Annotated in this window: 85 protein-coding genes, 5 pseudogenes and 1 riboswitch; of the genes and pseudogenes, 25 read left to right on the top strand and 65 right to left on the bottom strand. The window is 70.3% G+C overall.

Going from position 1 to position 83,852, the window contains the following annotated elements; all coding sequences use genetic code 11:
- Positions 1 to 718 precede the first annotated feature (718 nt).
- The 3 genes and pseudogenes from tyrS to AB0I28_RS26745 all read right to left on the bottom strand — a co-directional run.
- Positions 719 to 1,969, bottom strand: a complete 1,251-nt coding sequence (tyrS, locus tag AB0I28_RS26755) for a tyrosine--tRNA ligase (RefSeq protein ID WP_357497764.1) — start codon at positions 1,967 to 1,969, stop codon at positions 719 to 721.
- A complete protein-coding gene (locus AB0I28_RS26750) occupies positions 1,966 to 2,637 on the bottom strand; it encodes a DNA-3-methyladenine glycosylase (protein WP_357497792.1) in 672 nt (223 codons plus the stop codon). Before AB0I28_RS26750 ends, tyrS begins: the two co-directional genes overlap by 4 nt.
- Positions 2,638 to 2,709: 72 nt before the next feature.
- Positions 2,710 to 3,156, bottom strand: a pseudogene (locus tag AB0I28_RS26745) (DUF6624 domain-containing protein); the annotation flags it as partial.
- A gap of 34 nt (positions 3,157 to 3,190) precedes the next feature.
- Between AB0I28_RS26745 and AB0I28_RS26740 the strand changes: the two are divergent.
- The 5 genes and pseudogenes from AB0I28_RS26740 to AB0I28_RS26720 form a co-directional block, all read left to right on the top strand.
- Complete coding sequence (locus AB0I28_RS26740) at positions 3,191 to 4,138, top strand: alpha/beta hydrolase (RefSeq protein ID WP_357497762.1); 948 nt, start codon at positions 3,191 to 3,193, stop codon at positions 4,136 to 4,138.
- A gap of 64 nt (positions 4,139 to 4,202) precedes the next feature.
- The gene (locus tag AB0I28_RS26735; RefSeq protein WP_357497760.1) at positions 4,203 to 5,156 is read left to right on the top strand and encodes a LysR family transcriptional regulator; all 954 of its coding nucleotides are present in this window, start codon (positions 4,203 to 4,205) and stop codon (positions 5,154 to 5,156) included.
- Between the two features lie 75 nt (positions 5,157 to 5,231).
- Positions 5,232 to 5,900: a response regulator transcription factor gene (locus AB0I28_RS26730; RefSeq protein WP_357497758.1), complete on the top strand. Its 669-nt coding sequence runs from the start codon at positions 5,232 to 5,234 to the stop codon at positions 5,898 to 5,900.
- Between the two features lie 195 nt (positions 5,901 to 6,095).
- Positions 6,096 to 8,582, top strand: coding sequence for a collagenase (locus tag AB0I28_RS26725; RefSeq protein ID WP_357497756.1), 2,487 nt, complete (start codon positions 6,096 to 6,098; stop codon positions 8,580 to 8,582).
- Positions 8,583 to 8,708: 126 nt separating this feature from the next.
- Positions 8,709 to 9,116, top strand: a pseudogene (locus tag AB0I28_RS26720) (NUDIX domain-containing protein); the annotation flags it as partial.
- An 8-nt stretch (positions 9,117 to 9,124) separates the two neighbouring features.
- On the opposite strand, the gene AB0I28_RS26715 reads toward AB0I28_RS26720, so the two are convergent.
- The 4 genes from AB0I28_RS26715 to AB0I28_RS26700 form a co-directional block, all read right to left on the bottom strand.
- Complete coding sequence (locus AB0I28_RS26715; RefSeq protein WP_357497754.1) at positions 9,125 to 10,123, bottom strand: aldo/keto reductase; 999 nt, start codon at positions 10,121 to 10,123, stop codon at positions 9,125 to 9,127.
- A 182-nt stretch (positions 10,124 to 10,305) separates the two neighbouring features.
- The gene (locus AB0I28_RS26710) at positions 10,306 to 10,488 is read right to left on the bottom strand and encodes a hypothetical protein (RefSeq protein ID WP_357497752.1); all 183 of its coding nucleotides are present in this window, start codon (positions 10,486 to 10,488) and stop codon (positions 10,306 to 10,308) included.
- A 48-nt stretch (positions 10,489 to 10,536) separates the two neighbouring features.
- Positions 10,537 to 10,839 (bottom strand): DUF6458 family protein, encoded by a 303-nt coding sequence (locus AB0I28_RS26705; RefSeq protein ID WP_357497750.1) that lies wholly within the window; start codon positions 10,837 to 10,839, stop codon positions 10,537 to 10,539.
- 99 nt (positions 10,840 to 10,938) lie between these two features.
- Positions 10,939 to 11,976 carry an acyl-CoA desaturase gene (locus AB0I28_RS26700; RefSeq protein WP_357497748.1) on the bottom strand — a complete coding sequence of 346 codons (1,038 nt, stop codon included), beginning with the start codon at positions 11,974 to 11,976 and terminating at the stop codon, positions 10,939 to 10,941.
- A gap of 337 nt (positions 11,977 to 12,313) precedes the next feature.
- On the opposite strand from AB0I28_RS26700, the gene AB0I28_RS26695 reads away from it, so the two are divergent.
- Positions 12,314 to 13,816, top strand: a complete 1,503-nt coding sequence (locus AB0I28_RS26695; protein WP_357497746.1) for a SulP family inorganic anion transporter — start codon at positions 12,314 to 12,316, stop codon at positions 13,814 to 13,816.
- Positions 13,817 to 13,831: 15 nt separating this feature from the next.
- Here the strand turns inward: AB0I28_RS26695 and AB0I28_RS26690 are convergent, their stop codons facing one another.
- Positions 13,832 to 14,803 carry an EamA family transporter gene (locus AB0I28_RS26690; RefSeq protein ID WP_357497745.1) on the bottom strand — a complete coding sequence of 324 codons (972 nt, stop codon included), beginning with the start codon at positions 14,801 to 14,803 and terminating at the stop codon, positions 13,832 to 13,834.
- An 86-nt stretch (positions 14,804 to 14,889) separates the two neighbouring features.
- Here AB0I28_RS26690 and AB0I28_RS26685 point away from each other — a divergent pair, with 86 nt between their 5' ends.
- Positions 14,890 to 15,360 carry an Lrp/AsnC family transcriptional regulator gene (locus AB0I28_RS26685; RefSeq protein WP_357497743.1) on the top strand — a complete coding sequence of 157 codons (471 nt, stop codon included), beginning with the start codon at positions 14,890 to 14,892 and terminating at the stop codon, positions 15,358 to 15,360.
- 106 nt (positions 15,361 to 15,466) lie between these two features.
- Here AB0I28_RS26685 and AB0I28_RS26680 read toward each other — a convergent pair whose 3' ends face one another.
- Positions 15,467 to 16,288: an alpha/beta hydrolase gene (locus tag AB0I28_RS26680; protein ID WP_357497741.1), complete on the bottom strand. Its 822-nt coding sequence runs from the start codon at positions 16,286 to 16,288 to the stop codon at positions 15,467 to 15,469.
- Between the two features lie 72 nt (positions 16,289 to 16,360).
- On the opposite strand from AB0I28_RS26680, the gene AB0I28_RS26675 reads away from it, so the two are divergent.
- On the top strand, positions 16,361 to 17,392 hold the full coding sequence (locus AB0I28_RS26675; protein WP_357497739.1) for a sigma-70 family RNA polymerase sigma factor: 1,032 nt from the start codon (positions 16,361 to 16,363) through the stop codon (positions 17,390 to 17,392).
- A 7-nt stretch (positions 17,393 to 17,399) separates the two neighbouring features.
- On the opposite strand, the gene AB0I28_RS26670 is transcribed toward AB0I28_RS26675, so the two are convergent.
- Together AB0I28_RS26670 and AB0I28_RS26665 are read right to left on the bottom strand one after the other, a co-directional pair.
- Positions 17,400 to 19,199 (bottom strand): ABC transporter ATP-binding protein, encoded by a 1,800-nt coding sequence (locus AB0I28_RS26670; protein ID WP_357497738.1) that lies wholly within the window; start codon positions 19,197 to 19,199, stop codon positions 17,400 to 17,402.
- Between the two features lie 46 nt (positions 19,200 to 19,245).
- Entirely contained in the window at positions 19,246 to 20,172 is a 927-nt protein-coding gene (locus AB0I28_RS26665; RefSeq protein WP_357497736.1) for an EamA family transporter, read from the bottom strand.
- A gap of 118 nt (positions 20,173 to 20,290) precedes the next feature.
- Here AB0I28_RS26665 and AB0I28_RS26660 point away from each other — a divergent pair, with 118 nt between their 5' ends.
- Positions 20,291 to 20,809 carry a MarR family transcriptional regulator gene (locus AB0I28_RS26660; RefSeq protein WP_357497734.1) on the top strand — a complete coding sequence of 173 codons (519 nt, stop codon included), beginning with the start codon at positions 20,291 to 20,293 and terminating at the stop codon, positions 20,807 to 20,809.
- Positions 20,810 to 20,891: 82 nt separating this feature from the next.
- Positions 20,892 to 21,245: pseudogene (locus AB0I28_RS26655) on the top strand (RtcB family protein); the annotation flags it as partial.
- Positions 21,246 to 21,326: 81 nt separating this feature from the next.
- Here the strand turns inward: AB0I28_RS26655 and AB0I28_RS26650 are convergent.
- The 8 genes from AB0I28_RS26650 to AB0I28_RS26615 form a co-directional block, all read right to left on the bottom strand.
- Positions 21,327 to 22,070 (bottom strand): hypothetical protein, encoded by a 744-nt coding sequence (locus tag AB0I28_RS26650; protein WP_357497732.1) that lies wholly within the window; start codon positions 22,068 to 22,070, stop codon positions 21,327 to 21,329.
- 32 nt (positions 22,071 to 22,102) lie between these two features.
- Positions 22,103 to 22,687, bottom strand: coding sequence for a cysteine hydrolase family protein (locus tag AB0I28_RS26645; protein ID WP_357497730.1), 585 nt, complete (start codon positions 22,685 to 22,687; stop codon positions 22,103 to 22,105).
- Positions 22,684 to 23,694 carry a helix-turn-helix domain-containing protein gene (locus AB0I28_RS26640; protein WP_357497728.1) on the bottom strand — a complete coding sequence of 337 codons (1,011 nt, stop codon included), beginning with the start codon at positions 23,692 to 23,694 and terminating at the stop codon, positions 22,684 to 22,686. Before AB0I28_RS26640 ends, AB0I28_RS26645 begins: the two co-directional genes overlap by 4 nt.
- Entirely contained in the window at positions 23,691 to 24,074 is a 384-nt protein-coding gene (locus AB0I28_RS26635) for a YccF domain-containing protein (RefSeq protein ID WP_357497726.1), read from the bottom strand. Before AB0I28_RS26635 ends, AB0I28_RS26640 begins: the two co-directional genes overlap by 4 nt.
- Before the next feature lie 90 nt (positions 24,075 to 24,164).
- Positions 24,165 to 25,154, bottom strand: coding sequence for an NAD-dependent epimerase/dehydratase family protein (locus AB0I28_RS26630; RefSeq protein WP_357497724.1), 990 nt, complete (start codon positions 25,152 to 25,154; stop codon positions 24,165 to 24,167).
- A 19-nt stretch (positions 25,155 to 25,173) separates the two neighbouring features.
- A complete protein-coding gene (locus tag AB0I28_RS26625; RefSeq protein WP_357497722.1) occupies positions 25,174 to 26,160 on the bottom strand; it encodes an NAD-dependent epimerase/dehydratase family protein in 987 nt (328 codons plus the stop codon).
- A 64-nt stretch (positions 26,161 to 26,224) separates the two neighbouring features.
- Positions 26,225 to 27,202 (bottom strand): NAD-dependent epimerase/dehydratase family protein, encoded by a 978-nt coding sequence (locus AB0I28_RS26620; RefSeq protein WP_357497720.1) that lies wholly within the window; start codon positions 27,200 to 27,202, stop codon positions 26,225 to 26,227.
- Between the two features lie 32 nt (positions 27,203 to 27,234).
- On the bottom strand, positions 27,235 to 27,708 hold the full coding sequence (locus AB0I28_RS26615) for an Lrp/AsnC family transcriptional regulator (protein WP_357497790.1): 474 nt from the start codon (positions 27,706 to 27,708) through the stop codon (positions 27,235 to 27,237).
- Between the two features lie 89 nt (positions 27,709 to 27,797).
- Between AB0I28_RS26615 and AB0I28_RS26610 the strand changes: the two genes are divergently transcribed.
- Positions 27,798 to 28,697, top strand: coding sequence for an SMP-30/gluconolactonase/LRE family protein (locus AB0I28_RS26610; protein ID WP_357497719.1), 900 nt, complete (start codon positions 27,798 to 27,800; stop codon positions 28,695 to 28,697).
- Positions 28,698 to 28,747: 50 nt separating this feature from the next.
- On the opposite strand, the gene argH is transcribed toward AB0I28_RS26610, so the two are convergent.
- The 10 genes from argH to AB0I28_RS26560 form a co-directional block, all read right to left on the bottom strand.
- Positions 28,748 to 30,145: an argininosuccinate lyase gene (gene argH / locus AB0I28_RS26605; RefSeq protein ID WP_357497717.1), complete on the bottom strand. Its 1,398-nt coding sequence runs from the start codon at positions 30,143 to 30,145 to the stop codon at positions 28,748 to 28,750.
- Complete coding sequence (locus AB0I28_RS26600) at positions 30,142 to 31,353, bottom strand: argininosuccinate synthase (protein ID WP_357497715.1); 1,212 nt, start codon at positions 31,351 to 31,353, stop codon at positions 30,142 to 30,144. The genes argH and AB0I28_RS26600 overlap by 4 nt, the downstream gene beginning before the upstream one ends.
- Before the next feature lie 34 nt (positions 31,354 to 31,387).
- Positions 31,388 to 31,882 (bottom strand): arginine repressor, encoded by a 495-nt coding sequence (locus AB0I28_RS26595; protein WP_357497713.1) that lies wholly within the window; start codon positions 31,880 to 31,882, stop codon positions 31,388 to 31,390.
- Positions 31,879 to 32,832, bottom strand: coding sequence for an ornithine carbamoyltransferase (gene argF, locus AB0I28_RS26590; protein WP_357497788.1), 954 nt, complete (start codon positions 32,830 to 32,832; stop codon positions 31,879 to 31,881). Before argF ends, AB0I28_RS26595 begins: the two co-directional genes overlap by 4 nt.
- Before the next feature lie 5 nt (positions 32,833 to 32,837).
- Positions 32,838 to 34,136 (bottom strand): acetylornithine transaminase, encoded by a 1,299-nt coding sequence (locus AB0I28_RS26585; protein WP_357497711.1) that lies wholly within the window; start codon positions 34,134 to 34,136, stop codon positions 32,838 to 32,840.
- Positions 34,133 to 35,011: an acetylglutamate kinase gene (gene argB, locus AB0I28_RS26580; protein WP_357497709.1), complete on the bottom strand. Its 879-nt coding sequence runs from the start codon at positions 35,009 to 35,011 to the stop codon at positions 34,133 to 34,135. The genes AB0I28_RS26585 and argB overlap by 4 nt, the downstream gene beginning before the upstream one ends.
- Positions 35,008 to 36,159 carry a bifunctional glutamate N-acetyltransferase/amino-acid acetyltransferase ArgJ gene (argJ, locus tag AB0I28_RS26575; protein ID WP_357497707.1) on the bottom strand — a complete coding sequence of 384 codons (1,152 nt, stop codon included), beginning with the start codon at positions 36,157 to 36,159 and terminating at the stop codon, positions 35,008 to 35,010. The genes argB and argJ overlap by 4 nt, the downstream gene beginning before the upstream one ends.
- A complete protein-coding gene (argC, locus tag AB0I28_RS26570; RefSeq protein WP_357497705.1) occupies positions 36,156 to 37,172 on the bottom strand; it encodes an N-acetyl-gamma-glutamyl-phosphate reductase in 1,017 nt (338 codons plus the stop codon). The genes argJ and argC overlap by 4 nt, the downstream gene beginning before the upstream one ends.
- Positions 37,173 to 37,356: 184 nt before the next feature.
- Positions 37,357 to 37,899 (bottom strand): hypothetical protein, encoded by a 543-nt coding sequence (locus AB0I28_RS26565; protein WP_357497703.1) that lies wholly within the window; start codon positions 37,897 to 37,899, stop codon positions 37,357 to 37,359.
- Positions 37,900 to 38,018: 119 nt separating this feature from the next.
- On the bottom strand, positions 38,019 to 38,180 hold the full coding sequence (locus tag AB0I28_RS26560; RefSeq protein WP_357497701.1) for a hypothetical protein: 162 nt from the start codon (positions 38,178 to 38,180) through the stop codon (positions 38,019 to 38,021).
- A 236-nt stretch (positions 38,181 to 38,416) separates the two neighbouring features.
- On the opposite strand from AB0I28_RS26560, the gene AB0I28_RS26555 reads away from it, so the two are divergent.
- Together AB0I28_RS26555 and AB0I28_RS26550 are read left to right on the top strand one after the other, a co-directional pair.
- Complete coding sequence (locus AB0I28_RS26555; protein ID WP_357497700.1) at positions 38,417 to 39,133, top strand: AfsR/SARP family transcriptional regulator; 717 nt, start codon at positions 38,417 to 38,419, stop codon at positions 39,131 to 39,133.
- Positions 39,134 to 39,259: 126 nt separating this feature from the next.
- A complete protein-coding gene (locus tag AB0I28_RS26550; RefSeq protein WP_357497698.1) occupies positions 39,260 to 39,703 on the top strand; it encodes an SRPBCC domain-containing protein in 444 nt (147 codons plus the stop codon).
- A gap of 62 nt (positions 39,704 to 39,765) precedes the next feature.
- On the opposite strand, the gene pheT is transcribed toward AB0I28_RS26550, so the two are convergent.
- The 8 genes from pheT to dapE form a co-directional block, all read right to left on the bottom strand.
- Positions 39,766 to 42,249: a phenylalanine--tRNA ligase subunit beta gene (pheT, locus tag AB0I28_RS26545; RefSeq protein ID WP_357497696.1), complete on the bottom strand. Its 2,484-nt coding sequence runs from the start codon at positions 42,247 to 42,249 to the stop codon at positions 39,766 to 39,768.
- Positions 42,249 to 43,328, bottom strand: a complete 1,080-nt coding sequence (gene pheS, locus AB0I28_RS26540; RefSeq protein WP_357497694.1) for a phenylalanine--tRNA ligase subunit alpha — start codon at positions 43,326 to 43,328, stop codon at positions 42,249 to 42,251. Before pheS ends, pheT begins: the two co-directional genes overlap by 1 nt.
- A 292-nt stretch (positions 43,329 to 43,620) precedes the next feature.
- Positions 43,621 to 44,418 carry an RNA methyltransferase gene (locus tag AB0I28_RS26535; protein WP_357497692.1) on the bottom strand — a complete coding sequence of 266 codons (798 nt, stop codon included), beginning with the start codon at positions 44,416 to 44,418 and terminating at the stop codon, positions 43,621 to 43,623.
- 4 nt (positions 44,419 to 44,422) lie between these two features.
- Entirely contained in the window at positions 44,423 to 44,791 is a 369-nt protein-coding gene (gene rplT / locus AB0I28_RS26530) for a 50S ribosomal protein L20 (protein WP_357497690.1), read from the bottom strand.
- Positions 44,792 to 44,866: 75 nt separating this feature from the next.
- On the bottom strand, positions 44,867 to 45,061 hold the full coding sequence (gene rpmI, locus AB0I28_RS26525; protein WP_357497688.1) for a 50S ribosomal protein L35: 195 nt from the start codon (positions 45,059 to 45,061) through the stop codon (positions 44,867 to 44,869).
- A 23-nt stretch (positions 45,062 to 45,084) separates the two neighbouring features.
- Complete coding sequence (gene infC / locus AB0I28_RS26520) at positions 45,085 to 45,648, bottom strand: translation initiation factor IF-3 (RefSeq protein ID WP_357497686.1); 564 nt, start codon at positions 45,646 to 45,648, stop codon at positions 45,085 to 45,087.
- A gap of 359 nt (positions 45,649 to 46,007) precedes the next feature.
- Positions 46,008 to 46,457 (bottom strand): PH domain-containing protein, encoded by a 450-nt coding sequence (locus AB0I28_RS26515; protein ID WP_357497684.1) that lies wholly within the window; start codon positions 46,455 to 46,457, stop codon positions 46,008 to 46,010.
- 33 nt (positions 46,458 to 46,490) lie between these two features.
- A complete protein-coding gene (dapE, locus tag AB0I28_RS26510) occupies positions 46,491 to 47,570 on the bottom strand; it encodes a succinyl-diaminopimelate desuccinylase (RefSeq protein WP_357497682.1) in 1,080 nt (359 codons plus the stop codon).
- Positions 47,571 to 47,701: 131 nt separating this feature from the next.
- Here dapE and AB0I28_RS26505 point away from each other — a divergent pair, with 131 nt between their 5' ends.
- Both AB0I28_RS26505 and AB0I28_RS26500 read left to right on the top strand, forming a co-directional pair.
- Positions 47,702 to 48,817: an N-acetylmuramoyl-L-alanine amidase gene (locus AB0I28_RS26505; protein ID WP_357497680.1), complete on the top strand. Its 1,116-nt coding sequence runs from the start codon at positions 47,702 to 47,704 to the stop codon at positions 48,815 to 48,817.
- Between the two features lie 193 nt (positions 48,818 to 49,010).
- Positions 49,011 to 50,072 (top strand): annotated as a pseudogene (locus tag AB0I28_RS26500) (FAD-dependent monooxygenase); the annotation flags it as partial.
- Positions 50,073 to 50,104: 32 nt separating this feature from the next.
- Here AB0I28_RS26500 and AB0I28_RS26495 read toward each other — a convergent pair.
- The 7 genes from AB0I28_RS26495 to AB0I28_RS26465 all read right to left on the bottom strand — a co-directional run bounded on the left by AB0I28_RS26495 (position 50,105) and on the right by AB0I28_RS26465 (position 56,149).
- Entirely contained in the window at positions 50,105 to 51,316 is a 1,212-nt protein-coding gene (locus AB0I28_RS26495) for a DMT family transporter (protein ID WP_357497678.1), read from the bottom strand.
- Between the two features lie 67 nt (positions 51,317 to 51,383).
- On the bottom strand, positions 51,384 to 52,229 hold the full coding sequence (gene hisG, locus AB0I28_RS26490; RefSeq protein ID WP_357497676.1) for an ATP phosphoribosyltransferase: 846 nt from the start codon (positions 52,227 to 52,229) through the stop codon (positions 51,384 to 51,386).
- Between the two features lie 47 nt (positions 52,230 to 52,276).
- A complete protein-coding gene (locus AB0I28_RS26485; RefSeq protein ID WP_357497675.1) occupies positions 52,277 to 52,540 on the bottom strand; it encodes a phosphoribosyl-ATP diphosphatase in 264 nt (87 codons plus the stop codon).
- 68 nt (positions 52,541 to 52,608) lie between these two features.
- Positions 52,609 to 53,079 (bottom strand): 6,7-dimethyl-8-ribityllumazine synthase, encoded by a 471-nt coding sequence (ribH, locus tag AB0I28_RS26480; protein ID WP_357497673.1) that lies wholly within the window; start codon positions 53,077 to 53,079, stop codon positions 52,609 to 52,611.
- On the bottom strand, positions 53,079 to 54,350 hold the full coding sequence (locus AB0I28_RS26475; RefSeq protein WP_357497671.1) for a bifunctional 3,4-dihydroxy-2-butanone-4-phosphate synthase/GTP cyclohydrolase II: 1,272 nt from the start codon (positions 54,348 to 54,350) through the stop codon (positions 53,079 to 53,081). The genes ribH and AB0I28_RS26475 overlap by 1 nt, the downstream gene beginning before the upstream one ends.
- A complete protein-coding gene (locus AB0I28_RS26470) occupies positions 54,347 to 54,940 on the bottom strand; it encodes a riboflavin synthase (RefSeq protein ID WP_357497669.1) in 594 nt (197 codons plus the stop codon). Before AB0I28_RS26470 ends, AB0I28_RS26475 begins: the two co-directional genes overlap by 4 nt.
- 110 nt (positions 54,941 to 55,050) lie before the next feature.
- Positions 55,051 to 55,198, bottom strand: a riboswitch (FMN riboswitch).
- 63 nt (positions 55,199 to 55,261) lie between these two features.
- The gene (locus AB0I28_RS26465) at positions 55,262 to 56,149 is read right to left on the bottom strand and encodes an NmrA/HSCARG family protein (RefSeq protein WP_357497667.1); all 888 of its coding nucleotides are present in this window, start codon (positions 56,147 to 56,149) and stop codon (positions 55,262 to 55,264) included.
- 98 nt (positions 56,150 to 56,247) lie between these two features.
- Between AB0I28_RS26465 and AB0I28_RS26460 the strand changes: the two genes are divergently transcribed.
- Together AB0I28_RS26460 and AB0I28_RS26455 are read left to right on the top strand one after the other, a co-directional pair.
- Positions 56,248 to 57,009 (top strand): TetR/AcrR family transcriptional regulator, encoded by a 762-nt coding sequence (locus tag AB0I28_RS26460; RefSeq protein ID WP_357497665.1) that lies wholly within the window; start codon positions 56,248 to 56,250, stop codon positions 57,007 to 57,009.
- Positions 57,010 to 57,090: 81 nt separating this feature from the next.
- Positions 57,091 to 57,879: a DUF3050 domain-containing protein gene (locus AB0I28_RS26455; protein ID WP_357497663.1), complete on the top strand. Its 789-nt coding sequence runs from the start codon at positions 57,091 to 57,093 to the stop codon at positions 57,877 to 57,879.
- 55 nt (positions 57,880 to 57,934) lie between these two features.
- Here AB0I28_RS26455 and AB0I28_RS26450 read toward each other — a convergent pair whose 3' ends face one another.
- The 4 genes from AB0I28_RS26450 to AB0I28_RS26435 all read right to left on the bottom strand — a co-directional run bounded on the left by AB0I28_RS26450 (position 57,935) and on the right by AB0I28_RS26435 (position 62,121).
- On the bottom strand, positions 57,935 to 59,311 hold the full coding sequence (locus tag AB0I28_RS26450) for a glycoside hydrolase family 16 protein (RefSeq protein WP_357497661.1): 1,377 nt from the start codon (positions 59,309 to 59,311) through the stop codon (positions 57,935 to 57,937).
- Positions 59,312 to 59,575: 264 nt separating this feature from the next.
- Positions 59,576 to 60,529: a response regulator gene (locus tag AB0I28_RS26445; RefSeq protein ID WP_357497659.1), complete on the bottom strand. Its 954-nt coding sequence runs from the start codon at positions 60,527 to 60,529 to the stop codon at positions 59,576 to 59,578.
- Entirely contained in the window at positions 60,526 to 61,239 is a 714-nt protein-coding gene (rpe, locus tag AB0I28_RS26440) for a ribulose-phosphate 3-epimerase (RefSeq protein WP_357497657.1), read from the bottom strand. Before rpe ends, AB0I28_RS26445 begins: the two co-directional genes overlap by 4 nt.
- 42 nt (positions 61,240 to 61,281) lie before the next feature.
- Complete coding sequence (locus AB0I28_RS26435; RefSeq protein ID WP_357497655.1) at positions 61,282 to 62,121, bottom strand: helix-turn-helix transcriptional regulator; 840 nt, start codon at positions 62,119 to 62,121, stop codon at positions 61,282 to 61,284.
- A gap of 101 nt (positions 62,122 to 62,222) precedes the next feature.
- On the opposite strand from AB0I28_RS26435, the gene AB0I28_RS26430 reads away from it, so the two are divergent.
- Positions 62,223 to 62,951: an SDR family oxidoreductase gene (locus tag AB0I28_RS26430; RefSeq protein WP_357497653.1), complete on the top strand. Its 729-nt coding sequence runs from the start codon at positions 62,223 to 62,225 to the stop codon at positions 62,949 to 62,951.
- A 60-nt stretch (positions 62,952 to 63,011) separates the two neighbouring features.
- Here AB0I28_RS26430 and AB0I28_RS26425 read toward each other — a convergent pair.
- Positions 63,012 to 64,431: pseudogene (locus tag AB0I28_RS26425) on the bottom strand (NF041680 family putative transposase).
- 209 nt (positions 64,432 to 64,640) lie between these two features.
- Between AB0I28_RS26425 and AB0I28_RS26420 the strand changes: the two are divergent.
- Positions 64,641 to 64,799, top strand: a complete 159-nt coding sequence (locus tag AB0I28_RS26420) for a hypothetical protein (protein WP_357497651.1) — start codon at positions 64,641 to 64,643, stop codon at positions 64,797 to 64,799.
- Positions 64,800 to 64,854: 55 nt separating this feature from the next.
- On the opposite strand, the gene AB0I28_RS26415 is transcribed toward AB0I28_RS26420, so the two are convergent.
- Genes AB0I28_RS26415 through AB0I28_RS26395 form a run of 5 tightly spaced genes read right to left on the bottom strand, consistent with a single transcriptional unit; the run spans position 64,855 to position 69,139 of the window.
- On the bottom strand, positions 64,855 to 65,283 hold the full coding sequence (locus AB0I28_RS26415; protein ID WP_357497649.1) for a hypothetical protein: 429 nt from the start codon (positions 65,281 to 65,283) through the stop codon (positions 64,855 to 64,857).
- A 30-nt stretch (positions 65,284 to 65,313) separates the two neighbouring features.
- Positions 65,314 to 66,648, bottom strand: a complete 1,335-nt coding sequence (locus AB0I28_RS26410; protein WP_357497647.1) for a transcription antitermination factor NusB — start codon at positions 66,646 to 66,648, stop codon at positions 65,314 to 65,316.
- Positions 66,645 to 67,571: a methionyl-tRNA formyltransferase gene (gene fmt / locus AB0I28_RS26405; RefSeq protein ID WP_357497646.1), complete on the bottom strand. Its 927-nt coding sequence runs from the start codon at positions 67,569 to 67,571 to the stop codon at positions 66,645 to 66,647. Before fmt ends, AB0I28_RS26410 begins: the two co-directional genes overlap by 4 nt.
- A gap of 43 nt (positions 67,572 to 67,614) precedes the next feature.
- Positions 67,615 to 68,160: a peptide deformylase gene (def, locus tag AB0I28_RS26400; RefSeq protein WP_357497644.1), complete on the bottom strand. Its 546-nt coding sequence runs from the start codon at positions 68,158 to 68,160 to the stop codon at positions 67,615 to 67,617.
- A 40-nt stretch (positions 68,161 to 68,200) separates the two neighbouring features.
- The gene (locus AB0I28_RS26395; protein WP_357497643.1) at positions 68,201 to 69,139 is read right to left on the bottom strand and encodes a DMT family transporter; all 939 of its coding nucleotides are present in this window, start codon (positions 69,137 to 69,139) and stop codon (positions 68,201 to 68,203) included.
- A 120-nt stretch (positions 69,140 to 69,259) separates the two neighbouring features.
- Here AB0I28_RS26395 and AB0I28_RS26390 point away from each other — a divergent pair, with 120 nt between their 5' ends.
- The 5 genes from AB0I28_RS26390 (at position 69,260) to AB0I28_RS26370 (ending at position 74,383) form a co-directional block, all read left to right on the top strand.
- The gene (locus AB0I28_RS26390) at positions 69,260 to 70,831 is read left to right on the top strand and encodes a cellulose binding domain-containing protein (RefSeq protein ID WP_357497641.1); all 1,572 of its coding nucleotides are present in this window, start codon (positions 69,260 to 69,262) and stop codon (positions 70,829 to 70,831) included.
- 228 nt (positions 70,832 to 71,059) lie between these two features.
- Positions 71,060 to 71,818: an amino acid ABC transporter ATP-binding protein gene (locus AB0I28_RS26385; protein WP_357497640.1), complete on the top strand. Its 759-nt coding sequence runs from the start codon at positions 71,060 to 71,062 to the stop codon at positions 71,816 to 71,818.
- Between the two features lie 54 nt (positions 71,819 to 71,872).
- On the top strand, positions 71,873 to 72,793 hold the full coding sequence (locus AB0I28_RS26380) for a glutamate ABC transporter substrate-binding protein (RefSeq protein ID WP_357497639.1): 921 nt from the start codon (positions 71,873 to 71,875) through the stop codon (positions 72,791 to 72,793).
- Positions 72,794 to 72,854: 61 nt separating this feature from the next.
- Positions 72,855 to 73,502, top strand: a complete 648-nt coding sequence (locus AB0I28_RS26375) for an amino acid ABC transporter permease (protein WP_357497637.1) — start codon at positions 72,855 to 72,857, stop codon at positions 73,500 to 73,502.
- Positions 73,503 to 73,516: 14 nt separating this feature from the next.
- The gene (locus AB0I28_RS26370) at positions 73,517 to 74,383 is read left to right on the top strand and encodes an amino acid ABC transporter permease (RefSeq protein WP_357497635.1); all 867 of its coding nucleotides are present in this window, start codon (positions 73,517 to 73,519) and stop codon (positions 74,381 to 74,383) included.
- 49 nt (positions 74,384 to 74,432) lie between these two features.
- Here AB0I28_RS26370 and AB0I28_RS26365 read toward each other — a convergent pair whose 3' ends face one another.
- From AB0I28_RS26365 to AB0I28_RS26350, 4 genes are read right to left on the bottom strand one after another with little or no spacing between them, the layout of a single operon-like run.
- Complete coding sequence (locus tag AB0I28_RS26365; protein ID WP_357497633.1) at positions 74,433 to 74,906, bottom strand: hypothetical protein; 474 nt, start codon at positions 74,904 to 74,906, stop codon at positions 74,433 to 74,435.
- A gap of 4 nt (positions 74,907 to 74,910) precedes the next feature.
- A complete protein-coding gene (locus AB0I28_RS26360) occupies positions 74,911 to 75,429 on the bottom strand; it encodes a DUF6069 family protein (protein ID WP_357497631.1) in 519 nt (172 codons plus the stop codon).
- Between the two features lie 57 nt (positions 75,430 to 75,486).
- The gene (locus tag AB0I28_RS26355) at positions 75,487 to 76,740 is read right to left on the bottom strand and encodes an ion channel protein (protein WP_357497629.1); all 1,254 of its coding nucleotides are present in this window, start codon (positions 76,738 to 76,740) and stop codon (positions 75,487 to 75,489) included.
- Positions 76,741 to 76,751: 11 nt separating this feature from the next.
- The gene (locus AB0I28_RS26350; RefSeq protein ID WP_357497627.1) at positions 76,752 to 76,943 is read right to left on the bottom strand and encodes a hypothetical protein; all 192 of its coding nucleotides are present in this window, start codon (positions 76,941 to 76,943) and stop codon (positions 76,752 to 76,754) included.
- Positions 76,944 to 77,146: 203 nt separating this feature from the next.
- Between AB0I28_RS26350 and AB0I28_RS26345 the strand changes: the two genes are divergently transcribed.
- On the top strand, positions 77,147 to 77,536 hold the full coding sequence (locus AB0I28_RS26345) for a phage holin family protein (protein ID WP_357497625.1): 390 nt from the start codon (positions 77,147 to 77,149) through the stop codon (positions 77,534 to 77,536).
- A gap of 16 nt (positions 77,537 to 77,552) precedes the next feature.
- Here the strand turns inward: AB0I28_RS26345 and AB0I28_RS26340 are convergent, their stop codons facing one another.
- From AB0I28_RS26340 to mihF, 7 genes are all read right to left on the bottom strand, one after another.
- Positions 77,553 to 79,499: a primosomal protein N' gene (locus AB0I28_RS26340; protein WP_357497623.1), complete on the bottom strand. Its 1,947-nt coding sequence runs from the start codon at positions 79,497 to 79,499 to the stop codon at positions 77,553 to 77,555.
- 74 nt (positions 79,500 to 79,573) lie between these two features.
- Positions 79,574 to 79,792, bottom strand: coding sequence for a hypothetical protein (locus AB0I28_RS26335; RefSeq protein WP_357497621.1), 219 nt, complete (start codon positions 79,790 to 79,792; stop codon positions 79,574 to 79,576).
- Between the two features lie 120 nt (positions 79,793 to 79,912).
- A complete protein-coding gene (metK, locus tag AB0I28_RS26330; RefSeq protein ID WP_357497619.1) occupies positions 79,913 to 81,103 on the bottom strand; it encodes a methionine adenosyltransferase in 1,191 nt (396 codons plus the stop codon).
- A 108-nt stretch (positions 81,104 to 81,211) separates the two neighbouring features.
- Positions 81,212 to 82,462 (bottom strand): bifunctional phosphopantothenoylcysteine decarboxylase/phosphopantothenate--cysteine ligase CoaBC, encoded by a 1,251-nt coding sequence (coaBC, locus tag AB0I28_RS26325; protein ID WP_357497618.1) that lies wholly within the window; start codon positions 82,460 to 82,462, stop codon positions 81,212 to 81,214.
- Complete coding sequence (gene rpoZ, locus AB0I28_RS26320; protein ID WP_357497616.1) at positions 82,449 to 82,721, bottom strand: DNA-directed RNA polymerase subunit omega; 273 nt, start codon at positions 82,719 to 82,721, stop codon at positions 82,449 to 82,451. The genes coaBC and rpoZ overlap by 14 nt, the downstream gene beginning before the upstream one ends.
- Before the next feature lie 61 nt (positions 82,722 to 82,782).
- Positions 82,783 to 83,394, bottom strand: coding sequence for a guanylate kinase (gmk, locus tag AB0I28_RS26315; protein ID WP_357497614.1), 612 nt, complete (start codon positions 83,392 to 83,394; stop codon positions 82,783 to 82,785).
- 20 nt (positions 83,395 to 83,414) lie between these two features.
- Entirely contained in the window at positions 83,415 to 83,735 is a 321-nt protein-coding gene (gene mihF / locus AB0I28_RS26310; RefSeq protein ID WP_184792543.1) for an integration host factor, actinobacterial type, read from the bottom strand.
- Positions 83,736 to 83,852: the final 117 nt, after the last annotated feature.

Raw genomic sequence — 83,852 nt, 5'->3', positions numbered from 1 at the left:
GACCAAAAACACCCTGTTGAGTTCTCAAACAACACACCCACACCAAAGCCCGAGACCTAAGTCCTGAACCCGACTGGCAGGTTTTCTCTTGTTTTATCTTGCCGTCTTGCAAGTCTTTGTCTTACTTGGTCTTGCCTGTCTTTCCGGTCTTGCGTTTCTTACTCTACCAGATCCGTTTTCCGGCCCGTTCTCGGGGCCTTTCTTCGTTTCCGGCCTTTCTGTTTCTCGCCTCTCAAGCTTAGCAGATCCGTTTTCCGGCCTTTCTTGCTGGCCTTCTTCGTTTCCGCCGCTTTCTTGGCGACTCCCTAAACCTAGCACATCCGATTTTCGTGTTTCCCGGCCTCGGTAACCGCACGGAGGCGCCGACGATTCATCGAATCGAAGACTGATCCATTTGGTTCCCGTGATCGAGGGCCCTGCTCCGCAGGGCGCGCACGAAAGCTCGTGTCTGTTTAGATCTTGGGAGGTTGACCATAGCAGACCTACGATGTAGCTCTGTTCTTGGTCGGGCGGCCAGCGAGCCGGTCACCGTCCCGATCGGTCTGTCGACCCTCGGTCCGTTCCTGCCCGGTTCCCCGCTGACTCGGTAAACATTAGCGCGCCCCTTGGGGAGCGTCAAATCGGGGGGCGGGAGTTCTGGGTCACGGCAAGCGATTTAGCCGCCGGCGCCGTGCTCCACCCAGTCGACCACCGTCCCCCGGGACGGTGTCTTTCCTGCTCAGCGTACCTCAACACCGGCGATGTTGCGCTTGCCTCGACGCAGAACCGCGTACTTCCCGTGCAGCAGTTCGTCCCCCGACAGGGTGGCCTCGGGGTCGGTGACGCGCACGTTGTTGACGTAGGCCCCGCCCTCGGCGACCGCCCGCCGCGCGTCGGAGAGGCTCTTGGCCAGCCCGCTCTCCTTGAACAGAGCGGCGATCGACGGCGCCCCGCCTTCCACAGTGGTCAGTCCCGCCTCACCGAGCGCGGCGCCGAGCGTGGCCGGCTTCAGGTCGGCGAGCTCGGCACGGCCGAAGAGGGCCTGGCTGGCCGCGACGGCCTGGTCGCGTTCGTCGGCGCCGTGGACGAGAGTGGTGAGCTCTTCGGCGAGGTGGCGTTGGGCCGCGCGGGCGGCGGGTCGCTCGGCGGTCTGCTTCTCGAGTTCCTCGATCTCCTCGTGGGAGGAGAAGCTGAAGCGGCGCAGGTAGAGGCCGATCATGCTGTCGTCGGTGTTGAACCAGTGCTGGTAGAAGGCGTAGGGGCTGGTGAGTTCGCGGTCGAGCCAGGTGCCGTTGCCTTCGGACTTGCCGATCTTCGCGCCGGTGGCGGTCGTGACCAGGGGTGTGCTGAAGGCGTGGACGGGTCCCGCGCCCCTGCGGCGGATGTAGTCGACGCCGGCGGTGATGTTGCCCCACTGGTCGGAGCCGCCGAACTGGAGCGTGCAGCCGTGGCGGCGGTTGAGTTCGTAGAAGTCGTTGGCCTGGAGCAGCTGGTAGGAGAACTCGGTGAAGCTGATGCCGGACTCCAGGCGGGCCTTGACGACCTCGCGCGCGAGCATCCGGTTGACCGGGAAGTGCTTGCCGACGTCGCGGAGGAAGTCGATGGCGCTGATCTGGCCGGTCCAGTCGAGGTTGTTGACGACGACGGCGCCGTTGTCCCCGTCGTAGGTGACGAAGGGTGAGACCTGGGCGCGGATGTTCTCGACCCAGCCGGCGACGACCTCGGTGGGGTTGAGGACGCGCTCGCTGGTCTCGCGGGGATCGCCGATCTGCCCGGTGGCGCCGCCGACGAGCAGGACGGGGCGGTGTCCGGCGAGCTGGAGCCGCCGGGCGGTGATCACCTGGGTGAGGTGGCCCACGTGGAGGCTGGCGGCTGTCGGGTCGAAGCCGACGTAGAAGGTGATGCGCCCGCCGAGGTGTTCGCCGAGGGCGTCGAGGTCGGTCGAGTCGTGGATGAGTCCGCGCCAGCGCAGGTCGTCAAGGATGTTCACGCCCTTGATTCTGGCTTATGCCCCTGGGTGGTGCGCGAACGGTTTCTCGGTGCGTGCGGCCGGTAGGGGCTGACACTGGGTTCGCCGGGGAGCCAGAAGCGCCAGGGGGTGGCCGCCGCTTCGCCTCCGACGCCGGTGCGCGGGCCGTTGTCGAAGGTGGCGGGAGGGTCGGCCGGCGGGCGCAGGTGGACCGGGCCGGAGCCGTCGAGGGCGGGTGTGCCGGTGTCGGCGCCGGTCACGCCGAGGGCTTTGGCCAGGCGAGCGGGCCCGCGGGCGAGGTCGCGGCCGGTCACCTTCTCTCCCCTGCGCGTCCGGGCGAGGTCGTGGCCGGCGATGACCTCTCCGGCGCGCAGTAGGGTTCCGGCCGCCCAGCCGTCGGGTCCGCAGGTGATGTTGAGGCACCAGTGCATGCCGTAGGTGAAGTAGACATAGGTGTGCCCGGGCGGTCCGAACATGGGGGCGTTGCGCGGGGTGCGGCCGCGGTGGGAGTGGGAGCCGGGGTCTTCGCCCTGTCCGGCGTAGGCCTCGACCTCGGTGATGCGGATGGTGACGCCGTTGGCGGTGACCTCGCAGCCGAGGAGCTGTGGTGCGGCGACGGTGACGTGGTCTTCGAGGACGTCGGCGAGTTCGGGCCGGCGCCAGCCGACCGAGCGTGCCCAGACGTACATGTGGGCGCGTCGCAGTCGAGGGTCGGCGGGTGGGGTCTCTCCCTCGGGTGAAGGGTTGGGGTCGAGGGGCGGTAGTCCGACGGCGGCGCGGCGTTCGTCGACGGTGGCGGGGTCGTCGATCGTCCAGGGGCGCAGCCGTCCGTCGTCGGCCCAGTCGAACTGGGTGCCGTAGGTCTGGGGGCGGCCCTCGAAGAAGGCGATGCGGTCGGCGAGCGCGGCGGTCTGGGCGGGCGGGCCGCCGGTGCTCATGGCGTGGACGCGGTGCTGGAGGCCGGGGTCGGCGATGGCGTGCTGGACGATGAGCCAGGCGGCGGCGTTTCCGTCCGTGCCGGCCTCGGCGGCGGTGGGCCAGCCGTGCTCGTCGATGAGGGCGTCGAGGCGCCGGGCGTTGGTGTGGTGGATCGCGGCCATGCGGGGGTGGTAGCCGTCGTAGAGGCTGCCGTCGGCGGCCAGTTCGGCGCGGACGCGGCTGTCTTCGGCGGCCATGGCGAGCAGTTCCGCGCGGACGGTTTCGTTCACGGTTGCCAGTGTGCACCGGCGGTGGCCGGGAGTCGTGCGGTGGCATGATCCGTTGATGACTTCGGTGGAGGGGCTGGCCGACGACGGGCTCGCCAGGCTGGTGGCGGCGATGCGCGCCGATGAGGGACCGACGTTCCGGGAGCGGGGTGCGGCGGCGGTGCGTGCGGGCGCCGCGGCTCGTCCGAGGGTCGCCGAGCCCGCGATGGCCGAGGTGCGTGATCTCGTTGTCGAGGGTGTCGGGGCGCGGTTGTACCGGCCGGTGGCGGGGGTGACGCGGTTGCTGGTGTTCCTGCACGGCGGTATGTGGTCGATCGGTTCGCTGGACACGCATGAGCGGGCTTGCCGCGAGCTGGCTTCGACCGCGGGGGTGTCGGTGCTGGCGGTGGACTACCGGCTGGCGCCGGAGCATCCGTTCCCGGCGGCGGTCGAGGACGCGGTGGCGGTGACGCGGTGGGCGCTGGCGCGTGTGGGCGAGCTGGGTTGCGCGGGTGTGCCGGGTGTCGGTGGTGACAGCGCGGGCGGGCATTTGGCGGCGATGGTGTGTCTGCGCTTGCGGGACGGCGGTGAGGCGATGCCGTCGGTGCAGGTCCTGGTGACGCCGAACACGGACCTGACGTTGTCGCGGCCGAGCACGCGGGAGAAGGCGGTCGGCTGGGGCCTGACGACCGACGCGGTGGCGTGGGGTGCCGAGCAGTGGGTGCCCGATCCGGCGCGGCGGGGTGATCCGGACGTGTCGCCACTGGCGGTGCGCGACCTGTCGGGGTTGCCGCCGGCGGTGGTGGTGTCGGCCGAGCACGATCCGCTGCGTGATGAGGGCGAGGAGTACGCCGAGCGCTTGCGGGCGGCGGGCGTCGAGGTGGAGTCGCGTCGCGAGGTGGGGATGATCCACGGTTTCCTGACCTTGCACGGGGTCTCCGCGGCCGTCGACGCGGCTTCGCGGCGGGTCGCGCGGGACGTGGCCAGGGCCTTGCCTGCCCGGTGAGCGGATGCGCCCGGCGGTGACCGGGCGCATAATTGGCCGACGTGCGGCGGTGACGGGAGGCTCGATGGAACTGGAGCTGCGCCACCTGCGCGTCTTGTGCGCGATCGCGGACACCGGCGGTCTCGGCCGGGCGGCGGCCGCGATGGGTCTGAGCCAGCCGGCGATGAGCACGCAGCTGCGTCGGATCGAGCGGGTCTTCGGTGAGGCGCTGTTCGTGCGCGACAGCGGCGGGGTGCGCCTGACGCCCTACGGTCTCGACGTGGTCGAGCGCGCCCGCGACGTCCTCGACCGCGCCGACGCGCTCATCCGCCGTCCGACCGGTCCCCCGGAGGGGGTCACAACGCTGCGGCTGGGGTCGACGACGACGCCGATCCTGCCCGGACTGGTCGCGAGGTTAAGGAATGCCCTTCCCGCCGTCTCGGTGACGGTCAGCAGTGTGTACGGCACCGACACCCTGGTGGAGGCGCTGGAGGGCGGCGAGCTCGACGTGGCCCTGGCGATGGACTATCCGGGCCTGGACCTGCGGCATTCGGCGGCGGTCGCGCACCGGGTGGTGGCGACCGAGCCGGCCTTCGTGGCGATGCCGGCCGACCATCCGCTGGCGCACCGGGTGGAGGTGTCGCTGGCGGAGCTGGCCGGGGACACCTGGTTCGTGACGCCCGACGACGGCGCGGGCTGGCCGGGGGTGTTCTACGCGGCGTGCCGGGAGGCGGGGTTCACTCCCCCGGCAACGCACGAGTTCCTCGGCACGGATCAGACGCTGGCGATGATCGCCGCGCGGCTGGGGGTGACGGCGTGCCAGCCGACGGTGCGCGCGGTCGCCGGCCTCAATGTGAAACCGCTGACCGGGTCGCCGCTGTGGTGCCGGCACATCCTCGCCTGGCGCGTGGACGGGCCGGGGGCGGCGCTGGCCGCGGCCTTGCATCACCACGCGGTCTCGGTCTACCGGGAGCTCATTCCGCGGGCTCCGCACTTTCGGGCCTGGCTGCATCGCAACCGTGTGGCCCCGACGGGCTGACCTGGTGCTATGACCGGGCATAGCATCCGGTGCGGCGATCTTGCCCGGGTGAACGGCGCGTGTCCACAATGGCGCATGTCAGCCAACATCCTGCTCGCCGCGGCCCCGGCCACGGCGTCGGCGGCCATCGAGCGCGCCCTGACCGGCGCGGGCCACCGGTTGCACGTGCGGCGCGACGCGCGGGCGGCGCTGGCCGTGGCCGACGCCGTCGCGCTCGATCTCGTCCTGGTCGACGTGCGTCTGCCGCCCGACCCGGCGCCGCTGGCGGTCTTCGGGTCGCGCTCGGGTTGCGCGGTGGTCGCGTTGGCCGGCGCCGACGGCGAGGAGTTGGCGGTGCGCTTCGTCGAGGACGGTGCCGACGACTTCCTCATCGCGCCGTTCACGCGGGCGCATCTGGCCGCTCGCGTGCGGGTGGCGTTGCGGCGGGCGCGGCCGGTGCCTCGCGTGCTCACCGTCGGCGGGATCACGGTGGACCTCGCGGCCCGGCGTGCGGTCTGCGACGGCCGGGCGCTGTCGCTGTCGCGGCTGGAGTTCGACTTCCTGGCCTATCTCGCGGCGCGGGCGGGCGAGGTGGTCTCGCGCGAGGATCTGGTGGCGGCGGTGTGGTGCGAGCCCTACGCGGGCCACGACCGGGTGATCGACGTGCATCTGAGCTGTCTGCGCCGCAAGCTCGGCGAGTCGGCGGCGAGGCCCCGCCACCTGCACACCGTCCGCAATGTCGGGGTGCGTCTCCAGGCGGGTTGAGGGCCGGTGGGCCCCACCTCAAGCGTTCCTCAAGATCGGTTGCCGGGCCCCGAACGCGTCGTTACGCTCCTGCGACACGGCCCATCCGCGGCCGTCCCGCCCAGGTGGCAATGTAAGCAACAATGATATGTCACATGCCATATTGGACGGTCCTTTCGCCGATCGGCAGGTCGGCGGCCATCCCCGGAGAACCCTGTGAAAGCGAAACTGATCCGCGTCGCCTACGGGCTGCTGCCGATGGTGCTGGCGGCCTCGCTGGCCACCGTCCCGGCCGCCCCGGCGGCGGCCGACCCCGCCGGTCCCGCTGGAGACAGCCGGCCGCCGCTGGCCTCCACCGCGGACGCACCCCCGTCGGACACCGGCGTGCGCACGCCCCTCGACGAGCGGGCGCCGATCCCCGCCACCGACGACCACCTGCGCAGCGAACCCGAGAGTGAGGCCGCGCCCTTAGCGGTCGCCGACTGCTCCGTCTCCGACTTCACCAGCCGCACCGGGACCGCCCTGGTGCAGTTCATCGAGTCGACGACGACCGCGTGCGTCAACACGCTCTTCTCGCTGACCGGCGACAGCGCCCGCCTCGCCTTCCGCGAGGCGCAGATGACCAGCGTCGCCTACGGATACCGCGACAACGCCCTCTACTACGACGGCACGAACAACGCCGGCACCGCGCAACTGGTCCTCTACCTGCGCGCCGGGTACTACGTGCAGTTCTACCAGCCGGGCACGGTCGGCCAGTACGGTCCGACGCTGCAGACGGCGATCCGCGCGGCGCTCGACGCCTTCTTCGCCAACTCCCACTCCGGTGACGTCAACGACGTCAACGGGGAGACCCTCGCCGAGTCGGTCACGCTCATCGACAGCAGCGACGAGAACATCCGCTACCTCTACGTCGTCCGGCGCCTGCTCAGCGCCTACAACAGCGGCTACGACGGCTACTGGTGGATGGTCAACGCCGTCAACAACGTCTACTACATCCTGTTCGCCGGGCACAGTGTCAGCGGCTTCGCGGCCGCGGTGCAGGCCGACCCGAGCGTCCTGGACACCCTCTACGACTTCGCCGTGCGCTGGACCTCCCTGCTCGGCGGGGACAACTCCTACCTCGACAGCAACGCCGGGCTCGAACTCGGCCGCTTCCTCCAGTACGCCGGGCTCCAGGCCAAGGTCCGGCCGCAGATCCGCGGACTGCTCGGCCAGTCGTCGATCAGCGGCCGCACCGCTCCACTGTGGATCGCGGCGGCCTCGGCCACCTACTACTACGACAACGCCAACTGCTCCTACTACGGCACCTGCGACCTGAAGACCCGCGTCGCCGCCGCCGCGCTGCCGGTCAACCACACCTGCAGCGCCACGCTGAAGATCCGCGCCCAGCAGATCTCGGCGGCCGAACTGTCGGCGACCTGCTCCAGTCTGGCCAACCAGGACGCCTACTTCCACAACATCGCCCAGGACCCCGGCCCCGTCGCCGGCGACAAGAACAGCAGCCTGGAGGTCGTCGTCTTCGACTCCAGCACCGACTACCAGACCTACGCCGGAATCCTGTTCGACATCGACACCAACAACGGCGGCATGTACCTCGAAGGCGACCCCTCGGCGACCGGCAACGTGCCGCGCTTCATCGCCTACGAGGCCGAGTGGGTGCGGCCGGTCTTCCAGATCTGGAACCTCAACCACGAGTACACCCACTACCTCGACGGCCGCTTCAACATGTACGGCGACTTCACCGCGGGCGTGTCCACCCCGACCATCTGGTGGATCGAGGGCTTCGCCGAGTACGTCTCCTACGGCTACCGCAACGTCCCCTACACCGCGGCCATCACCGAGGCGGGCAAGGGCACCTACGCGCTGAGCACCCTGTTCGACACCACCTACGACAACGCCGACTCCACCCGCATCTACTCGTGGGGCTACCTCGCCGCGCGGTACATGATGCAGTCCCACCGGGCCGACATGACCACCGTCCTCGGGCACTACCGGTCGGGCAACTGGCAGGCGGCGCGCACCCACCTCAAGACCACCATCGGCACGCGCTACGACGCCGACTGGCGCACCTGGCTGGCCGCCTGCGCGGCCGGAAGCTGCGGCGGGACCTCCCCGGGCACCGCGCCCACCGCCGACTTCACCCACACCGCCAACGGCCTCACCGTCGCCTTCACCGACCGCTCCACCGACGCCGACGGCACGATCACCGCCCGCGCCTGGAGCTTCGGTGACGGCACCACGTCCACGGCCGCCAACCCGTCGAAGACCTACACCGCCGGCACCTACAGCGTCCGGCTGACCGTCACCGACAACGCCGGACTCTCCGCGAGCGTCACCAAGTCCGTCACCGTCACGGGAGGCGGCGGCGACCTGCCGACCTGCCCCGGCTCCGACACCCGCGTCCTGGGCAAGAACTGCCAGCGCACCGGACTGTCGGCGACCACCGGCAACTACTCCTACCTCTACCTGACCGTTCCCGCCGGGACCACCCGCCTGACGATCACCTCGACCGGCGGCAGCGGCAACTGCGACCTCTACTACAGCGCGTCGAGCTGGGCGACCACCGGCTCCTACCACCAGCGCTCCACCGCCTCGGGCAACTCCGAGTCGATCACCGTCAACAACCCCGCCGCCGGCTACCACTACGTCAGCCTCTACGCGACGAGCGCCTGCTCCGGCGTCACCGTCCGCACCCAGTACTGACAGCCTCCCACGGCGCGGGCCGCCCACCGGTTCTCCGGAGTCGGTGGGCGGCCCGCGCCGTGATCACTACCGTGGTGACCACGCCCCGCTTCCGGGAGGAACACCTTGGACACCGCACCCCGCACCCGCGTCTCCGTCTACGCCGTGGTCACCGACGACCGCGACCGGATCCTGCTCTCCCGACTCTCGGCCACCTCGGCGATCTTCGAACCCGGCCTGTGGCACCTTCCCGGCGGCGGCGTCGACCCCGGTGAGCAGCCCGACGAGGCCCTCGCCCGCGAACTGCGCGAGGAGACCGGACTCGCCCTGCTCGACGCCCGCCTCCTCGACACGCGCACCTACACCGCCACCCGGCTCGGCGTCACCTGGCACCTGGTCGCCCTGTTCTACGGCGCCGAACTCGCCGCCGGCGAACCGCGCGTGACCGAAGTCGACGGCTCGGCCGCCGAGGTGGCGTGGCTGCCCTTCGCCGACCTCGACGCGACGACGCTGTCACCCGCGGCGGTCGACGGGCTGGCGCTCACCGGTCGGTGACGCGAGGGTCAGGCCTTGCGCGCTCCCGCACGGGTCTCGACGCCGATCGGCGGAAGCGGCCGGTAGGGCGCCTCCAGCGCGTCGAGCTCGTCGGCGCCGAGCTCCACGTCGACGGCGGCGAGCGCATCGGTGATGTGCCCCAGGCGGGTGGCCCCGACGATCGGGGCGTCCACGCCGGGCTGGTGGAGCAGCCACGCGAGGGCGATCTGCGCCTGCGGCAGTCCCCGCTTGCCGGCGACCTCGGTCACGGCGTCGACGACCGGCTTCATGTCGACGTCGCCGTAGCGAAGCGCCAGCCCCGCGTCGTGCTGGGTGCGCGTGGTGGCCGCCGAGTCGAAGGGCCGCGCCAGCAACCCGCGTGCCAGCGGGCTCCACGGGATGACCCCGACGCTCTGGTCGGCGCACAGGGGAAGCATCTCGCGCTCCTCCTCGCGGTAGGCGAGGTTGTAGTGGTTCTGCATGGAGACGAACCTGGTGAGCCCTCGCGACTCGGCGATGTGCTGGAGCTTCGCGAACTCCCAGGCCGCCATGGACGAGGCGCCGACGTAGCGGGCCCTGCCCGAGCGCACCACGTCGTTGAGCGTCTCCATCACCTGCTCGGCGGGCGTGTGCGGGTCCAGGCGGTGGATCTGGAAGAGGTCGACGTAGTCGGTGCCCAGCCGGCGCAGCGAGTCGTCGATGGAGTCGAAGACGTGCTTGCGGGACAGCCCGCGGTCGTTGGGCCGGTCCGACATGGCCAGGCCCACCTTGGTGGCCAGGACGTAGTCGGAACGCCGTGCGAAGAGCTTTCGCAGCAGGCGACCGGTGACGACCTCGCTGGCGCCGGTCGAGTAGACGTTGGCGGTGTCGAAGAAGGTCACGCCACCGTCGACGGCCGCCCGCACCAATGGCTCGGCCTCGGGTTCGCGCAGCGCCCAGGCGCTGCGGGCGGGGTCGCCGAAGGACATCATGCCGAGGCAGACGCGGGAGACGGTCATGCCGGTGCCGCCGAGACGTGTGTAATCCATCCGGCAGTTGTACTCCGGGGCGGCGGGGTTCGCGGGGGAAGTGGTGAGGGACACGGCGGCGCCCGAACGACGGGTCGGGTGAACCGCGTGCGGTCGAGCGCGGCCCGCCGCCTGGTCTGGACGTGGAACGACCTGTGCCCCTCCCGAACGCAGCGGGAGGGGCACAGGTGGTCGTTGCGCCGTTATCGGCGGCCGCGCCGGTTCCAGGGCCGCCCGCCCGACAGCGGGGCGCCCAGGTGCAGGGCGACGAACAGGAGCCCGGCGGTGACCAGGGTCCCTGCCGTGATGACGTCGCCGAGTCCGGCGTTGGCGATGTCGAGGATGAGCGCGAGTCCGAACAGGACGGCGGCGATGATGGCGAACATGGGCTGCTCCGGGGGGCTGAGGGGGCGAGGGGATTTACGGGGAGGGGATCACCGGTAGTCGGGGCGATCCCGCTCATCGAGCGGCCGGGGCGCGGCCGCACGGTTGGGGTCGTCGCGGACAACGCGCTCCTCGACGACGGTGCGGGGGTATCGGTGCTCTTCGACGACGTCGGCGGGACGCGCCGCGCGGCGGCGGTTCCAGCCGTAGACGATGAACGCGGCCCACACGACGCCGGCCAGCATGAAGATCCAGCCGACGACGTCGAGATCGATGCCGGCCAACTGCCAGTCGAGTGCGAATGTGAGGATCGCGCCGAGCACGATCAGGAAGACTGCTGCTCCAAGACCCATGCACCGTGGGTACCCGTACGCGGCGGTTTTGAACCCGCCTGGACCCGCAATCCCTTACCCGGGTGGTATTTCAGCCCTTCGGAGTCGTTTTGCGACCGCTCAGCCGGCCGGTTCGGCGGCCTGCCGGCCGACGCTGTCGAGGTGCCCGAGCGCCAGCCGGTAGCAGCCCACGAGACTCGTCTCGTGGTACGGCAGGCCCTGTTCGGCCAGATGCCGCCGCACGATCGGCTGCGCGTGCCGCAAGGCCACGCGGGGCATGTTCGGGAACAGGTGGTGCTCGATCTGGAAGTTGAGGCCGCCGAGGAGGACCTCGTTGAACCTCGTCCCGGTCACGTTGCGGGTGGTCAGCACCTGCCGCGCCAGGAAACTGAGCCGGTCCTGGCGCGCGACCATCGGCATGCCCTTGTGGTTGGGCGCGAAGGCGCACCCCAGGTACACGCCGAACAGGCCCTGCTGGAGCGCGATGAAGGCGAGGGCCTTCAGCGGCGACATGACCATGAGGACCACGGCCACCGAGATGAGCACGTGAGCACTGAGCAGGGCGATCTCGAGACCGCGCCGGCGGTACCCCGGCCGGGCGACGGCCCGCACGCTCGCCACGTGCAGTGCGAGCCCTTCGAGCAGGAGCATCGGGAAGAACAACCAGGCCTGGTAGCGGGCGAGGAGACGGCCGGCACGGCCGCGGGCGCGGGCCTGCACGACGGTGAAGGCGATCGCCTCGCCGCCGACGTCGGGGTCGTGCTCGACGTCGTTGGGGTCGGTGTGGTGCCTGCGGTGCTTGTCGATCCACCACCCGAAGGCAAGGCCGATGCCGAGGTTGCCGAAGAGCAGGCCGGCGGTGTCGTTGGCGCGCTTGCCGCGAAAGATCTGGCGGTGCCCGGCCTCGTGCCCGAGGAACCCGAGCTGGGCGAACACCACGGCGAAGTACGGCGCCATGGCCAGCTGCCACCAGGAGTCGCCGATGACGGCCGACAACACGATGCCGCCGGCGAGCATGCCGACGACGACGGCGATCAGCGCGGAGTAGAAGATCGGGCGCCTGCGCAGGAGTCCTTCACCGCGCACTCGCTTGAGAAGTTCGGAGTATCCATGGTCGAGGCGCGCCACGACTGGAGGTGGAACGGTTTCGGCGGTCACGAACCCGGCCCTTCATAGAGGTCTCATCACCGGGGACCGGGGCGACCTTGAGGTCTCCAGGATACGCGAGACGCCGGGACTCTCGGGTCACGACACCGGCGGGTTCCGGCATCTCGGGACGTAACACCCGCCTCATCCGCGACGCGGACGGACGCGGGGAGCGACCCGGCGGGTAGAGTTCGGCGCGCGTGTCGAGCGGGCGGGTGATCGCCGCCGGCGAGGTCGAACCCGGCGACGGCCGGGTGCCGGCCGGCGCATCCCAGGCGCAGCGTCGGCGCCGATCGCGGCTCGGAGCGCTCCGCCGAGACGACCGCGTCCCCCTTTTCGAAAGGTCCGCATGTTCAACCGTGCCCCGTTCGCCGGCCTCACCTGGCGCGGCGTCCGCGCAGCCTGGTGGTCCGATCCGCGCACCGACCTGACCGCCGGGCTCCTTGTCGCGCTCGCCTTGATCCCGGAGGCGATCTCCTTCTCGATCATCGCGGGTGTGGATCCGCGGGTCGGGTTGTTCGCGTCGTTCACGATGGCGGTGTCGATCGCCTTCACCGGCGGGCGTCCCGCGATGATCTCGGCGGCGACGGGCGCGATGGCCCTGGTCGCGGCGCCGCTGGTCCAGTCGCACGGTGTGGAGTACCTGCTGGCGGCGACGGTCTTGGCCGGTGTGGTCCAGATCGCGCTGGGCGCGCTGGGTGTGGCGAAGCTGATGCGCTTCATTCCGCGCTCGGTGATGACCGGCTTCGTCAACTCGCTGGCCATCCTGATCTTCATGGCGCAGCTGCCGCACCTGACCGGCAAGGGCTGGCAGGTCTACGTGCTCGTCGGGGTCGGTCTTCTCATCATCTTCGGCCTGCCGCGGATCCCCCACGTCACGAGATTCGTCCCGGCGCCGCTGGTCGCGATCATCGCGCTGACGATCTTCACGGTGGTGACCGCGACGGTGGTGCCCACGGTCGGCGACATGGGCGAGCTTCCCGACAGCCTGCCGTTCCCGGTCCTGCCGGACGTGCCGTTCAGCCTCGGCACGCTCGCGGTGATCGCGCCGTTCTCGTTGACGCTGGCCGCCGTCGGTCTGCTGGAGTCGCTGCTGACCGCTCAGCTCGTTGACGACGCCACCGACACCCCTTCCCGCAAGGGCCGTGAGGCACGGGGACAGGGCATCGCCAATGTGGTCACCGGCTTCTTCGGCGGCATGGCCGGCTGCGCGATGATCGGCCAGACGATGATCAACGTGAAGTCCGGCGCCCGTACCCGGCTGTCCACGCTGTCGGCGGGCGTGTTCCTGCTGATCCTGGTGGTCGCGCTCGGCGACGTGGTGGCCCTGATCCCGATGGCCGCGCTCGTCGCGGTCATGGTGTTCGTATCGATCGTGACCTTCGACTGGTCGTCGGTGAAGCCCCGGACGCTGCGCCGGATGCCCGTCGGCGAGACCATCGTCATGCTGCTGACCGTCGGCGTTGTCGTGGCCACGCACAACCTCGCCATCGGGGTTCTGGCCGGTGTCCTGGTCGCCGCGATCGTGTTCGCGCGCCGGGTCGCCCACCTCGCCGAGGTGACGAGCGTGCTCGACCCCGACGGCGGCGTGCGCGTCTACGCGGTGACCGGCGAGCTCTTCTTCGCCTCGACCAACGAGCTGCTCGGCGCCTTCGACTACACCGGCGATCCACCCAAGGTCGTCATCGACCTCTCCGACGCCCACGTGTGGGACGCCTCGGCGGTGGCGGTGCTCGACCAGGTCGTGGCCAAGTACGCGCGCAATGGCGTCGAAGCGGAGATCACCGGACTGAACAAGCCGAGTCACGCCATCCACGAGAAACTCTCCGGCCACCTCGGTGCCGGGCACTGAGGGCTCCCATGAGGGTCAGGCGACCCGCTCGGGCTCCTGGCGGGACGCGTCCTTCAACGCGGCTCGCCCCCGCAGGCGCCGGGAGAGGGCCCTGCCGGCGACGATGAGCACGACGGCCCCGACGATCACCGCGCCGCCGATCAGCAGGTTCGCGCTGAGCACCTCCTGGGCGAACAGCGCACCGAGGGCGACGGCCACGACCGGGTTGACGTAGGCGTAGGTCGCCACGGTGTCGTTGGGGAGGGTGGCGTTGGCGTAGCCGTACGCGGTGAAGGCGATCATCGACCCGGCGACGACGAGCCACAGGAAGCCGGCGAGCGAGGCCGAGGAGATCGCCGTGACGTCGAGTCGTCCGAACTCGCCGGCGACGGCTCCGGCGGCGACGAGCACGAGCCCGCCGGCGAGCATTTCGAGCGAGGCGGTCACGAGCGGGTGGGCGGGCAGCGGCGCTCGCCGGGCGTAGACCGAGCCGGTCGCCCAGCAGATCGAGGCGACCAGCACGATGACCGCGCCGGTGGTGTCGACGGTCGAGCCGGGCCCGCCGACGAGGATGCCGACGCCGATCGTGCCGAGCGCCAGGGCGAGGATCATGCTCGCGGTGACGCGGGTCTTGGTGGCGAAGGCGTTGATCAGGACCATCCACACCGGGACGGTCGCGACGATGAGGGCGGCGAGCCCGGAGTCGACGGTGGTCTCGCCGAAGCTGACGCCGCCGTTGCCGCCGGCGAGCATGAGCGTGCCGATGATCGCCGTCGACCGCAGTTGCGGCACGGTGAGACGGTGGACGCCGGTGGCGTGCCGCCGGCCGACGATCGCGAACATCACCGCTCCGGCGATGATGAAGCGGAACCCGGCCATGAGAAGCGGCGGCATCGTCTCGATGGCGACCTGGATGCCGAGGTAGGTCGAGCCCCACACGATCCACACGGTGACCAGCGCCAGCCATGGCAACCAGGAGCGAAATCCCTGCTTCAACTTAGGTTCCATAGGGATCCACCCTCCTTTAGTAAGGCCATAGCGGCGCTGAACCTCTGATACAGTAGGTCCTCTCGGGTGGAAGGGCAAGTGCTCACATGGCGCGAAATCTCGACGACGTCGACCGCGTGATCCTGCGCGAACTCACCGCCGACGGCAGGAGCACGGTGCGGGCACTGGCGCGGACCGTCGGACTGTCCGAACCGTCGGTCCGCGACCGCCTGCAGCGACTCGAACGCGACGGCGTGATCAGCGGCTACCGCGCGATCGTCGACCCGGACGCCGTCGGCGCGGGCACGGCGGCGTTCATCGCCCTGCGCTTCGAACCCGGCCAGAAGGCCAAGGACGTCGTCAACCGGGAGCTGGCCGCCGAAGCGAGGGTCCTCGAAGTGCACGAGGTCGCCGGCGAGGACTGCTACTGGGTCAAACTCCGCGTCTCGGGGACCGCCGAGCTGTCCGAGGTCCTCGACCGCGTCCGCGCCATTCCCCCGGTGCGGTCCACCAGCACGACCATCGTCCTGCGCACCGTCATCGAACGGGCCCTCGACCCCGGCGAACTACCCGGCTGACCGTCACACCTTCGGCGCCGCCCGGATGCCGTCCCGTCACCGCTCCAAGCTCCGAAGGGCTGTGCCCGGAACCTATGCGCCGGCGACCGGGAGCCGTCCCGGCGATTCAGAGCCGGGCGAGCACCTCGCGCACGCCCGGCTCGAAACGCGCCGCATCGTCGGCGAAACCGGTGTGCCCGCCCGCGAACCGGGTCGGCTCGACCCCCAGCAGCGCCGCCAGCGCCTCCGAGGTCCGCTCGCACAACTGGCCGCCCGACTCGTCGCCGATCCCGACCACGACCGGCACACCGATCGACTTCAGCCGCTCCACATCGGGCCGGAAACGGATCGAGGGACCGAACATCGCCCGGTACTGGTAGTCCTCGTCGGCCTTAGCCTGGGCGTCACGCTCCCCGCCGAAGTACATCTGGAAGACCTCCTCGGGCATCTCGATGTTCGCCAGCGCCAGGAACCTCCGCCATCCGCCGACCACGTCGCCCGACAGATGCGTCCTGGCGACGTCGTCGGCCGCGGCGAAGATCTCCTCGCGGTCGGCCAGCAGGCCGTTCAGCGGCGGCTCGTGCGCGATCACCATCGACAACTGCTCGGGGTGGGCCTGGGCCAGCGCCAGCACGCTCACCGCGCCGCCGCTCGACCCGAACAGCACCGCCGGGCCCGCGTCGACGTGCGCGATCAGCCGCGACAGGTCATCGGCCCGCAGGTCCGGAGGGCATTCCAGCGAACGATCCTCGACGACACTGCGGAAGATCCCGCGCGGATCGGTGGTCAGCACGGTGTGGTCCACGGCGAGCAGATCCGCCAGACCTTCGAACCCACGCGCGTCCATAGGCGCGCCGACCAGGACCACGAGCGGACCCGCGCCACGCACCTCGTAATGCAGGCGAGCGCCGGGGACGTCGAGGAATCCGGTCTTCGGGACGGTGTTCATCTGGTGCCTCCTGGAGGAGCGTTCTCGACTCGGTCGAAAGGTAGACCGGACTCGTCGGGCAGAATCGTCGCTGTGAGCGAGGTTTTCTCCACAGATCAACCGGACACCGACCTGGCACGCGCGCGCCTCGGCGACAACAGCGCCTTCACCCGCCTCGTCGAACCGCTCCGGCCCGAACTCCACGCCCACTGCTACCGCATGCTCGGCTCCGTCCACGACGCCGACGACTCCCTCCAGGACGCCCTCCTGCGCGCCTGGCGCGCCCTACCCCGCTTCGAGGGCCGCAGCAGCCTGCGCACCTGGCTATACACCGTCACCACACGCACCTGCCTCGACGCCCTCCAGGGCCGCACCCGCCGCGCCATGCCCGTCGACCTCGGCCCCTCCAGCGACCGGGCCGTCAGCCCGGACGCCTTCGACTACGACATCCCCTGGCTCGGTCCGTACCCCGACACCGCCCTCGGCGACTCCCCCACCGGACCCGCCGCCCGCTACGAGCAGCGCGAGGCCGTCGAACTCGCCTACGTCGCCGCCCTCCAGCATCTCCCGGGCAACCAGCGCGCGGCGCTCCTCCTCTTCGAGGTCCTCGGCTTCAGCGCCGCCGAGATCGCCGGCACGATGAAGACCACCGTCGCCTCGGTCAACTCCGCGCTCGCCCGCGCCCGCCGCGTCGTCGCCGACAAGATCCCCGCCCGCACACAACAGCAGACCTTGCGCACCGTCGAGGACGCCCGGATCCGCGAGATCGTCGCCGACTTCTCCGCAGCCCTCGAACGCGGTGACGCCGACACGCTCGTCAGTCTGCTCACCGCCGACGTCACGTGGTCGATGCCGCCCATGCCGCACTGGTACCAGGGCATCGACGCCGTCCTCGACTTCGCCGTGCAGGTACCGCTCACCAGCTGCGGAGGCTGGCGGCACATACCCGTCAGCGCCAACGGCCAGCCCGCCGTCGCCGGCTACCGCCTCGACCCGGCCGTCGGACGCCACTTCCCCTGGTCGATCACCGTCTTCACGATCCGCGACGGCCGCGTCGCCGAGCTGACGTCCTTCCTCGGCGCGGAGAACTTCACCGCCTTCGGCCTGCCGGACGACCTCGCCTGACCGCGCCTCAGACGGTGGCCAGGAACTGCGTCGCGGCCAGCTCGGCGTACAGCGGATCACCGGCGACCAACTCGGCGTGCGTGCCCACCGCGCGGACCTCGCCGGCATCCATCACGACGATGCGGTCGGCCATCGTCACCGTCGAGAGCCGGTGGGCGACCACCAGCACAGTCGTCGTGCGGGCGGCGTCGGCGACGGTGTCACGCAACGCGGCCTCGTTGACGGCGTCGAGCTGGGACGTCGCCTCGTCGAGCAGCAGCAGCCTCGGCCTGCGCAGCAGCGCGCGGGCCACGGCCACACGCTGGCGCTCGCCGCCGGAGAGCTTGCTGCCCCGGTGGCCGACGACCGTCTCCACGCCCTCGGGGAGGCGCTCGATGAGGCCGTCGAGGCGGGTGCGGCGCAGGACCTCGTCGATGGCCTCGTCGCTCACGTCGGGGGCGCCGAAGGTGAGGTTGTCGCGCAGGGTCCCCGACAGGACCGGGGCGTCCTGCTCGACGTAGCCGATGGCCGCCCGCAGGTCCCGCACCGGCCAGTCGCGCACGTCGACGCCGTCGAGGAGCACGCGGCCGTCACTGGGCTCGTAGAAGCGCTCGATCAGTGAGAACACCGTGGTCTTGCCCGCGCCCGAGGGGCCGACGAAGGCGGTCATACCGCCGGCCGGGACGTCGAAGGTGACCGAGTGGTGCACGTCGGGCAGGTCGGGACGGTAGCGGAAGCGCACGGCCTCGAAGGTGACCCGGCCCGGCGCCGTCGAGGCGGGAACGGTCCGGTCGACCGGCGCGAACTCCTCCACCTCCATCGAGTCGACCTCGTTGATCCGCGAGATCGCCGCCGCGCCGACCTGGAGCTGACTCACCGCGCGCACGATGCCCGCGATCGAGGGGATCAGGTAGAACAGGTAGAGCAGGAAGGCGATCAGCGAGGCGATCGACATGCCGCCGGAGGCCACCCGCGCGCCGCCGACGCCGAGCACGGCCAGGAACGAGATCTGCACGGCGAGGCCGGCCGTCGCGCCGATGAGGGACTGCCAGCGCGCGGCCTTGATCCCCGCCGTCCACGCGACCTCGGCGGCGACCTGGATGCGCGCCTCCTCGCGGTCCTCGGCGCCCGATGCCTTCACCGTGCGAAACGCGCCGAGCATCCGCTCCAGCGCGGCGCCGATCTTGCCGACCGCGACCTGCGACTCCTTCGTCGCCCGCGCGATCTGCGGCATCACCAGGCTCACCACGACGCCGACGAGCCCGAGGACCCCGACGGTCACACCGAGCAGGACCACGTCCATGAAGGACATCATGATCACCGTGGCGACCAGCGTGATCGCGGAGGTGACGCCCGAGACCACCGCCTGCGTGCTCACCTGCCGCAGCAGCGTCGTGTCGGAGGTGACCCGCGACATCAGGTCGCCGGGCTCGGCCGCCTCGACCGCGGGGACCCGCAGTCGCAGCAGGCGGCCCACGAGCCTGCGTCGCGCCGACAGGATGACCGACTCGGCCGTGCGCTCCAGCACGTAGTTGCTGACCGCGCTGATGAGCGCGCCGGCGACCACCATTCCCGACAGCAGCAGGAGCGAACCGGTCAGGTTCGCACCGGTTCCGAGGTCGTCCACCAGCCACTTCGCGGCCAGCGGCTGCACGAGGCCCGCCATGCTCCCGATCAGGCCCAGCACGCCGCTGACCAGGATCACGGTCCGGTGCGGCCGGATGTAGACCCACAGCGCCCGCCAGGTCGCGCCGGTCAGCTCGCCTCTGGGAAGACCCAGCCGGGCACGGCCTCTGGGCTGCGGAATGTCCTGTTCAACAGCGGCCATGGTGTCCATCCACTCGTGGGCGTCGGGATGCGGTGCGAGCGGAAGGCTACGTCCGCGACGCTGAGAGCGTCCTGTGTTCACCCGTCACAGTCTCCGGAATCACCACGGCGGGGGCGATCGGCCGGGGCGGTCGCTGACCGAGGACCATCGCGCCGAAGGCCACGAGCATGCCCAGCGTCTGGAGCGGGGTGAGCGCCTGTCCGAGGACGACCCAGCCGACGACCGTCGCCGTGAGCGGGCTGAGCAGGCCGAGGAAGGTCAGCGGGATCGGGGAGAGCAGCGAGACACCGCGGAACCAGAGCCAGTAGGCCAGGCCGGTGTTGATCAGGGCGAGGTAGCCGTAGCCGGCGAGGTTGATGGTCGTGAAGGCCGGCGGGGCTCCTTCGACGAGGAAGGCCAGCGGCAGGAGGAACAGGCCGCCGGAGACCAGCTGCCAGCCGGCGAAGGCGCTGACCTTGACTCCGGGAGGCGGGCCCCAGCGCTTGGCCAGGACCGTGCCGGTCGACATGGCGACCGTTCCGGCGAGGCCGGCCGCGACGCCGAGGAGGTCGAGTTTCGCGCTGGCGGTGAGCACGACCATGGCGACGCCCGAGACGCCGGCGATGCCGAGCAGGACCGGCCGCAGCCGGACGCGCTGGTCGAGCAGGAGGGCCGACATGCCGACCACGACGAGCGGGCCGGCCGCGCCGACGACGGCGCCGACGCCGCCGGGGAGCCGGTAGGCGGCGACGAAGAGCAGGGCGAAGAAGACGCCGATGTTGAGCATGCCCAGCGTCACCGACCGCCACCACCACTTGCCGCTCGGGAGGGTCCGGCCGACCAGGAGCAGGATCAGTCCGGCGGGCAGCGCGCGGAGCAGGGCGGTGAGGAGGGGCCGGTCGGGTGGGAGGAGCTCGGTGGTGACGACGTAGGTGGTGCCCCAGGTGATCGGGGCGATGGCGGTGAGCGCGATCGCGCGGGCTTGACCGTTCACGGTGTGTCCTCGGGGTGGTTTAGCTTGAGGATGTTTTACTTGATATCAAGTAGCTTAGCTTCAAGATACTTGATGTCAAGCTAGTATGGGAGTGTCCCAGCGCACCGAAGGTGGAGAGATGGATTCCGAACAGGCCGAAGAAGACGCCGTCGACCGGATCATCGGGCAGTGGAGCCGGGAGACGCCCGAGCTCAGGCTGGACGCGATGGAGATCTTCGGCCGCGTGCACCGCGTCTCACGACTCACCCTCCAGCGCCTCGAACCCGTCTACCTCGCCTACGGCATCGGGCGCGCCGAGTTCGACGTCATCGCCAGCATCCGCCGCTCCGGCGAGCCCTACACCCTCTCGCCGAAGCAGATCGCCGCGACGCTCATGCTCAGCTCGGGCGGGCTCACCGGCCGGCTCGACAAGCTGGAGCGCAACGGACTCGTCGAACGCCTCCCGGACCCCAACGACCGCCGCGGGCTGCGCGTCCGCCTCACCGACGCCGGGCGCGAAGCCGTCGGAAAGGCCGTCGCCGCGGGACTCGACGTGCAGCACGAAGTCCTCGACACCCTCACCCCCACCGAACAGGAGACCCTGGCCGGCCTGCTTCGCAAGCTCCACAAGGGATTCCACGACGAGCCGATCGCCTGACAAATCGGTGGCGGCGAGCGAGCCCCCCCCGCCGCAAAATCATGCGTGGCAACGCATGTAGGACGACCGAGGGAGGTTCGCGATGCCGTTTCAGGAGCTTGTGGGGAAAGCCGCCCCGATCCGACTGTGGGCCGACCGCGACTCCGTCGAGGAACAGGCGCTGGCGCAGCTGCAGAACATCGCCGCCCTCCCCTGGGTTCAGGGACTGGCGGTCATGCCCGACGTCCACTACGGACTCGGCGCCACCGTCGGGTCGGTGATCGCCATGCGCGGCGCCGTGTCACCGGCCGCCGTGGGCGTCGACATCGGGTGCGGGATGACGGCCCAGCTGACCTCGCTGACCGCCGAGGACCTGCCCGACGACCTCGGGCGCCTCCGCAGCGCGATCGAGGCGGCCATCCCCGTCGGGTTCAACATGCACAAGCGTTCCGTGGACACCGACCACCTCAAGATCCTGACGATCAAGGGTTGATGGTCAGGAGCGACTGTGCCGGACACGGCGGTGCTCGACAGCCGCTCAGCGAACGACGCGCCCCAGCCTCATCCGTCGCATGGCGATCGATGCGCGTGTCCGACCCAGCGCTTCCGCCGCTTCAACCTCGGACGAGCGCCGCACGATCGCATCCTCTTCGGGCGTCCACCGGCGGCGAACGGCAGGCGCCCGCATCGTGGCCGGCCTCCGCCAATCCGCGAGACGCCCGGCGGCTTCCCGCTTGCGCGGGATGGCGATCGGATCGCCGTCATAGAGCAGCGACGCCAAGACGCATGCCGGTTCCATCGCCACCATCAGGTTGAAGACATGGTCACGCTTGTTGCGTCGGGCCATCCTCACCGCACCGGTCAGCCGCAGCACCTCGGCACAGAAGTAATCGGCGAGCGCTTGACTCGCGGTGACGAACCCGAGGAAGGGATATCCCTTGGCCGTGAATCCGAGCGAGCCATCGGCGTCCACGAGCGCGCGGAGATAGTCGATCCGGCTGTAGTCGGGGGCGGGTGGGGCGATGGTGCTGGATTTGGGGCCGGTGGGGAGTCCGAGTGCGAGCAGCTGGCGCCGGGCGTCGAGCGCGCAGAGGGTCCAGACGGCACTGGTGTGTTCGGCGGAGAAGTTCGTGGCGCGGGTTCGGGTCCGGATACTGGAAGGCAACGGCAGCACGATGCGCTGGAAGGCTTCGAGGACGGGATGGTCTCGGGCGTTGAGTTCGACGGTGATCTTGCCTTTCTGTCCGATGTGAAACCGGTACTTTTCGGTGACCGAGATCACACAAAAAGGCGAGCCCCCACTCCGCCCCCTCGTCAACGCACGCTCGCCACCAGGTTCGACCGCCCCAGCTCCTCGCCCTTCACCCACTGCGCCGTCGTGCCGACGGCGGCGATGTTCGACGCGAACACCGTCATCAGTGTCTCGTGCACGGTCTTCGCGTCCGCCGACCCCGCAGCGTTCTCCAGGCTGATGGCGCCGGTCGCGTCGGAAAGGATCTCGACGGTGAGTCCTCGGGCGGCGGCGTCGAAGGCGGTGGCGAGGACGCAGTTCTGCGTCATGAAGCCGGCGAGGGTCACGGTGGTGACGCCGTTGGCGTCGAGCCACTCCCCCAGGTCGGTGCCGTGGAATGACGAGGCCGTCGTCTTGTGCACGAGGTGGTCGCGCGGGCGGGAGGCGATGGCGGGGTCGAGTTCCCAGGTCGGGGTTCCCGGGGCGAAGATCGGGGCTCCGGCGGGGGCGTCGTGCTGGACGACGACGACCTTGGCGCCGCGCGCGGGGGCCGCGTCGAGGGCGGCGGTGATGTTGGCGAGCGCGTCGGCGACGGGTGGGTGGGAGATGGGGAGTTTCCCGGTCTCGTATTCGTTCTGGACGTCGATGACGATGAGGGCGTGGGTCATGGGTCCAGGATGGGCCGGGGGTGGGGTGTGGCGCGAGGTGTGCGTCGGCCAGGCAGGGGCGGTTCTCCGCCAACCGGGACGTGGAAGGTGCGGCGGTAGACCCCTGGGGTGACTCCGAAGGCCTCGGTGAAGTGGCCGCGCAGGGCGGCGGCGGTCGGGTGGCCGCATCGTCTTGCCACGGCTTCGATCGGCAGCTCGGTCTCTTCGAGGAGTCGCTGGGCGGCGAGGAGTCGCTGGTGGCGGATCCATTGGGCCGGGGTGGTGCCGGTGGTGGCGCGGAAGTGGCGGTCGAAGGAGCGGCGGCTCATGCGTGCGCGCCTCGCGAGGTCGTCGACGTTGTGCTGTGCGGTGAGGTCGGCGAGGAGGTGGGTGAGGGTTTCGGCGATGGGGTCGCCGGTGGCGGGTCGTGGGAGGGGATGTTCGACGTACTGTGCCTGGCCGCCGTCGCGGTGTGGGGCGACGACGAGTTGGCGGGCGATGTGGGCGGCGGCCTCGGCTCCGTGCAGCCTGCGGATGAGATGGAGGCAGGCGTCGAGCCCGGCGGCGCTTCCGGCGGAGGTGAGGACGCGGTCTTCCTGGACGTAGAGCTCGTCGAGGCGGACGTCGACGGCGGGGTGCAGGCGGGAGAGGGCGGCGGCCTGGTTCCAGTGGGTGGTGGCGGCGCGGCCGTCGAGTAGTCCGGTGGCGGCTATGACGAAGGCGCCGAGGCACAGGCCGACGATCTCGGCGCCGGTGGTGTGGGCGGTCCGGATGGCGTCGAGGACGTCGGGGCGCGGCGGGGCTTCGACGGGGATGCCGTAGGCGGGGACGATCACGATGTCGGCGGTCTCGATGTCGGCGTGGGCGCCGGGGGTGGAGACGGTGAGGCCGTCGGCGGTGGTGATCGCGGTCCCGTTGTGGTGGGCGACGACGGTGACCTCGGCGCGCAGGGCCCCGAAGACGCGGATCGGCACGGAGTCCTCGAACAGGGGCGTGCCGTCGAAGAGGACGACCGCGGCGCGGGTCACAGGTAGCTGTCGGACTCGACGATCCGCGCGCCGAGCGGGAAGAGCGAGACGGGGACCATCTTGAAGTTGGCGACGCCCAGGGGGATCCCGATGATGGTCACGCACAGGGCGATGCCGGCGACGATGTGCCCGATGGCGAGCCAGAGTCCGGCGACGATGAACCAGATGACGTTGCCGATGGACGACATGACACCGGCCTGCGGATCGCGGATGACGGCGCGGCCGAAGGGCCACAGGGCGTATCCGGCGATGCGGAAGCTGGCGATGCCGAAGGGGATGGTGACGATGAGAATGAAGCAGATGACTCCGGCGACGGCGTAGCCGATGGCCAGCCAGATGCCGGACAGGACCAGCCAGATGAGGTTCAGGATCGTCTTCACTCTCCAATGATCCTCGACATCGGGCCGGAGGGCATCGGGGATCCCACTGAAAGTCACGGCGGCGGCCCGCCGGGGCCGCCGCCGTGGCGGTCAGGCGTTCTTGTGGAAGGCGGCGAGGATCTCGCTCTCCTTCTCGCGGGTGATGCCCGCGCGCAGGGCGGGGTCGGGTCCGGCGGCGTCGCGCCAGGCGAGCGCGGTCTCGCCGAGGGGCCTGATCTTCATGCCGGCGGCGACGGAGGCGGTGACGTCGCGGTTCATGAAGCCGGCGTATTCGGGCAGTGGGAGCCACAGGCCGAGGGACTGCTCGCCCATCCAGGGCGCGACCTCGTGTTCGGTGAGGAGGTCTTGCGGCACCCAGGTGAAGGTGACGTCGGCGTCGAGGGCGGTGGCGATCTGGTCGAGGAACGCGCCTCGGGAGATGGGCGGGCAGATGGCGTCGTAGGTGCCGGTGGTGCCGTTCTCGGCGGCGTCGAGGATCCAGTCGGCGAGGTCGCGGACGTCGATGTACTGGATGTTCTCGCTCGAGTCGCCGGGCGCGAGCATCTCGCCGCCTTCGGCGATGCGCCGGGGCCAGTATCCGAAGCGGTCGCCGCGGTCGCCGGGTCCGACGATGAGGCCGGGGCGGACGATGAAGGCCTTGTCGCCGAGGCGGTCGCGGATCTGGTTCTCGCAGGAGACCTTGCTGGGGCCGAAGAGCTCCATGGCGGGGTCGCCGCTGTCGTCGGGGGTGGGTTCGTGGGTGAGGGCGGTGGCGGGGGTCTGGCCGGGGGTGGCGTCGTCGTTGTAGACGCTGCAGGTGGAGACGAAGGTCCAGTGGCCGACGTTTCCGGCGAGGGCTTCGAGGGTGTTCTGGACCTGGTCGGGGAAGCGGGTGACGTCGACGACGGCGTCGAAGGTCTTGCCGCGCAGTGGTTCGAGTCCCTCGGGGGTGGAGCGGTCGATGGTGAGGCGGGTGACGCCGTCGGGGGCTTCTCCGGTCTTGCCGCGGGTGGCGACGGTGACGTCGTGGCCGCGGGCGACGGCGTGGGCGGCGACGGTCTTGGAGAGGTAGACGGTGCCGCCGAGTACGAGCAGGCGCATGGTGCTGGTCCTTCGCGGGTCAGGTGCGGGCGTGCCAGGCGGTGAGGATCTCGGTCTCTTTCGCGCGATCGATGCCGGCCTTGACCGCCGGTGTCCCGTCGTTCCAGGCATGCCAGCGGCGGGCGGTGTCGGCCAGGGGGCGGATCGCCATGCCGGCTTCGACGGAGGGGGTGCTGTCGCGGCTGAGGAAGCCGCCGTACTCGGGCAGGGGCAGGTAGAGAGGGAGGGAGTCGGGTCCCGCCCAGGGGCCGACGCCGTGCTCGTCGAGGAATTCGCGGCCGACCCAGGTGAGGGTTGCCTCGGCGGCGAGCGCGGTGATGATCTGGTCGAGGAAGTTTTCGCGGGTGATGGGGAGGCTCTTGCCGTCGTAGGTGCCGGTGGTGTGCCTCTCGGCGGCGTCGAGGAGCCAGGCCGCGAGGTCTTCGACGTCGATCCACTGGACGGCGTCGTCGGGTGCGCCGGGGGCGAGGACCTCGCCTCCCTGGGCGATGCGCCAGGGCCAGTACCCGAAGCGGTCACCGGGGTCGTCGGGCCCGACGATGAGGCCGGCTCGGACGATGAAGGCCTTGTCGCCGAAGCGGTCGCGGACGAGGTTCTCGCAGGCGACCTTCGCCGCGCCGTAGTGGCGCATGTCGGGGTCGGCGAAGTCGTCGGCGGTGGGTTCGAAGACCTCGGCGGTCGCGGGGGTCTGCCCGGGTGTGGCGTTGTCGGTGTAGACGCTGCAGGTGGAGACCAGGCCGTAGTGGCCGGTCTCACCGAGGGCGTCCAGGGCGTTCTTGACGTGCAGGGGCAGACGCGCGACGTCGATGACGGCGTCGAAGCGCTCGCCGCGCAGCGGGTCCATGCCTTCGGCCGTGGAGCGGTCGATCTTGACGAAGCGCGCGCCGCCCGGGGGTTCACCGCTCGCGCCGCGCGACGCGACGGTGACGTCGTGCCCGCGTGACACGGCTTGGACAGCGGTGGCCTTCGACAGGTAGACGTTGCCGCCGAGAATGAGTAGACGCATGCGGCGATCTTCGACGCGCGGCGCGGCGCGGGGCAAGGATGTTCGCCCTCGGCGGAGCGCGTGCTCAGCCGCGGGCGTGCCAGGCGGCGAGCACCGCGGTCTCCTTTTCGCGGGTGATTCCCGCCTTGAGTTCGGCGGTGCCGCCGTGGAGCGCGTGCCAGCGGGCGACGGTGTCGGCGAGCGGGCGGGTCGGCATGCCCGCGTCGATGGCGGCGGTCGCGTCGCGGTTCATGAGTTCGGGGTGGCCGGGCGGGAGCCAGAAGGGCAGGGAGCCGGGCCCGGCCCATGGTTTGACGTCGTGGGCTGTGAGGTGTTCGGTGCCGACCCAGGTGAAGTCCACATCCGCGCCGAGGGTGTCGGCGATGCCGGTGAGGAAGCTCAGCCAGGTGACGGCGGGGGCGACGCCGTCGTAGGCGCCGGTGGTGCCGTTCTCGGCGGCGTTGAGGGTCCAGGCGGCGAGGTCTTCGACGTCGATCCACTGGATGGGCGCGTTCGGGTCGCCGGGGGCGAGGACCTCGCCTCCCTGGGCGATGCGCCAGGGCCAGTACCCGAAGCGGTCACCGGGGTCGCCGGGGCCGACGATGAGCCCGGCGCGGTAGTTGGCGTGGGAAGTGGGATGGGCGGCGCGGATCTGGTTCTCGCAGGCGACCTTGTTGGCGCCGTAGTGCTCCATGCCGAACGCGGTGTGGTCGTCGGGCGTGGGATCGAGAAGTGTGCCGGGATCGGCCGGGTCGGGCGCGACGTCGTCGCGGTAGACGCTGAGGCTGGAGACGAAGCCGTAGTGGCCGGTGTCGAGGACGGCGAGGGCGTTCTTGACGTGGAGCGGGATGCGCGCGACGTCGATGACGGCGTCGAAGCGCTCGCCGCGCAGTGCTTCCATGCCGTCGGGGGCGGAGCGGTCGATGGCGACGAAGCGGGCGCCGGCCGGTGGTTCGCCGCTGGTCCCCCGGGACGCGACGGTGACGTCGTGCCCGCGGGTCATGGCGTGCAGGGCGGTGGCCTTCGACAGGTAGACGTTGCCGCCGAGGATGAGTAGACGCATGGGGAGACTGTGTCTCGCCGAAGGCTTGCGGATCAAGGGATTTCGGGCGCGGCCACGTCGTGGAGCGGGTCGGGCGGCCGCTCGAAGAAGGTCTCCAGGACGACGATGCTCTGGGTGCTCGCGACGCCCTCCACGGTGTAGAGCCGGCGCAGGACTCCCTGAAGGTCCTGGGTGGTGGCGGTGCGGATCTTCAGAAGGAGGGTGCCGGCCCCGGCGATGATGTGGGCCTCCTCGACCTCGGTGATCGCGGCGAGCGCCTCGCCGGTGGCGGGTTCGCCCATCCAGGACTTGGCGTCGATGAGGACGTAGGAGAGCACTCCCCTGCCGAGGGCGGCGGGGTCGACGTCGATGGTGGTGCGGCGGATGACGCCGCGTTCCTTGAGTTTGCGGACGCGTTCGTGGACGGCGCCGCCGGACAGGCCGACGGAGCGGGCCAGGCCGGCGTAGGACTCGGTGGCGTCGTGCTGGAGTCGGGCGAGGATGCGCCGGTCGATGTCGTCCACGATCGAATCTCCTCTGTCGCACAGCTCTCATTGCCGAATGTCGTTCGGTGATCTTATATTCGGCCTGAACGGTTTTCAACTTGGAGGCGATGATGCCTGATCTGATCCCGGTGGTCTACGAGCAGCTCGACGAACGCTTCACCGCCGTTCGCGGCGACGACTATCTTGAGCGGCTGTGGACCGGCGGCCGCTGGACGGAGGGGCCGGCCTACGTCGCGTCGGGCAAGTACCTGTTGTTCTCCGACATCCCCAACGACCGGGTGATGCGCTGGGACGAGACCGACGGTTCGGTGAGCGTGTTCGCCACCGGCGCCGGTTACACCAACGGCCGCACCATCGACCGCCAGGGCCGTGTCGTCACGTGTGAGCAGGGCGCCCGCCGCGTGACGCGCGTCGAGCACGACGGCTCCACCACGATCCTGGCCGACAGGTGGAACGGCAAGCGCCTCAACAGCCCCAACGACGCCGTGGTCGCCGCCGACGGCGCCGTCTGGTTCACCGACCCGCCCTACGGCATCACGTCCGACTACGAGGGCGAGCGCGCCGAGCAGGAGATCGACGGGTGCCATGTGTACCGGATCGACCCGGGCAGCGGGGACGTGGAGGCCGTGGCGACGGATTTCGAGCGGCCGAACGGCCTGGCGTTCTCCGTCGACGAGAGCCTGCTGTACATCGCCGATACCCGGCGCCGGCACATCCGCGTCTTCGACGTGGACGGCGCGCGGCTGAGCGGTGGGAGGGAGTTCGCGGCGATCACGGTCGGCAACCCCGACGGGGTGCGTGTCGACACCGACGGGCGTGTGTGGGTCGCGGCCGGTGACGGGCTCCATGTGCACGACCCCGACGGGACGCTGATCGGGAAGATCGCGATCCCGGAGGCGGCGGTGTCGAACCTGGTGTTCGGCGGCCGCAAGCGCAACCGTCTGTTCATCACCGCCTCGGCCGCCGTGTACTCCCTACAGGTGACCGTCAACGGCGCCGCTCGGCTGTAGAGAGGGGAAGGCGCCCCGGAACCGGTACCGGGGCGCCTTCTTCGCTTCACTCAAGCACTGACCCAGTCTCGCCGGTCCCGCAACTTCTCCTTGACCGCGGCGAGCTGGTCGGCGACCGGCCCGGGCCCCGTGGAGCCCGGTGTGGTGCGGGCGGCGAGGGCGCCTTCGACGGTGAGGACGTCGCGGACGCTCGCGTCGAGGTGAGGGCTGATGCCGGCGAGGTCGTCGTCGGTCACTTCGTGGAGTTCGAGGCCGTTCTTCCCGCAGTGGGACACCAGCGCGCCGGTGATCTCGTGGGCGTCGCGGAAGGGGACGCCTTTGCGGACGAGCCAGTCGGCGACCTCGGTGGCGAGGCTGTAGCCGACGGGCGCGGCGGCGGCCATGGTCTCGGTGCGCACGCTCATGGTCGCGATGAGCCCGGCGAAGGCGGGGAGCACCAGGGAGAGGTTGTCGAGACTGTCGAAGACCGGCTCCTTGTCCTCTTGCAGGTCACGGTTGTAGGCGTGCGGAAGCGCCTTGAGAGTCGCCAGCAGGCCGGTGAGGTTGCCGATGAGGCGCCCGGACTTGCCGCGTGCGAGTTCGGCGATGTCGGGGTTCTTCTTCTGCGGCATGATCGACGATCCGGTCGCGAAGGCGTCGTCGAGTTCGACCCACCCGAACTCCTGCGAGGTCCACAGAATGACCTCTTCGCCGAGTCGGGACAGGTGCACGCCGATCAGCGCGGTCACGAAGAGGGCCTCGGCGACGAAGTCGCGGTCGGCGACGGCGTCGATGGAGTTGGCCGCGGCCGAGGCGAAGCCCAGTTCCTTGGCGACGGCGACCGGGTCGAGGTCGAGGGAGGATCCGGCCAGCGCGCCCGAGCCCAGCGGGGAGACCGAGGTGCGCTCGTCCCAGTCGCTGATCCGGTCGAGGTCGCGCAGGAACGCCTGGACGTGCGCGAGGAGCTGGTGCCCGAAGGTGATCGGCTGCGCGTGCTGGAGGTGGGTCATGCCCGGCGCGGGCGTGGCGATGTGCGCCTCGCCCTGACCGGTGAGCGCCTCGGCGAGGTCGAGGACGCTGCCGGCCAGGCCGCGCATGTGGTCGCGCAGGTAGAGGCGCAGATCGGTGGCGATCTGGTCGTTGCGGGAGCGGCCGGCGCGGAGTTTCCCGCCGAGCGGGCCGAGCTTCTCGACGAGTCCGCGCTCCAGGGCGGTGTGCACGTCCTCGTCGGCGACGGTGGCGACGAACTCGCCGGCCGCGACGGCCACCTCCAGTTCGGCGAGCGCGTCGACGATGGAGACGAGTTCGTCCTCGGTGAGAAGCCCCGCGTGGTGGAGGACGCGGGCATGCGCGCGGGAGGCGGCGATGTCGTAGGGCACCAGCCGCATGTCGAAGTGGACGCTGGCCGACAGGGCGGCGAGCGCGTCGGCGGGGCCGCCTTCGAAGCGGCCTCCCCACAGCCTGCTCATTCGGCACCGCCCTTGACGCGCTCGTCGCGTGCGGAGGCGAGCTTGCTGGGAAGTCCGAACAGTTCCACGAAGCCGCGGGCGAGGGTCTGGTCGAACCGGTCGCCCTCGTCGTAGGTGGCCAGGCCGAAGTCGTAGAGGGACGCCTCGGAGCGGCGGCCGGTGACGGTGGCGCGTCCACCGTGGAGGGTCATGCGGACCTCTCCGGTGACGTGGCGCTGGGCTTCGTCGATGAAGGTGTCGAGGGCCTTCTTGAGCGGCGAGTACCACAGTCCGTCGTAGACGAGTTCGCCCCAACGCTGGTCGACGGAGCGTTTGAAGCGGGCGAGGTCGCGTTCCACGGTCACGTTCTCCAGCTCCTGGTGGGCGGTGATGAGCGCGATCGCGCCGGGGGCCTCGTAGATCTCGCGGCTCTTGATGCCGACGAGCCGGTCTTCGACCATGTCGAGGCGGCCGACGCCCTGCGCGCCGGCGCGGGAGTTGAGTTCGGTGACGATCTCGCAGGCGGTCTTGGTCTCGCCGTCGAGGGCGACGGGGACGCCGGCCTCGAAGGTGATGACGACCTCGTCGGGGTCGTTCGCGGCGGCCGGATCGGCGGTGTAGGCGTAGATGTCGGCGATCGGCGCGTTCCAGATGTCCTCCAGGAAGCCGGTCTCGACGGCGCGGCCCCACAGGTTCTGGTCGATCGAGTACGGCGACTTGTTGGACACGTCGATGGGCAGGCCCTTCGACTCGGCGTAGGCGATGGCCTTGTCGCGGGTCCAGGCGAAGTCGCGGGCGGGGGCGATGACCTTCAGGTGCGGGGCGAGGGCGGCGAGGCCGACTTCGAAGCGGACCTGGTCGTTGCCTTTGCCGGTGCAGCCGTGGGAGACGATTCCGGCGCCGTGCTTCTCGGCGGCCTTCACGAGGTACTTGACGATCAGGGGCCGGGAGAGGGCCGAGACGAGGGGGTAGCGGTCCATGTAGAGCGCGTTGGCGCGCATCGCGGGGATGCAGTACTCGGCGGCGAACTCGTCGCGGGCGTCGACGACCTCGGCCTCGGCGGCGCCGCAGTCGAGGGCCCGCTGCTTGATGACGTCGAGGTCCTCGCCGTCCTGGCCGACGTCGATGGCGACGGCGATGACGTCGCCGCCGGTCTGTTCGGCGAGGTACGGAATCGCCACCGAGGTGTCCAGCCCCCCGGAATAGGCGAGTACTACGCGCTCGGTCATGGGTCTGTGCTCCTTGAGGTCTTCGTGAGGCTGATCAGTTGTCCTTGCCGGCCCAGGTGAGCAGCCGGTCGGTGAGTTCGGCGCCGGTGAGGCCGTCGCGGGCGACGACGAGGATGGTGTCGTCGCCGGCGATGGTCCCGACGATGTCGGCCAGCCCGGAGCGGTCGAGCGCGGAGGCGAGGAACTGGGCGGCTCCGGGCGGTGTTCGCAGGACCGCGAGGTTGCCCGAGTGGTCGGCGCCGGTGAGGAGTTCCCGCAGGAGCCGCACGAGGCGGTCGGGCGGGGTCGCGTTGGGCCGCAGGGGCGGGCCGTTCTCCTCGGGGATGACGTAGGAGGCCGGGAGCTTGTCGGTGCCGCGGACCTTGACCGCGCCGAGCTCTTCCAGGTCGCGGGACAAGGTGGCCTGGGTGGCCGCGATGCCCTCGCCGGCGAGGAGGTCGGCGAGTTCGGACTGGGAGCGGACCGGCTGGCTGCGAATGAGTTCGGTGACGCGGGCCTGGCGGGCGGATTTGGTGAGGGGGCCGCTCACGCGGTGCCTCCCTCGACGCGCAGGGCCGGGTCGAGGAGCCAGGCGAGCAGTGCCTTCTGGGCGTGGAGGCGGTTCTCGGCCTGGTCGAAGACGGCGGACTGGGGCCCGTCAATGACCTCGTCGGTGATCTCCTCGCCGCGGTGGGCGGGAAGGCAGTGGAGGACGACGGCGGTGGGGTCGGCGTGGGCCAGCAGTGCGCCGTTGAGCTGGTAGGGCGCGAGGTCGCGGGTGCGGGTCTCAGCGTCGCCGTGGCCCATGGACACCCACGCGTCGGTGGTGAGGACGTGCGCGCCCTTGGCCGCCTCGACGGCGTCCTTGCCGATGGTCACGCTGCCGCCGGTGGTGGCGGCGATCGCCTCGGCGTCGGCGACGATGGCCGGGTGGGGAAGGTAGCCGTCGGGTGCGGCGATGCGCACGTGCGCGCCGGCGAGGGTTCCGGCGAGGAGGTAGGAGTGGGCCATGTTGTTGGCGCCGTCACCGACGTAGGTCAGGATCCGGCCTTCGGCGCCGCCGAGGCGCTCGTTGATCGTGAGCAGGTCGGCGAGCAGCTGGCAGGGGTGGAAGCCATCGGTGAGGGCGTTGACGACGGGGACGGTCGCGGCCGCGGCGAGGTCGCGGATGCGGTCGTCGCCGTAGGTGCGGATCACGATCGCGTCGACGTAACGGGACAGGACCTGCGCGGTGTCGCCGATGGTCTCGCCGCGCACCAGGTGGCTGCCCTGGGCGTCGACGATGATCGGGTGGCCGCCGAGTTCGGCGATGCCGACGTCGAAGGACAGTCGCGTGCGGGTCGACTGCTTCTCGAAGAGGACCGCGACGGAGCGGGGACCGGCGAGCGGCTGGAGCGCCCGCCGGTCCGACTTCAGCATCGCCGCCAGCGCGAGCAGCACACGCTGCTCGGCGGCGGTCACGTCGTCGTCTCTGAGGAAGTGCCTGAGTGGGGCCGGGATGAGGGTCACGGTCGTCCTCCTGGGGGATAAGCGGGGTTGTCTTCGCCGCTCAGTCGCCCGGATCCCCCCGGCCCGGTGGCGAGGTCGGCGGCCCGTACCGCTCCTCCTTCGCCGGCGACACCCAGAGCGGCCGGAAGGGCGGCTAGAAAGATGTCCACGTGGTCGCGGGTGATGACCAGTGGAGGCGCCAGGCGCACCGCGTTGGGGCGCAGGGCGTTGGCGAGGATGCCGTTGGCGCGCAGGCCGGCCTCGACCTCGGCGGAGCGGTCGTCGGTCAAGACGATCGCGAGCCACAGTCCCCGGCCGCGGACGCCCTTGACGCCCGGGAGGTTCAGGGCGGTGATCCCGTCGGCGAGGTGGCGGCCGATGTTGGCGGCGTTGGCGAGCAGGCCGTCGGCGTCGATGGTGTCGAGGACCGCGAGCGCGGCGGCGGCGCAGACGGGGTTGCCGCCGAAGGTGGAGCCGTGGTCGCCTTTGGCGAACAGGGTCCCGTGCTCGCCGAAGGCGAGGCAGGCGCCGATGGGGAGGCCGCCGCCGAGGCCCTTGGCGAGGGTGAGGACGTCGGGGACGACGTCTTCGTGCTGGTGGGCGAACCATGCGCCGGTGCGGCCGATGGCCGACTGGATCTCGTCGAGGACGAACAGGGCGCCGGTCTCGTCGCAGATCGCGCGGGCGGCGGCGAGGTAGCCGGCCGGGGGTGGGACGACGCCCGCCTCGCCCTGGGTGGGTTCGAGGAAGACCGCGGCGCAGTCGGTGGTGACGGCGGCTTCGAGGGCCTCGGCGTCGCCGTAGGGGACGAAGCGCACGTCGATGCCGAAGGGCCCGAACTGTTCGCGGATGGCGGCCTTGCCGGTGATCGACAGGGCGCCGAGGGTGCGGCCGTGGAAGCCGTCCTCTGCGGCGACGATGTAGCCGCGGCCGGTGTTCTTGCCGTACTTGATGGCCAGCTTCAGGGCGCACTCGTTGGCCTCGGTGCCGCTGTTGGCGAAGAACACCTTGGCGGGCGCGCCGACCAGTGAGCGCAGCTTCTCGGCGAGCAGGACCTCGGGTTCGTTGATGAACAGGTTCGAGGTGTGCGCGAGGGTGGCGACCTGGTCGCCGACCGCTTTGATCAGGGAGGGGTGGGCGTGGCCGAGGCTGGACACGGCGATGCCGCCGATGAAGTCGAGGTAGACGTTGCCGTCGGCGTCGGTGACGTGGCAGCCGCTGCCGCCGGCCAGGGTCAGCGGAGGGACGCCGTAGTTGGGCATGAACGCCGCCTCGTAGCGGTCCCTCATGACCTGGTTCTGCTCGGTGAGGTTCATGACGGCACCACCATGGTTCCGGTCCCTTCGGAGGTGAAGATCTCGAGGAGGATGGAGTGGGCGAGGCGGCCGTCGATGACGTGCGCCTGGGGCACGCCGCCCTTGACGGCGCGCAGGCAGGCCTCCATCTTCGGGACCATCCCGGCCGACAACCGCGGGAGCAGTTCGGCGAGCTGGTCGGCGGTGATCTGGCTGATGAGGCTCGCGGTGTCGGGCCAGTCGGAGTAGAGGCCGGCGACGTCGGTGAGGACGACCAGCTTCTGCGCGCCGAGGGCGGTGGCCAGCGCGGCGGCGGCGGTGTCGGCGTTGAGGTTGTGCAGGACGCCGTCGACGTCGGGCGCGACGGTGGAGATGACCGGGATGCGGCCGGCCTCGATGAGGTCGGTGATCGCGGCGGTGTTGACGTTGGCGACGTCGCCGACCTGCCCTACGTCAACGGCCTCGCCGTCGACGTAGGCGTGCCGGCGCTCGGCGGTGAGCAGGCGGGCGTCCTCTCCGGACATGCCGACGGCGAAGGGGCCGTGCTCGTTGATCAGTCCGACGAGTTCGCGTCCGACCTGGCCGACGAGGACCATGCGGACCACTTCGGCCGACTCGGCGGTCGTGACGCGCAGGCCGCCCTTGAACTCGCTCTCGATGCCGAGGCGGTCGAGCATCTTCGAGATCTGCGGGCCGCCGCCGTGAACGATGACGGGTTTGAGCCCGGCGTAGCGCAGGAAGACCATGTCGGCGGCGAAGGAGGCGCGCAGGGCGGGGTCGGCCATGGCGTGCCCGCCGTACTTGACGACCACGATCTTGCCGTGGAAGCGCGTGAGCCAGGGAAGGGCCTCGATGAGGGTGTGCGCCTTGGCGAGCGCGTCGTCCATGTCGGTCATGACGAGTACGCCGAGTTCTCGTGCACGTAGGCGTGCGAGAGGTCGTTGGTCCAGATCGTGGCCGTCGCGTCGCCGGCGTGGAGGTCGACGGTGATGACGACGTCGCGCTCCTCCATGTCGACCAGCGATCGGTCCTCGGCCGCGGCGCCCTTGCGGCATACCCATACGCCGTTGACGGCCACGTCGAGCTCGTCGGCGTCGAAGGCGGCGTCGGTGGTGCCGACGGCGGCCAGGATCCGGCCCCAGTTCGGGTCCTTGCCGAACAGCGCGGTCTTGACGAGGTTGTTGCGGGCGATGGATCGTCCGACGGTGACCGCATCGTCCTCGGTGGCCGCGTTGACGACCTCGATCTCGACGTCCTTCGTGGAGCCCTCGGCGTCGGAGAGGAGCTGCTGGGCGAGGTCCTCGCACGCGTGGGTCAGGATCTCGGTGAACAGGTCCGGGTCCGGCGCGACGCCCGAGGCGCCCGAGGACAGCAGCAGGACGGTGTCGTTGGTGGACATCGCGCCGTCGGAGTCGAGGCGGTCGAAGGTGAGGCGGCAGGCCTCGCGCAGGGCGGAGTCGGCCGTCTCGGCGGTGATCTCGGCGTCGGTGGTGAGCACGACGAGCATCGTCGCCAGACCCGGCGCGAGCATGCCGGCGCCTTTGGCCATGCCACCGACGCCCCAGCCGTCCTGCGACCAGGTGACCGACTTCGGTTTGGTGTCAGTGGTCATGATCGCCTCGGCGGCCGCGCCGCCCAGGTCCGCCGACAGCTCCTTGACGGCCTGCTCGGCACCGCTCAGCACGGCGTCCATGGGCAGGAACTCGCCGATGAGCCCGGTGGAGCAGACGGCGACCTCGGCGGCGCCGATGCCCAGGAGCTCGGCGACCTTCTCGGCGGTGTGGTGGGTGTCGGCGAAGCCCTTGGGGCCGGTGCAGGCGTTGGCGCCGCCGGAGTTGAGGACGACGGCGGTCAGCTGCCCGTCGGACAGGACCTGGCGGCTCCATTTGACCGGGGCGGCGTGGACGCGGTTGGCGGTGAAGACGCCGGCGGCCACCCGGGAGGGGCCGTCGTTGACGACGAGGGCGAGGTCCTTGGCGCCGGACGACTTGATGCCGGCGGCGACTCCGGCGGCGCGGAAGCCGTCGGGGAAGGTGATGGTCACGGTGCTACTCCGTTGATGGCGAGGCCGGTGGTCTCCGGCAGGCCGAGCATGAGGTTGGCGCACTGCACGGCCTGACCGGCCGCGCCTTTGCCCAGGTTGTCGATCGCGGAGACGACGATGATGCGTCCCGCGTCCTTGTCCACGGTGGCTTGCAGGTGGGCGGAGTTGGTGCCGTACGTCGCCGCCGTGTGCGGCCACTGCCCTTCGGGCAGGACGTGCACGAAGGGCGCGTCGGCGTATGCCGCCTGTAGTGCCTGCCGGACCTCGTCGGAAGACAGGCCCGGCCTCGTCGGTCGGGCGGTCACCGTGGCCAGAATGCCTCTCGGGAGTGGTGCGAGCACCGGTGTGAAGGACAGCGACGCGGCGCCGCTGGCCTGCTTGATCTCGGGGGTGTGCTGGTGCGTGCCGACCTTGTACGCCGAAACGTCGCCCATGACCTCGCTGCCGAGCAGGTTGGCCTTCGGGGTCCGGCCCGCGCCGGAGGTGCCCGACGCGGCCACCACGACGACGTCTGCGGGCTCGGCGAGCCCTGCGTCGATGACGGGGCGCAGCGCGAGGGTGCTGGCCACGACGTAGCAGCCGGTGGCCGCGACCCGGTCCGACGCTGCGATCGCCGCCCGCTGACCGGGAAGCTCGGGAAGGCCGTAGGTCCAGGCGCCGGCGTGCTCGCCGCCGTAGTAGGCCGACCAGGCGGCGGCGTCGGTGAGGCGGTGGTCGGCGCCGAGGTCGACCACCTTCACGTGCGCGGGCAGTTTCCTGGCGATCGCGGCCGACTCGCCGTGCGGGAGCGCGAGGAAGACGAGGTCGGCGTCGGCGAACGCCTCGGGGGTCGCGCGGTCGAAGTCACGACCGGCGAGGCTGATCAGGTGCGGGTGGACCGAGATGATCGGAGCACCGGCCTGGCTGTGCGCGGTGAGTGGGCCGAGTTCGAACTCGGGGTGCCCGACGAGCAGGCGGAGCAGCTCGCCTCCGGCGTATCCGCTTGCCCCGGCGACCGCCACGCGCGTGCCCATGTTCTTCCTCCAGGAGGAGCCGACTGAATGAGTATGCGGACCACTGTATCTCAATCCACTCAGGCGTCTCATTCGGATATCCCGTGGCGCCCATCACATGGTGCACAACGAACGGCCCCGCCGACCGTCACCGGTCGGCGGGGTTCTTTTCCTTATGTATATGTACCGGCGCGAGGCCCCGGCGTCAGTTGGCGGAGGCCTTGGCCTTCACCTTCGCCAGGTCCTGCACGATCGTGGCGACCTTGCCCTCGCCCGCGGTGAACATCGTCGGGTAGGCGCGAATGCCGACGGCCGACTGGACGGCGCCACTGACCGGCTCCTCACGGACCACGACGGCGAGGTTCTGGAGCGCGGTGACCATCGGCACCGCGTCCTCCTCGGAGCCGGCGATGACCGCCAGGACGCTCTTCTTGGGCAGCTCACCGCTGTCGAGCATCTCCACCAGCTTCGGCAGCTTCTCCTCGCACGGGCCGCAGCCGGGGCTCATCACCGACACGAGCGCGAAGGAGTCGAGGTCGGCCCGCGCGACGGGCGTCTCGTCGACGGCGGTGGTGGAGAACTCCTCGATAGGGTCGCCCACCGAGGGGCCACCGGGGCCGGACATGTCGCCGATCCCGGCCAGCTGGGTCGTGTGCTCGCGCAGCCGTCGGATGACCCCGACGGTCAGGAGCAGGTTCAAGGTGGCGATCGCGCCTACCAGCACTACCGCGGCGACGAGAAAGGGCATGACTTTTCCTCCGTGAGGGGTGTCCACATAGCTGGGTGAGGATCGGTTGCAGTAAAGCGCATGCGGTCACGTTCAGCAACCCGGCGCGGCGCCCGAAAGCCCCGCACCGGGCCGGGCGTTCAGCAGGTGCCGAGCCTGTGGGTCTTGCCGCAGGCGTCCACGAAGTAGCTGACGTGGTCCTGGCAGTAGTACTGAGCCTCGCCGATACAGGCCGCCTCGGCGCGGCCCCGCGGCGCGAGCCCTCCCAGCAGCGCGTCGGCGAGCCTGGTGATCATCCTCATGGAATCGCTCCCAACTGAAGGTGGATCCGTCCGTGCACAACGATGATCACCGTAGACACCGAGCGCATACGCAACCGCATACGCTCTGTCCACTCCGGACGGTGCCGACGCAGCCCGAGGCATTGACGCGTCGTCCGAAACGCCGCTAGATTGGCGCCGGTAAATTGATCAATGGCCTGGGGAGGCTTTCGTTGACGATTCGTTTTCGGCTCCTCGGACCTATCGAGGTCACGGGGATGCGCGGAGAGAGCGTCGTCTTCGACCGGGGTAAGCGAGCGGTACTTCTGGCGCTGCTGTTGCGGCAGGCAAACCGCCGTGTGTCGCTGGGAACTGTCGTCCAGACGCTCTGGGAGAAGGAACCGCCTGAATCCGCGCAGGCCAACGTACGGACGTACGCCTCGCAACTGCGAGCCGCACTCTGCCGCGTTGGCATGCCTCGACTGGAGTCGCCACGCGGGTCGTACCTGCTGCGTGTCGACTGTGGAGAGTCCGATGTGGAGATATTCGCCGAAGCCGTGGCCGCCGCAGACGCGGCGATAGCCACGGCGCGGCTGCCCGACGCGCAAGACCACCTGCGCCGCGCGCTCGACGTGTGGCGCGGTCAGGCCGCCGACGGCTTAACAGGTCACGGTCCGCTCAAGTTGGCGCTCGACGCGCTCGACGAGCAGCGGGCCGCGACCGTCGAGAAGTACGCCGCGGTCTGCCTTCGACTGGCCGACCGCAATCCGTCCCAGACTTCGTCCTCACCGATCCCCCACCTGCGGATGCTGCTCGCCGAGCAGCCGCTGCGAGAGAACGCCTGGCTCCTGCTCATGCGCTCCCTCGCCGACACCGGAGACCGGGCGGGCGCGCTGGCCGCCTACGGGTCCGCGCGGCAGGTACTGCGCCGCGAACTCGGTCTGGAACCCTCCGTGGAACTCCGCCGCGCGCAGGAAGAGATCCTGCACGCCTGACCCCGCACTCAGATCGGCCGACGACGGTGCCCCGGACGTGTTCGTCCGGGGCACCGCGCCGAGTGCGCCACCCACGTGGCATGCTTCCGCCCGCCGCACCGTCCCGGCCGACGATGGGAAGAAACCGTGGCGTTCAACCTCAGCAGCACCACCGACATCGAGGCGAGCCCGCATGAGATCTGGGCCGTCCTGTCCGACCTCTCCGCCTGGAGCGAGTGGAATCCCTTCATCTTCTCCGCCACAGGCGAACCCGTCGTCGGCTCCACACTCACCCTCAAGATGCGCGACACCCAGGGCGGCGAGATGACCTTCACCCCGAAGGTCCTGGTCGCCGACGCGCCCGGCGAACTGCGCTGGCTCGGACGCCTCCTCATGCCCGGCGTCTTCGACGGCGAGCACCTGTTCACCCTCACCGACCTCGGTGACGGGCGCACCCGCCTGACCCAGAGCGAGAACTTCAAAGGGCTGCTCGTCCCCTTCATGACCAAGCGACTGCGGGAGCGCACCGGCCCGCAGTTCGAGGCGATGAACGCCGCGCTCGCCGCGCGAGTCGCCGCCGTTCGGGGCTGAGCCGGACGCGAAAAGGGGCGCCACCGGATCGAACCGGTGGCACCCCTTCGTCGCCTCGCGGGTCAGACGGCCCGCAGTGCCGCCCCGACGCGCTCGGCGGCCACCGCGACGGCGGCATCGCGCGCGGCGACGGCCTCCTCGGCGGTCAGCGTGCGGTCCTCGGCGCGGAAGGTGAGCTTGTAGGCGAGGGACTTGCGGCCCTCGCCGAGCTGCTCACCGGAGAACACGTCGAACAGCTCGATGTCCTCCAGCAGTTCGCCCGCGCCCTCCGACAGCGCCCGCGCGACCTCCGCCGAAGGCGTGGAGGCCGCGACGACCACCGCGACGTCGATGCGCGCCGGCGGGTAGATCGACACGCTCGGGGCCCGGACGGCCTCCGGCAGCGGCAGGGCGTCGAGATCGAGTTCCATCGCGCAGGTGCGGCGGGGCAGTTCGAGGGCCTCGATCACCTCGGGGTGGAGCTCGCCGGCGTACCCGACGACGCGGCCGTCGAGCACCAGCTCGGCGCAGCGTCCCGGGTGCCACGGCGCGTACTCGCCCTGGCGCACGGTCAGCTCGATCCCGCCGGAGCGGGCGACGGTGTGGGCCGCGGCGACCGCGTCGGTCCAGTCGGCGGCGCGCCCGGGGCCCCACCATCCGGCCGGCTCGAAGTCCCCGGCCAGGACCACGGCGACGTGCCGCGGCTGCTCGGGCATGATCGCGGCGATCTGCGCCAACTCCTCGTCGGAGGGACGCCGGTCGACGGCCGGTTCGGGGACCGGCAGCTCCTCGGCGCCCTGCTTCGGGTGGAAGACCAGACCCGCCTCGTAGAGCGCGAGATCGCGGTGTCCCCGCCCGATGTTGCGCTTGAGCGCGCCGAGCAGCGGCGGGAGCAGCGAGGTGCGCAGCTCCGGCTCGGCGGCCGAGATCGGGTTGGCGATGCGCAGCGCCCGGCGTCGCGGGTCGTCGGCGCCGAGCCCGAAGGCGTCGTGCGCCTCCGGCGCCACGAAGGGGTAGCAGAGGGTCTCGACGTAGCCGGCCTCGGCGAGCGAGCGCCCGACCGAGCGCCGCCGGCGCTGTTCGGCGGTCAGTCCCCGGCCCGGGGTGGCGTTCGGGAGTTCGCCTTCGAGCGCGTCGTAGCCGCGGACCCGGATGATCTCCTCGGCGTAGTCGGCCGGGTCGGTCAAGTCCGGGCGCCAGCTCGGCGCGGTGACGGTGAGCTCGGCGCCGTCGACGGCGACCTCGCAGCCGACGGTCCGCAGCGCCTCGACGGTCTCCTCGACGGTGTAGTCGATACCCGCGAGGCGGGCGGCGAGACCGGCGGAGATGGTGTCCGGCGTGCGGGGGCGGCGGTTGTCGATGTCGGTGACGTGCTCTTCGAGCACACCGCCGCCGTACTCGACGAGCAGTTCGGCCGCGCGGGTCGCCGCGACGGCGCACAGCGCGGGGTCGGTTCCGCGTTCGAAGCGCTTGCCCGCCTCGCTGACAAGCTTGTGACGGCGGGCGGTGCGCGCGATCGACACCGGCTCCCAGTTGGCGGCCTCGAACAGCACCTCGGTGGTGTCGTCGGCGACCTCGCTGGTGGACCCGCCCATGACACCGGCCAGCGACGTCACGCCGGAGTCGTCGGCGATGACGATGTCCTCGGGATCGAGGACGCGCTGGACGTCGTCGAGGGTGGTGAGCTTCTCCCCCGGATGGGCGCGGCGGACCACGAGCGTGCCGCGCAGCGCGGTGCGGTCGAAGGCGTGCAGCGGCTGGCCGAGTTCGAGCATCAGGTAGTTGGTGATGTCGACGGCCAGCGAGATCGGGCGCATCCCGGCGTGGGTGAGGCGGCGCTGCATCCACTGCGGGGACTGCGCCTTCGGGTCGACACCGGTGACGGCGCGCAGCACGAAGCGCGGGCAGGCCTCGGTGTCCTCGACCCGCAGCGGGTACGGTCCCTCGGCGGTCACGGTCCCGGGCACGGTCAGCTCGGCCGGGTCGCGGTAGTCGACACCGAGCGACTGCGCGACCTCGCGGGCGACGCCGCGCACGGAGAAGCAGTAGCCCCGGTCGGGGGTGACGTTGACCTCGAAGACGACGTCGTCGAGGCCGACCACCGGGCGCGCGTCGTCGCCGACGGCGGCGTCCACGTCGGACGGCAGGACGATGATGCCCTCGTGCTCGTCGGATACGCCCAGTTCACGCGAGGAGCAGATCATCCCGTCGGACAGGCGCCCGTAGGTCTTGCGCGAACCGATCGCGAAACCGCCGGGCAGGACCGCACCGGGCAGCGCGACGACCACCAGGTCGCCCTCGGCGAAGTTGCGGGCCCCGCAGATGATGCTGCGCGGCTCGGCCTCGCCGACCTCGACGAGGCAGTGCCGGATCGGCTTCTTGAACTCGGTGAGCTCCTCGACGCTCGCGACCCGCCCGACGACCAGCGGTCCGGTCACCTTCTCGCGCAGGTCCTCGACCGACTCGGTCTCCAGGCCGGCGCGGACCAGCGCGGTGTCGACCTCCAGCGGGGTCGCCCCGGCCGGGATAGCGGCGTACTCGCGCAGCCAGGAAAGCGATACGCGCATCAGATCTCCATTCCGTAGGCGCGCGCGAACCGCACGTCGCCTTCGACCATGTGCCGCATGTCGGTGACGCCGCTGCGCAGCATCAGGGTGCGCTCGATGCCCATCCCGAAGGCGAAGCCGGTGTAGACGTCGGGGTCGATCCCGCAGGCGCGCAGGACGCGCGGGTTGACCATGCCGCAGCCGCCCCACTCGATCCAGCGCGGCCCGTCGCGGTGGCCGGGCCACCACAGGTCGAGTTCGGCGCTGGGCTCGGTGAAGGGGAAGTAGGAGGGGCGCATGCGGGTGGTGATGTCGGCGCCGATCATCTCGCGCGCGAAGTGCTCCAGCGTTCCGCGCATGTGCCGCATGGTGATGCCCTTGTCGATCACCAGACCCTCGACCTGGTGGAAGACCGGCGTGTGCGTCGCGTCGAGCTCGTCGGTGCGGTAGACCCGCCCGGGGCAGACGACGTAGATCGGCGGTTCCCGGTCGAGCATCGTGCGGATCTGCACCGGCGAGGTGTGCGTGCGCAGAACGAGGTCCTTCGACACCTGCCGCGAGGCGGTCTCCAGGTAGAAGGTGTCCATCATCTGCCGCGCCGGGTGGTCGGGGCCCATGTTGAGCGCGTCGAAGTTGTACCAGGAGGACTCGACCTCCGGGCCTTCGGCGATCTCGTAGCCCATCCCGATGAAGAGGTCCTCGACCTGCTCGCCGAGCAGCGTCAGCGGGTGACGCGCGCCCTGCGGGCGCCGGTCGGCGGGCAAGGTGACGTCGACGGTCTCCTCGCGCAGCACGCGCGCGGCCCGTTCGGCCTCCAGCACCTCGCGGCGGGCGTCGAAGGCGGCCTGGATCGCCTGGCGCGCCTGGTTGACGTTCTTGCCGGCGTCGGCCTTCGCGGCAGGGGGAAGCGCGCCGATCTCGCGCCGCGCGAGCGACACCGCGGCGCGGTCACCGAGATGCAGGTGCTTCACCGCCGCCAGCGCGTCGAGGTCGGCGGCTTCACCGAAGGACTTCTCCGCCTCGTTGACGGCCCGCTCGAGAGCGGCCGGATCGAGGAGGGCGACCTGCTTAGGGTCATACGGATCATTGCGGTACGTCATGGCTCACTCTCGTAAAGACACCCGGTGGGGCAGTCTAGGACCTGGCTGGACGCGCGGCTGCGCCGCCTGCCCGCCGGTGTTGAGAGGAGCCCTACGTGTTCGCTACCGCAGCGGCCCGCCACCGGCGGGCCCGCTAAACCACGGCGTCATGCGCCGGTGGCCGCGAGCGGCGACGGCGGACGATACGGGAGCGGGATAGGACACGCGTGAAGTGTAGCGGGTCCGTGCGCGGCCGACGCCGCGTCCACCATGCGAGCGGCCGCGACCTCGTGGCCGCAACGATCTCCGGCTTCTAGCCCTGCTGCGCGCGAGCGCTGGTGTACAGGCAGATCGCCGCTGCGGCGGCGAGGTTCAGGCTCTCCGCGGCCCCGAAGATCGGGATCTTCACCCGCAGGTCGGCCGCCTCGGCCATCTCCGGCGGCAGGCCGTGCGCCTCGGAGCCGAACAACCACGTCGTCGGCGCGGCCAGCCCGCCCTCGTCAGCGAGTGTGTGCAGGTCGGTGTCGCCGTACGCGTCAGCGGCGAGGACTCTCGTGCCCGCCGAGCGAAGGGTCTTCAGCAGCTCCGCCGGATCTCCCCCGCGCACGACCGGGACGTGGAACAGGCTTCCCGCCGCCGAACGGACGCACTTGCCGTTGTACGGATCGACGGTGTCGTCGGGGAAGACCACCGCACCCGCACCCGCCGCGTCGGCGGTGCGCAGGATCGTCCCGGCGTTCCCGGGATCGGAGATGCCCGCGAGCATCACCGCCAGACGCGGGGAGGCCGGCAGGGAGACGTCGACGTAGCCGCACACCGCGACGAGGCCTTGCGGCTGCACGGTGTCGCACAGGGCCGCGAGGGCCGCGTCGTCCACGGTGGACACGCGCTCGGCCTCCGCGGCGAGTTCGGCGTGACGGCCCAGGGCCTCGGCGGTGCCGAACAGCTCCGTGACGGCCCCGGCGCGCAGTGCCTCGCGGACCGACTGCGGTCCCTCGGCGAGGAACTCGCGACGGGCGTCGCGGTTGCGGCGCCGCAGAAGTTTGCGGGCATTGATTACCCGGGGGGTCCGTACCGTGTACGGATCCACCCCGGGTGAATGATCCTGCATGCGCCTAGGCGTTGACAGCCGGCAGCGACTTGCGGGCGACCTCGACCAGCGCGGTGAACGCGGCGGCGTCGGTCACGGCCAGGTCGGCGAGGACCTTGCGGTCCACCTCGACACCGGCGAGGGTCAGGCCCTGCATGAACCGGTTGTAGGTCATGCCGTTGGCGCGGGCCGCCGCGTTGATACGCGTGATCCACAGCCGACGGAACTCGCCCTTGCGAGCGCGACGGTCCCGGTAGGAGTAAGTGAGCGAGTGGAGCAGCTGCTCCTTCGCCTTGCGGTACAGGCGGGAACGCTGGCCGCGGTAACCGCTGGCGGCCTCCAGAACGGAGCGGCGCTTCTTCTGGGCGTTGACTGCCCGCTTAACACGTGCCACGGGTGTATCTCCTCATCACGACCGCCCGGACTGTCTCCGGACGACCTGGGTTGATGCTCTCGACTTGATGCGGGGTCAGAGCCCGAGCATCCTGCGGATCCGCTTCTCGTCGCCCTTGGCGACCTCGACGGTCCCGTCAAGCTTGCGGGTCAGCGTCGAGGGCTTGTGCTCAAGGTAGTGGCGGCGGTTCGCGCGCTGGCGCAGAAGCTTCCCGGATCCGCTGATCTTGATCCGCTTGCCCATGCCACTGTGGCTCTTCATTTTCGGCATTGTGCCGTTACTCCTCGGGGTTGTTACTCGACGGCTGCCGGAGCCTCGGCGGCTTCCGCCTCCGCCTCCGCCTTGGCGGCGGCCGGCGTCTGCTTGGCCCGGTGCGGCGCCATCACCATGATCATGTTCCGGCCGTCGAGGCGAGGCATCGACTCGACGAGACCGAACTCCTCCACGTCGGAGGCGAGCCGTTCCAGCAGGCGCTTGCCCATTTCGGGGCGGCTCTGCTCACGGCCGCGGAACATGATCGTTACCTTGACCTTGTCGCCGGCCTTCAGGAACCGCAGGACGTGACCCTTTTTGGTCTCGTAGTCATGCGTGTCGATCTTGAGCCGGAGCTTCATCTCTTTGATGACGGTCTGTTGCTGGTTGCGCCGAGCCTCGCGCGCCTTGAGCGCGGCCTCGTACTTGTACTTGCCGTAGTCCATGAGTTTGCACACCGGTGGGCGTGCCATGGGCGCAACCTCGACCAGATCCAGGTCAACATCGGCAGCCAGCTGCAGGGCCTGGTCGAGGGAAACGATCCCGACCTGTTCTCCCTGCGGACCGACGAGCCGGACTTCCCGTGCCCGGATCTGCTCGTTCACGCGCGCGTCGCTGATGGGGCCTCCTTGAGTCTGCGAATACACCGTTGGTCTCTAGACGACCGTCGCGAAGCAGGGCTCAACCCCAAAAGAACAAGGCCCCAGGCGCTGAGAAGCGCTTGAGGCCCGCTCGACCGGTAGCCGTGCACGAGAGTGCGCGGCTATGCCCGTACGGACGTCTGTTTCAGACGCCTAGTACGAACGACCGGACCCGGCTGCCTATTCCTGGAAAACCAGACGGCTGCTCGGGTGGGAGCGGGGCTCCGCTTGCGACATCACGGCGAACTACGTGCCTAACCCGGCGCATGACCGGATGCATCACAAAGACACCGACGATGTGGTCGACACCTAAGAGTACCAGGTCAGTTCTCTCCACGTGCGGTGGCCAGCATCGCGCGCAGCGTGCGCACCGCCTCGACGGCCTCGCCCTTGTCGACGGCCTGGATCGCCATCACCGACACCTCGTCGTCGTCTTCGAGTTCGAGGCTCGCCCAGGAGGCACCGCGCTCGAAGCGGACCGCACGCACGACCTGCCAGGGCAGGTCGTAGCCGCCGACGACGTTGCGGACGTGCACGCCCTTGGCGTCGGCGCGGATCACCGGCCGCGTGAACAGCAGGATCAGCGCGGCGCCCAGCAGGCCGAGCACGACCATCGCAACCTGGTCGGCGGGCTCGAACACCCCGCCGCCGTCGGTCGGGCCGGTCAGCCCGATCGCGAGGAGGCTGAAGGCCACCACGACCACGACGGCGGCGATCCAGCAGGCCCGCCGCGCGCGGCGAGGGCGGAAGGTGACGGTCTCGGGTGTTTCCACGCCCCGAGTCTCCCCGATCGTCGCGCCGCTCATCTACACGCCCTCCTCGGCTGTCAGGTAACGCCGCAGGACGTCGGCGCACTCGCCGATCAGCGGGATCTCGACCCGCTCGTCCTGCTTGTGCGCCAGGTTCGGGTCGCCGGGTCCGTAGTTGACCGCGGGGATACCGAGCGCGGCGAAGCGCGCCACGTCGGTCCAGCCGAGCTTGGCGGCCGCCGGGCGGCCTACGGCGGCCAGGAACTCCTTGGCGGCGGGAGCGTCGAGGCCGGGCAGCGCGCCGGGCGCGCTGTCGACGATGGTGACGTCGAGGCCGGCGAACACCGCGCGCACGTGCGCCTCGGCGGCGGCGAGGTCGCGGTCGGGGGCGAAGCGGAAGTTGACCTGCACTACGCATTCATCGGGGACGACGTTGCCGGCCACTCCCCCGTTGATGAACATCGCGTTGAGGCCTTCGTGGTAGTCACAGCCGTCGATGGTGACCTTGCGGGCCTCGTAGCGGTCGAGGCGGTTGAGCACCTCGGCGGCGGCGTGGATGGCGTTGCTGCCCAGCCAGCTGCGTGCGGCGTGCGCACGAACGCCGCTGGTGCGGATGTCGGCGCGCATCGTCCCCTGGCAGCCCGCCTCGACGGCCGCGTAGGTCGGCTCCAGCAGCAGCGCGAAGTCCGCGGCGAGCCACTCGGGACGGGTCGCGGCGATCCGGTTGAGCCCGTTGCGCTCGGCCTCGATCTCCTCGCAGTCGTAGAACGCGAAGGAGAGGTCGTGGCGCGGCCGCGTGACGGTCGCCGCGAGGTGCAGGGCGATGGCGGTGCCCGACTTCATGTCGGAGGTACCGCAGCCCCACATGATGTCGCCCTCGGTGCGAGAGGGGAAGTTGTCGTGCAGCGGCACGGTGTCGGTGTGCCCGGCGAGCATGACCCTGCGGGGCAGCCCGAGGTTCGTGCTGGCGAAGACCACGTTGCCGTCGCGTTCGACGTTCAGGTGTCCGAGTCCGGCGAGGGCCTCGACGATCGCGTCGGATATGGCGTCCTCGTCGCCCGACACCGACTCGATGTCGACGAGGGCGCGGGTGAGGGCGACGGGATCGGCAAGGGTCTTTTCGTCAAGTACGGCCACAACTGATCACGATACGCGCAGCCGGTCGGCGCCAGGTCGCGCCACTCGCCTCTTGAAAATCTCCTTCACGGCGACGAAGCTGTGAGGAGTTTTCCTACAACCACACCCCTGGTCCTGAAGGGATCCACCCCATGACCTCCAGTGATCTGACCCGCCGGCGCCTGTTCAAGGCGTCCCTGGCCACCGCGGCCGTGTCGGTCGCGGGCGCCGGACTGGCCCTCCCCGGTTCCGCGCAGGCCCATCCGGGCAGGTTCCCCGACATCCTCGGCTGCGACGCGTGGGGCGCCCGCCCGCCGTCGAGTCCCCTGTCGGCCAGCGCCATCGCCACGAACAAGATCATCGTCCACCACATGGCCTTCCCCAATGTGACCGACTACTCCCGCGAGCAGGCGATCAAGCTGGCCAAGGACTGCCAGGACCTGCACATGGACGGCAACGGCTGGTCCGACACCGGCCAGCATTTCACCGTCAGCCGCGGCGGCTACATCATGGAGGGCCGCCGGGGCAGCCTCGACGCCCTTCGCAACGGCGCCAACCAGATCGTCTCGGCGCACTGCCCCGGCGAGAACGGCCGCTCCATCGGCATCGAGAACGAGGGCACCTACGTCACCGAGACGCCCCCGGAAGAACTCTTCGACTCGCTGACCGCGCTGTGCGTCGCGATCTGCCGCAAGTACGGCCTGCACGCCCACGACATCTTCGGCCACTGGGACTACCGGTCGACGCTGTGTCCGGGCGCCGCCTTCTACCGGCAGTTCCCGAAGCTGCGCCGGGCCGTCGCCCGCAAGCTCGACACCGAGTGGCGCGACATCCCCGAGCGCCGCTGGCCCGACACCTGGCGCTTCGTCGGCGGGCCGGTCGTGCGCGTCGCGCAGTACCTGCTCAAGGCCAAGGGCTACGAGGTGCCCTTGGACAGCGTGTTCGGCGCCGCGACCGTCGCGGCCGTGCAGGACTGGCAGTCGCGCAACAACATCCCCGTCGACATCGACGCCACCCTCACGCCGGAGACCTGGGAGACCCTCGCCCCGGAGCTCGGGCGCCACGACACCGGCCTGCCCGTCGAGGCGATCCAGTTCATGCTCAACGGCAAGGGCTACGCCGACGTCGCCATCACCGGCGCCTTCGACGGCGCCACCAAGGACGCACTCCAGGACGTGCAGCGACTGCACGGACTCCCCCGCAACGGCAAGGTGTCGATGAGCACCTGGTGCGCCGTCGTCGGCGGGGTCGTCCGCAAGGCGTTCTAGGGCTTGTCCCGGCGGCGGGGCGGGCGGCGATCCTGGGGCCGCCCGTCCCGCAGCGGCGGCCGCGCGGGTGCGTCCGCGCGGCCGCCGGGGACGCCTTAAGTCCCCTCGCGCCGGTCATCTGACCGATTCGAGACCCCGCCGAACTCCATACCGTTGCGTCACACGCGATCGACCAGCGGAAACGGAGTTCGTCATGGCTTTCACAGCGGCCGTCGTCGGCGGCGGAATCGGCGGCCTCACCCTCGCCCAAGGACTGCGGCGGGCGGGTGTGCCCGTCCAGGTCTTCGAGCGGGACCGCACCAGTCGCGAACGCCTTCAGGGCTATCGCGTCCATATAAGCCCGAAGGGATGCCGGGCGCTCCACGAATGCCTGCCCGAGCATCTGTACCGGGAATTCGCCGAGACCGCCGGCAAGCCCAACACCTCACTGGGCTTCTACGACGAGCGGCTGCGGCGGCTGCTCGTCCTCGGAGACGACAACCCGGCGGCCGACCACTACGTCGACGGCTACAAGTCGGTCGACCGGATGGCGCTGCGCAAGGTGCTGCTGTCCGAGCTCGACGACGTGGTCGCCTTCGGCAAGAGGTTCGAGGCCTACAGCGAGCTGCCCGGCGGGCGGGTCCGCGCGCACTTCGCCGACGGCAGCCACAGCGACGCCGATCTGCTCGTCGCCGCCGACGGCGCCGGCTCGCGAGTGCGCGAGCAGCGCCTCCCGCACGCACCCCGGCTCGACACCGGCGCCTTCACCATCTCCGGGAAGGTCCCGCTGACCGAGCGGACGCGGGAACTGCTGCCGGGGCAGCTGTTCGCCGGATCCGGAATGGTCTTCGGGCCCGGCGGGAAGGCCATGTTCCTGGCCGCGCACGAGTTCCGGGGCGAGCGCGCCGGCCCGGCGGCGGATCCGCTGCGGGACGAGACGGCCGACTACGTCATGTGGAACTTGGTGACGACGTGGGACAAGGTCGGTGAGCGCGCGGCGGTGACGGGTCTGGAGCCGTGGGCGCTGCTGGATCTGGCCATGTCGGCGGTCGACGGGTGGCATTCGGGGCTGCTCGACCTGATGGCGCTGAGCGATCTGGGGACGGTGATGGTGTACCCGTTCACGGTGGCGACACTGGTCGGGCCTTGGGCGCCGAGCAACGTGACGCTGCTGGGGGACGCGGTGCACTGCATGCCGCCGACGGCGGGCGCGGGGGCGAACACGGCGATCGTGGACGCCGGCGAGTTGTGCCGGGCGATCGAGTCGGTCGTGAGCGGGAAGCGCGACCTGACCGCGGCGGTCGGCGACTACGAGGCGAAGATGCGCGGGTATGCGTTCCCGACCGTGAAGGCGGCGTTGCGGAACCTGCGGTCGGGCGTGAGCGACAGCGCGTTCTCGCGGGTGATGACGCGGGCGGTGTTCCGCACGATCGACCGGGTGGGGCCGATGCGCCGGAGGATGTCCGAGGCGATGACGCGGTGAGGGGGCGCGGGGGCCGCCGCCGGGGCGGGCGGCGGCCTTCTCGCGTGGTGGTTCCCTAAACCCCGGCGCGGCCTGCGGCCGGACACCACCACCGCGGCGGCCGTGATGAGCACGCCCGCGACGACCCATGGCGAGGGCGGGTTGCCGGTGCGGACGACGTCGAGGGCGAGCGCGCCGGTGAGTTGTCCGGCGAGGCCGCCGAGTCCGCTGCGGAGGACGCCGAGGCGGGCGATGGAGAGCACGGCGGCGGTGACCACGAAGGGGCCGACGAGTCCGCCCGCGTAGAGCCAGGGTTCGGTGGGGAGACCGTTCCAGGGGATGACGCCGGCGAGGCGCAGCGGGGTGAAGACGATCAGCACCGTGAGGGTGCCGACGGTGAAGTTGACCATGCCGGTGGAGAAGGGCTGTCGGGAGATGACGGTGAGGCGGGCGTTGAGGGCGCCCTGCGCGGCAAGGCCCATGCCCATGACGGCGACCAGGGGCAGGAGCCACCAGGCGCTGTCGGCGCTGAAGCCGCGGCCGAACTGGGCGACGAGGACGGCGACGACGGCGAGCGCGGTGCCTAGTACGCGCCAGCCGGTGACGTTGACGCGGCCGTTGGGACCGAGGCCGGCGCGGTCGGCGAGGAGGCCGCCGCCGGTCTGTCCGCAGACCTGGCCGACCGTGAACAGGGCGACGCCGATGAGGGGGACGGTGAAGGCCCCGGTGAACAGGAACACGGCGCCGAAGGCGCCGCCGATGTAGACCCACCAGCGTTGGGGCTGGTGGCGGATGCGGGCGAGGCCGCGTCGGGTGGCGGGGACCGTGATCAGGATCGCCAGGAGCAGTACGCCGCCGACGAGGTTGCTGACCAGGGCCGCCGAGAGGGGTGAGCCGACACGGAGTCCGAGTTCGGCGTTGAGGGCCGACTGGAGGGCGGTGGCCAGGCCGCCGGCGAAGGCGAGGCCGATGGCGACCAGTACGGGGACGGGCGGGCGGGCCGGTGGGACAACCTTGTCCCTTACGGCCGTGGTTCTAGCGGGCTCGCTTTCCGGCATGGGGGGCCTCCGGACAGGGGTGGGGGTGCGGCCCCCGCGCGCGAACGCGGGGGCCGGCGCGGGCCGGTCAGATCCGGCACGCGTGGATCTTGGTGACCAGGATGCCTCGCGCGCCGATCGCGTACAACTCGTCCATGATCCTTTGCACCTGCCGCGCCGGTGTCATCGCCTGTACGGCGACCCATCCTTCGCGGTGCAGGGGCGAGACGGTCGGCGACTCGATGCCCGGGGTCAGCGCGGTGGACTGCTCGACGAGTTCGGCGCGCACGTCGTAGGCGAGCATCACGTACTCGCGGGCGACGAGGACGCCGCGGAGACGTCGGACGAGCCCGTCGGCGGCTTCGCTGCCGGGAGCGTCGATCCGGCGGATCAGCGCGGCCTCCGACTTGAGCAGCGCGTCGCCGAAGGGTTCGAGGCCCGCCTGGCGCAGGGTGGCGCCGGTGGACACGACGTCGGCGACGACGTCGGCGACACCCAGGCCGACGGCGTTCTCGACGGCGCCGTCGAGGCGGATTACCTCGGCGGTGACGCCCTGTGCCTCCAGGTGCCGCGCGACCAGGCCCGGGTAGGACGTGGCGACGCGGCGGCCGTCGAGGTCGGCGAAGGTGGAGGCGGTCCCCGGCCGGGCGGCGTAGCGGAACACCGAACCGCCGAATCCCAGCGGGAGGACCTCCTCGGCGGGGGCACCGGAGTCGATCAGCAGGTCGCGGCCGGTGATGCCGAGGTCGAGGTCGCCCGAGCCGACGTAGGTGGCGATGTCGCGGGGACGGAGGTAGAAGAACTCGATGTCGTTGTCGGTGTCGACGCAGGTCAGGTCGCGCTCGGCGGGACGCTGCCGGTATCCGGCCTCGGTGAGCATGACCGAGGCGGTCTGGGAGAGCGATCCTTTGTTGGGCAGGGCTACGCGCAGCACTTCGGCTCCTTGGAGACGTTCACGGTGATCGGTGGCGGGGGCGGCCGTCACAGATGTCGGTAAACGTCCTCAAGGGACAGTCCGGTGGCGATCATGAGGACCTGGGCGTGGTAGAGGAGCTGGGAGATCTCCTCGGCGGCCCGTTCCCTGCCCTCGTGTTCGGCGGCCATCCAGGATTCGGCGGCCTCCTCCACGAGCTTCTTGCCGATCGCGTGCACGCCGGCGTCCAGGGCCGCAACGGTGCCGGATCCGTCGGGACGGGTCTCGGCCTTGCGCGCCAGTTCGGCGAACAGCTGGTCGAAGGTCTTCACGGTCGACCAGCCTACGTCGCCTCGGTGGCGGCTCCCGTACGGCCCTGGACTGCCCACAACCTGGGACGTCACCGCACCGCGCGCAGGGTCACGGCTGCGTCGAGGGCGGCGATGGTCGCCCCCCAGCCCTTGTCCTCGGACGAGTCGGTGAAACCAGCGCGGTCGCGGGCCTGCTGAAGGGTGTCGACGGTGAGGACGCCGTGCGCGACGGGCGTCGACTCGTCGAGCGCGATGCGCGTCAGCCCGTCGGTGACCGAGCGGCACACGTAGTCGAAATGCGCGGTGTCGCCGCGGACGACCACTCCCAGCGCCACGACGGCGTCGCAACGGCGGGCGAGGGCCTGGGCGACCACCGGGATCTCCACCGAGCCCTCGACGTGCGCGGTGACCACGTCGACGACCTTGCTGGCGTCGGCGGCGGCGAGCGCGCGGTCGAGCATCTGCCCGGTCAGGTCGGCGTGCCAGCGCGTCACGACAACGCCGAGGCGCAGGCCGGAGGCATCGACGGTGGTGAGTTCGGGCGTTCCGGAACCGGCCATCACACGGCCTCCTTCAGGTCGTCGAGCTTCAGATCGTCCAGCAGATGCCCCATGCGGTCGCGCTTGGTCCGCAGGTAGGCGAGGTTCTCCGGGTGGGCGTGCACGGGCAGCGTCACCCGGCCGAGCACGCGCAGGCCGAAGCCCTCGATCCCGGCGCGCTTGTCGGGGTTGTTGGTCAGCAGCCGCATCGACTTCACGCCCAGGTCGGCGAGGATCTGCGCGCCGGTGCCGTAGTCGCGGGCGTCGGCGGGCAGGCCCAGGTCGAGGTTGGCGTCCACGGTGTCGCGGCCGGCGTCCTGGAGTTCGTAGGCCTTGAGCTTCTGGAGCAGGCCGATGCCGCGCCCTTCGTGGCCGCGCATGTAGAGCACGATCCCGCGGCCCTCGTCGGCCACGGCCCGCATCGCGGCGTGCAGCTGGGGACCGCAGTCGCAGCGCAGGGAAGCGAAGGCGTCGCCGGTGAGGCACTCGGAGTGGACGCGGACGAGGACGTCCTCCCCGTCACCGATCTCGCCGTGCACGAGCGCGACGTGCTCGCCGTCGGCGCCACCGGCGGCGGCGCCGGGCTCGGCGTAGCCGACGGCCCGGAAGATCCCGTGCTCGGTGGGCAGGCGGGTCGTGGCGACGCGCTCGACGGTCCGCTCGGTCCGGCGCCGGTAGTCGACCAGGTCGACGATGCTGATCAGCGCGATGTCGTGCTCGTCGGCGAACTCGCGCAGGTCGCCCAGGCGCTTCATGGTGCCGTCGTCGTTGACCATCTCGCACAGCACGCCGGCCGGGCGAAGGCCCGCCATGACGGCGAGGTCGATGGCGGCCTCGGTGTGGCCGGGCCGGCGCAGCACTCCCCCGGGCACCGCCCGCAGGGGCACCACGTGGCCGGGTCGGGTGAAGTCGGCGGGTTTGGCGTCGGGATCGGCGAGGAGGCTGATCGTGTGCGCCCGGTCCTTGGCCGAGATGCCGGTGCTCTCGCGGTCGGCGGCGTCGACGGTGACCGTGTAGGCCGTACCGCGGCTGTCCTGGTTGGTGTGGAACTGGGGCGGCAGGTCGAGCCGGTCGGCGTCCTCGGGCATGAGCGGGGCGCAGATGTAGCCGGAGGTGTAGCGGACCATGAAGGCCAGCAGCTCCGGGGTCGCCTTCTCGGCGGCGAAGATGAGGTCGCCCTCGTTCTCGCGGTCCTCGTCGTCGACGACGATCACGGCCCGGCCTGCGGCGATGTCGGCGACGGCGCGCTCGATGTCGTCGAGCCCCGCATGCGGGTTGGCGTCGGCGCTCATGCCGCGATCCCCTCTCGGGCGGCCAGCAGCTTCTCCACGTGCTTGGCGAGGATGTCGACCTCGAAGTGCACGGGGTCTCCGACGGTCTTGACGCCCAGCGTCGTCAGCGCGAGCGTGGTCGGGATCAGTCCGACGGTGAACTCGTCGCCGCCGATGGAGACCACCGTCAGCGAGACACCGTCGATGGTGATCGACCCCTTCTCGACGATGTACTTCGCCAGCCCTTCGGGAAGCCGGAAGTGGACGGTCTCCCAGCCCTCTTCCTGCCGGCGTTCGAGGATCTCGCCGACTCCGTCGACGTGGCCCTGCACGATGTGACCGCCCAGGCGGGTGGCCATCGTGGCGGCCCTTTCCAGATTGACCCGGTCTCCGGGTACGAGCGCTCCGAGCGCCGTGCGGGCGTAGGTCTCGCCCATCACGTCGACGCCGAAAACATCACCGTCCACATCGGTCACGGTGAGGCAGACGCCGTTGACGGCGATCGAGTCGCCGTGCTTCGCGTCGGAGGCGACGTCGCGGCCCCGGATGCCCAGACGTGCGGGTTCTACGGCGACGATCTCGCCGAGCTCTTCGACGATGCCAGTGAACATGTGGCCCTCCACCTGTCAAATCGGGCACACGTACAGGCGGGGAAATACCGCTGACACCGGCCGAGCCCGAAGAAGGGCCTGCCGCCCCGGAAGGGACGTGCCGGTGTCGCGCGCGCCAACTACCATCCGGACTTTGACCGTCGGTCCTGGACTCTCACCAGGTCCACCGGTTACTGGAGGCAACCGGGTCGCGGACTTCGAGGCTCGAAGAGGCCTCGTTACCGCCGGTTCGGAATTTCACCGACCCCGCCAGCGCGCATGCTGGTCTGCCGACGAGTCTTCCACGGTGACGGGGTTCGATGCCGCGCGAGGTGAGGAGTTTCACTGCCTCCCGGAGTCGAGGACCGCCGCGAGCTTGGCCGCCGCGCCTTCGTCGAGCCAGGCGCGCAGGGTCCGCAGGCGGGGGAACTCCGCGCGCAGCGCCGCGATGTCGACCACCGTGCTCGCACCCGCGTTGAGGGCCTCGTACCCGCGGGCGGCCTCGGCGTTGGCCGCGCGCAGCTCCTCGATGGGGATCTGCTGGAAGGGCACCTCTCTGCCGAGGCCGCGGCTGAGCTCCGCGGCGACCTGCGGCGAGGTCAGGACGTCACCCGCAAGCTCGATGGTCCGCCCGTCATGGCGCGCGGGGTCGGCGAAGGCGGCGCCCGCGACGTCGGCGATGTCGTCGACGGCGATCAGGTGGAGCGCGATGTGCGGCAGGGCGGCCGAGGTGAGGGCTCCGCCGCCGCGCAGCCCGAAGAGCGGGTGCAGGTAGTTCTCCATGAAGGAGGCGGGACGAAGGACGGTGTGGGACAGGCCGGACTCGGCGAGGTGGCGTTCGATGCGCAGTTTCCCGGCCATGTGGACGATGCCGGTGTCCTTGTCGACGCCGATGGCCGAGGTGTAGACGAAGTGCCCGACACCGGCGTCCTTCGCCGCGTCGATCAGGCTCTCGCCGACGGCGACCTCGTCGAAATCGGCGGCGGCGCTGAAGTTGGCGACGGGCTGGACGCTGAAGACGCCGTCGACGCCCGACACCGCCGCGCGGACGGCGCCCGGGTCGGCCTGGTCGCCGGCGACGACGTGGGCTCCCCGTTCGGCGAGCCGGCGGGCGGCGGGCGAGTCGGTGTCGCGGGTGAGGGCGTGGACGGTGTGGCCGTCGGCGAGCAGGCGGGCGACGACGGCGCCGCCCTGCTGTCCGGTGGCGCCGGTGACGAGGATCTTCGACATGGTGTTCCTCCGCTGAGGGATAGAATCGGGTTCAGCAACCCGCTTCACTATACGGAATCACCGACCCGTTTAATCCGCCCGACCGGAGGTCCACGATCGTGACCGTCGACACACCTGACGCCGAAGGTCTGCGCGCCGACGCGCGAAGGAACCGAACCCGCGTCCTGGACGTGGCCTTGGAGACCTTCGCGGCCGAGGGCACGTCGGTGACGCTCGGCGAGATCGCCAGGCGCGCGGGGGTCGGCGCGGGCACCGTCTACCGGCACTTTCCCAGCAAGGAAAAGCTGTTCGAGGCCGTGATCACCCGGCGGACCAGCGAGATCACCGCCTGGGGCCGCGAGCTCTGCCGGCGTGAGGGCGACCCTGGTGACAGGTTCTTCGCCTTCTTCGAGCACGTGGTGAAGCACGGGGCCGTCAACCGCGCGCTGTGCGAAGGCTTCCACTCCCTGACCGGCGAGCACACGCTCCTCTCGGCGGAACTGTTCGACGACTACCTGGCGGTGCTGTCGGAGCTGCTCACAGCGGCCCAGGAGGCGGGCGTCGTGCGCGCCGACGTCGACCGCGACGACGTGCAGGCGCTGGTGGGAGGCACGGCGTCGATGGAGTTCGAGCGCCGCGCCTCCGACCGAAACGGCCTGCTCGCGCGGGTCGTGGCCGAAGGCCTGCGCGCCGACGTCACGAAACCCCTCACCGAATGGAGCGACCGTAACGAAACCACGGCCGCGAAACGTAACGAAACTCCGCCAGGTGCGGTGTGTGAACAGTGCGGCCGGGCCATCGAGGCGGCCCGTACCGGCCGGCCGGCTCGCTACTGCGGCCCCGCCTGCCGGCAGAAGGCCCACCGGGAGCGGCGCGCGTAGTCGATCTCATATCGGATCCGCAGCCGATCCGAAGCGCCGGACGGCAGTCTGATCGCGCCATCCACTTAGGAGGAAACACCGATGTCGCGATACGACTGGGGCCAGACCCACCCGGGGATCCAGCGCCTGGAGACCGCTATCGAGGAGACCCGCGACCGCGTGGTGGGACACCCCGTCTACGCCGCCCTTGACAACCACGACGCCCTCGTCACCTTCATGGAGCACCACGTCTTCGCGGTGTGGGACTTCATGTCGCTGCTCAAGTCCCTGCAGATCAACCTCACCAGCGTCGCCGTGCCCTGGCTGCCCACCAGCCACCGGGCCAGCCGCCACCTCATCAACGACATCGTCACCGTCGAGGAGAGCGACGAACTCGGCGAGGGCTACATCAGCCACTTCGAGCTCTACGTCGACGGCATGAAGGAGGCCGGGGCCGACACCACCGCCATCGAGGCCCTCATCGCGCTCCTGCGCGACGGCCGGTCGGTCGAGGACGCGCTGGTCGAGGCCGGCGTGCCCGCGCCATCGCTGGCCTTCTCCCGTGCCACCTTCGACTTCATCGAGACCCGCCCGGTCCACTGTCAGGCAGCGGCCTTCGCCTTCGGCCGCGAAGACCTCATCCCCGACATGTTCGCGCAGGTCGTGGCGATCAACGAGCGCGGCAACAGGCTCAACCTCTTCGTCGACTACCTGGAGCGGCACATCGAGGTCGACGGGGAGAAGCACACCCCCATGGCCATGCAGATGCTCGCCGACCTCTGCGGCGACGACGACGCCAAGTGGAACGAGTGTGCCGAGACCGTCAACTCCGCGCTGGCCGCCAGGGTCGCGCTGTGGGACGGGATCCTCGACGCGATCAAGTCGAGCTGATCCATGAGGCGGCGCGCCCCGGCCCGGAGGTCGCCGGGGCGCGCCGCCCTTCGCGTCAGTGCGCGAAGCTCAACCAGTTGACGTTGACGAAGTCGGCCGGCTGACCACTGGTGAAGGTCAGGTACACGTCGTGCGTGCCGGTCGTGCCCGTGATGTTGGCCGGTATCGTCCGCCAGGACTGCCAGCCGCCGGTGTTGCCGATGGCGAAGCTGCCGATCGGCGCGTTGGCCGGGTTGTCCAGCCGCACTTCGACCAGCCCGCTCACCCCGCCTCCCGCGCCCGAGGACGCGCGGGCGATGAACTGCCGGGCCGCCGAGGTGCCGAAGCGGACCCCGTTGAAGCGCAGCCAGTTGCCGTTGTTGATCGCGCCGATGTTCTGGCCGCCACCGGAGTCGCTTGTCGCCTCGGTGATGGTGCCGGACTGGGAACTGAAGGACTCGGCCTGGATCGTGCCGTAGGCGTCGAAGCCGGTGCCCGGATCGGGGTCGGGGTCGCCGCCCCCGCTGCCGGTGGTCCACACGCCGACGTAGTCGACGACCATCGGGCGACCGGAGACCGTCGAGGCGCTCGGTGAGGTGCAGCCGCACAGCGCGTTGGGGAACGCTCCGCCGATCGCCACGTTGAGGATCACGAAGTAGCCGTGGTTGGTCATGTTCGTCCACGTCGTGGCGTCGAACTGGGACTGGTTCACCGAGTGGAACTGCTGCCCGTCGACGTACCAGCGCAGCTGGTTGGGACTGACCGACTTGTCCCACTCGAAGGTGTAGGTGTGGAAGGCCGACTGGCAACTGGAACCCGGGCACGCGCGGCTGGCGCCGATGCCGGTCGTCTCGTTGCAGGGACCGCCGGGGTTGACGCCGCAGTGCAGGACGCCCCACACCGAGTTGATGCCGTTGACGTTCTCCATGATGTCGAACTCGCCGATAGCCGGCCAGTTCCACCAGTTGCCCCGGTAGGGCGTGCCGAGCGCCCAGAAGGCGGGCCAGTATCCGAGCGCCTCGGCGCCGGTGACGTTGGGCATCTGGATGCGCGACTCGATGCGCAGCTTCTGACCGGCGGCGGGCTGGAAGTCGCCGCGCTGGGTCTCGATGCGGCCCGAGGTCCAGTTGCCCGCGCCGTCGCGGATCGGGGTGATGCGGAGGTTGCCGGCGCCGTCGAGGCTGACGTTGGAGGTCGAGTCGCTCATGTACTCGATCTCGCCGGTGCCCCAGTTGCCGGGACCGCCGGGGTAGCCGTGGCCGATGTCGTAGATCCAGTTGGAGCGGTTGACGCCGGTGCCGGCGGAGCCGTTGAAGTCGTCGCCGAAGACCAGGTTCCAGCCCGCCGGATTGGGCAGTGCCGCTGGGGCCGGGGCAGCGGTGGCGCCGATGACGAGGGTGGACGCTAACAGGCCGAGAGCTGCGGTGAGAACTGCCGGGCGTGGTAATCGCATGACGGATCCTCCCTTGGGTAAAGCTTCTTGATTTAACGCTAGGGAGACCCGGTTGTAATGTCAATGGTTTGCATTGCAGAAGGGCAAAAGGGTGGGATGTCGGGAGAGTTCTGGGAGATCTTTGCGTTAGGTCGGGGCACGGAGCACCCGGTTCGGCGAGGAATGAGGACGGACGGCGCGGGGCCGCGCCGGGGATGTGAATCCATGTCGACCGGAGCGGCCGGGCAGCGAGCGGGCGGTGGCGCGTTCGGGACCGGACGACCGCTACAGGGTCTGCCGCCGGTCGATCGCCACGAACGACCCGTTGTGCTTCTTCGCCACGCTCTTCATCTCCGTGGCGACCTCGACGACCTCTCGCGGATCGGTGAACACCCGGTGGCTCGAAATCGCCACCCCGATCGACAGGGTCACGAAGCCCGCCCGCACCGGGTTGCCCCGCCGGTCGGTGACCTCGACGTATCCCCGTTCGCGGTCGCGCTCGTCGTAAAGGACCAGCGCGCGCTCCTCGAAGTCCATGATCGCGCGCTGCGTGATCGCCTGCACCTGTTCCGGGACGCACAGGATGATGAAGTCGTCGCCGCCGACGTGCCCGAGGAACGCCAGGGGCGGCCCGGCGCCGACCACCCCGCGGTGGATCGACGACGCCAGCGTCGAGATGAACTCGTCGCCGCGCACGAAGCCGTAGGCGTCGTTGACGCTCTTGAAGTGGTTGGCGTCGACGTAGCAGAGCGCGAACTCGTTGCCCTGCCTCATCCAGCCGGTCACCTCGCGCGTGATGCGCGCGTTGCCGGGCAGCCCGGTCAGCGGCGAGAGCTCGCGGATCTCGCGGTGCCGGCGCAGGACCGAGTGGACCCGCGCGACGAGTTCCTGCGTGTCGAAGGGCTTGACGATGTAGTCGTCGGCACCGGTGGTCAGGCCGACGATCTTGTCCGCCGACAGGTTCTTCGCCGTCAGCAGGATGATCGGCAGGCTCGCCGTCATGGGGTCGCTGCGCAGCTGCCGGGTCAGCTCGACGCCGTCGACCATCGGCATCATGACATCGAGCAGCACCATGTCCGGGCGGCGCCGGGCGAGGTGCGCCAGCGCCTGGTATCCGTCCCCGGCGGTGACCACCTCGAACCCCTCCAGGCGGAGGTTGAGGGCGACGAAGCGCGCGATGTCGGCGTCGTCGTCGACGACGAGCACCAGACCCCGGTTGCTCTCCTCCGGACTGGTCACCCCCCACCACTCCTCACCGCGCGCACTGTGGCGTCCGATGTTAAGACCGAGTCGGCCAGCGCCCGCAACCTGCGGATCGCCTCGGCCGGGTCCTGGGCGCCGTAGACGGCCGTCCCCGCCACGAACGCGTCCGCCCCCGCCTCGGCCGCCGCGGCGATCGTGTCGGCGGCGATCCCGCCGTCGACCTCGATGCGCAGTTCCAGGTGCCCCGACTTGACCGCCTGCCGTGCCGTGCGGACCTTGTCGAGGAGTTCGGGCATGAACGCCTGGCCCCCGAAACCCGCCTTGATCGTCATGATCAGCAGCGTGTCGAACTCCGGAAGGATGTCCAGGAACTCCTCGACCGGCGTGTCCCGGTCGATCGCCAGTCCCGCCTTGCTGCCCGCCGCCCGCAGGTCCTTCGCGATCGCGACCGGATTCGCGGCGGCCTCGGCGTGGAAGGTCACGTTGTAGGCGCCCAGTTCGGCGTAGCCGACGGCCCAGCGGTCGGGGTCGGCGATCATCAGATGACAGTCGAGGGGCAGCCCGGTGGCCGCCTTCAGCGACTTCACGACCGGCGGCCCGATCGTCAGGTTCGGCACGAAGTGGTTGTCCATGACGTCCACGTGCAGCCAGTCTGCTTCTCCCGCGACCGCCGCCATCGCCTCGTCCAGACGCGCGAAATCGGCCGCGAGGAGGCTCGGCGCGATCACCGTATCGGTTCTGTCCACTGGCACAGTGTAGTCAGGTGTTCGGCGCGTATCCCGAACCCGTCAGCTCGTCCGGGAGATGCCCCCGCGTTCGGCGTAGATGCTGCGCATCGCCGCGTAGGAAGGCGATCCCGGCGCCGTCACGTACAGCACCACGCGCTGGTCCCGGTCCGGGATGAGCAGCACCTGGCAGGTGATGTGCATCTGTCCGTACTTCGGGTGCTCGACGATTTTGGTGAGGTCCCGGCGGACCTCCACCTCGTGCATCGCCCAGATCTCGCCGAACTCCGGGCTGATCCGCAGGAGATCCTCGACGAACGCGGCGAGGCTCGCATCGTCGGGATAGCGGCCGTAGGCGGCACGCAGGTCCGCGACGGAGGCCCGCGCGAAGGCGAGGTGCCGTTCGTTGGTGAACAGGTCGGCCGGTGGGTCGGTGAAGATCCAGCGCAGCACGTTGCGGTCGCTCTCGGCGTGCGAGGCGAGGTCGCCGATGAACTCCACGGCCAGTTCGTTCCAGGCGAGGACGTCGTACTTCGCGTCCAGCACGTAGGCAGGGATGTCGGTCAGCGACGCGATCAGGTGCAGAACGCTTTCGGGTACGTCGCGGCGCAGCAGACTCTGCGGCGCGGGGGTCTCCCCCGCCAGGTGGAAAAGGTGCGCCCGCTCGTCGATCGACAGCATCAGCGCGCGGCTGAGCGCCGAGAGGATCTGCCGCGACGGATGCGGACCGCGCGCCTGCTCAAGGCGGATGTAGTACTCGATCGACATGCCGGCCAACTGCGCGACCTCCTGGCGCCGCAGGCCCGGCGTGCGACGGCGGCCGCCCTCGGGGAGACCGACGGCGGCCGGTTTGATCCGGGCCCGCCGGTCGCGAAGGTACTCGGCCAGTTCGGTGCGCTGCATTCGCCAAGCATCCCCCGGCCCGCCGCCGCGAGGGAGGTACCGGTGGTACCACGCTAGGCGGGTCTCTGTCGGCGAGCGCGAAACAGAGCGACGGTGGTGTCATGACCGACAAGATCGCGCTGATCACCGGCGCAAACAAGGGAATCGGCCTCGAGATCGCCCGGGGCCTGGGCAAGGCCGGCGTGACGGTTCTGGTGGGGGCGCGCTCGCCCGAGCGGGGCGAGGCGGCCGTGGGGACACTGCGGGCCGAAGGGCACAAGGCGGAGTTCGTGCGGATCGACGTCACCGACGCCGAGACGATCGCGGCCGCCGCCCAGGTGGTCGAGGAGGTTCACGGTCGGCTCGACATCCTCGTCAACAACGCCGCCGTCCTGAACCGCCAGGAGGGCTGGGTGGTGACCGAGACGCCCGTCGCGGCCGTGCGCGACACCTACGAGACGAACGTCTTCGGCGTGATCGCGGTGACCAACGCCTTCGTCCCGCTGCTGGAGCGCTCCGCCGAGCCGAGGATCGTCAACGTGTCCAGCGAGGTCGGCTCCTTCGAGATGATGACCAACCCCGACAGCCCCTATTACATGTTGAAGGGTGTGGGCTACCAGGCGTCCAAAGCGGCGCTGAACGCCGTGACCATCGCCTATTCCAAGCACTTCGCCGGCACCGCGTTCAAGGTCAACGCGGTCAATCCCGGTTACTGCGCGACCGACCTCAACGGCCACGCCGGGCACCGCACACCCGAGCAGGGCTCGCGCGCGGCGATCCGGATGGCGCTGATCGGCGCCGACGGGCCGACGGGAACGTTCGAGAGCGAAGAGGGCCCGCACCCCTGGTAGCGCCGACTCCGGGACGGGCCGCCGGGACGTGGAAGGACCCGGCGGCCCTCAGTTTGTCCATTAACCTGTTCTGCGGGGTTTGGTGCCCTTCTTGCGATGTGAGGGGCGCTTGTAACGCTGGCCGGTGACGGCGCGGTGGGTGTTTCGCCGCCCGGGTGGTCGTCCGGGGCCGGGCCGGCTGGGTTTCGGCGCGGCCGTGGGACGCGTGGTCTTCGTGCGCAGGTACCTGAACCCTCGCCGGACGCGGGCCGGGGTGAGCCGGTCGGCCGACAGGGGCTTCTCCCAGGGGCGGCGCAGGTCGCGGGCATGCCCACGGGCGAGGCGCAACTGGGCGTGAGCAGCGATGATCAGCCAGGTCCAGCGGTCGGCAGCTTCGGGATCGCGGAGTCTGGGGGCGGTCCAACCGAGGGTCTGCTTGAGGAACCTGAAGGTGTGTTCGAGGTCGAAGCGTCGCAGAAACGCCTGCCACAACCTGTCCACTTCAGACGCCCCCAGATCGGTGGCCGAAGACCACAACCACACCGGTTTGGCTTCACCACCGGTCGGTAGGTGTTCAACGGCGAGGCGGATGAGAGTGCCCTCGATGATCGGCAACGGCCCGGGATGGTCGCGCCAGGCCGCGCGGGCGGTCAACCGCGGGTGCAACCGGTTCCAGGCCATCGCGTGCGCGGTGCCGTAGCGGGTGGTGTCGGTGAGGGTCTCGGCATCCGGTTCGCCCCCAGGTGGCCGCGTCGCCGAACACGAGTTCCCCGCCGTGTTTGGGTGGACGCCCGTTTGTCCCGGGCACCCGTGGTGGCGCTGCTCAGCGCAGCACACGGTCCGAACGCATCCGCCCCAACACCTCGACTGGCAGATCCGCCAGGAGATGCGCGATGCGCGGGACGTCGTACCCGGCATCGAACACCACCAGGATCGCCTGATCCTTCGGACCCTGCTGCCCGGCAGCGACCAGGCGCTCGACCACCCGACGCACTTGCGACGCCGTCAGCGCCGCGACGTCACCGCTTGGAGGGATGCGCATCGCGTCCAGCAGCCCTGTCCACGAGGTGCGGCCAGTCTCCAGCGCGGCGATGAACGAGTACGGCCACCCGGGCACCATCACATGCTGATCACGGCCGCGCCCGTAGGTGTGACAGAACGACCGTCCCGGCGACGTGTCGGCATCCGGCCGGAGCCATGGGCTGATGTCCACTGCCAGCACCAGGCGCCCACCAGCAGCGCGAGGTAACGGCAGCCCTGCCAGCACCTGACCGAGACGATCGGTGTCGATGCGGCCGTGGTTGATCGCGTCGTAGAGGGCCCCGTGTCCGCGCCGATGCTCGGGCACCAGAGACAACCCCACCAGGGACCCCACCGGCCCGTCGGCGCACAACACCGCCTCGGCCAGCTCGAACAACGCATCCGACCGCGCGCTCAAGCACTCGTGGAAGTCACACCGGAACCCGGCCAACACTCCAAGCCCACACCCGTCACCTACCATCCGACATCAACGATCCGAGCCGACCCAACGACACGCCTTCAACCCACGAACCAGGCAACCCGGTACCAACACTGATCTGGGCCACGCCGATGAGCTGCGTATCCTGCCTTCTCATGGATCCTTCCCAGACCGGCCGACGTGCTGATGTCCCACCCGAGATGCTTGCCCAAGCCACGTCTGCCGCCGGAACCACACGCGTCATCCAGGCGATGCTTGACGACCTCCACCGTCACCCCGGCGAGTGGGAGAACCACACCCTCGACCGCTTCCTTGAGGCCCTAGCAGCCGTGCTCGAAAGCCACAGCACCCAAGACCCTGGTTGGCAGACCGTCGCGGCCGCCCTCCTCAACGCCAGCGGCTACGAGTAGGCGCGACACCACGAAAATCCACACCCACAGTGCGGCAACAGGTTAAAAGACAAGCTCAGGCCATGTCCCGCAAATGCCCCGAGGGCGTGTAGTCGATCTTCCAGTCGGTGTAGACGCCGAGCCGGTCGTCCTTGAGGCAGCGCAGGGCGATGCTGACCCAGCGCACCTCGTCGTCCTCGGCGGCGGCGAATCCGACGGCCACGGCGAACACCTCACCGCCGCAGGGGCACTCGCACTGCTCCGGCTGGGCCTCGGGCCAGTAGTCGACGCTGTCGGCGATCAGCGTGAGATCTCCGCAGGCGACGCAGTGGCGTTCGGCGCAGCCGGCCTCGTCGTCGACGCCGAGTTCGAAGGCACGGCCGCCGCAGGCGGCGCAGACCGATTCGGTGACTGTCGCCACCTCGTAGCCGCCGGCCCGGTAGTCCTTCACGTACGCCGCGAGCGCGGCGAAGTCACCGCCCCGCGCGATGTCCTTTGAGGTCACTCGCCCATTGTGCCGCGCGGGTCCGACACTTCACTTCCGGAGGAGTGCCAGGAACATGGCGTCGGTGCCGTGTCGGTGCGGCCACAGCTGGACATAGGGCTGCGGTCCGAGGCCGGCGGCGTTGATCTGCGGACGCGGATCGACCGCCTCGACGCCTTCGGCGGCGTCGGCGATCGCGCGGCTCTCGGCCAGGTGCGGGGAGCAGGTCACGTAGGCGACGACCCCGCCGGGGCGGAGCAGCCGCACGGCCGAGGCGAGCAGTTCCTCCTGGAGAACGGTGAGGTCGGCGACGTCGGCGGGCGTGCGCCGCCAGCGCGCCTCGGGGCGTCGGCGCAGTGCGCCCAGGCCAGTGCAGGGGGCGTCGACGAGGATCCGGTCGTAGCCGCCGTCCTCGCCGAAGGCGCGGCCGTCGGCCTGGTGGACGGTCACCGGGAGTCCGGCGACGGACTTCTCGACGAGCCTGGCGCGGTGGGTGCTGACCTCGACGGCGTCGAGCGCGGCTCCACGAAGGGCGGCGAGCGAGCCGAGGAGGGCGGCCTTGCCGCCGGGTCCGGCGCACAGGTCGAGCCAGCGTTCGTCACGGCCGTCGAGCGGCGTTTCGGCGAGGGCCGCCGCGACGGCCTGGCTGCCTTCGTCCTGGACGTGGGCGCGGCCGTCGGCGACTGCCTGGATGTCGCCGGGCGCTCCGCCGGGGAGGATCACCGCGTAGGGCGACAGCGTGCCGGGTTCACCGCCCGTCGCCGCGACGAGTTCGTCGCGGTCGACGCGGCCGGGTCGCGCGCACAGGTGCACGGCGGGGGCGGTGTTGTCGGCCTCAAGGAGCAACGGCAGTTCGGAGTCGTCGCCGAGGGATTCGGCGAAGGCGCGGACGATCCACTCGGGGTGCGCGTGGCGCAGGGCGAGGGCGGCGACCGGGTCGGCGGGGCTGAGCTTGTGCAGCCAGGAGTCGAGGGGCCGCGCGGAGATCTTGCGGAGCACGGCGTTGACGAATCCAGCCGGGCGGTGCCCGGCGACCTTGCGGACCAGTGACACCGAGGTCGTCACCGCCGCGTGGGCCGGGACCCGCGTGTAGAGGATCTGGTAGGCGCCCAGGCGCAGGACGTCGGCGACGGGCTGGTCGAGACTGGCGGTCTCGCGGCCGGTCACCGACTCGACGATGCGGTCGAGGGTGCCCCGGGCGCGCGAGGCGCCGTAGGCGAGTTCGGTCGCCAGTGCGGCGTCGCGGCCGATCACCTTGCGCTCGGTGAGCAGCCGGGGGAGCACGAGGTTGGCGTAGGCGTCGTCGCGGGTGACCGCGGCGAGAGTGTCGTAGGCGATGCTGCGCGGGTCGTCCGAGGTGGCGCTGCGGCCCGATCCTGCTTTCACTGGAAGCGCTCCCCGTTCGCGAAGGGGTTGCCGCGCAGCCAGGCGTCGGCGGGCATGGGCTTCTTGCCCGGGGGCTGGACGGCGCCGAGGCGCACCGCCATGGTCGCGGTGCCGACGTGGACGGTGCCGCGTTCGACGGCGACCTCGCCGGGTGCCAGGACGGGGCCCTGCGGGTCGGGGCGAACCGGTCCGAGTTTGACGCGCTGTCCGGCGCGCAGCGTCCACGCGCCGGGCGCGGGGGTCATGGCGCGGATCTTGCGGTCGACGGCGAAGGCCGGGTCGGTCCACCTGACCTGGGCGTCCTCGACGGTGATCTTGGGGGCGAGGCTGATGCCGTCCTCGGGTTGCGGGACGGCGCGGGCGGCGCCGGCCTCGATCGCGTCGAGGACGGTGACGAGCAGGCCGGCGCCGCTGTCGGCGAGGCGGCCGAGGAGCTCGCCGGAGGTGTCGGCGGGTCCGATCGGCTCGGTGACCGAGCCGTAGACCGGGCCGGTGTCGAGGCCCTTCTCCAGCTGGAAGACGCAGGCGCCGGTGATCTCGTCGCCGTGCCACACGGCGTGCTGGACGGGCGCCGCGCCGCGCCAGGCCGGCAGCAGCGAGAAGTGCAGGTTGATCCAGCCGTGCGGGGGGATCTCCAGCGCCGAGGTGGGCACGAGGGCGCCGTAGGCGACGACGGGGACGCAGTCGGGGGCGAGTTCGCGCAGGCGGTCGAGGAACTCCGGCTCACGGGGTTTGGCCGGTGTGAGCACCTCGACATTGCGGTCGTCGGCCCAGGCCGCCACCGGTGAGCGCGAGGTCTTCCGGCCTCGCCCGACCTTGGCGTCGGGCCGGGTCACCACGGCGAGCAGGTCGTGGCCGCCGGCCTCGATCGCGTTAAGAGCCGGGATCGCCACCTCGGGCGTCCCGGCGAAGATCAATCGCATCCGCTAATCCCCCATCAGGTCCTTGCACGCAACCTAGCCGACGCTAGAGGAAGCATCCTTGCGAATCGTGCGGGCTGACCTTGACCTGGAGCCCGTCGTCGTACCACTCGGCGGCGCGGATGTCCTTCATCGCCTGCTTGCGGGTCTCGGCGTCGAGGCGGTCGAGGAAGAGGACGCCGTCGAGGTGGTCGGTCTCGTGCTGGATGCAGCGCGACATGAGGCCGGTCCCGACGATCTGCATGGGGTCGCCGTACTCGTTGAAGCCCTTGGCGATGACGTTCTGGCGGCGCACGGTGTCGTAGTAGAGGCCCGGGATGGACAGGCAGCCCTCGGGGCCCTCCTGCTCCTCCTCGTCGGGGAACTCCAGGAGGGGGTTGACCAGGTGGCCGACGACGTCGTCGACGTCGAAGGCGAACACGCGCAGGCCGACGCCGATCTGCGGTGCGGCGAGGCCGGCGCCGCCCTCGTCGAGCATGGTGTCGATGAGGTTCTTGACGAGCTTGCGGAGCTGCTTGTCGAAGTCGACCACGGCGTCGGCGGGTGTGCGCAGCACGGGGTCGCCGAAGAGCCTGATGGCTTGAACTGTCACGTCGCCTGCCTCTTTATCCGAACTCGTCCGACCAACGAGTCTATGCGGCCGCCGCCGAACGGTCCTTGCGGCGGTGCGAACGCCGGGCGAGGCCATCGCCGAGGAGGGCGACGGCGACTCCGGCGATGATCAGCGCGATCCCGGGCACGGCGACGGCCGGGGGTGTCTGGTCGAGGAGGATGTGGCCGAGGACGGCGGCGGCGGGCACTTCGAGAAGGAGAAGGAGGCTCACCGCGGTGGCGTCGATGCGGTGCAGGGCGAAGTTGACCAGCGAATGGCCGAGCATCTGCGGGCCGAGGGTGAGGCCGACCAGGGCGACCCATCCGGCCGCCGCATAGCCCCACAGGTCCGTGCCGCTGGCCAGGCAGACCGCGAGCAGGCCGACGGAGGCGATCGAGTAGACGATCGCGGTGTAGCCGACGGTGGAGAGTTCTTCGCGTGCGCGCTGCCCGACGGTGACGTAGACGGCGGCGGCGATGCCGCCGATGAGGGCGAGCACGTCGCCGAGGACGGCGGTGGGTGAGACGGTGAATCCCGCGCCGGTGGCCAGGACCGCGCCGGCCACCGCGGCGGCGATGCCGATCCAGGTCGAGCGGGGCAGCCGGTGGCCGCGCACGACGGCGAACAGGCCGGTCCACAGGGGCGAGGTGGACACCAGTGCGGTGGCCGTGGCGACGTCGGTGAGGACCGCCGAGGGGACCCAGGTGGCGAAGTGCACGGCCAGCGCGACGCCGGAGACGGTGCAGCGGCGCAGCCCGGCGCGGGTGAGCGCACGCAGTTCGGGGAGGCGCCAGAGCAGGGCGACGGGAACGAGGACCGCGACGGCGAGGGCGTTGCGCCAGAAGGCGACGGCGAGGGCGGGGACGCCGCCGTCGCCGTTGGCGATGACCACCATGGGCGCCGAGGAGGAGACCGCGAGGATGGCGACCGCCATGGCGATGCCGGGGGCGGCTCTGCGAAGTGGGGTTTCGGCGGTCACGGGCGGCAAGTCTGCCACCCGCGGCACTCAGCGGTTTCTTTCCAGTGCCCTTGTGTCGCTCGGCACCGAGGGCCTACTTTACTGCTAACTCAATTAACAGCTTCGACCTCGGGACACACCATGAAGCTCCAGCGAATCGCGCTACTGCTCATCCCCGCCCTGTTACTCGCCCTGCTGCCCGCCGCACCGGCGAACGCGGCGGCCGCCGCCAAGGCCGTGTTCAGCAAGGACAACAGCTGGGCGTCCGGCTACACCGGGCGCTACACGATCACCAACACCGGCACGACGCCCATCAGCGCCTGGAACGTGGTGTTCACCCTGCCCTCGGGGACCACGGTCGGTTCGTACTGGGACGCGCTGGTCACCAACAACGGCTCGGGACGCTATACCGCCGTCAACCGCGAGTACAACGGCACGATCGCGCCCGGCGGCACGGCGGCCTTCGGCTGGGTCTCGGCCGGAGCAGGCGCGCCCGCGTCGTGCACCCTCAACGGCGCCGACTGCGGTGGCGCACCGCCCGGTGACGACACCACTCCCCCGTCGGTGCCCACCGGTTTGACCGTCGCCGGCCCGACCGGCAACAGCCTGACGGTCTCCTGGTCCCCCTCGACCGACAACTCCGGGACCGTCGCCGCCTACGAGCTCTCCCGCGACAACGGCGCGCCCGTCGCGGTGTCGGGCACCTCCACGGTCGTCACCGGCCTCGCCCAGAACACGGCCTACGCCTTCAAGGTGCGCGCCAAGGACTCCGCCGGGAACGCCTCGGCCTACAGCGCCGCCGTCTCCGGCCGCACCAACACCGACGATCCCGTCCCGCCGGCCGGCGACATCCACGTCGCCCCCTACATCGACATCACCCGCGAGTCGCCCACGCTGCCGCAGGTCGCCTCGGCCACCGGCCAGAAGCACTTCACGCTGGCGTTCATCCTCGGCTCGTCTCTGGGCTGCGACCCGCAGTGGGGCGGCACGATCCCGCTCAAGGAGCCCCGCATCATCGGGCAGGTCGACCAGCTGCGGGGCATGGGAGGCGACGTCGTCATCGCCTCCGGAGGGGCCATGGGCCCCTACCTGGAGAACGTGTGCGGCACCGCCGACGCGCTCTACAACGCCTATGTCAAGGTCCTCGACGCCACCGGGAGCAACCACCTGGACGTCGACGTGGAGGCCTCCATCCCGCACGCCATGGTCAACACCGCGCTGAAGCGGCTCGTCGACACCCGCGGCACCACCGTCAGCTACACGATGCGCATCCAGGGCCAGGACTACGGCATGGACCCCTATTCGGTGCAGATCCTCCAGGACGCCGCGGCCAAGGGCCTGTCCCCCATCGTCAACCCGATGCTGATGAACTTCGGCTACAGCGGCGACTGGGGCCAGGCGATGATCGCCGCGGCCAACGCCACCCTCGCCCAGATGCGCACCATCTGGCCGGGAAAGTCCGACGCGCAGATCAAGGCACAGCTGGGCATCACGCCCATGATCGGGCGAAACGACACCGGGATGACCACCACCCAGGCCCACGCCCGCGCCCTGCTGAGCTGGGCGCAGAGCAACCACATCGGCTTCATCGGCTTCTGGTCGGTCGGGCGCGACAACGGCGGATGCCCCGGCGGCGGGCTCTCCCCGTCGTGCAGCGGCATCTCCCAGTCCCTCTACGAGTTCACCAACATCTTCAAGGGATTCGCGGGCTGACCCGGCGAAACGGGACGGCGGCCTGCCCGGCCGCCGTCCCATTCACGCCCATCTATCCTTGTCAAGGCCGTGGAGTCAGTGATTGGGATCCTCCACAGCGCACGCATACCGCACGGAAAGCACTGTTCCGACACGTCTGGGTAGCGGCTGGATCCCTGTCATACAACGGGTTGGTCACGAAACAGTCCCCGAATAGGCAATCGGGGCCACACCTCGTAGGGTGCTCCCATGGCAGCGCAGACCACGGCGGAAACGCCGCTCGTCCGGTTGTCCGGAGTCAACAAGCACTTCGGCGACAACCATGTCCTCCGGGACATCAACCTTGAGGTACAGGCCGGCGAGGTCATCGTCGTCATCGGCCCGTCCGGCTCGGGAAAGTCCACCCTGTGCCGCACGGTGAACCGGCTTGAGACGATCGGCACCGGCGAGATCACCATCGACGGCAAGGTGCTCCCCGCCGAAGGACGCGAACTGGCCAGGCTCCGTTCCGACGTCGGCATGGTGTTCCAGCACTTCAACCTCTTCGCCCACATGACCGTCCTGGACAACATCACCCTCGGGCCGATCAAGGTCCGCCGGTTGTCCAAGAAGGTGGCCGAGGAGAAGGCCCGCGTCCTCCTCGACCGCGTCGGCCTGTCCGACAAGGCGAACGCCCTGCCCGCGCAGCTCTCCGGCGGCCAGCAGCAGCGTGTGGCGATCGCCCGCGCCCTGGCGATGGAGCCCAAGGTCATCATGTTCGACGAGCCGACCTCGGCCCTCGACCCCGAGATGATCAACGAGGTCCTCGACGTCATGATCGACCTCGCCCGCGAAGGCATGACCATGATCGTGGTGACCCACGAGATGGGCTTCGCCCGCCGCGCCGCGAACCGAGTGATCTTCATGGCCGACGGCCAGATCGTCGAAATCGCACCGCCGGAGGAATTCTTCGGCAATCCCAAGAGCGAACGCGCCCGAGACTTCCTGTCCAAGGTGATGTCGCACTAGCCCGGTCCTGCCCAAGGACGCGGTAACCCCTTCTGGAAGGAACGAACAAGCACCATGCGAATGCATCGCAAACTGGCCCTGATCGGCCTCGCGGCCGTCGCCCTGGTCGCCACCGCCTGTCAAGGCAAGGCGAGCGAGGACCAGGAGTCCGCCGACCCGGGCACCAAGGCCATCACGTACACGATGCCGGCCGCCACGGAACTCCCCGCCGCTCTGCAGGCGATCAAGGACCGCGGCTACATCAACTTCGGCTCGAAGTTCGACCAGCCGACCACCGGCCAGCGCAACCCGGCCACCGGCAAGCTCGAGGGCTTCGACACCGAGATGGGCCGCCTCCTGGCGCAGCGCATCTTCGGCGCGAGCTACACCGAGGGTGACAGCGGCAACCTGCGCTTCGTGGAGACCATCTCCAAGAACCGCGAGGAGTACCTGGCCAGCGGCAAGATCGACGCGCTCGCGGCCACGTACACGATCAACGACGAGCGCAAGCTCAAGGTCGACTTCGCCGGTCCCTACTACGTCACCGGCCAGGGCATCCTGACGCTGGCGTCGAAGACCGACATCAACACCCTCGAGGACCTCTCGGGCAAGAAGGTCTGCGTGGCCGTCGGCTCCAACTCGCTGACGAACCTCCAGAAGCTCAACGCGAAGGCCGACGTGTCGGCTCCCCTCGCCGACTACTCCGCCTGCCGTGAGGCCGTCGAGAACGGCACCTACGACGCGCTGAGCACCGACCTGCCGATCCTCTTCGGCTTCAAGTCGACCTCCGGCGACACCTTCCGCGTGTCCGAGGAGACCTTCACCACCGAGCCCTACGGCATCGCCACCAAGCACGGTGACAAGGAAGTCCGCGACTTCATCAACGACATGCTCGAAGAGGCCTACGCCAACGGCGACTGGATCAAGGCCTTCGAGGGCACCCTCGGCAAGGCCGGCGCCAAGACCCCCACGCCCCCGCCGGTCGTGCGTTACTGAGATTCACCGATGGTGCCCGCCCTGGTGAGGGCGGGCACCATTCGTCCCTGGAGGAGTGACCTTGCCTAACCCCGAGCTGGTCTTCAAAATGTTCGCCAGCGGGTTCTGGAACACCCTGTGGCTGTCGGTCGCGTCGTTCGCGGTCGCACTGGTGCTCGGCGCGATCCTGGCGATGATGCAGGTGAGTCCGGCCCCGCCGGCGAAATGGGCGGCGCAGGCCTACACCGCGTTCTTCCGCAACACCCCGCTGCTGGTGATCCTCATCCTGTTCGGCTTCGGGCTGCCCAAGCTCCAGTTGCAGCTCGACCCGTGGCAGTGGGCACTGATCGGACTGGGGATGTACACCTCGGCGTTCGTCGGCGAGACCCTGCGCTCCGGCATCAACTCGATCTCCCTCGGGCAGGCCGAGGCCGCCCGCTCGATCGGCCTCACCTTCGGCCAGTCGCTGCGGCACGTGATCCTGCCGCAGGCCTTCCGCACCGTGATCCCGCCGCTCGGCACGCTCTACACCGCTCTCGTGAAGAACACCGCGCTGACCCTGGTGCTCGGCTTCCAGGAGCTCGCGGCGAAGACCGAACTGATGATCAACCAGGACATGGCGTCGGTCTGGATCGTCGTCGGCGGCATCATCGCCTGTTACCTGATCATCAACCTGCCCACGAGCTGGTTCATCAGCCGGGCCGAGAAGCGCGCGGCGTTCGCGCGGTAGCGGGAAGAGATCTCATGAGCAACCCCTCCAAGAGCACCGTCCTGTTCGACGCGCTCGGCCCGCGCGGCCGCAGGCGCGTCCTGATCTACTCGCTGCTGAGCCTCGTGGTGATCCTGGCGATCCTCGCCCTCGCGGGACTGCAACTCGACTCCAAGGGCTTCTTCGAGTCCTCGCGCTGGGTCGACGCCCTCGACGCCCTGGTCATCGAGAACACCTACATCCCCGGCCTGCTCAACACCCTCAAGGCCGCCGGGCTGGCCAGCGTCTTCGCGCTGCTGCTGGGCGCGCTGGTCGGTTTCGGCCGCATCTCGCCCATCAAGTTCGTCCGCTTCATCGCCGGCGTCTACGTCCAGTTCTTCCGGGCCATCCCGGTACTGCTGCTCATCTGGGTCCCCTACACCGTCAGCAACACCACGGGGACCTCGATCGACGGCTTCTGGTTCGTCGTCGCGGGTCTGTCGATCTACAACGGCGCGGTGCTCGCCGAGATCCTGCGTTCCGGCATCAACGCGCTGCCCTCGGGGCAGGCCGCCGCAGGGCAGGCCATCGGCCTGCGGCACGGCCAGGTCCTGCGCCTGATCGTCTTCCCGCAGGCGTTCCGCAACATGCTTCCGGCGGTCCTCGCCCAGCTGGTCGTCCTGCTCAAGGACACCGCGCTCGGCTACATCGTGACCTACCCGGAGCTGCTCAAGATGAGCCAGCAGACCGCTTCGTACTACACGAACTCCTTCCTGCAGGTCCTGCTGGTCGCGGCGATCGTGTACTTCGTGATCGCCTACGTGCTGTCGAAGCTGGTCTCGTTCATCGAGGTGCGGATGCGCCGCAAGGTGCCCAAGACCGCCGCGGCGGTCACGGCCCCGGTCGCACTCACCGAGGCCTGAGCGAGAAGTTCGGCGAGAACCCGGTCGCGCCCCGCGCGGCCGGGTTTTCTCATGCCCGCAGCGCGAGCCGGGCGGCGACCACCGCACCCAGCCACACCACCATCCCGATCAGCACGTTGAGGCCGGCGGTCACCAGGCCCGTTCTCCGGTCGTCACTCGCGAATAGCGCCAGAAGAACCGTCCAGACCAGTGTCAGGGCCATGATCCACCTGAAGTACACGAGTGGGCGAGGGCTGCCCATCACGAGCATGTACATCAGGAGTCCCGCGACGCCCGTGCCGGCCGCGACGACCACGACGTAGCCGAGGACGGACGGCTCGGTCACGCCGGCGTAGACACTGACGCCGAGGACGGGCGTCTGGAGCACCGAGCGGACGACCATGAATCCCGTGACGGCGATCGCCACCGCGACCGCCGCCGTGATGCCGCAACCCGTCCAGAAGCGCCGGATGTCGAGGGCGCGGGCATAAGGACTCGTGCCGGGCTCCCGTGTGGAGCCGGGCGCCTGCCGGTAGACGGCCACCGCGCTACAGGCCGGGACGCGGAGCGAACGGGTCCGCCGGATCGGGCCGCACCGGCACCCGCAGGCTCGCCCTGGCCGATCCGCCGACCAGAGCGCCGATGGCGATGCCGATCACGAGGTTGACCGCCGCGGTCGCCGCGCCCGTCGCCAGCCGGTCGACCGCCAGCAGCGGGATCAGCATCGCGATGATCGTGCCGAGCGCGACGATCCAGCCGAAGAACAGGAACGGCCGAGGGGTGCCGAGCAGCAGCAGGTGCATCACGCCGGTCGCCAGCAGAGCGGCGAGCGCGGAGATCAGCGCGTAGGTGAACATGCCCGGTTGCGCGACGGCGCCGTCGACGTCGACGCCGAGGATGGGCAGTTCGAGCAGGCCCTTGACGATCAGGTACCCGACGATGGCGAGTCCGGCGGCGATCACGGCGGCGGCGACGCCGCCGCTCCACAGTCGCCCGGCGTTGATCCTGGAAGCGGCCGAGGCGTCCTCTTCATAGGGTTCGCCCGGTTGGTGCCGGTATGTCGTCATGGGTCCAGTGTGACCAATGCCGGGCTTCCCGGTCGGAGGAACGCGCGAATCCCGGCGTCAAGCCGCCGGTGAGGACCTGGCGGGCTCGGTGATCTCCATCTGGGGGACGTTGGCCAGGACCAGCCAGGCGGGCAGGACGGCCAGGCAGAGCAACGGCAGGAGCCCGACGTCACCGACGACGGTGGCTGCCATGAAGATGCTCAGCCAGCCCAGCCGGGAGACGGCCATGGTGAGTCCGAGGATGGCGCAGCCGACCGCGAGCGCCGCGGGAACGCGCGGGAACACGGCCGTGACGAGGAGGCCGAGAGCCACACCGGTGAACACGACCGGAAAGATACGGCCGCCGCGGAAGCCGCTGGTCCCGGCGACCACGAGCGCGGCCAACTTGACGACGATGATCAGCGCGAGGCCTCCGACGGTATATGCGCCCGCGTCGGAGGCGAGTTCGCGCATTTCGGACAGGCCCTTGAAGAGCGTGATCTTCCCGCCCAACATGCCGAGCAGGCCCAGGACGACGCCTCCGGCGGTGATGATGAGGACGGGATGCCGCAACGTGTGGAAGAGCCGGTGCGCGGGCCGAAACGCCAGGCACGCCAGCAATCCCAGAGCCGCCGCGGCCAGCGAGACCAGTGGCGCCGAGATCAGGTCGAGGGCGTGCAGACCCGGATAGGGGGCGAGGTCGACGGTGAAGTCGGGCCCCTCCAGCAGCTGCAGGGTCAGCGCGCCCGACCCGGCCGCGAGCAGCGGGGCGAACAGGCGATCCCATAGCGGCTTGCCCGGCTCGCCCATGGCCGCCTCGGTGAGGGTGAGCGCGGCCGCGACCGGCGTGCCGAACATCGCGCCGATCGTTCCGGCGACGGCCATGCCCACCCAGGAGGCGGCACCCGGGCCGGGCAAGGCCCGCATGCCGAGGAAGACCGCGAGGGCGACGTTCGTCTCGACGATCGGGTTCTCCGGGCCGAGACTGACGCCACCGGCGAGACCGAGTACGAGGGTGATCAGGAGGCCGGGGACCACCGAAGGGGGCAGCGGGGCGCCGACCAGGGACATCGTCGCGGGGTCCGGGCCGGCGCCGCCTGGCAACTTCCAGACGACGAGCCCCACCGCGAGGCCGGTGGCCGTGAGCACCGCGAGGATCCACCACGGTCCGTCGCCGTCGATGGAAAGCCTATCGGGAAGGCTCGTCCACACGAGGTGCTCGAGCAGTTCGGCGAGTTCCGACGCGGCGATGAGCATCAGCGCGCAGCCGACGCCCACGGCGAGCGCCAGGGGCGACACGCGAAGCAGTGCGCGCACGTCGGTGCGGCCCATGAGGGTCTCCCTTAGCCGAAGGTCGCGGCCGGGAGAGAGCCCGGCGGCGCCATCACGGCGATCCCCTGCGGCCTCCCGATGGCGAAAGCGGGTGCGGTCACGGTTGCGACCGACGGCAGCGTGGGGACCACCGCGATGTTCGGGACCGGACTGATCGCGATACCGATGGCGGCCGGGAGCGGGCCGGCGGCTGCGTCGAGCATCCGTTCGCCCCCTCCTCGATCCTGTGGCACAAGTCGACCATATCCGCGAGTGCCCCCGAAGTGGCGTGTTTCGCCTGATATCGACCGTGCATCCGGAAGGGATCGATTTCCATGCTTATCGACCGGTTGCGGGCCTAGGCTGGGGCCAGCCGGTGGACCGGCCGGCGGGGCGTCGGCGAGGCCGCGGGCGGAGAGGAGAACCCGTGGGTTTCATCGTCCAGCTCCTGCTGACCGCCGGTGCTCTATGGCTGTCGACGGTCATCGTCCCGGACATCGACGTCACCGGGAGTGGGGCCTTCGCCAACTTCATGACGCTGCTGGTGGTCGCACTGATCTTCGGTGTGGTCAACGCGCTGATCAAACCGATCGTGCAGATCCTCGGCTGCGCCTTCTACGTGCTCACCCTCGGCCTGTTCGCCTTCGTGGTGAACGCGCTGATGTTCTGGCTGACCGGCTGGCTCGCCGATCAGATCAACCTGCCCTTCCACGTCGGCGGCTTCTGGGCCGCCTTCTGGGGCGCGATCATCGTGACGCTGGTCAGCTGGATCGTGGGGGCCTTCCTCCCGCGCAAGGCGACGACCGCCGCCGACTAGGGCGTGTCCTAGGTCTTCACAAGAGTTCGGAGGGGTCGACCTGGACGCGTACCGGGTCGGCCGTCTTCTTCGTGCTGCGCACGCCGGAGGCGCCGTGCAGGGCCGCGGCGAGTTCGCCGCCGTGGGTCCTCGGCGCGCGCAGGAGCAGGCGTTCGGTGCGGTCGTCGACCGGCACGGGTCCGAGTTCCTCGGTGCCCGGCGGGAGTGTCGCGTAGCGGAGCAGGTCTTCGAGGGCCTCGGGCGGGCCGGTGAGCGAGGCCATGCGGGCGATGGGCGGGAAGCGCAGCGCGGCCCGCTCGGCGAGTTCGCGGGCGGCGAACCACGCGGGGTCCCAGCGCAGCAGCGCCTGCACGACCGCGAGTCCGCCGTCGGCCACGACCACGACCTGGCCGCCGTCTCGCGCCGGGCGGGCCAGGGCGGCGGCGGCCATCCAGCGCCGCAGGGTCTCCTCCCCTGCTCGCAGGTCGGCGCGGGTCAGCAGCGCCCACGCGTCGAGCAGGAGAACGGCGCCGTAGCCACCCTCGACGACCGGTTCGGCGCCCGGGGTGGCGACGACGAGCGACGCGCCTGGTGCGACGGTGTCGAGGATCCGGTCACCGCCGGAGGTGCGCACCGGGACGTCCGGAAAGGCACGGCCGAGTTCGTCGGCGGTCCGCGCGGCCCCGATCACGGCGGCCCGCAGGCGCGTGCCGCCGCAGGTCGGGCAGCGGAACTCCGGGACCTGGCGACCGCACCAGCGGCACTGCGGGGGTGCCGAGGCCGAGTGCAGGGCGAGAGGGCCCGAGCAGTGCGGGCAGCGGGCCCGCGAGCGGCATTCCTGGCAGGAGACGACCGGGATGTAGCCGCGCCGGGGTGCCTGGATGAGCACGGGCCGGTCGGCGGCGAGCGCGTCGCGGGCGGCGTTCCAGGTGGTCGTGGGAAGGCGCGCCGCGGCGGCCTGCGGGTCGTGGGCGAGTTGGGCGTCGTCGCCGACGGGCACGATGTGCGGGGCCCGTTCACGCAGGGTCTCGCGGGGGGCCGTGAGGGTCTTGGCCCAGCCTGTGTCGAGGAGCAGCTGGTCCTCGGTGGTGCGGGTGAATCCGCCGAGCAGGACGGCGGTGTCGGCGAGCTGCGCGCGGGTGAGCAGGACGGTTCGCGCGTGCGGGTAGGGGGCGCGGGGTTCGGAGTGCGAATCGTCGCCGGCGTCCCACATGGCGACCAGGCCGAGGTCGGCGACGGGCGCGAAGGCGGCGGCCCTGGTGCCCGCGACGACGCGGACGGCTCCCCGGGAGGCGGCCAGGAAGGCGCGGTAGCGCTTCGCGGGGCCGAGGGCCGCCGAGAGCGTCACGTGGCGGTCCTCGCCGAGCACGGCGGTGAGGGCGCGGTCGAGCAGGTCGAGGTCACGCTGGTCGGGTACGACGAGGACGACGCCCTTGCCCGCCGCGGCCGTGGTCGCGGCGACCTCGGCCAGCCGGCGGGGCCAGTCCTCGCCGGGGAGGGCGTTCCAGACCGCCCGCGGACTGTGGCCACCGGCCAATGACCGCAGGAAGGCCGCACCGGGCTCGTAGTCGCCCCAGGCGGGTGCCTCGGGGGCGGTGATCGGGGGCGCGGGTTCGCGCGGGGGCTCGGCCTCGACCTTCGCCTGGCGTGGCGGTACGGCCAGGCGCAGGACGTCGGAGAGGTTCCCGGCGAAGCGGTCGGCGACGGCCCGGGCGAGGCGCAGGATCTCGGGGGTGACGACGCGTTCGGCGGACACGACCTTGGCCAGGTCGGCGAGACGTCCGCCGAAGTCGGTGCCGCGGGCGAGTTCGACGACGAAGCCGGAGAGGGCCTGCCCGGCGAAGCGGACCTTCACCCGGCAGCCGGGACGGACCTGTTCGGCGAGGTCCGGCGGCACGCGGTAGTCGAAGAGGCGGTCGAGATGGGGCAGCGGGCTGTCGACGCAGACCCGCGCCACCCGTGTCCCGCCCGTGTCCTCATCCACGGTGCGGTTCTACCAGAGAGGTCCGACAGCGCCGTCCGTGGGACTCGCGCCGGAAGCCTTCACGAGCGCGGGCGTCAGCGGTTGCGCGGGTGGTTGCGGCCGGTGCGTTCGTTGCCGCGCTTGTAGTTGCCGGTCCAGCGGGCCATGACCTCCTGCGGGTCGCCGGCCTCGACCTCGTCGAGGAACTTGGCCGCGCGCGGTCCGCGCAGCGTCGCCGCCTCGCGTCCGTGGTGGGAGATGTAGACGCTGCCGTTGGGGCGCTTTTGATAGTGGAAACCTTCGGGTGCCGGCATGCATGAGATCTCAGCAGACCGGGCGGTCGGCGGCAATCGGATATAGGGGAAGCATGGCCGAAGGAAGGCCCGGTGGGCGCGTGACGCGCCCGCCGGGCCCTGCGTGTCGTACCGGTCCGGCTACGCTCCCGCGATCGAGCGCAGCGCCTCGGCGCGGTCGGTGCGCTCCCACGTGAACTCGGGCAGTTCGCGGCCGAAGTGACCGTAGGCGGCGGTGGCGCGGTAGATCGGGCGCAGCAGCTGGAGGTCGCGGATGATCGCGGCCGGGCGCAGGTCGAAGACCTGGCGGACGGCGTCCTCGATGCGCTCCAGGGGGACGGTCTCGGTGCCGAAGGTGTCGACGTAGAGGCTCACCGGGTGCGCCTTGCCGATGGCGTAGGCGACCTGCGTCTCGCAGCGTTCGGCCAGGCCCGCGGCGACGACGTTCTTGGCGACCCAGCGCATCGCGTAGGCGGCCGAACGGTCCACCTTGGACGGGTCCTTGCCGGAGAAGGCTCCGCCGCCGTGGCGCGCGTAGCCGCCGTAGGTGTCCACGATGATCTTGCGGCCGGTCAGGCCGGCGTCGCCCATCGGGCCGCCGATCTCGAAGCGGCCGGTCGGGTTGACCAGGAGCTTGTAGTCCGAGACGTCGATGTCGAGGCTCTCGACCTCCTTGGCGATGACGTGCTCGGCGATGTCGGGCGTCATCAGCGACTCCAGCGAGATGTCCGGCGCGTGCTGGCTGGACACCACGACGGTGTCGAGCCGGACGGGACGGTGGCCCTCGTAGGCGATCGTGACCTGCGTCTTGCCGTCGGGACGCAGGTACGGGACGGTGCCGTCCTTGCGGACCTGGGTCAGCTGACGCGACAGACGGTGGGCCAGCGCGATCGGCAGCGGCATCAGCTCGGGCGTCTCCTGGCAGGCGAAGCCGAACATCATGCCCTGGTCGCCGGCGCCCTGGAAGTCCAGGTCGTCACCGGAGGCACCACTGCGGTGCTCGACGGCCTTGTCGACGCCCTGGGCGATATCGGGCGACTGCGAGCCGATGGAGATGCTCACGCCGCAGGACGCGCCGTCGAAGCCCTTCTTCGACGAGTCGTAACCGATCCGCAGGATCGTCTCGCGCACAATCGTCGGGATGTCGGCGTAGGCCTCGGTGGTCACCTCGCCGGCGACGTGCACCTGGCCGGTGGTGATGAGCGTCTCGACCGCCACCCGGCTGGCCGGATCCTGTTCGAGGAGGGCGTCGAGCACCCCGTCGCTGATCTGGTCGGCGATCTTGTCCGGGTGGCCCTCGGTGACAGACTCCGAGGTGAAAAGGCGTGCCACGGCGCTCCTTAGGGTTTCAAAAATGTCGCAAACGAAGTCTAATCCGACGCGCGGCCGCCCCCTTGCGGCGCTACGCCGGGTGGTGAGACCGGCGTAGTAGGTCTGACGCTACGCCGGTCGGCTACAGTCCGGGGCGATCGGCTTGCCCAGGGCGGCGTCGAGCACCGCGTCGGCGACCCGGTCCTTGCTCATCGAGGGCAGTGCGGCCAGCACTCCCGCGGGCGTGATCAGCGTGACGGCGTTGTCGTCGACGGCGAAACCCTTCCCGTCGCCGACGGTGTTGAGCACCGAGAGGTCGGCCTTCTTGCGGACGAGCTTCGCCGTGGCGTACTCCAGGGCGGTCTTCGCTCCCGCGGTCTCCGCGGCGAAGGTCACCAGGATCTGCCCGGGAGGCTTGCCCGCGCCCAACTCGGCGGCGATGTCGGGGTTCTCGGTCAGCTCCAGCGTCGGGGCGGGCTCGCCCGGCGCCTTCTTGATCTTTCCCGGCGCGTAGTCGGCCGGACGGAAGTCGGCGGGCGCGGCCGCCATCACGACGATGTCGGCGCTCCCCGCGGCGGCCAGGACCTCCTCGCGCAACTGCGCGGTGGTCTCGACGCGGAGGATCTTCGCTCCGGCCGGGTCGGGCAGCGCGACGTTCGCCGAGACGAGGGTGACCTCGGCGCCGCGCGCGAGAGCGGCGCGGGCGATGGCGTAGCCCTGCTTACCTGAGGAGCGGTTGCCGATGAATCGCACCGGGTCGATCGGCTCGCGGGTACCGCCGGCGGTGACCACGACGTGCTTGCCGGTCAGGTCGGGCCCGTCCGCGCGGTCGAGGAGCCGGACGGCGACGGCGAAGATCTCCGCCGGATCGGGAAGGCGGCCCGGGCCCGTGTCGGCGCCGGTGAGGCGCCCCACAGCGGGGTCGAGGACGATCGCGCCGCGCGAGCGCAGGGTCGCGACGTTGTCGACGGTCGCCGGATGCTGCCACATCTCGGTGTGCATCGCCGGCGAGAACAGCACCGGGCACCGAGCGGTGAGCAGTGTGTTCGTGAGGAGGTCGTCGGCGAGGCCGTGCGCGGCCTTAGCGAGGATGTTCGCGGTCGCCGGGACGATGACCACGAGGTCGGCGTTCTTGCCGATGCGCACGTGGGGGACCTCGTGGACGCGGTCCCAGACCTCCGTGGCCACCGGCTGCCCCGACAGCGCCTCCCAGGTGGGGGCGCCGACGAAGCGCAGAGCGGCCTCGGTGGGCACCACGCGTACGTGGTGCCCCGACTCGGTGAACAGCCGAAGCAGCTCACAGGCCTTGTAGGCGGCGATCCCGCCGCCTACACCGAAGACGATGTTCCGGGGCCGCGACGGCGCCTTAGACGTCGGCACCGTCGGTGCGCTCGGTGATCAGCAGGTCCTGGTCGATCTCGCGGAGCGAGATCGACAGTGCCTTCTCCTGCGGGGTGGTCTCCACGAGGGGGCCGACGTACTCGAGCAGGCCCTCGCCGAGCTGGCTGTAGTACGCGTTGATCTGCCGCGCGCGCTTGGCCGCGAAGATCACGAGCTGGTACTTCGACGGTGTCTTGTCCAGCAGGTCGTCGATCGGCGGGTTGGTGATGCCGATGGGGTTCGCGATGGTTCCGGACACGTTTGATCAGCCTCGAATTTCCGCTGCGGTACGCCACATTGTGACCAACGTGGCGCGTATGTCAGCCAACGTGGTTGCCGTTGGCCACGGGAGCCCTGGTGGGCGAACCGAGCAAGCTTACCAACTCGGCCGTGGCCTGTTCCACCGAGACGTTGACGATGGTGTGATCGAACTCCGCCTCAGCTGCCAGTTCTTCCTTCGCGGCGGCCAGTCGGCGCTCGATCGTCTCGCGGTCCTCGGTGCCGCGTCCGGTGAGCCGGCGGACCAGCTCCTCCCAGCTCGGCGGAGCGAGGAAGACCAGTTGCGCCTCCGGCATCGCGATCCGGATCTGCCGCGCGCCCTGGAGGTCTGCCTCCAGCACGACGGGAAGTCCGGACGCGAGCTGATGCTCCACCGGTTTGCGGGGCGTCCCGTACAGGTTGCCCGCGTAGTTGGCCCATTCGAGGAACTCGCCACTGGAAACGGCGGCTTCGAATTCGGCCCTCTCGTAGAAGTGATAGTGGACTCCGTCAACCTCACCGGGACGGGGTTTACGGGTCGTGGCACTAACGGAATGCCACACCCATGGGTACCGCTCGCGGATGAGGGCTTTCACGCTGCCCTTGCCGACGCCTGACGGTCCCGAAAGGACCGTCAGGCGTGCCGCCGTCGGGCGGTGTTCGTCAAAGCTCACGGATCGTTTCTACCGGATGCCTAGGCTTCGGCTTGTCCGAACTCGGCAAGAAGCGCCCTGCGCTGGTGCTCACCGAGGCCACGAAGGCGACGGCTCTCGGCGATCTTGAGCTTTTCCATGAGCTGCGCGGCCCGGACCTTGCCGATACCGGGGAGCGCCTCCAGTACAGCCGACACCTTCATCTTGCCGACGATGTCGTCTTCGATCTTGCCGAAGACGTCCGACAGCGTGGTGGTGCCCTGCTTGAGTTGGTCCTTCAGCTCTGCGCGAGCCTTGCGGGCGGCAGCGGCCTTCTCCAGCGCGGCTGCGCGCTGCTCGGGGCTAAGCGACGGGAGCGGCACGAGGTCTCCTTGGGTTGACTTGTCATCCGGATCCGTGGGTTCACACTCTCACGTCCCGGACCGGGCAGGTTGTTTACCCAGCGCCGGAAACCTAGCGGTCGCAAAGGGGTTCCCGCA

Source organism: Phytomonospora sp. NPDC050363 (assembly GCF_040655735.1).
GTDB lineage: Bacteria > Actinomycetota > Actinomycetes > Mycobacteriales > Micromonosporaceae > Phytomonospora.
This window is presented reverse-complemented; position numbering and strand designations above follow the sequence as displayed.

Excerpts from the sequence above, each read along its gene's own strand:
- AB0I28_RS26750 (WP_357497792.1), bottom strand. The coding sequence starts at position 2,637 with ATGTACGTCTGGGCACGCTCGGTCGGCTGGCGCCGGCCCGAACTCGCC.
- AB0I28_RS26735 (WP_357497760.1), top strand. The coding sequence starts at position 4,203 with ATGGAACTGGAGCTGCGCCACCTGCGCGTCTTGTGCGCGATCGCGGAC.
- AB0I28_RS26730 (WP_357497758.1), top strand. The coding sequence starts at position 5,232 with ATGTCAGCCAACATCCTGCTCGCCGCGGCCCCGGCCACGGCGTCGGCG.
- AB0I28_RS26715 (WP_357497754.1), bottom strand. The coding sequence starts at position 10,123 with ATGGATTACACACGTCTCGGCGGCACCGGCATGACCGTCTCCCGCGTC.
- AB0I28_RS26710 (WP_357497752.1), bottom strand. The coding sequence starts at position 10,488 with ATGTTCGCCATCATCGCCGCCGTCCTGTTCGGACTCGCGCTCATCCTC.
- AB0I28_RS26705 (WP_357497750.1), bottom strand. The coding sequence starts at position 10,839 with ATGGGTCTTGGAGCAGCAGTCTTCCTGATCGTGCTCGGCGCGATCCTC.
- AB0I28_RS26695 (WP_357497746.1), top strand. The coding sequence starts at position 12,314 with ATGTTCAACCGTGCCCCGTTCGCCGGCCTCACCTGGCGCGGCGTCCGC.
- AB0I28_RS26690 (WP_357497745.1), bottom strand. The coding sequence starts at position 14,803 with ATGGAACCTAAGTTGAAGCAGGGATTTCGCTCCTGGTTGCCATGGCTG.
- AB0I28_RS26685 (WP_357497743.1), top strand. The coding sequence starts at position 14,890 with ATGGCGCGAAATCTCGACGACGTCGACCGCGTGATCCTGCGCGAACTC.
- AB0I28_RS26680 (WP_357497741.1), bottom strand. The coding sequence starts at position 16,288 with ATGAACACCGTCCCGAAGACCGGATTCCTCGACGTCCCCGGCGCTCGC.
- AB0I28_RS26670 (WP_357497738.1), bottom strand. The coding sequence starts at position 19,199 with ATGGCCGCTGTTGAACAGGACATTCCGCAGCCCAGAGGCCGTGCCCGG.
- AB0I28_RS26660 (WP_357497734.1), top strand. The coding sequence starts at position 20,291 with ATGGATTCCGAACAGGCCGAAGAAGACGCCGTCGACCGGATCATCGGG.
- AB0I28_RS26645 (WP_357497730.1), bottom strand. The coding sequence starts at position 22,687 with ATGACCCACGCCCTCATCGTCATCGACGTCCAGAACGAATACGAGACC.
- AB0I28_RS26630 (WP_357497724.1), bottom strand. The coding sequence starts at position 25,154 with ATGCGCCTGCTCGTACTCGGCGGCACCGTCTACCTCTCCAAGACCGTC.
- AB0I28_RS26625 (WP_357497722.1), bottom strand. The coding sequence starts at position 26,160 with ATGCGTCTACTCATTCTCGGCGGCAACGTCTACCTGTCGAAGGCCACC.
- AB0I28_RS26620 (WP_357497720.1), bottom strand. The coding sequence starts at position 27,202 with ATGCGTCTACTCATCCTCGGCGGCAACGTCTACCTGTCGAAGGCCACC.
- AB0I28_RS26610 (WP_357497719.1), top strand. The coding sequence starts at position 27,798 with ATGCCTGATCTGATCCCGGTGGTCTACGAGCAGCTCGACGAACGCTTC.
- argH (WP_357497717.1), bottom strand. The coding sequence starts at position 30,145 with ATGAGCAGGCTGTGGGGAGGCCGCTTCGAAGGCGGCCCCGCCGACGCG.
- AB0I28_RS26600 (WP_357497715.1), bottom strand. The coding sequence starts at position 31,353 with ATGACCGAGCGCGTAGTACTCGCCTATTCCGGGGGGCTGGACACCTCG.
- AB0I28_RS26585 (WP_357497711.1), bottom strand. The coding sequence starts at position 34,136 with ATGAACCTCACCGAGCAGAACCAGGTCATGAGGGACCGCTACGAGGCG.
- argB (WP_357497709.1), bottom strand. The coding sequence starts at position 35,011 with ATGACCGACATGGACGACGCGCTCGCCAAGGCGCACACCCTCATCGAG.
- argC (WP_357497705.1), bottom strand. The coding sequence starts at position 37,172 with ATGGGCACGCGCGTGGCGGTCGCCGGGGCAAGCGGATACGCCGGAGGC.
- AB0I28_RS26565 (WP_357497703.1), bottom strand. The coding sequence starts at position 37,899 with ATGCCCTTTCTCGTCGCCGCGGTAGTGCTGGTAGGCGCGATCGCCACC.
- AB0I28_RS26560 (WP_357497701.1), bottom strand. The coding sequence starts at position 38,180 with ATGAGGATGATCACCAGGCTCGCCGACGCGCTGCTGGGAGGGCTCGCG.
- AB0I28_RS26555 (WP_357497700.1), top strand. The coding sequence starts at position 38,417 with ATGCGCGGAGAGAGCGTCGTCTTCGACCGGGGTAAGCGAGCGGTACTT.
- pheT (WP_357497696.1), bottom strand. The coding sequence starts at position 42,249 with ATGCGCGTATCGCTTTCCTGGCTGCGCGAGTACGCCGCTATCCCGGCC.
- pheS (WP_357497694.1), bottom strand. The coding sequence starts at position 43,328 with ATGACGTACCGCAATGATCCGTATGACCCTAAGCAGGTCGCCCTCCTC.
- AB0I28_RS26535 (WP_357497692.1), bottom strand. The coding sequence starts at position 44,418 with ATGCAGGATCATTCACCCGGGGTGGATCCGTACACGGTACGGACCCCC.
- rpmI (WP_357497688.1), bottom strand. The coding sequence starts at position 45,061 with ATGCCGAAAATGAAGAGCCACAGTGGCATGGGCAAGCGGATCAAGATC.
- AB0I28_RS26505 (WP_357497680.1), top strand. The coding sequence starts at position 47,702 with ATGACCTCCAGTGATCTGACCCGCCGGCGCCTGTTCAAGGCGTCCCTG.
- AB0I28_RS26495 (WP_357497678.1), bottom strand. The coding sequence starts at position 51,316 with ATGCCGGAAAGCGAGCCCGCTAGAACCACGGCCGTAAGGGACAAGGTT.
- ribH (WP_357497673.1), bottom strand. The coding sequence starts at position 53,079 with ATGGCCGGTTCCGGAACGCCCGAACTCACCACCGTCGATGCCTCCGGC.
- AB0I28_RS26475 (WP_357497671.1), bottom strand. The coding sequence starts at position 54,350 with ATGAGCGCCGACGCCAACCCGCATGCGGGGCTCGACGACATCGAGCGC.
- AB0I28_RS26470 (WP_357497669.1), bottom strand. The coding sequence starts at position 54,940 with ATGTTCACTGGCATCGTCGAAGAGCTCGGCGAGATCGTCGCCGTAGAA.
- AB0I28_RS26465 (WP_357497667.1), bottom strand. The coding sequence starts at position 56,149 with ATGTCGAAGATCCTCGTCACCGGCGCCACCGGACAGCAGGGCGGCGCC.
- AB0I28_RS26455 (WP_357497663.1), top strand. The coding sequence starts at position 57,091 with ATGTCGCGATACGACTGGGGCCAGACCCACCCGGGGATCCAGCGCCTG.
- AB0I28_RS26450 (WP_357497661.1), bottom strand. The coding sequence starts at position 59,311 with ATGCGATTACCACGCCCGGCAGTTCTCACCGCAGCTCTCGGCCTGTTA.
- AB0I28_RS26435 (WP_357497655.1), bottom strand. The coding sequence starts at position 62,121 with ATGCAGCGCACCGAACTGGCCGAGTACCTTCGCGACCGGCGGGCCCGG.
- AB0I28_RS26430 (WP_357497653.1), top strand. The coding sequence starts at position 62,223 with ATGACCGACAAGATCGCGCTGATCACCGGCGCAAACAAGGGAATCGGC.
- AB0I28_RS26420 (WP_357497651.1), top strand. The coding sequence starts at position 64,641 with ATGCTTGACGACCTCCACCGTCACCCCGGCGAGTGGGAGAACCACACC.
- fmt (WP_357497646.1), bottom strand. The coding sequence starts at position 67,571 with ATGCGATTGATCTTCGCCGGGACGCCCGAGGTGGCGATCCCGGCTCTT.
- AB0I28_RS26390 (WP_357497641.1), top strand. The coding sequence starts at position 69,260 with ATGAAGCTCCAGCGAATCGCGCTACTGCTCATCCCCGCCCTGTTACTC.
- AB0I28_RS26385 (WP_357497640.1), top strand. The coding sequence starts at position 71,060 with ATGGCAGCGCAGACCACGGCGGAAACGCCGCTCGTCCGGTTGTCCGGA.
- AB0I28_RS26380 (WP_357497639.1), top strand. The coding sequence starts at position 71,873 with ATGCGAATGCATCGCAAACTGGCCCTGATCGGCCTCGCGGCCGTCGCC.
- AB0I28_RS26370 (WP_357497635.1), top strand. The coding sequence starts at position 73,517 with ATGAGCAACCCCTCCAAGAGCACCGTCCTGTTCGACGCGCTCGGCCCG.
- AB0I28_RS26360 (WP_357497631.1), bottom strand. The coding sequence starts at position 75,429 with ATGACGACATACCGGCACCAACCGGGCGAACCCTATGAAGAGGACGCC.
- AB0I28_RS26355 (WP_357497629.1), bottom strand. The coding sequence starts at position 76,740 with ATGGGCCGCACCGACGTGCGCGCACTGCTTCGCGTGTCGCCCCTGGCG.
- AB0I28_RS26350 (WP_357497627.1), bottom strand. The coding sequence starts at position 76,943 with ATGCTCGACGCAGCCGCCGGCCCGCTCCCGGCCGCCATCGGTATCGCG.
- AB0I28_RS26335 (WP_357497621.1), bottom strand. The coding sequence starts at position 79,792 with ATGCCGGCACCCGAAGGTTTCCACTATCAAAAGCGCCCCAACGGCAGC.